Raw genomic sequence first — 95,051 nt, 5'->3', positions numbered from 1 at the left:
GTGAGTTGTTGGTCGAAGATGTGTAGTGCGAACGCTTCGGTGGTGTGATCGAGGCGGTAGTGGCGCGGTATTTCCTGCCCGACGGCAGCGGGCCGACCGCGACCGGGGGCGCCGCCGGGACCGGTGGTGGTGCCGGTGGGTGGTGGGTCCTGGGTCGTGGTCATGTCAATTATGGTAGGACACGTGTACGACAATTCTGGAGTTGTCCACAAGACTTGAGAGTTAATTAATCGGGGTGCAGGCGAGCCCGCGGTTAACGGGCGACCAGAGGATCGATAGGTTCAGGGTCAGTCCAGTTCAGCGACCATAGGTGGAGTGTATGAGCGGAATATTTGATCTGACCGGCAAGAAGGCAGTCGTGACCGGCGGTAGCGCGGGTATCGGCTTGGGCATGGCGAAAGGGCTGGCCGAGGCAGGCGCCCAAGTCGCGATCTGGGGTCGTAGCCAGGACAAGCTCGACCGGGCTGTCAAGGAACTCGCCAACCTGGGCCTTACGGTGCACCCCCAGCAGGTCGATGTCTCCCAGGAACAGCAGGTAGTCGACGGTTTCGGCAAGGCCAACGAGTTGCTCGGCGGACTCAACACAGTTGTCGTTAATGCGGGTATTGGCGCGGGACAGGCGCGACTCGTGGACACCACGACCGAGCAGTACAAGCGAGTCCTCGACACTAACCTCGACGGTGCCTTCTGGACGATTCGCGAGGGCGCGAAATACATGAAAGCGAATAGCGAAGCAGGTAACCCGGGCGGGTCGATAATAGGAATCTCGAGCCTTGGTGCCGTCGACGGTTCGCCGTCGAACTACGCATATGCCGCGTCCAAAGCCAGCATGATTGCCTTCGTTAAGAGCGCGGCAGTCGAGCTGGCTCGGTACGGCGTACGCGTTAACGCGGTGCTGCCAGGCTGGATCGCGACGGACATGACCGAACGCCTGCACGACTCCGAGATATTCCAGGATCGCGTGATTTCTCGGGTGCCCGCTCGACGGTGGGGTAAGCCCGAAGACTTCGCTGGAATCGCTGTATATCTGGCAAGTGATTCCTCGACCTACCAGACGGGCACCTCGACTCTCGTCGACGGCGGCTACGCGATCTTCTAAGAACACCGCGAATGCGACGTAGCCTTCCCTCTCCGCTGCCACGGCGGAACGGCCTCGAGCCGGCGTGTCTTCGGTTGCCGGAGGGGGAATGGCCGTCGCTTCGCCAGCACCTTATCGAGCGTCTTCCCTGGGAAGACCCGGCACGTATCGCAGAAATGCTTGCGGGCGGGGAAATTGTCACCCGGGAAGGCCCGCTCGGGCTACATGCGCCGTACGTCGCAGGTTCGCGGATCTGGTTTCACCGCGACCTCCCAGATGAGGTGGCGGTTCCGTTCGAGGTCGAGATCGTGCATCGCGACGACGATATTCTGGTCGTTGACAAGCCGCATTTCCTCGCGACGATTCCACGAGGACGACACGTCTTACAGAGCGCGTTGGTGCGCCTGCGTCGCGACCTCGACCTGCCGGAGCTCAGTCCTGCACACCGGCTTGACCGAGTCACCGCCGGCCTGGTGCTGATGGTGATACGCCCCGAGAGGCGTGGTGCGTACCAGACTCTCTTTATGCGGCAGCGCATCCGTAAGGAATACGAAGCGATTGCGCCGTACGATCCGCAGCTGACCTTTCCGCGTACGGTCCGCACTCGCATCATTAAAGAGGTGGGCGTTGTCGCGATCAAACCGAGTAACGGTCCGCCGAACAGCCTTACCGAAATTGACTTGATTGAGCACCGAGACGGGCTCGGCCGTTATCGGCTGCTGCCGGCGAGCGGACGCACTCATCAGTTGCGCACGCACATGAGCGGTCTCGGCGTACCAATCCTCGGCGACGAGCTCTACCCAGTCGTCACCGACAAATCGCTGGGCGATTTCAGTCGTCCGTTGCAGTTGCTTGCCAAGTCGCTGGAATTCGTAGATCCGGTCTCCGGTGAAGAGCGCCGGTTCGAGTCGCGCCGTACGTTGCGGGCGTGGACGTCGTACGACGAATGGGACGCGCCGCGTTAGACGATCGTCTCGAACGCCGCCATCACCGCTGTGGCCTGGGAATATGAGACGATCGCGGCATGATGCGACTTGGACAATGGCTCGGGATTGTTAGTGTGTTGCTCGTATCAAGCACGCTGGCCGCCGGTTGCACGTCCGCGCCGGAAGACGCGCCCGTCAAATCTGACTACCCAACCGCGCCCTTGGAGCAGGACTACCAATTGGGGGAGGTCGGCGTACAGGCGTCGGCTCTGGTCGCCCAACTTGCCGGCTCGGCAACTCCGTGTACGCCGCAAACCGGACCGGCCGATTTGTTGCAGAGTCCGGTCCAGGTTGGCAATGTGGTGTGCGGCCCCGACCTTGCGCAGTTCCAGATCATGTCGTTTCTCGACGTTCGTGGATTGCATTATTACTTGGAGACCATCGAGATCGGCACCGGTGACGGTCGTGGGTTCTTAGTCGGCGAGAACTGGCTCATGTTCGCCGATCCTGCGGCTTTGGATTCGATTAGTAGCACGGTCGGCGGCACTATCTATACGGATAAGAAAGAGGCCCTCACCGCTAATCCGGGATATTCCAGCGCAGATCCATACGTTGACTGCTATATCAATTTGACGGTCGTAGTCACCGAATATGTCAAGTCTGGTGTCAACCACATTGGCGAATACGATCAAATGATGCCCGGGCTCGCGAATGCCTTCTACGCAGCCATGTACGGCGTCGTGCCGCAATTAGCGAGTTACAAATCCGGCGATGACGCTGCCGCCACCCAGGATCTCATCCCGTACGCCGAACGTATGCGCGGCGTCTGCCACAAACTCCACCCTGATTCGATCTAAAGCCGATCGTGTGGGTATTTTTGGTGTGATGGTTGTGACTGACTTTGTTCGTTGGGCTCAAACTTGCTATTCGGCGGTGCCGTCCCCGTGCCAGTCAACTTGTTCATGACTCCGCCGTACTGACCCACTGCGCGCGAGAGCCTGGATTTCTTCCAGCGCCACATCGCGAGTACCGCGCAAATGAACAAGAGTGGCACGACGATCAATAGAATGCCGCTTATTTCCATATTTGTGGCCGCACTCCCTGGACGCCGAATGGATTTGTCCGCCACTAATGGGAAGATCCGTACCGGACTACCGGTCCCGATCGTCCCATATAAATGAGAGCCAGTCGACTCAGCCGGCTGCGGGAGAATCCGTCGTCGTCGCACTGCCTGCGTCCGTTGGTGCGCCCTGTGATGCCGGCGCTGATGGCGTCGCCGGCGGCGAGTCCGCTTGTGCCGCGGGCGGCGTATCGGAGACGGGCGGTGTGGTCGACTCCGGCGCGACCGGCGCATCGGCCGGCGGCGTAGTTGAATCTGTCGCGGCCGCGGAAGGCGCTGGCGCCGATGTCTCGCCAACCGGCGGTAGCGCAGCGTCCGAGGTCGGCGAAGTGGTGTTCGAGGTCGGTGTGAGCGCGGAAGCCTGCGGCACGATTGGCGGTGCGGCAGTCGTCTCCGCGTTTGGCATGGGCGATGCAGCGGCGGCTACGGCTGGTGGATTGGCGCCCGTATCGGGCTGCCGGATCTCGATGGGTACGACGAGGGGTTTCTCGTCTATGTCCTTGTCGTTGACGCTCGTGAACGTCACGGTCAATTCCGCCGGCGGCTCGGCCGCGGGGTCGTCCTTGAGGTAAAAGTCGATATGCAGCCGAAGTTCGTCACCAGCATTAAGCGCACCGGGCACCGCGACCAACTGGGCGCCGCTACAGTCCGCCACGTTGTCACCTGCCGCCGTGGGCGTCTGGTCCCAGATACCAAAGGTGACAAAACACATCCAATTGCTGTAGCCCGGCCCTGGGTCGACAGCGACCGTCACGTCCGTAAGGTCTTGGTCGGTCGTGTTTTTCAGGGTGAAGTGAGCGTGCGGGCCGAGTGGGTATGGGAGGACAGACTCACTATCAACTGAGAGGCTCGATTCCGGTACGACCGGAGGGTCCGGCGTGTCAGTCAGTGGTGGTTCGGTGGTTGTCGGTGGGGTGACTGGCGGAACCGGCGTGACCGATGGCGGCGTTGGCGTGATGGGTGCCGGCGACGAAGTGATTGGAGCCGGTGGCGGCGTGGCAATCGACGTCGGAGACGCGGGCGCAGGGGGAGGCGGAGGGGTCGTTGCTGGGACAGTTGCGACCGTGGGCGGCGGAGCAGCTGGAGGCGGCGCGACAGGCGGCGGCACAACGGCAGGTGCAGGTGCCGGTGGCTGAGCGGTCGTTGGTGGCGCGACGGCCGAGGTAGCAGGCGCGGCGGGTGTTTCGGCGACCGGTGCCGGTGAGTTGCCGCTCGTGGCGACGACGGTGACGGCGACAGCGGCCGCGACCACGACGACCCCAGCTGCGGCGGCCGCGAATCCCGGGAGATTGGACGCCGGATTGACGTAAGTGAGAAATTGCGCAAAGCCACCCGCAGAGGAAGCGCCGCCACCGGCCGCCGATCCACCAGCGACCGCCGCGCCGGCGCCAGCTACCCCCGCACCGACTGCCCCTGCGCCGGCGGTAGCGCCGACGCCGCCGATCAAAGCATTGACGTGCGCGAAGCCGATCAGTGCGCTGCCTGTCGCAGTCGAACCAGCTACCGCACTGCCACCGGCGAGCGCCGTACCTCCGGCCGTGCCTGCCCAGGTGAGTACGCCGACCTTGGCCGCGGCTCCGCCGGCGAGGTACGCCGCAGTCAGGCCGACCCCGCCGATCGCGAGCACTGCGACGATGCCGCGCAGCCCGGAGTTGAGGTCGGCGAGCTCAGCGGCAAGGGCGGCGCACTTATCGCACGTCTTGAGGTGGTCCTCGACCTGGGCAAGCTCGCGCTTGGACAGTCCATTGCGCGCCCACGCGCCGAGTCGTCCCGTGGTGATCTCACACGCCGGATCGGCGGTGTCGCTGATGTGTTGCTGCAGATACGCCTGACGCAGTCCTTCGCGAGCGCGGTAAGCGAGTGCGGCGACGCCGTTCGCCGTCATCCCCATGATCGGCGCGACTTGTGCGGGGCTCTCGCCCTCGATCTCGGTGTGCCACAGCACCGTCTGCCAGCGTTCCGGGAGCCGCGCAAACGCCTGGGCGGCAAGGGACGATTCGAGCGATTCAACAGCGGTATCGACGAAGGGCTGGCCCTCGTCGTGCCGCTCCATGTCATCGGTGAATTTGATCTTCTTGTCGCGCCGGATCGCGTCGTAGAACGTGTTGCGCACCGTCGTCAGCAGGTACGCGCGGAACGCGGTATCGGGACCGCGACCGTCCAGTAGCGTGTCGTAGAGCTTCGCGAAGGATTCCGAAACGACATCGTCGGCCTCGGTCGCTGTGGTTACAAGCTGGCGGGCCAAGTGGTACGCCGAGACGCGATGGCGCTCGTAAAGCACTGCGAATGCGTCGCGGTCACCACCGCGCACCGCGGTGATCAGTTCGGCGTCGCCAACCTCATTGGCCGCCGAACGCGATGCGATCGTCATCTACCTACCAAAACTCGACATGCCGGTGTCTACCAGCGGGTTTGTTTCCTACCAAATTGACGTTGCGCACCGTGAAGTATGACGCGCGTTTCTACAGGTGAATACCAGAATATGAGTCCGCCACACACCATGCGGCAATCATGAGCGAACACACGCACAGATGGCAAGTTCCGCGTCATGAATTACCGACATGGTCGTCAAGTTCATGTACGGCGCAGATGACGTTTCTATGACAAGACATCGAATCTCGGCGTACGTTGACGGACGTGGCGGACGAACAAGTGAGCATAGGTGAGATGCGTAGGCGCGACAGTAATGCAGCGGTCGAGGGCGAGAGCGACTCCTCGACCCCGGTCCTCCCATTTCGTCCCCGCCGTCCCCGCCGCGCCGGGGCACGTGAGGCCACATCGCTGACCGCAGTCGAGGTCCGCGCCCGGTGGCGGCGCGCAACCTTGGACTCCGGATGGAGCTTCCCCGCCGACTGGTGGGTGCCGGCGATCGACGCAATCACCGAAGCCTTCGTCGCGGGTCAGTCTGTGCTGCCTGGCTTTCACCGACTTGGCATGGCACGGTCAGATGCGGGCGTACCGATGCAAGAAACGTTGTGCGACGCCACCGAGTTTGCCTCACTTGCGCGCGAGATCCTCGCTAGCGACGCGCACAGCGCGCGCCTCGGCATGGTTGACGCCACCACGATCGTGCAGGTGGCCGCGACCGGATGGGCCGAACGGATCAGCATTGCCGGCGCCGGCGCAGAGGCGTCGGACCCGCTCACGCAACTCGCGCGTCCCAACTATCTTCCGGTGCGACTCGGTGAGATCTACCGTGCCGCCGAGTCCAAGGGCGAGTCTGTATGCCACACGCACGCCATCGTTGTGGTGTCTCTGTTGCATGCTTCGGACCGCGCCGAGCGGTTTGACCCCGCCGGATCGTCCCCATTCGAGACGATCGACCGTTCCCGACACATGGTGACTCTGTCCGGGGTTCTGCACTCCGTCTTTTCCAGTGGCGAGACGCTCGCCACGCTTGGCCCTTCAACGGCCGCGGTCATCGCCGCTCGCGACCGGGGGTTGTCCGCCCGGGTGACCGCGCTGCGTGAACTCTTGGAACGCGAACGGCTCAGCCACTCCGCGCCGTACCTGCCGCCGGTTGGCGTATGGCTCGAGGGCCTGCCGACCTCGTTGCGCCATGCCGTCCAGCTGCTCGGTGAGCTCAAGCGTTAACTCGCTCATCGCAGACCCGGTAGCCTGTCGATCGTGGATCAACGCACCGGACTTCCTATCGTCGGCATGGTTGGCGGCGGCCAACTCGCCCGCATGACTCATCAAGCTGCCATCGCTCTCGGCCAGTCGCTCAAGGTACTCAGCGTCACCGCGGACGAGTCGGCGGCGTTAGTGGCCGCGGATGTACAGCTCGGCAGCCACCTGGACTACGACGACCTGCTCAGGTTTGCGCAGAGCTGCGACGTCGTCACCTTCGATCATGAGCATGTGCCAGGCGATCACATTCGCAAGCTCGTCGCCGCGGGCCACGAGGTCCATCCCGGTGCGGACGCGCTGACCTTCGCCCAGGACAAGCTGCAGATGCGTAGGCGCCTTAGCGAACTGTCGGTGCCGGTACCGCGGTGGGCCCGGGTCGGCACTGTCGCCGACATCGAGCAGTTCGCTGAGGGCACGTGGCCAATCGTGCTTAAGGCGGCGAAGGGTGGGTACGACGGCAAAGGCGTCTGGATGATCGATAGCGCTTCGGATGCCGCCGAGATCGTCGAGCAGTGCGCGGCGAGCGGCATCGAGTTGCTCGCCGAGGAGAGGGTGCAGCTCACCCGCGAGCTCGCCGTACTCGTCGCGCGTTCTAAGTTCGGCCAAGTCAGTGCGTGGCCGGTCGTAGAGACCGTGCAGCGGGACGGCATCTGCGTGGAGGTGATAGCGCCGGCGCCTGGGCTCTCCGACGCGGTCGCGGACCGCGCCACCACTCTCGGCATCGAGATCGCCGACAAGCTCGGCGTCACCGGCGTGCTGGCCGTCGAGCTGTTCGAGACCATCGACACCGACGGCCGACCGGCGATCGAGGTCAACGAGCTCGCGATGCGCCCCCACAACTCGGGACACTGGACGATCGAAGGCTCGACAACCAGCCAGTTCGAACAGCACCTGCGCGCGGTCCTCGACTACCCGCTGGGGCGTACCTCGCTGCGCGCGCCGTACACCGTCATGGCCAACGTGCTGGGCGGCGAACCGGGAGGTCCGGGTATCGACGAACGCGTGCACCACTTGATGGCAAAGTGGCCGGAGGTCAAGATTCACTTGTATGGCAAGGAAGTTCGGCCCGGCCGCAAGATCGGCCACGTCACGGCGTGTGGCAGTGACCTCGAATCCTTACGCCGCAGTACATCCGGCGCGGCGGCGTACCTGACGAACGGAACCTTCGTATGAGTGCATCAGCCCCGCAGGTCGGCATCATCATGGGCAGCGACTCAGACTGGCCGGTCATGAAGCTCGCCGCCGAAGCGCTCGATGAATTCGAGATCGCCTATGAGGCAAGAGTTGTATCAGCGCATCGCATGGCCAAGGAGATGATTGCGTACGGCGAACAAGCGGCCGACCGCGGGATCTCGGTCATCATCGCGGGCGCTGGGGGAGCGGCCCACCTGCCTGGCATGGTCGCTTCGGTAAGCCCGTTACCGGTCATCGGCGTACCGGTGCCGTTGAAGTATCTCGACGGGATGGACTCTCTGCTGTCGATTGTGCAGATGCCCGCTGGCGTACCGGTCGCGACCGTGTCGATCGCCGGTGCGCGCAATGCGGGTCTGCTGGCCGTCCGAATCCTCGGCGCCAGCGACCCGGCGATCCGGGCGAAAATGGTGACGTTTCAGGCCGACCTCGCAGATGCCGCGCGGTCCAAGAACGAGGCGCTGCAGTCGGAGTTGCGGTAGCCACAATCGAGTTACTAGGACGTCAAACAAAGGTATCCTGAAGAAGACTTTGACGCGCCGATCCCCCTCGCGCGTTGTCGTACCCGACAGGAGCAATGACCGTTAGATGAGCACCGACACCAAGCTGTACTCGACCACCAACGAGCACGAAGAGCTACGTCAGGCGGTCCGGCGGCTGGCTGACGAGAAGATCGCGCCGTACGCCGCGGAGGTCGACGAAAACGAGCGCTACCCCCAGGAAGCGCACGACGCGCTTGTCAAAGCCGGCTTCAGTGCGGTCCACATCGACGAGAAGTACGACGGTGCCGGCGGGGACGCGATAGCCGCGTGCATCGTGATCGAAGAGGTTGCGCGAGTCTGCGCCTCATCGTCGTTGCTGCCAGCGGTCAACAAGCTCGGCTCGATGCCGATCATCCTGTCCGCCTCTGAAGAGCTCAAGCAGAAGGTGCTGCCGAGCATCGGACGTGGCGAGTCGTCGATCAGCTACGGCCTGTCCGAGCGCGAGGCGGGGTCGGATGCCGCGGCCATGCGGACGAAGGCCGTCAAGGACGGTGACACCTGGGTGCTCAACGGCACCAAGGCGTGGATCACCCAGTCCGGGATCTCCGACTGGTACACCGTGATGGCGGTGACCGACCCGGAGAAGCGCGCCAATGGCATCTCGGCGTTCGTCGTACACCGTGACGACCCGGGCTTCGAGGTCGGCAACAAGGAACGCAAGATGGGTATCAAGGGCTCGCCGACCTGCGAGCTGCACTTCACCAACTGCGTGATCCCCGAGGACCGCATCATCGGCGAGCCGGGGACCGGATTCAAGACCGCTCTTCGGACGCTCGACCACACTCGTCCCACGATCGGCATCCAGGCCGTTGGTATCGCGCAAGGTGCCCTCGAGGCCGCGATTGCCTACGTCAAGGAGCGCAAGCAGTTCCGCAAGGCGATCGCCGACTTCCAAGGTGTGCAGTTCATGATCGCCGATATGGGCATGAAGGTCGAGACGGCGCGGCAGATGTGCTACGTCTCGGCCGCGGCCTCCGAGCGTGGCGACGCTAACGCCGGATTCCTTGCCTCAGCGGCGAAGTGCTACGCCTCGGACATCGCGATGGAGGTGACTACCGATGCGGTTCAACTGTTCGGTGGCGCCGGCTACACCCGCGACTTCCCGGTGGAGCGGATGATGCGCGATGCGAAGATCACCCAGATCTACGAAGGCACCAACCAGATCCAACGCGTAGTGATGGCCCGCGCCCTCTTGAAGTAGCGCCCGTGCGAGCACAAGCGGCACTTATGTCCGATCGATGCCCGCGAAACGGCTAGACCGTGCACGTTAGAGTTGGATCTTAATCTCCGGCTCGGATTTTTCTTGCACTTCTTCGGCCGTGACGCCGGGTGCGAGCTCGGTCAGCACGAGTCCGTCGGGGGTGACCTCAAGTACGCCGAGGTCGCTAATGATCTTCTGTACGACGCCCTTACCGGTCAGTGGGAGCGCACACTCGTTGACGATCTTGTAGCTGCCGTCCTTGGCGACATGCTCCATCAGCACGATGACTTTCTTAGCGCCGTGCACCAGGTCCATCGCGCCGCCCATGCCCTTGACCATCTTGCCGGGGATCATCCAGTTGGCGAGGTCGCCGTTAGCGGCAACTTGCATCGCGCCGAGGATCGCCGCGTCGATCTTGCCGCCCCGGATCATTCCGAAGCTGATCGAGGAGTCGAAGAACGATGTGCCTGGCAGCGTCGTCACCGTCTCTTTGCCGGCGTTGGTCAGATCCGGATCCTCTTCACCTTCGTAAGGGTAGGGACCAAGGCCGAGAATGCCATTCTCACTCTGAAGTACGACGGTCTTGCCCTCGGGCAGGAAGCCGGGCACCAGGGTCGGCAGGCCAATGCCGAGATTGACGTATGCGCCGTCCTCAAGCTCCTGTGCGGCGCGCGAGGCCATTTGATCGCGGGTCCATGCCATGACTTACGCTCCCGTTCCGGTGGTGGCAGGTTTCGGTCGTGTCGTCAGATTCTCGATGACCTTGCGGCTGCTGGACTGTACGACGCGGTGCACGTGGATGCCCGGCAGATGGATGGCGTCCGGGTCAAGCTCGCCGGGTTCGACGATCTGCTCGGCTTCGACGATCGTGATCTTGCCGGACATCGCGACCGGAGTGTTGAAGTTGCGGGCCGCCTTGTTGAAGACGATGTTGCCGTGTCGGTCGGCCTTGTAGGCGTGCACGAGTGCGAAGTCGGAAACGATTGCTTCCTCGAGCACGTATTCGGTGCCATTGAACTCGCGGGTCGGCTTCGGCCCGGAGGTCTTGATCACTTCGCCTGCCGCGTTATAGCGAGTCGGGATGCCGCCGTCGGCGACCGCCGTGCCGGCCCCGGTGATCGTATAGAAACCGGGGATACCGACGCCACCGGCGCGCAGTCGTTCGGCGATCGTGCCCTGCGGGGTCAGCTCAAGCTCGAGTTCACCGGAGAGGTACTGGCGAGCGAACTCTTTGTTTTCCCCGACGTACGACGCAATGACCTTCGTGATTTTGTGGTCCGGCAGCAGGATTCCGAGTCCGTCGCCATCGACGCCGCAGTTGTTGGTCACAACGGTTAGGTTGCCGGTGTTCTTTTCGTGCAGCGCCTCGATGAGGTCGAAAGGTACGCCGCAGAGGCCGAACCCGCCGACGGCAAGTAGCGACCCGTCCTCGATGTCGGCGATGGCATCCGCCGGGCTGGCGATGACTTTATCCATGGTTGCTCCTGACCGGGTCTGGTGTTGCTGGTCGGACGAATTACTGTGCGCTCGCGTTGAGCACTTAGCCTAGGACGCGCGCGCCGGCATCGTCACTCCGGCTGCCCGGAGTCTCCAAGATGGCGTATGCCGGGCGAATCGGTGAGTTGCACACCCAGCGAAGCCGTGACGTTTTCCTGCGCGGCAATGGAGGTGAGCCAGCCAGACAGCTCCGGGTCGTCATCGGCCGAGACGAGCACGATGGACGCGCCCGCTGCCAGCGGGGCGGCCAACCAGGTCAGTGGCCCGGCGTCGGCTACGGATTCGGCGATCATGAGGATTCGGTCATCGTCGCGGATCGCAACCTGCGCTGCGATCTGCTGCGCAGCCTGCGCGGCGCTTTGGTGAGTGAGCGACAAGGAACCGGCCGTCACCGCGAGCAGCGTTGGGTCGATTTGCGTGTATGCCGCGAAGTGGTCGCCGTGGTTGCGGACCTCTGTGGTGTAGTCGATGACGTGATCGGGCTTGGCCTGCACACCAAGTCCCATCGGGTGTAGCGAACTGACGACGATCTCATTGGCGGCCGCGTCAGCGAGTTCCATCAGTCGCGGCTGCGCACAGAAGAGGGCATCAACCGGTTCGCTAAGGGACGGTTCGACGACACCGCAGCCGAGTTCCCACGCGGCGAGGATGATCGCGGTGGTCTGCCAGTGCGGCGGCAGCGCGATCGCGACCGTGCCGCCGGCCTCCAGCATCAGGTCGTCGCGCATGAAGTTGGCGGTCTTGCTGACCCAGTTGGATAGCGTCGTACCGGACAGCTCGGTGCGCTCGCCGGTACGCCGGTCGTAGTAGGTGATCAGCGGCCTGGCCGGGTCCTTCGCCACTGCCTGCGCAAACAGGCCGGTCAGTGTGACACTGGACAAGTGTGCTCCTTGATCATGGTCGGGTGCATGGCCTTGAGTCGAACCTACGCCCGGTCGTCTAGGAACCTGGCGCCTAGTTGACGCACGCGTCCGTAGCTGCCGTGGTGTCCGGTTTGGTGGTCTGGTCAGTGCCCGCAGGTGGCGCGGACTCTCCGGCGTTACCACCGCCGAAGTCCGACCCGACGATCAGTCGGACCTTGCCGTCGATGTCCGTCGCGACTTCGGTGATGGCGCCGGGGATCTGGGCGGCAACTGTGTTGGCCGCAGCTTCCATCCCCGCGGGGTACTGAACGACGGAGTGCGGGTAGTCGGTGCTTGCCGCCGACAGCACGCCGTCGACAGTGAACCCGGCCGCCGTCAGCTGTTCGCCGGCCTGAGTGCCCAACCCGCCGGTCGTGGTGCCGTTGTAGACCTCGACGGTGACGGTCTTTGGGTCGACAGTCTTCGGTGCCGCCGGCGAGCTGCTGGAGGTGCTCTTGGGTGCGGACAGCTGCTGGAAGAACTTGTGTATGTCGCTGACGCTCGCGGTCTTGACCACGTCGCCGGCCCCCGGAATGTTAGCGAACTTCTCCGCCGCGAGCGGGATGGTGTGGAACTCGACGTTGCCGGCCGCGATGTTGCGCATCTGTGCCGCGAGCTCGAGGGGATCGAGATCCTGGTCGTATTGGATCGTGCCGGCCAGCGCGTCGACCAGCTTGTTGAGCTTGGAAATGTTGAGAATGTCGAGCAGGTCTTGACCGAGCACCTCGCGGATCACCGCGCCGAAGAAGAACTGTTGGCGCTTGATCCGGTCGAGATCGCCCCCGTCCAGGTGGTGGCGCTGCCGGACGAAGCTCAGCGCGTCTTTGCCCATCAGCTTGTGCTTGCCGGCGGCGAGGTCGAGGTCGGTGTAGCCGGGGTCGTAGGCGCGCTGGCAGAGGTTGACCTCGACGCCACCGATGGCATTAGTGAGGTTGTAGAAGCCCAACAGGCTTACCTCGACGTAATGGTCGATTTTGGCGCCGCTGAGCGCACTGATCGTGCTGATGAGCTCTTTCTGTCCGGCCGCCCGCTTGACGTCCTCAGAGGCGCCGTCGGGCTGGTCGTAGTATGCCGCGGCGTACGCCGAGTTGATTTTGTTTTTCTTGTAGCCGGGGATGTCGACGTACGAGTCCCGGGGAAAGGACACCACCGACGCGCTCGCGCCATTGGCGGGCACGTGGATCAGCATGATCGTGTCGGTGCTGAGGGTGTCCTCGGCCGTCGTGCTCAACTCGCCGAGCTGAGCATCGGTGTAGCCGGCCCGGCTGTCGTTGCCCACGACGAGGATGTTCATGTCAGCGCCGTTAGTGCCCTTGACGTCTTGGTTTCCCTTGACGTCAGTAGTGCTCGGCAGGTTGCCGGCCTTAGCCTGGATGCGGTTGATCGTGCTGTGCGCGAGGCCGGCGCCGATCAGGAGCAGTACCGAGATCGCGCTGGCGAGCGTCCGTAGGCCAATGACGGCGTACTTCTTCCCCTTTTTGCGCTCAGCGTTGCGCTCTGCGCGGGTACGAGTGCGAGTCGGGCCCGGCGCGGCCGGTCGCGCCGAACCGCGGCGAGGATCGAGATGCGGCGGGAGCTCGGGGAGCTCGTCGTCACGTGGCATCAGGCAGATTCCTCCGAGTGGAGTGAGGGATTTCGCTTCCTTGCGGTGCTACCGGCATCCATACAGACGGGTGAGCCCGGCGAACGGTTGACGCAACAGTCTAACGCGTCGGTGCCTGAAACAGGTTCTCATGGATTTCGCGTCGGGCGGATGGGGCGAAGGTGATACGTGTCCTAAGGTCGCGCTCGGTGTGCCAATCGCGCCGGTGGAAGCCGGTGCCCGGGCCAGGTAGATTACGACGTGATGAATACAACGCCAGCCTCCGCGACCGAGCCCATCCCCGAAACCGAACCCGTCGCTAGCGCAGCTCGGCCCCAGCGCGCCGTCGCCGGCGACGCGTCGGCGTACCGCTGGCTCGTCACCGGCGCGCGCGGGCAGCTCGGCACCGAACTGGTCAACCTGCTTGGCGAGTCCGCCGAGGTGCGCGCCTTGGCCCGCGCCGACCTCGATCTCACCGACGCGCAGGCGGTGCAGAGCACCGTCGATGCGTGGCTCGCCGAGCCGAGCGAGTTGACCCCGGTGATCATCAATACCGCGGCCTATACCGCCGTCGACGCGGCCGAGAGCGACGAGGACGCGGCGCTCGCTGTCAACGGCGACGGGCCTCGCAACCTGGCGACCGCGACCGCCGGCCGCGCGAGGCTGATCCACGTCTCCACCGACTATGTGTTCGCCGGCGATGCCACGGCGCCGTACGGCGTTGACGACCTGACCGAGCCGCGGACGGCGTACGGGCGCACCAAACTCGCCGGCGACCTGGCCGTGCGCGAGGTGGCGCCGGACACCGGCTACGTCGTACGCACGGCCTGGGTCTACGGCGCGTACGGTCCCAACTTCGTCAAGACCATGGCGAAGCTGTCGCGGGAGCGCGAGACGCTGCAGGTGGTCAATGACCAGCTCGGCTCACCGACCTGGACCTACGACCTTGCCTCTGGACTCATCGAGCTTGCGATGAGCGGCGCCCCGGCGGGCAACTACCACTGCACCGGAAGCGGTCAGACCTCGTGGTATGAGTTCACGCAGGCGATTTTCACCGAACTCGGCCTCGATCCGGCACGGGTAGAGCCGACGACCTCCGACGCGTTTGTGCGGCCGGCACCCCGGCCCGCGTTTTCGGTGCTGTCGCAGACCGAGTGGGCCGCCGCCGGCCTCGCCCCGATGCGGGACTGGCGTAGCGCGCTGCATGCGGCCTTCGAGCAGGACGGCGCCGCGCTGCGCAACGAGTCGTAACGGTCAGGCTTCGGCAGCGCGCTGATAGGCCGCGTAGGTCTTCTCGGCGCACGCCCGCCAGGTAAAGCCGGCGGCGTACTCGCGCCGAGTCGCCGCGTCACCGGTCGGCGCATCGAGCTCGCTGACGATCGCGTCGGCCAGCGCGTCGACGTTCGTCTGCCGCGCGCGTTCGTCGACCGCGACAAAGCGGGCCTGGTCGCCGAGCACTTCGCGGGTCACCGGCAGGTCTGACGCGACGACCGGTACGCCGCAGGCAAGCGCCTCGAGCGGCGGCAGGCCAAAGCCTTCGTCGAGCGACGGGAAGACCAGAAGCGACGCGCCGGCGACAAGCGTGCGGAGATCGTCGATCGGCAGGTGGCCCGGCATGACGAGGCGGTCTGCGGGGATTCCGTCGAGGTCAAGGGCGTCACCCCAGCCGGCGCCACCGGCAAGGACCAACGGCGGGACATCGGAGTGCGTCGCAAGCAGCTGCCGGTACGCCGACACGAGCAGCGCAAGGTTCTTACGAGGTTCGATCGTGCCGACGGCGAGGATGTAGTCCCTGCCCAGGCGGTGCGCGGTCCGCCACTCACCAGAGGGCGCGGCAGCGCGATGCCACGCCGCATCGACACCCAGCGGAGTGACAGCGATGGCCTCCTCCGCCAATGCATAAGCGTCCTGCAGCTGGGTGGCGACCGCGCGGCTCGGCGTACACACCACACGCGCGCGGCGCAGGCCCGAAGGCACGAGCTCCCGGTAGGTGAGCGACGCGCTGGAGACGGTCTGCGGGAATTTCAGGTAAGCGAGGTCGTGCACGGTGAGCACGCCGCGGGCGCGGCGAGTCGGTGGCAGCACGAAGTTGGTCGCGTGGAAGACATCGATGCCTCCGGTCAGCCATTCGACAGGAGGCATCGTGCCGTGCGACCACATCGTGCGCAGGGCGCGGGCCGGTGCCGGGCGGGCCGCGACCTCGACACCGGGAGGTACGGCGCCCGCGAGCTGATCTCGGCCGCGGAAGGTGAAGGCGGTTGCGAGGAGCGAGTCGTCTGCGGCAAGCGAGAGCAGTTCGGTCAGCAGATTGGCTGTGTAGTGGCCGATTCCGGTGCGCTGACCAAGCAGCGGTGTGCAGTCCAGGGCGATTCGCATGTGTCAGCGGCTCCAATCGCGCGACGCTGTGCCGGCCCAGGCAGACACGACTTCGGCCCGGGAGACCCGGGTCGTTGTGCGTTTGGCCAGCGTGCGCGGCAGCAGCCGCACGACCGAGCCGAGTACGCGGAGCCGTAGCTGCGGGAGGAACACCTGCCGGGCCGGGACGTCTCGCCGCAGCCAGTGCCGCAGCGTCAACGACCCGGTGGTGACCATGAACCGGGCGAGCTTCGCCGCGGCGTAGCCGAGCGGGGCATTGCGCAGCAGCGTCAGCAGCCGGTTGCGCTCGTTGTGGAAGGCGAACATCTCCGAGTCCGGGTCCGACGTCGCGGCATGTCGGTGATGCACGACGGCATCGGAGCAGTACAAGATCTCCCAGCCCGCCAGTCGCAGCCGCCAGGAGAGGTCGGTGTCTTCGTAGTACATGAAGTACGACGCGTCGAACCCGCCGACCGCCTTGACCGCGAGCGTGCGCAACACGGCCGCGCCGCCGGAGAACCCGAATACCCGGGCCGGCACGGCGTAGTCCGCGCCGTCCGGTATGCCCAGGCCGCGGTCCGCGCCGTACCCCGTTGACAGCAGGGCGACACCGGCGTTGTTGATCAACGGCGTACCGCCCGGTGACTGGCGGTCGGTGAGCAGCATCTTGGCGCTGACGGCCGCGACCTGCGGTTGCTCGAGCATGGCGAGCGAGTGTTCGAGCCACCGCGGATCGGCCAGGGCGTCATTGTTGAGGAGTGCGACGTACCGAGAGCTGACGCGCCCAAGCGCCGCCGCGGCGCCACCGGCGAAACCGGTGTTGTCCTGCAACGCGAGCACGTCCGCGTCGGGGAAGTCCGCGCGCAGCATGTCCGTCGTGCCGTCGGTGGAGGCGTTGTCGACGACCAGCACCCGGTGCGGCTGGGTCTGCGTGGCAAGCGATTCGAGAGCCGATTTGGTGAGGTCGCGTCCTTGCCAGGTCACGATCACGACGGTGATGTCGGCGGCTGGGAGCAGGCTCATAGCAATGAAGTGTGCCTTACGCCGGTGCGCCAGATGACCCGCCCCGCGACGACGGATTAGCCTGGTGGGCACTGTCAAATGCGGATGAGCAAGCAGCAAATGTAAATGAGCACGGCCTAGCGGAAGAGGGAACGGCGTGGCACACGGTACGGCGCGCGCCCGCTCGGTCGCATTTCTCCTGGAGCAGTGTCTCGCGCCGGTGCCCGGCGGGACCGGCCGCTATACCAAGGAGATCGCCGCCGCCCTCGCCGCCGTGGACCGCGAGCGCACGGTCGTCGGCTGGACGGCCGCGCACCGCGATCTCGCCCCGGCACGGATCCGGGGTGTCCGCGGACCGAAGACGTTGCCGCTGCCGCGGCGCGGGCTGATCGCCGCGTGGGACACGGGTATCGGGCCGGCCCCACGTGGCGCGGACCTCGTGCACGCGCCCACCATGCTGGTGCCGCCAAGGCGCCGCAAACCGCTGGTCGTGACGATCCACGACGCCGTCCCGTGGACGCACCCCGAGACACTCACACCGCGTGGCGCCACCTGGCATCGGCGGGTCGGGGAGCGTGTCGCTCGTCAGGCCGACGCGATCGTCGTACCGTCGCAGGCCGTCGTCGACCAGTTGGTCGAATTCATCGATATCGGCGCCAAGACGAGCGTGATCGGACTCGGTGTGAGCCGCGATCTCGATTTACCGACTGATGCTGACGCGCGGGCCGTCCGCCTCGGCCTTCCTGAGACCTACCTACTCAGCGTCGCAACCCTCGAGCCGCGCAAGGGCCTCGACGTACTGCTTGCGGCGCTGGCTAACCCGAGCGCGCCCAAGGTGCCGCTGTTGGTCGTCGGCCAGCCCGGTTGGGGCGGCATCGACCTGGACAAAGAGGCCAGCCGCCTCGGATTACCCGCGGATCGAGTCCGGGTGATGGGTCGGCTCAGCGACGCCGACCTTGCCGTCACGTTTGCCCGAGCCGGAGTCCTCGTCGCGCCGAGCCGGTCGGAGGGGTTCGGCATTCCCGTGCTGGAGGCCATGGCCGCCGGTACGCCGGTCATCCATTCCGACGCGCCCGCGCTTGTCGAGGTCGCCGGCGGTGCGGGGGTCGTCGTACCGGTGGGGGAGTCGCGGCTGCTCGCCGAGGCGATTCGCGGCGTCATCGACGACCACGGCACCCAACAGCGTCTACGCTCGTTGGGCTTACGACGCGCAACGGACTTCAGCTGGGAAAAGTCGGCGCGCGCGCTGTGGCAGCTGTACGACGACGTCCTCGACAACGCGTAAGCACGAAAGGTCCCGAGTGTCTGCATCTCATCCGCGCGTCCTGATGGACGCGACCGCGGTACCGCCTGATCGTCGCGGCGTGGGCAGATACGTCGACTCGTTGCTGCCGGAGCTCGGTCGTCTAGGTACGCCGCTGCTGATCGCGTGCCGGGCGGAGGACGCCCGGCACTATGAGTCGCTGTGCCCGAGTGCCGACATCTTGCCCGGCCCCGCGCAGATCGGCCGCCGGCCGGCGCGTCTGGCGTGGGAGCAGACCGGGCTCGCCCGCTTGGTGGCTAAGACCAACGCCGATGTTGTGCACAGTCCGCACTACACGCAGCCGCTCGCCGTACGTCGCCCTATCGTCGTGACGTTGCACGACGCGACGTTCTTTACCCACCCGGACGTGCACGAGCGGGTGAAGCGACTGTTTTTCACTAACTGGACGAAACTATCGCTGCGTCGTGCGACGCGCTGCATCGTGCCATCCGCGGCGACCCGGGACGAACTTGTGCGGGTGCTCGGCACCCGAGAGGACCGGATCGATGTCGTGCACCTCGGGGTTGACGAGGAGGTCTTTCACCGGCCGACGTCCGACGAGATCGCCGCCGCTCGCCGACACCTCGAGCTCGCGGATCGCCCGTATATAGCGTTTTTGGGCACGCTCGAGCCGCGTAAGAATCTTTCCAGCCTGATCCGCGGGTTCGCAAACGCCGTCCGCGGCCGGGCCGACAAGCCCGCGCTTGTGCTGGCCGGCGGGCAGGGCTGGGATGACTCACTCGACGCCCTGATCGCCGGGCTGCCCGCGGGCGTCGACGTACTGCGGCCGGGATTCTTGCCGTTGGAGCTGTTGCGCGGTTACCTCGGCGGCGCTCAGTTCGTCGCTTACCCATCACTGGGCGAGGGCTTCGGGTTGCCCGTGCTCGAGGCGATGGCGTGTGCCGCTCCGGTCCTGACCACGCCAGTGCTGTCCCTGTCCGAGGTGGGCGGCGACGCGGTGGAATACACCGGCACCGACCCGGACTCAATCGGTACGGCGATCGCCGCGCTGCTGGATAACCCCTCGAGGCGCCGCGAACTTGCCACGCTTGGGCTGTCCCGGGCGGCAGAGTTCTCATGGCATTCCGCGGCGGTGCGGCATCAAGAGATCTACGCGCAGGTCGGGCGGTTTCAGCGATGAGCGCGGCCGTCACGGTCGTCGCGGTCACCTACTCGCCCGGCGTACACCTGGGCAACTTCCTGGACTCGCTCGCCACGGCGACGGGCAGCGACGTCGATGTCGTACTGGTGGATAACGGATCGACCGATGATGCTCCGGAGCAGGCCGAACGTGCCGCGGCGGCTAAGGGCGTGCCGCTGCGGTTGGTGCGCACACATGCCAACATCGGTTTCGGCCAGGCCGCCAACGTCGGATTGCGAGCGGCCGACACCGAGTGGGTCGTCATCGCCAATCCAGACGTGGTGTGGCGCGAAGGTGCGCTCGACGAGCTGCTCGCTGCGACCACGCGTTGGCCGCATGTCGCGGCTGTCGGCCCTGCAATCATTACCCCCGAAGGTGTGCTGTATCCGTCGGCGCGCGCGATACCCACTCTTAAGAACGGCATCGGGCATGCCGTGTTCGGCTGGATCTGGCCGACCAATCCGTGGACCCGGGCTTATCGTCACGATGCTCAAGACCCGATGGAGAGAGAAACCGGCTGGCTATCGGGCGCATGTATGCTGCTGCGCCGGGACGCCGTACTGGCACTCGATGGATTCGACCCGCAATACTTCATGTACTTCGAAGACGTCGATATGTGCGACCGACTGGGAAAGGCTGGGTGGCAGGTGGTCTACGTACCAACTGCAGTCGTCGAGCACGTCGGCGGTCATGCCGCTGAACGGGCGCCCATGGCGATGATGCGCGAGCATCACCGCAGCGCCTACCGATTCCTCGCCGACCGCTACACGGGACCGAAATGGTTTCCGGTGCGCGTCGTACTGCGGGCCGGGCTCGAGGCCAGGTTGCAGTTGTCCAGACTCTTCGGGCGAGTCCGCGAAGGCGCGGCATTGCGCCAACGTGCCGCCGATCTGCCACCTCGACGGGAAGGCTGAGGATGTCCTCGTTCTATGCGTGTATTCCCGCTGGGGGGAGTGGCACCCGCCTGTGGCCGCTCAGCCGCAGGGACGCGCCGAAGTTCCTGCATCGTCTTGGGTCCGACGAGCGGTCGCTGCTTCAGCTGACGATGGCGCGGATCGAGCCCCTTGTCGACCCGGCGCAGACCTTTATCGTCTGCGGTGGCGCGCATGTCGCGGCAATTGCCCGCCAGATCCCGCAGCTGCCGGGGGAAAACTTCCTGGTCGAACCGGGACCACGCAACTCCGGGCCTGCGATCGGGTTGGCCGCAGCTGTCATCGAGGCGCGTGAGCCTGACGCGATCATCGGTAGCTTCCCGGCTGACCACCTGATCTCGGTCGGCGACGCATTTCGATCCGCCGTACGTACGGCGATCAGGGTGGCACAGACCGGCAAGCTGGTCACCCTCGGAATCACGCCGACCAGACCGGAAACTGGATACGGCTACATCAAGTGTGGGCCGTCGCTGGGGATTGACAATGCTCTCGAAGTCCTTAGCTTCAAGGAGAAGCCGGCACGTGAGGTCGCCGAACAATATGTCTTGTCTGGCGAGTATGTCTGGAACGCCGGGATGTTTGTGTGCCGTGCACGCGACGTGATGGATCAGATTCGGCAGCGCGCTCCAGAGCTCGCCGACGGGCTGATGCGAATCGCGAAACTGTGGCTGACCGACAACGCCGCGGCGCATGACCTTTTGGGTGAGATCTGGCCAGGCCTGCCGTCGATCAGCTTCGACCATGCGGTCATGGAGGGTGCGGCCGACGACGGTCGCGTCGCAACCGTGCCCTGTGACATGGGATGGAGCGATATCGGCGACTGGGACACGGTCGCCGAGATGGGCATCGCCGAAGGAAGCCGGTTGGCGCAGCCGAAGGAAACTTTGCTGATCGACTCGCCGGGAAGCTTCGCTACCTCCGCGAGCGGCCGGGCGGTGACGGTGATCGGCGTACCCGACGTCGTCGTAGTCGAGACCTCGACCGCTATCCTCGTAGCGCGGCGCTCCGATGCACAACGGGTCAAAGAAGCCGTCGAGGAATGGACGTCGCGAGGTCGTGACGATCTCCTCTGATCAACCGCACCCAACAGTTTGCGAGAAGGAATCAACATGGACCTATCAGCAGTCTCCGCCCTCGTCACCGGAGGCGCCTCCGGCCTCGGCGAGGCCACCGTCCGGGCGCTGCACGCCAAAGGCGCCTCGGTCACGATCGTCGACCTGGCCGAGGAAAAGGGCCAGGCGCTGGCCGCCGAGCTTGGCGGCGCGACGACGTACGTCAAGACCGACGTGACCAACCCCGACCAGGTCCAGGCGGCCGTCGACGATGCGTCGAGCAAGGACTCGCCGCTGCGCGTCGTCGTCAACTGCGCGGGAATCGGCTACGCGAAACGTACGCTGACCAAGACCGGGCCGCACGACCTCGAGTCGTTCCAGAAGGTCATCAACATCAACCTCGTCGGCACATTTAACGTGCTGCGTCTCGCCGCCGCGGCGATGGCCACCACGGCGCCGCTTGAGGACGATGCACGCGGAGTGATCATCAACACGGCCAGCGTGGCGGCGTTCGAAGGACAGATCGGTCAGATCGCCTATGCCACAAGCAAAGCGGGCATCCATGGCATGACCCTGCCCGCCGCTCGGGACCTTTCCAGCGTCGGCATCCGGGTCAACACGATCGCGCCGGGCATCATCGACACACCGATGCTTGCTGGCGTGACCGACGAGTTCCGCAAGACTCTCGGTGACGGCGTGCCCTTCCCGAAGCGCATCGGCAGGCCGTCTGAATACGCGCAGATCGCGGTCTTCCTTGGCGAGCATGACTACATCAACGGCGAGACTATTCGGTTCGACGCAGCGCTGCGGATGGCGCCGCGCTAGACCGACCAATAATGTCCGATCCGCCCGGGAGCGCAGCAGGTCTTAGGCACGTGCTGACGCTTCCGGACGGGCTGGATCTGGATCGCACGCTCGGGCTTCTTCGCTACGGCTCGGGCGATCCGGCGTTTATGCGTACGCCGGAGGGCATTTGGCGCGCGTCGCTCACCCCGGAGGGGCCAGTCTCGATCTGCATCACCCAACGTCGAGGCGACGTCGAGGTCCGTGCGTGGGGGAGCGGCGCGGAATGGATCGTCGCAAATCTTTCGGCGATGTTCGGACTCGACGACGACGATTCGACGTTTCGTCCCGACACAGAGCCGATCCGCGACCTCTACCGACGGATCGGAAGAGTGCATTTCCCGCGTACCGAACTGATCTTCGAGTCGCTTGTGCCGGCCATCCTGAGCCAGAAGATCACCGGCAAGGAAGCGTTCGGCTCGTGGCGGATGCTGCTGCACAAGTACGGCGGCGTCGCTCCCGGACCGGTACCAGACCGTCTTCGGGTCCCGCCGTCGCCCGCGCAGGTCCGCGCACTCGCCGACTGGGACTGGCACCAGCTCGGTGTCGACCGCGCTCATCGCGAAACCATCCGGCGCGCAGCCGGCGCCGCCAACTCCCTTGACCGACTGACGACACTGCCCGCGGATGAGGCGATCGCGAAGCTGATGAGCATCCGCGGAATCGGACTCTGGACGGCGTCCGAGGTTGCGCAGCGCGCGCTCGGCGCCGCTGATGCGCCGTCGTTCGGCGACTACCACGTGCCGTCGACGGTCGGCTACGCGTTCACCGGCGAACCCACCGACGATGAGGGCATGGCGCGCCTGCTGGCGCCGTACCGTCCGCACCGTGGCCGCGTCGTGCGGCTACTCGAGTTGGCCAGAGTCGGTCCGCCGCGCCGTGGCCCTCGGCGTACCGTCCCGGACTACCGCCGCTTCTAGGCGAAAGCTAAGAGGAGAGACGGACTCTTGCCGCCGCAACAAGCTGCTGGACCGAGTCGTCGACTCCATGCGGCAGCTCATCGAACCGGAACCAGTCCAGGTCAAGGGATTCGTCGCTGATGTGCGCCGTACTTCCGGGCGTGGCCCGCACCAAGAACTGCACATCGAGGTGGTGGGTAGGTACGCCGCCGGAACATGTGAGCGGGTGCGTGTGCAACTGCAAAGGCACGGGATCGATCAGCAAGGCGTCGATCCCGCTTTCCTCCTGAGCTTCGCGAAGAGCAGCGCCGGTCAGACTCTGGTCACCTGCCTCGCAGTGTCCGCCGAGCTGCACCCATCGGCCGATTCGCGGGTGCAGCGTCAGCAGTACGCTGCGCTCTTCGAGGTCGCACACCAGTGCGCTTGCGGTGATGTGGCCGGCCGCGCACTCGCGCTGCACGGCTTCGGGTACGGCGTCCAGATAGCTTAGATACGTCAGTCGCAAGGGATCTTGGGATTCGTCTGCCGGTGACCAGCTCCGCAGGATGTCGCGGGCGCTCGCTCGCACGCTCTGGTAGCTCACGGCACCGGCCGTCCTTGGTACGCCGCCGCGACGGTGGTCTCGATCTGCACCGGGTCGCGACTCGCGACCGAGCCGATGAGTCCCTCGGCGCGCAACGCGACCAGTAGTTTGCCGACGTAGACACCCGTCTCGAAGGAATCGATGCGTGAGTGGACCGCGATCGTCGCCGCGGCGTACGACGTACTCACGCCGTCTACTTCCGGCACCGCCGCCAGCGCCGCCTCGATCTGCTGTGGCGCCGCGATGCCGGCGCCGGCGCCTGATGCGGTGGCCGGCACGACGTCGCGAGTCCCGAGTGAGAACATGTCCGTCTCACCGCCGCGGATCAGCGATGATGCCGCTACTTCGCCGTCTTGCCAAGGGATCCCGCGTACGACGGCCACCGGGACGCTGCCGACCTTACCGCGCACGAGCTCGGAGGCCGAGGCGATCTCGTCGGCTTGCGCGAGAGCGGTCACGGCCAGCGGGTGGCCGTGCGTGTCGAGCGTGCCGCGTAAGTCGCGCAACGGGGTGATCCCGGCGACGCCGATCGCGATATCGACCAGTCCTTCGCGCCACGGCCGCCCGACGGTATCGGTGATGATGACCGCGACATCACGACTCAACCGTCGCCGGATTGCCGCGCGCAGTCGGCGGGCCGAGGCGTCGGGATCTTCTGGCAGTAAAGCGATGACCCCGTTCGGAACGTTCGAGGCGTCTATTCCGGCGGCCGCCATCGTCAGTCCGAGCTGGTTGCGCACGATCCGGGTCGGCCCGCGTTGAGCGACGACCGCCACCGTCTGCCCGGTGATGGCGTCCTCCCGGGCACGTTGCCGTTCCTCCTCGCCGTCACCGACCGCGACGAGTCGGCCCTCGATCTTCGAGATGACCTTCGACGTCACCACGACGATGTCACGGTCCTCCAGGGCCGGTAGGTGACCGACCAGATCGTCACCGTGATGGAACTCTGGCAGCCCGGTCACCGCGTGTACCGAAAATGACTTCGGCAGGTCCTCGGCTCCGGCAGGGGTCGCGGGGTCGGACGACGTCATGCGCGCACAGCGTCGGCGAGCCGTAGGGCTTCGTCGACCATCGCGGCAGTGGCGGAGACATCACTCATCAACAGCGGTACCGCTCGTGACGCTATTTCCCCTTCGGGCAGCGGATCGCCGTCGTGGACGAGCCATCCGTCCAATACGCCGCCAGCGGACCGGGCGCCATAATGCTGTGCCACGGCGGCCGCGGTTGACTCGACGCCGACGGTGCGCAAGCACTTGTCCGCCATGCCGCGGATCGGCGCGCCGTCGATGATGGGGGACAGGCCGATCACTGGCGCTTTAGTAGCGCGCACCGCATCGCCGATGCCCTGTATCGCAAGGATTGTGCCGATGCTCACGATCGGGTTGGAGGGGGCGAGCAGGACCACGTCGGCGTTGTTGATCGCATCGAGCACTCCGGGCGCGGGCTTGGCCTGCTCGATCCCGATCTGCACGAACTCATGGGTAGGTACGTCGGCGCGCCATCGGACCCACCACTCCTGGAAATGAATCGCTCGGGTTGCGACGGCGCCGTCGTCGTCGGGGACGTCGGCGACGACGTGCGTCTCGCAGCGTTGGTCGGTCATTGGCAACAGGCTGATCCCGGGCTGCCACCGGTGGCACAGCGCGGCAGTGACGTCGGCGAGTCCGAACCCGGCATCCAGCATCTGAGTGCGCACGAGATGGGTGGCAATGTCCTTGTCGCCCAGGTTGAACCAGGTCGGACCGGCGGCGTACTCCTTGAGCTCGGCGCCGACGACCCACGTCTCGCCGACCTGGCCCCACCCACGGCCGGGGTCGTGCGCGCCGCCGAGCGTATACATCACGCTGTCCAGGTCGGGACAGACGCGCAGCCCGTGCATGGTTGCATCGTCGCCGGTGTTGATGATCGCGGTGACCTCCGCGCCGAGGCGCTGGGCGACTTCGCGGACGCCAAGCAAGAACGTCGCGCCGCCTACGCCGCCGGCCAGAACGGTGATTCGCGGGGGCTGGCCGTTAACCGAAGAGGACCCTGTGGAGGAAAGAGTTGGCTGCACATAAGCAATGTTCTCAGTAGGGTGACTCGCTGCTGCGAGGTGGGCGCCACGTCATACCGAAAACTTGCGTGCTGAACGGTGAATATCACCGAACGGCTTGACTTTAGGGCAACGACACACGTGTAATTACATCGATGTCGTTACCGGCGCATTGGGTTTCGCACAGCACAGCGTGACGAGCACCACCGAACAGCAGCATCCGTACTACCCAACATCAGCACCAACAGCACGACCCACAACAGCAAGTACCAACTGATGCCCACCCCCCGGGCGTCCGCGCGAGACCACGTGACAACAATGCATAGCGCTACCGCGCAGAGCAGGTTCACGAGCGAGCCGAGTCGAGAATGGAAGGGGCTTTGACTGTGACCGAACCGCAGGCTTTTACCCACGAGTTTTGGGACGCCGACGAAGGCGACGAACAGGATTGGCAGGAGCGCGCACTGTGCGCTCAGACCGATCCAGAAGCGTTCTTCCCGGAAAAAGGCGGCTCCACCCGCGAAGCGAAGAAAATCTGCGTCGGCTGCGAAGTTAAGGACGAGTGCCTTGAGTACGCGCTTGGCCACGATGAGCGTTTTGGCATTTGGGGCGGCCTGTCCGAGCGGGAGCGTCGTCGGCTCAAGACCGCACGCCGCAACGCCTCTTAGCTACCTCAACCGGGCTGCTTCAGGACTGAGCCAGCCACCTGCGATGGTTTAGTCGCCATCAATGTCTTCGATCTCATCGGGGTCCTTGCCGAGCAAGCTTGCGACCTGTTCGACGACGATGTCGTGGACCAGCGCCACCAGGTCGACCTGTGACTGTCCGCGCACCTCGAGCGGCCGGCGGTAGATCACGATCCGCGGCGGGAGCGTCTGCCCGTCGCCGACCACGCCACCCGGAATCAGCCTCGACAGGGGCACCGTTGAGTCCTCGACCACGTTGGGCATGTGGATGACATCGTCCGGCGTGGAGTGCTCGACAGTAGGCACGTCTTCTACGGCGAACTCAACGTGCTCAAGCACGTCGCCCCAGCGAGGCTCGAGGCTCTCGACCGCGTCGAGCACGATGTCGTCAAATGCCTCGGCGCGGGACCGGGACAGTGGCAGGCCCGGTGGCAGCAGCGAGCCGCGCACGCCGCGGCCACGCCGATCACGCCGCGCGGGGTAACTACGCGGGCCCCTCGATGAACTCACCACTGCACTGTAGATCGAGTGGTTCGACCTCCACTTGCGACACACCGGCAACTCGCGTCGCGGCTTACCGCGCTCGCCCGGGAGTCGGAGATACGCTGATCGACGTGAAACCGGTCCGTAGATGTAGTCGCCCCGCGTGCGTCAAGGGTGCCGTCGCGACATTGACCTACGTGTACGCCGAGTCGACCGCCGTTGTGGGGCCACTCGCGACATACTCCGAGCCGCATAGTTACGACTTGTGCGAGGACCACGCCAGCCGGCTCACCGTGCCGATTGGCTGGGAAGTGCTGCGCAGCGAGGGCGACTTTGTGGACTCCGGTCCGTCGTCGGACGACTTGCTCGCGCTGGCCGATGCGGTGCGGGAGGCGGCGCGGCCACAGCCGATGCTGCCCGATACGTCGCCGCGCCAGCGGACAATCCCGACCAGCAAGGGGCGCCGCGGTCACCTGCGCGTCGTGCCGCCTACCTCCTAGGGTCAGCATCGGTGTCGGCCTGACAAGATTGCCGGGTGGACCTCTCTAGAATTTTCAAAGCGTACGACGTGCGCGGGCTCTATCCGGGCGACTTCGACGCGGCTGCTGCCAAGCGAATTGGCGCGGCGTACGCACGATGGCTGGCCGACAACGGCCGCGGTACGTCGGTACTCATTGCCGGCGACATGCGCCCCACCACTCCCGATGTCATCGAGGCGCTCGCCGCGGGCATCACCGAACAGGGCAGCGACGCGATCGTCACCGGACTCAGCGCAACTGACCAGCTCTACTTCGCCGCCGGCTGGCAGGACAAGCCCGGCATCATGGTCACCGCGAGCCACAACCCCGCGGCGTACAACGGTCTGAAGTTCTGCCTCGCCAAGGCCGCTCCGGTGGGTCTCGACACGGGACTGTCCGACGTACGCGACCTCGCCGAACAGGGCCTCCCGGCCGCGTCCCGGCCCGGCACCCGAGCCGAGCTCGACACCCTCGAGGCTTATGTCCGCCATCTGCGCACCCTTGTCAGCTTGGAGCACACCCGACCGCTCAAGGTCGTGGTGGACGCCGGCAACGGGATGGCCGGGCACACGGTGCCGGCGGTTTTCGCTGGCACCAATATCGAGGTCGTGCCGATGTACTTCGAGCTGGACGGGACGTTTCCTAACCATCCGGCCGATCCACTCAACCCCGACAACCTCGTAGACCTGCAAGCCGAAGTCGTGCAGCAGGGCGCCGACCTCGGCCTCGCGTTCGATGGAGATGCGGATCGCTGCTTCGTCGTCGACGAGCGCGGCGGAGCCGTCTCGCCATCGGCCATTACCACGATGATCGCCGCTCGCGAGCTCGAAAAGCACCCGGGCGGCGCCGTCGTCTACAACGCCATCACCTCCCGCGCGGTCGAGGAGGTCGTCCGCGAATGCGGCGGTCTGCCGGTCCGCGGCAAGGTCGGTCACTCCAACATGAAAGCGCTTATGGCGCAGCATCATGCGATCTTCGGCGGCGAACACTCTGCGCACTACTATTTTCAGGAATTCTGGAACGCCGACACCGGGATGCTCGCCGCGCTGCACGTGCTCGCCGAGCTGGGTCGTCGATCGGGATCGCTGTCCGAGGTCGTGGCGCCGTACGACCGGTATATCGCCAGCGGCGAGATCAACTCGACCGTCGACGATCTGCCCGGCCGCGTCGCGGCGGTCACGCGGTACGCCGACGCGCAGGGCGATGCGACGTACGAACTGTTCGATGGAATTACCGTCACGTTTGCCGATGGAGTCTGGTTCAACGTGCGCGCCTCCAACACCGAACCGTTGCTGCGGCTCAATGTCGAGGCAGCCAGCCGCGAACGCATGGAAGAGGTCCGCGATCACGTGTTGAGCATCATCCGCGGCGGGTAGAATCCTGGCCATGACCGTTGATGCCGAACTACTCAAACTACTTGCCTGCCCGGACGCACATCACGCACCGCTGCGGGAGGTAGCCGAGGGCACCGTGAGTGGACTCGACGGTCGTGCGCTGCAATGCATCGAATGCGAGTTGATCTTCCCGATCCGCGACGGCATTCCAGTGCTGTTGCTTGATGAAGCTCTCCGGCCCAGCTGACAGGGGACCTGCGGTGACGTGGGCGGGATCTGCGGGCCTCGGCCCGGACGACTTGGGGCCTGATTCGCTGATCGACGACACAGACGGGCTTGTCGAGCGTGACCGGGCCGGCCAGTTGATGGACACGGCGTACGCCGGCTCTGTAGTACGCCGCACCGCGACGGCGCTTCGGGAGTCGGGTCGCCTCGCGATGGTCCTGCCTCCGGTCCGCTACTTCGTGGTTTTCGCTGGGTACGGCGCCAAGGACGCGGCGAAGGCCGTCGCCGCGCTCGCCGGCGAGACGATCGCTGCACCGGCTTTGGTCCGGCAGACACTTGACGACCGCACGCCATGGCTAGGGATCGCCGACATGGTGCTGGTGTTGAGTGACACTGGCTCGGACGACTCCAGCATCCGGGCCGCAAAAGTCGCCCTGCAGCGGGGAAGCACACTCGTCGTCTCCACTGTCGCGGGTTCTCCTCTTGACGTACTCTGTGCCGGTGATCGCAACGCTCTCGTCCTACCGCTGGCCGAGCCCGGCAACACGATCTGGGGTCATATCGCCACCGGGCTAGCGGTCAGTGAGCGACTGCGCGATTCTGGCCGGTCGGACCAATCGGATGAATTGGCGACTCTCTCGGACCTGGCCGATGCGCTGGATGGCGCGTCGGAGCTGGTCGGACCACGCTCACCCGCAGACCGCAATCCGGCAAAAGCGCTAGCGCTCGAGTGTCTCGACGCGACGCCACTTGCCCTGAGTGACTCACCGCTCGCGGCCGCGGCTGCCTACCGGTTCGCTGCAAGAATGCTTGCCACGATGGGGATTCCGGTCGCGCACGTAGGACTGCCGGCCGGACTGTCTCGAATGCGCGCTGCGCTCGAGGGGCCCTACGTCCGAGCTGCCGACGACATTTTCTTTGATCCGTACGACGATTCCGGAGGCGGTCGCCCGAGTCGCCCGCTCCGGGTCGTACTTTTCAGCGAGAGCGGCGATGTCGGTCCCAGGACCGCCATCACTGATATGGCAGCCGCGCGCGGCGTGGGTCTAAGTACGATCGCCGCCGAAGGGGAAACGCCCGCGGCGCGGCTGGCCTCGATGCTCCAAATCGGCGACGTCGCTACGGCGTACCTCCCGCTAGTAGACAAATCCACAATAAGCAAATCGAACCCGACGGAAGGCGACGCCGAGTGAGCACGGAAGGATCCACAAAGGCGATACTTGCCGCCCTGGGGGCCAATGTCGGAATCGCGGTCGCGAAGTTCGTCGGCTTCGCTATTACCGGGTCGTCCTCCATGCTTGCCGAAGGTGTGCATTCGGTCGCGGACTCGGGCAACCAAGGGCTGCTATTGCTCGGCGGCAAGCAGGCCAAGCGCCAAGCCGACGCGAAACACCAGTTCGGGTACGGCGCGAACAGATACTTTTTCGCCTTTGTCGTTGCGCTCGTGTTGTTTTTGCTCGGCTCGGTGTTCGCGATCTACGAAGCCATCCACAAGCTGCAGCATCCCGAGCCACTGTCTATGCCGATCGTCGCCGTCCTCATCCTGGTGGTCGCGATTGGGCTCGAAGGCTACTCATTTCGGACCGCGATGCGCGAGTCAAGCAAGCTGCGCGGCGATAGCTCGTGGTGGCAGTTCATCCGCAACTCCCGCAACCCGGAACTGCCGGTCGTCCTGCTGGAAGACTCCGGCGCGCTGGTGGGCCTCGTGTTCGCGCTATTTGGCGTATCGATGACCTGGGCAACAGATAATCCCGTCTTCGACGCTATCGGAACCCTGCTGATCGGAATATTGCTGGGGATCATCGCGATCATCTTGATCACCGAGACCCGCAGCCTGTTGATCGGCGAGCCCGCCGTCCCCGCGGAACAGGCGCGGATCGAGCAACTGCTCGTCGAGTCAGGATCCGACCGCGTCATCACCCGAGTGGTGCACCTGCGCACCCAGCATCTGTCGCCCGACGACCTGTTGATCGCGGCGAAGGTGGCCGTCGCGCCCGGGTCGACCATTCAACAAATCTCGGTCGCTATCAACGATGCGGAAGCACGAGTGCGCGCAGGACTGCCGCACTCGGCGTTGATCTATCTCGAACCCGACCTGCTCAATGCCGTACCGGCGCCGGAAGCTGCGACCCGAGGTCAGATAGGCTCGCCGTAATGTTTCTTCTTGACAATGAGGTCAGGCGATACGCGTGGGGTTCCCACAGGGTCATCGCCGAGCTCACCAACCGCCCGAGTCCGACCGCCGAGCCTGAAGCGGAGCTATGGCTCGGTGCACACCCGGATGCGTCCTCGCGCGCGCGGGACCTGCCGGGCAGCCCGGCACTGTGTGACTTGATCAAAGAAGAACCAGAGGCGCATCTCGGTCGAGTCCTCAACTCCGAGTATCACGGACGTCTGCCGTTCTTGTTCAAGGTCCTCGCCGCCGAGTCACCGCTGTCGATCCAGGCGCATCCGACGGCTGCCCGTGCGCGTACCGGCTTTGCCGAAGAAAACGAGGCCGGCATTGCGCTCTCCAATGCGCAACGCAACTATCGTGACCCGTTCGCCAAACCAGAGTTGTTCGTCGCGCTATCCGAGTGCGAGGTGCTGTGTGGCTTTCGCGGTGCACAGGACGCCGCCAACATCCTCGCCCGGCTGGGGATCCGGATGCTCGCGCCGTACGTCGGCTCACTCCTGACCGGGTTACCCAGCGATGGGCTCCGAGTCGCGGTCACGACGCTGCTGAGCATGCCGAAGGAAAAGCAGCGCGAGCTGGCTGGCAGGGTCGTTGAGGAGTCGGCGCGGCTGGTCGAGCGACTCGACGATAGCGATCCCGACCGCAAGTCATATATGTGGGCGATCAAGCTCGGCGAGGCATACCCCGGTGACATCGGCGTCGTGCTGTCTCTGCTGCTCAATTTGCTTGTACTGCAGCCGTGGCAAGGGGTCTATCTCGGTCCGGGTCAGCTGCACGCCTATCTGCACGGTTGGGGCCTCGAGGCGCAGGCCAACAGTGACAACACGCTGCGCGGCGGCCTCACGCCCAAGCACATTGACGTCGCCGAGCTGTTACGGGTCATCGATTTCGAGTCGGGGCCGTTGGTTGTTATAGACCCCGTCGTCTTGGGCGCGGAGGCGGGTTACGACGAGGGCATGACGACCTGGCCGACCCCGGCCCGCGAGTTTGCCTTGTATCGTCGGAAGATCAGCAGCGAAGAGGTCATTGTGGCCTCCGACGGTCCGCAAATCCTTTTCTGCATAGAAGGGTCGATGAAAATCACCTCGCGCGACGTCGTGACCGAGCTCTCCAAAGGGGAATCGGTCTTCGTCACGGCGGCACAAGGCTCCGTGACCGTCAGCGGTGACGGGGTGCTGACCAGGGTGTGCGCCGGACGGGTCATCCGGTCTCGCTAGCGGCGAGCCGGTACCATTGACGGGTCACCCGCCATCTTTAGGAGACGCATTTGTCTGCAGCAACGATCGAAAATCTCACCGTCGATACCGCACCATCGGGCCTTCAGTACAAGGTCGCCGACCTCGGCCTGGCCGAGTACGGCCGCAATGAGATCCGGCTCGCCGAGCACGAGATGCCCGGCCTGGTGTCGCTTCGCAAGGAGTTCGGTGACGCTCAACCACTAGCGGGTGCCAGAATCACTGGCTCGCTGCACATGACCGTGCAGACCGCCGTACTCATTGAAACCCTGGTCGCGCTCGGCGCGCAGGTGCGCTGGGTGTCGTGCAACATCTTCTCGACCCAGGACCATGCCGCGGCCGCAGTTGTCGTGGGTCCCGACGGGACGGTCGAGGACCCGAAGGGTGTCTCGGTATTCGCGTGGAAGGGCGAGAGCCTTCCCGAATACTGGTGGTGCAGCGACCAAGTCCTGCGCTGGGAGGGTCACGACGGTCCCAACATGATTCTCGATGACGGCGGTGACGTGACGCTTCTGGTGCACAACGGCGTCAAGTTCGAGAAGAGCGGCGTCGTGCCGGAGACCACCGAACAGGACTCTGAGGAAGAGGGCGTCGTACTCGAGGCGTTGCGCGCAAGCCTCAGGGCCGAACCGGACCGCTTCACGAAGATGGCCGTCGATATCAAGGGGGTCTCGGAAGAGACCACCACCGGCGTGCATCGCCTCTACGAGCTGGCCAAGACAGGTGAACTGCTGTTCCCTGCGATCAACGTCAATGACGCGGTCACCAAGAGCAAGTTCGACAACAAGTACGGCTGCCGGCACTCACTCATCGATGGCATCAACCGTGCCACCGACGTACTTATCGGCGGCAAGGTCGCCGTGATCTGCGGGTACGGCGATGTCGGTAAGGGATCTGCGGAGTCACTGCGTGGGCAGGGCGCCCGCGTCATCATCACCGAGATCGACCCGATCTGTGCACTGCAGGCGGCAATGGACGGCTACCAGGTCGCGACGCTGGACGACGTCATCGACCAGGCCGACATCTTCGTCACCACGACCGGCAACAAGGACATCATCATGGCCGCGGATATGGCCAAGATGAAGCACCAGGCGATCGTCGGCAATATCGGGCACTTCGACAACGAGATCGACATGGCCGGCCTCGCGCGTGTCTCCGGGATCAAGAAGGTTGACATCAAACCGCAGGTCGCGGAGTGGGTCTTCCCGGATGGGCACTCAATTCTGGTTCTGTCCGAGGGTCGTTTGCTCAACCTTGGCAACGCGACCGGCCACCCCAGTTTCGTCATGTCCAACTCGTTTACCAACCAGACGATGGCACAGATCGAGCTGTTCACGAAGCCGGGCGAATACGACAAGCAGGTCTACGTGCTGCCGAAGCTGCTCGATGAGAAGGTCGCCCGCCTGCACCTCGATGCGTTGGGCGCCAAGCTGACCGAACTGCGCAAGGATCAGGCCGAATACATCGGCGTCGACGTGGCCGGCCCGTATAAGCCGGACCACTACCGCTACTAGGTAATAGCCCAACCGCGTCCGGCAGGGCGGTCGCTACGGCGGTCGCCCTGCCGGAGGTGTATGTGCGGCCAGTGCGAGACACGGCGATCGATATCGAACCGTATCGCTGGTGAAGGTGCAAACATTAGGGGACCATCGTGCAGACACGGTGGGTGTGTTCGGATTGGGGCAGGATGAAGCCACGGGTACTCGTAGTCGATGACGACACGGCGCTTGCCGAGATGCTCGGTATCGTGCTGCGCAACGAGGGCTTTGACGCGGCATTCGTCGCCGACGGGGCGCGGGCCATCACCGCCTACCGCGAACTCAGACCGGACTTGATTCTGCTCGACCTGATGCTGCCCGGGATGAACGGCATCGACGTGTGTCGCGCGATCCGGGCCGAGTCCGGCGTACCGATCGTGATGCTTACCGCCAAGTCCGACACTGTCGACGTCGTACTCGGGCTGGAGTCCGGGGCCGATGACTACATGGTCAAGCCGTTCAAGCCCAAAGAGCTAGTCGCCCGCATCCGCACCCGGCTGCGCAGAGTCGAACCCGAGGACGCCGAGGAGCTCGAGATCGTCGGGATCCAGATCGACGTACCAGGTCACAAGGTCAGCAGGTACGGCGAGCCGATCGCGCTCACTCCGCTGGAGTTCGACCTGCTGGTCGCGTTGGCGCGCAAACCGCGCCAGGTGTTCACCCGCGAGTTGTTGCTCGAGCAGGTCTGGGGTTACCGGCACGCGGCCGACACACGGCTGGTCAACGTGCACGTGCAGCGGCTGCGCTCGAAAATCGAACGTGACCCCGAACGCCCGGAAATCGTGCTCACCGTGCGCGGCGTCGGCTATAAGGCAGGCCCGCCGTAACCGTCGAGAACCAACCAGCAGGGCCACCACGGGATCAGGCGGCGACCGCGCGGTCGTTGCCGTCCGAGGCACTCTATTACTTGGCCGTCGTCCAGACGAAGCTGGCGACGCTGGGGCAGTGGATGCTGCAACGCTGGCGGCGCTCGCTGCAAGTGCGCATCGTCGCGCTGACGATGGTGATCACCTTCGCGGTCATTGCGGTCGTCGGCTACATCCTGATCACCCAGATCGGTGCAGGTCTGCTCGCGGCAAAACAGCGTGCCGCTATCGAGAAGTCGACCAGCGGCGTGCGCTATATGCAAAACCAGCTGCAGCTGGTCGGCAGCAGCTCAGCGCAGTCGGTCAGCGACGCACTGAGCTCCGGTACCAGCTACCTGTCACAAGGCGCCAGCTCGGCCGGTATCTTCGAAGTGATCACGCTGGTGCGTGGTGACAAGGGGACAACTCCGCGGGTCTACTCGCCGAGCCTGCACCTCGACGTACTTCCTGCCGACCTACAGACGACGGTGCAGGGCGGCAAACAGGCCTGGTCGATCGCGACCGTGCCGTACGCCGGTGAGAAACAAAGCGTGCTGGTCGTCGGCTCGACCATCCCCAGCGTGCTCGGCGACTTCGAGATCTACTTCGTCTATCCACTCGAGAACGAAAACCAGATCATCTCCTTCGTTCAACAGACGGTGCTGCTGGCCGGGCTCGCGCTGATGCTGCTGATCGCGGGCGTCGGACTGCTGATCAGCCGGCTGGTCGTGCTGCCGGTGCGCGAGGTCGCGCAAACCGCCGGTGAGCTGGCCGAGGGCAACCTCGACCGCCGGATGATCGTCAAGGGCGAGGATGACCTGGCGAAGCTGGCGTCGTCGTTCAACGACATGGCCGCGAGCCTCTCCAGCCAGATCGTGCGGCTGGAAAACCTTTCGCAGGTGCAACAGAGGTTTACCTCCGACGTCTCGCACGAGCTGCGGACGCCGCTGACCACGGTCCGGATGGCTGCCGAGCTGCTCTATGACTATCGGGCGGACTTCCCGGAAGTGGCCTCCCGGTCGGCCGAGCTGCTGTATACCGAGCTTGACCGTTTCGAGGCACTGCTCAAAGACTTACTGGAGATCTCCCGGTACGACGCGGGCGGTCTGTCGCTCGACGCTGAGCACGACGACATGGCCAGTCTGGTACGCCGCGTATTCGACGCGCACCGGACCCTCGCCCGCGAGCAAGGCTGTGAAATGCACCTGGAGGTGCCAGACGAGCCGATTGTGGTCGTGATGAACAGTTCCCGGATCGCGCGGGTGCTGCGCAATCTGATCGCTAATGCGCTCGAGCACGGCGCCGGCGACCCCGTGGAAGTCACCGTCGCGACGAACGAGACCGCGGTCGCGGTGACCGTGCGTGATCACGGTGTCGGAATCGACGAAACAGCCGCGGAACACCTGTTCGACCGCTTTTGGCGAGCCGACCCATCGCGAGTCCGCAAGCTTGGTGGCACCGGCCTGGGCATGGCGATCAGCGTGGAGGATATTCGGCTGCACGACGGTTGGCTTCAGGTGTGGGGCCGGCCGTCGGGAGGGGCGAACTTCCGGATCACGCTGCCGCTCGCCTCGTCAAACGGGGTGATCATGGAATCGCCGCTGAGCCTGGTCCCGCCGGGTGAGTCCGGCGGCGCCTTCGGTGGCCATCCGACCGTCCGACGCAGCTATCTACGCCGTCAAGGGGAGGGGACCACGTGAGGATGCGCCAACGCGCGCTAGCGGTTCTTCTCGGTGCACTCCTGCTCCTGGTGGCGGGGTGCTCGCAGGTGCCGGCCAGCACGACACCGGTAGTCGTCGGCAACGCGCCGGACGGGCCGAGCGGTGACCAGTCCAACTACTACGAGATTCAACCCGACGGTCCTGTGAAGGGTGACTCGCCCGACACGATCGTGCGCGGCTACATCAACGCGCTGGCCACCAGCGACCCGACGTACGAGGTGGCACGGCAGTTCATGACCACCAAAGCGTCCAAGGAATGGCAGCCGGGAGCCTCTACATCGCTGATCGATCCGGCGTACTCGGTGCAGCCGAGCGGCAAAGACGGCGTGGTCAACTTCAGCGCCTCGCGAAGCGCGACCGTCGACTCGGACGGCACGTATCACGCCGGCGCCGAGTCGATGACGGATGTATACAAGCTGGAGAAGGTAGCAGGTCAGTGGCGGATCTCGAACCCGCCGGACGGGATTGTGCTGACTCAGTCCAGTTTCTCCAACGTGTTCAAGGTCGCCTCGCTCTACTTCCTGGACCCGTCCGGTACCCGCGTCGTACCGGACCTTCGTTACTACCCGGTCAATCCGAAACAGCGCGCGAACACCCTGATCGACGGGCTACTGGGCGGTCCCTCTGACTCGCTCGCCCCCGGCGTACGCAATGAAGTGAGCGACCCGGTCAAGCTGCGCTCCGGCGTGCTCTACAACGACAGTGAGATCAAGGTCGACCTGACGGGGTTGTCAGGAAAGAATGGCGCCCAGCTCAAGGCTCTGTCAGCGCAGATCCTCTGGACCTTGCGCGACCTCAACGTCAAGGCCGTGCGGATCACCAACGACGGTCAGCCGATCGACGTACCCGGCGTCGCCGCCGTGCAGTCGGTCTCCGACTGGGAGTCGTACGACCCCGACGCCGTCCCGGTCGATCTCTCGGTGTTCTATGTCGCCGACGGCAGGGTGCTCAACGGACAGGGCGCGGCGGTAGCGGGCAATGCCGGCACCGGGGCACTTGGAGTCACGTCCGCGTCGCTGTCCGTCGACGGCACCGAGATGGCGGCCGTGGGCACGGCGACCGGCGTACCGACTCTGTATGTGGGGCCGGCCGGCAGTGACCTTGTCCCAGTCGCGTTGCCGGACACAGTCTCACTCACGCAACCGACGTGGGGCGCGGCCAACGACGAAGTGTGGATGGTGCGCAACGGCAACACGATTGTCCGGGTGCCTACCAAGGGGCAGCCGGCCATCGTCACGCCGGGCAGCCTCGGTGACATCAGCTCGATTTCGTCGCTGCGGTTGTCCCGGGACGGCACTCGCGTGGCGATGGTCGCGACGGTACCCAGTGGCAGCCGACTATTTCTGGCCACCGTCGTACGCAGTCCCGACGGGGTCACCATCACCGAGCCGATGATGCTCTCGCCAACGGTGGAGGTCACCGAAACGGCCTGGTCGACCGCGCGCACACTCGTGGTGTTTGGGCGCGGTCCGGTGGGTACTCGTGACGTGCCGTACTCGATCTTGATCGATGACTCGTCACGCACTCAGCTTCCAGCACCCGTCTTCACGGCCCGGCCGACGGCGATAGTCGCGGCCCCGAATCGGTCCCTGGTGTGCGCCGGCGACGGAATTATCCTCAAGCTGACCGAATCGACCTGGGTGAGCCTGATTTCTGGCAAAGTTGTCTCCGGAAAAAGCCCCTTCTACCCAGGCTGAAGCAGTCCCGGTGCGAACTAATCCGGGGTGCGGCACAGCGGAAGTAGCCCGGCAGCGATGCACCAGAGCGAACTGTTCGACGCGTTGGTCGACCTCGTGCTGCCTCGCGACTGCATCGGCTGTGGACAACCGCGACATCGACTGTGTGAATCGTGTATAGAGGCGGCCGCAGACCTCGCGATCCATGTACCGACACCGACACCGGTCGGGTTTCCCACCTGCGTGTCGTTCGGGGAGTACGCCGGCAGCCTGCGGCAGGCCATCATCGCGGTCAAGGAGCATGGGCGGCGGGACCTTGTACGTCCGCTGGCCGCGCTGTTGCAGGATGCGGTCGACGCGGTGCGTCCTGTGATCGGGACGCCGGCGTACGTCGTACCGATTCCGAGTACTCCGGCGGCGGCCCGAGCGCGCGGGGGTGACCATATGCTGCGGATCGCGCGCGCACTGAACAGCACGCCGGCCCGGCTTGGATCCGACCGGTTCGCACGGTTGTTGCCCGCCGGCCCGTTGCCGATCGCGCGGGTGCTCGTCCCGCCGAAGAAGGCAGCAGATGCGGTCGGACTCGGCCGGTTGGAGCGGGTCGCCACCCGCCGCCACGCCTTCACCGTGCGCCGCGACGCCCGGTCCCTCGTGCGCGGAGCGCACCTGATCTTGATTGATGACCTGGTCACTTCGGGAGCCACGCTGACCGCCGCCGCCGAGGTGTTGCGAGCAGGCGGAGCCGAGAGTGTCCGGGCCGCGACGATCGCCGCTACGGTCCGGCTGAACGGCCGGTCATGAGCCGGTCATCCCGCTCGCGCGACACCAGTTGCAGTTCGATTGCCAGATCCATAGCAGGCCCGGGTAAAGGACGCTACGGTGATCATGTGGACGCCAGTTGAACCCTGAAAAACCAGGAGGTCACAGATGGACATTGTGGTGCATGGCCGGAACGTTGAGGTCCCAGACCATTACCGGCAACACGTCGCGGACAAGCTAGAGCGTCTTGAACGTTATGACAGCAAGTTGATCAACGTCGACGTCGAGCTTCAGCACGAACGCAACCCACGACAGGCCGAAATAGCACAGCGCGTCGAAATCACGCTCCGCACCAAGGGCCCGGTCATCCGGTCCGAGGCCGTCGCCGCGGACTTCTACTCCGCGCTCGACGCGGCGGTCGCCCGCCTCGAGACCCGGGTACGCAAAGCGGCCGACCGACGGCGTATCCATCACGGAAATCGCACGCCTACTTCGGTGGCCGAGGCGACCGCCGACGCGGCCGACGCCGCGCAGGCCGCCTCGGACATCGACCGGGTAATGGACGAATACAACGGCGTACACCACGACAGCGACGAGTTTGGTCCCGGCAAGATCATTCGCGAGAAGTCGCACCCCGATACGCCGATGAGCGTCGACGAGGCGCTGGAAAACATGGAACTCGTTGGGCACGACTTCTATCTGTTCATGTGCGCCGAGACACTCCGGCCGACGGTCGTGTATCGCAGGCACGCCTACGACTATGGGCTGATCAGGCTCTCTGGCAACGGCGTCAATGCATCGGTCGCTCAGGCGGACGACGAGCTCGAGACAGCTGCGGTCTGACCGCTCTTGCGAGTGGTCTGCGCTACAGACAACGGCAACCAAGGTTACGATGGTCGGGTTGGGTACGCTCTGCCCGACCATCGTTCTGCCTATCTGAAGGGCTGATTGCTCAAAGTGGTACTCGCTCGCATACTTCGCGCCGGCGAAGGCAAGATGGTACGTCGCCTCAAGTCGATTGCCGACGCCGTAGACGCCATCGAAGATGACTTCACCGACTTGACCGATGCGCAGCTGCGGGCCAAGACCGACGAGTTTCGGGAACGGCTCGCCGACGGGGAAACCCTCGACCAGCTGCTACCCGAGGCGTTTGCGACCGTCCGTGAGGCCTCGCAGCGCACCCTCGGCCAACGGCACTACAACGTGCAGATCATGGGCGGCGCCGCATTGCATCTGGGCAACGTCGCCGAGATGAAGACCGGTGAAGGTAAGACGCTGGTCGCGACCATGCCGGTCTACCTCAATGCGCTCGAGGGCAAGGGCGTACACCTCGTCACGGTCAACGACTACCTCGCGAAATTCCAGGCGGAGTGGATGGGCCGCGTCTATCGCTTCCTAGGCCTGACTGTCGGTGTCATCCTCGCCAACGAGTCCTCCGAGCATCGCCGCGCGCAATATGCGTGCGACGTTACATACGGCACTAACAACGAGTTCGGCTTCGACTACCTCCGCGACAACATGGCGTGGAGCGGTGACGACCTGGTGCAGCGCGGGCATAACTACGCCATCGTCGATGAGGTCGACTCGATCCTGGTCGACGAGGCCCGGACCCCGCTGATCATCTCCGGGCCCGCCGAGCACTCAACCCGCTGGTACCTAGAGTTCGCGCGGATCGCCCCGCTGCTGAAGAAGAACAAGCATTACGAGGTTGACGAAGGCAAAAACACCGTCGGTATCTCGGAAGAGGGTGTCGCGCTGGTCGAGGACCAGATCGGCATCGAAAATCTGTACGAGTCGGTCAACACGCCGCTCATCGGTTACCTCAACAACTCCCTCAAGGCAAAAGAGCTGTTTCACAAGGACAAGGATTACATCGTCCAGGACGGCGAGGTGCTGATTGTCGACTCGTTCACTGGCCGTGTGCTGCACGGTCGGCGCTACAACGAGGGCATGCACCAGGCGATCGAGGCCAAAGAGCGGGTGCCGATCAAACAGGAAAACCAGACTCTCGCGACGATCACCCTGCAAAACTTCTTCCGCCTGTACGACAAACTGGCCGGCATGACCGGTACGGCGCAGACCGAGGCGGCCGAACTGTCGCAAACGTACAAGTTGGGCGTGATCCCGATCCCGACCAACAAGCCGATGGCGCGCATCGACCAGTCGGACATCATCTATAAGACCGAGACCGCGAAGTTCACCGCAGTGGTCGATGACATCGCCGAGTGCCACGAACAAGGTCAGCCGGTGCTCGTCGGTACGACGAGCGTGGAGAAGTCTGAGCTGCTCTCGAAAATGCTCACCCGCAAGGGCGTCCCGCATGAGGTCCTCAACGCGAAGCAGCACGAACGTGAGGCGCACATTGTCGCCGAGGCCGGCAGGTTGGGCGCCGTCACGGTCGCGACCAACATGGCCGGTCGTGGCACCGACATCATGCTGGGCGGCAACCCGGAGATTATCGCCGACATGCGGCTACGTGACCGCGGGTTGAGCCCGGCCGATACGCCCGAGGAATACGAAGAGGCGTACCCGGACGAGCTCGAAGCGGCCAAGGACGAGGTTGCCACTGAGCACGAGGACGTAATCAAGGCCGGCGGGCTCTACGTGCTCGGCACCGAGCGGCACGAGTCTCGGCGTATCGACAACCAGCTGCGCGGTCGTTCCGGTCGTCAGGGCGACCCGGGGCAGTCCCGCTTCTATCTGTCGATGCACGACGAGCTCATGCGCCGCAGCAACGGCGAGATGCTGGAATCGATGCTCAACCGGCTGCGGCTGCCCGACGATGTGCCGATCGAATCGAAGTGGGCGACCCGTTCGATCCTGTCCGCGCAGACGCAGATCGAGCAGCAGAACCACGAGATCCGCAAGAATGTCCTCAAGTACGACGAGGTCATGAACAAGCAGCGCGAGGTCATCTACGGCGAACGGCGCCGGGTACTCGAGGGCGAAAATCTCCGGGACGAGATCGGGCACATGATCCGCGACGTCATCGGTGAGTACGTCGAAGGCGCTACCTCCACCGGTTACGCCGAGGACTGGGACCTCGATCAGCTATGGACGGCGCTCGGCACGCTCTATCCGGTGGCTCTGACTCAGGAAGAGCTGTTCGAGACCGCCGGGGGACGGGCCGCGCTCACTGCCGACCTGTTGCGCGAGGAGATCACCGCCGATATCGAGGCGGCGTACGACGCGCGCGAGGCGGAGGTCGGCGAGGAGACGATGCGCGACATCGAACGCCGGGTCATCCTGTCAGTCCTTGATCGCAAGTGGCGTGAGCACCTGTACGAAATGGACTACCTGCGTGAAGGCATCCACCTTCGGGCGATGGCACAGCGCGACCCGGTCACGGAGTACAAGCGCGAAGGGTTCGAGATGTTCAACACGATGCTCGACGGCATCAAGGAAGAGTCCGTCGGGTTCGTATTCAACATCGAGGTACCCACCGCTGGCGACGCCGCACAGGCCGACGACGAGGCCCAACTGGAGCCGGCTGACGAGACCGAGCGCGAGCTCGCCTCGGCGGCGCCCGCGCGCAAGCCGAGCCGTAAACGGCGAGTGATTCAAAGCCGCACGTCCGCGCCGAAGATTGACCTCGACGAACCGGCTAGGCACAAGGCGCCGGCGCTCCTGGGTGGCGGACTCGACACGCGGCCGAAGCAGGCTCCGTTGAGTTACTCCGGACCGGACGAGTCCGGTGAGGCCGAAGTGTCTGCCGGCAACGGCTCCGGTGGCGGCGCGAGCGGTAAGAAGCAGGCGGGCGCGACGGCCAACCGTGGCGGCAACGGTCCGAGCCGTAACGGCCCCTGCCCGTGCGGGTCGGGCAAGAAGTACAAACGCTGCCACGGCGCCGAAAGCTAGCGACGATCGGTGGTTCAGTTCCGGCGGCCCGGATAGGCTAAGTCCGCGCAATCCGTTTCGATTTGTTTCGGCCTCCCGATCGCACAAATGTATGGTTCCGCACGCGTCTTGACGAAATCTTGCTGCAAAATGGCACATTTGTGCGATCGATGCGCCGGATTCGGGATTTTCCGAACACGGATCGCGATACGTGACGGTCGGTGAGGTATGGCGCGCCCGCAGTGAAGCCTAGATCACTTGTAGGTGAACGCATTTCCACTCGTCGTCGTACTCGACGAAGCGGGCGGTCATGGCGCGCGCTCGCGGTCCACGCTGGATCACGGCGTTGACCTCGGCGACTCCGGCCACGGGAGTACACACGCCCAGCGTTCGGATCGCGGGCGCCGGCGCGATCTGCCGGTGCCTGGCAATCGGGATCGCGTACTGCCGAAACCATTCCATGATCCCGAGTGCCGTGTGGGGCCGCAGCTGTTCGACCGGCCGGAACCCGGTGAGGACCTCGGCCGCCATCCGGCAGTACTGACGCGCAAACGCCAGCACCTCCGGTGGACCCGCTACCGCCTGGTCATTGTCCCGACCGGCGCGCGTGGTCGGGTGCCGGCCAGGCTGTGGTTCGAACCCGTCGAGTAGTAGTTGCTCCGCCGGCTGGACGAGGGTCAGGTGCCGGCGCTCTGTGGTCTGGGCGGGACCGGCCGAGACGGCGAGCGGCTCGGGCTCGCTTGACGGTGCGCGATAGACCGCGACTGCCACTACGGACATGGGCTCGACTCCTTTGGTTAATGAAGGGGATGGCTGGGCTAGCTGCCGGGCACGACCAGGACCTGGCCGGGGAACAACAGATCAGGATCGCCGCCAATGACCTCGGCGTTGGCGTCCCACCATCGGTCGACCTCGCTGGAAATCTCGGCAATTGTGGCGCCGTAACCGAGGTGCGCCTCGGCCAACGACCACAGGCAGTCACCTGGATGGGCGGCGATTGTGCTCGTGGCTGCGGGGGCGGCCGGATCTACCGGCCAGTCGACGCCGGACGTTAGCGACGGCGTCGTGCCATCTTGGGGAAGTTCGGCGACCACGGCGACCGGAGCGGCCGGCGGGCTGGCCGCGGCGACCTGAACGATCCCGGGGCCGAGCGAAATTCCAACCGCGATGCCCAACGCGCGTCGTATTAGTCGCGGCGAAATGAGTCCCGCGATGCGACCAAGCGTGCGTCCGCTTCGGCCGGGCAGTGCCGCGCCGGCCCAGCACGCGATAGCGATGGTGAGCCATCCGCACAGGACCCATAGCGCAACGCCCACGAGCACGAGGACGACGTGGTCGGCGCCGACCACGCGGGTGAACTGCTGAGGCGCGGTCGCGAGGTGGTAGACGTCCCGCCACGACGGACCGATCAAACGGCAGCCGGTCAAGCAGGCGCCCACGAGCATCGTGAACGTTCCGGCGATCCGGAAGATCGAACGCAATGGCATGCGATTCCTTCCTTCGTTTAATGCTGTTTGATGCAGTTTAGGTGTATTTAAGTTCGATACGCACGATTTAACGACGACTTGGGCTCACTGTCAAATAAGGTCGAGGAAGTTGTGGATGTCTTTCGGTTGCGGTGATGGCGGTCGTTCGGGCAAGGTGCTGCACGTGAGATGGACGCGATTATTTGCCGACCTCGAAAGTCGTTTGGATGCCGAGCGTGACGCAGACTTGACCGCCGAGGTAGCCGAACGCACCCGCATCGAGGTGGGTAAGGTCGCGCTGGTCGATCGGCTGCGTGCGGCGGTCGGCCGGCGGGTTGTGATCACCACCGTGGCCGGTACGCCGTACGCGGCTCAGGTCGAGGCAATTGGCCCCGACTGGCTCGTAGTGGTTGATGACTGGCAGGACGAACGGCTGATCTCGTTGTCCTCGGTCGCGGCGATCGGTCAGCTGCCGACCGCGATCGCCGCGCCGTACGACGAAGCACGGCGACAGATCGCCGCTCGACTTGACTTGCGCCATGCGCTTCGAGGTATTGCGCGCGACCGGTCTGCGGTGCGCGTGACGACCATCGGAGCGGTGACTATGTCGGGCACGATCGACCGGGTGGGCGCCGACTTCATCGATCTCGCCGAACATCACCTGGATGAGTCACGCCGGATCGGCAAGGTCACCTCCGTGCAAACCCTGCCCATCGGCGCGTTCGTCGAAGCAGTTCGGTTGAACCGCTAGTGCGAGGTGGTCGGTGACGAACAGTCAGGAGTCGGCGGACTCGGCGATCGAGTTGTCCGCGACGAGGCGCTCGGTTTTGGCGTACATACGTTTGATGTAGCCCTCCAGCTCATCACGCTCGACCCGCCACTGGCCGCGGCCGCCAACCTTGATGGCGGGCAGCTCGCCGGTGCGAACGAGCGCGTAGGTCTGCGACGAGGAGATATTGAGGACGTCCGCGACATCGCTCAGCGTGAGGAATCGTTCCGACGCCATGGAGTCCCTCCTCAGGAGTTGTCGGGTGCGGTGCCACTCTAGCGCTTCGCCCTGAACGGTCGGCAGTTGTCCACCGGCGTGTGCTTCGGACGACGGCGGCCTGTGGACAGGTATACCGAATTGTTACCGGAACGCTTTAAAGTCCACGGGAGCTATACCCGCGCTCACCTGCATGGTTGCTTCGCCATCCGCGGGTGGACACCCGATTGCGACTAGTGAGGCAAGGCCCGTGCGAGGACGATCAAATGTGACAACGCCCGATGCCCGAAGCGCTTCCGAACCGGTCGACGTGCCGCAATCCGCGCCGGCGCGCCGGATCGGTAAGCCACGATGGTTCGATGTTCGCATGGTGCTGGGCATGATCCTGGTCCTTGGCTGCGTACTGGTCGGCGCTCGAGTGATCGCCGCGGCGGACAAATCGAGCACGGTGTGGGCGTTGCAGCACGACCTCGCGCCCGGCAGCCTTTTGCAGGACGACGATCTGAAAAAGGTGCAGGTGCGTCTCTATGAGGACGCTGATACGTACCTGTCCGGTGCAAGCAGTCCCGCCGGCAGGGTACTCAACCGGGCGGTTTCTGCAGGGGAACTGTTACCCAAGAGCGCGCTCGCGCGTCGATCGGCGTACGTGACTCTGGCACTCAGCGTTCCATCACAGCGGGTTCCAGCCTCGTTGGCGCACGGGCAGGCGATCAATGTTTACGCCACACAGGCCGAGTCCAGCAACAGCCAGGCGACCGACGCGGGCGCTGGTCAGACCCCGGTGGCGTTGGTTGCCGAAGCGGTCGCAGTCGCGGATGTGTCCGGGCGGGGGAGCGGTGCACTCACCGTGAGCACCTCGGCACTGCAGGTCTCGGTCAAGGTTCCGGCCTGCCAGGTCGAGGGGTTGATCGCCGGTGCGGAGGGTAAGACGTTGTCGATCGTCGTACTCGAATCGACGCCGGCGGCCAAGGAGGACCCGTGCTAGCCGGCGGTGAAATCACGGTCATGACCGCGGTGATCGCCTCGCAGCTGGAGGCACAGATCGTCAGCGACTTCGACAACCGTAAGGACGGGGTAGTCGTCGTACGACGCTGCGTCGACCTGGCCGAGGTGCTCGCCGTGGCCTATAGCGGTGCGGCGAAGGCGCTGCTCGTATCGGCAGACATGCCCGGCTTGGATCGGCACATCGTCGAGCAGCTGCGGACCGCGGGAGTCGGTCTGGTCGCGGTCATCGAGCCGATGGCGCCGGCGCAAACCCAAGAACGACTGCCAGACCTTGGGCTGCACCACGTGGTCGCCGGCGATGCCGGATCCGCCGCAATCGCTGGTGCGGTACGCCGTGCCGTCCTCGACGGGGCGCCGTCCGGTCCGGCCCCCTTGGCCGACTCGGCGGCAGACCATCGTGACCCGCCGATGCCGCCGGGCCACGAGACGCTGTCGGGCAGACCGCCGGCGCCGCGTAGCCGTGGTCGTGGCACGGTTGTCGCGGTCTGGGGCCCGGCCGGATCACCGGGACGAAGCACGATCGCCCTGACGCTGGCCGACGAGGCGAGCCGGCTGGGCGTGCCGACCCTGCTTGTCGATGCCGATGTGTATGGCGGCGCGATCGCTCCCATGCTCGGGCTTCTGGACGAGGCGCCCGGACTCGCCGCGGCCTGCAGACTGGCCGCGGCATCGTCGATCGACCCGACCGCGCTCGCTCGGGTAGCGGTCGCTGTTGGCCCGAACTTTCGCCTGCTCACGGGGATTTCGCGGGTTGACCGCTGGCCCGAGCTGCGACCGGCGGCCATCTCAGAGGTGCTCACCACCGCCCGCCGACTAGCCGCGTTTACCGTCGTCGACTGCGGCTTCTCGATAGAACAAGACGAAGAGCTGTCCTACGACACGGTTGCGCCGCGCCGTAACGGCGCCACGATCGCGGCACTCGGATCCGCCGACCGGATTGTCATGGTCAGTAGCGCCGACCCCGTCGGGGTCGCGCGCTCGGTGCGTGCGCTCGGGGACCTCGCCGAGCTGATTCCGACGAACCGTCCGGTCCTCGTGGCCAACCGCGTGCGCGGCACCCTGTTTTCGGGCGACCCGCGCGGGCAGCTCGACGACGCGTTTCGGCGATTTGCCGACCACGCTGTCGACGAGTACGTCCCCGACGACCCGTCCGGGGTTGACGCTGCGCTGCGGACCGCGCGGACACTGGCCGAGGCGGCGCCATCGTCGGGCATTCGTAGCGCTACGCGCAGGCTTGCGGTGGCGTTCACCGGGGCCGCGGCGCCGGGTAAGGCGCGCCGACACCGGCAATCGTCGTAGGCATTGGACAATGGGAGTTGGTCTTTCAAGATCGGGAGGTGTCGATGGACCGACTCAACGCGGGCGACGCGTCGTTCCTATACGCGGAGGATGCCACGATGCCGATGCACGTCGGCGGGGTTTTCGTTGTCCGTCCGCCGCGTGGCGGATTCGACTTTGACCGCTTCGTCGAGCTCATCGTCGATCGCCTGTCACTTGCTCCGCGCTACCGCCAGCGGATCGCAACCGTGCCAGCGAAGTTGGCCAACCCGGTATGGATCGACGACGAAGAGTTCGATATCGGCTACCACGTACGTCGCTCCGCGTTGCCTGCTCCTGGTTCGTCCAAACAACTCGCGGAGCTCGTGAGTCGCCTGATGTCCCGGCGTCTTGATCGGAGCCGGCCGCTCTGGGAGATCTACCTCGTCGAGGGACTGCCTCGTGGCCGAGTCGCCATCATCACCAAAGCGCATCACGCATTGGTAGACGGCGTTCGCACTTTCGACATCAGCGAAATTCTGCTCGATACCAGCAGTATCCCCGAGAAACGGTTGCTGACTGAGTGGCATCCGCGTAAGACCCCGTCACACATCGAGCTGCTCGCCGCTTCGATGCGTGACTACGCACGCCGGCCGCGGACAGTGCTCGACACTTGGCGGGCCGGCATTTCTGATGCCAAAACCACGTCCAAACGGTTGGCCGAGATCGCGGGTTCAATCGTCACCACGGCGCGCAAAGTGGCGCAACCACCATCGGCGAGCCCGCTCAACGTGCCGATCGGCGCTCAGCGCCGGTTCGCCATGACCTGCACCAAGCTCGACGACTACAAGATCGTCAGCCATCGGCAGAAGTGCTCGGTCAACGACGTCGCGCTCGCGACCATCAGTGGGGCGTTGCGCACTTGGCTGATGGCGCGCGGCGAGGCAGTGCGCACGAGCACGACACTGCGCGCGATGCTCCCCGTGTCGGTACGCCCGTCGGCCCGCTCGGCGGTGGGTCCGGCAGACGGCCTCGCGACGATCTTCGTGGACTTGCCGATCGGAGAGCCTAACGCGCTAGTGCGCCTGAGCCAGATCGCCTACGCGACGGCGGGGCACCGCGAGTCCGAGCAGGCGATCAGTGCCCGCACCCTCGTGTCGCTCACCGAGTTCGCCCCACCGACGGTGCATTCGCTCGCCGCGCAAGTCACTCAGGGACTCACCAAGCGGGTCTACAACCTGGTCATCACAAACGTGCCCGGACCACAGCATCCGCTGTATGCCTCCGGGGGACGGCTCGTCGAAATGTACCCCGTCGTCTCACTCGCAAAGAGCCAAGCGCTCGCCATCGGGCTCACGTCGTACGACGGCACCGTCTGTTTTGGTCTCAACGCGGACCGCGACGCGATGGGTGATGTCGACGCGCTGAGCCAGATGATCGAGGAGTCGCTGGCCGAACTCGTAGGGTTATGTGAATGAACAGAGACATCCGCATCTTCGTCCCGACGACCCCCGGTGGTCTGCGTACTCTTCTCGAGGCCGGCGCGTTGCCGGGACCCCTCGTCGTGCATTATTCGGACCTGCCGACCAGCGAGTTCGGCGCCGACGAAATCGAACAAGCTGAGTTCGATGCGCTGTACGACGCGGCGGCCACGAGCACCCAGCTGCTGGTCGAGACCGATGGGCCCGAAGTCCGCGTCGTAATCGCCGCGCGGTCGGCGCCCGGTTCGCCCCAGCTGCGCGATGACGGCGAGTCGATCATCGATGGGCTGCCAGTCGGCGCGGTAGATGCGATCCACATTGACGAGACCTCTGCCCGCCGCGACGTGGCCGGTCTGGTCGCCACCGTCCGCGGCGGCGCCGAACCGACCGAGGCGCAGTATGTCGCGGTCGAGAGCCGGACCCTGTTGTGGCACGACCGTGGCGAGCTGGCCGCGATCGTTACCGACCTGGCCTAGCCCCGGCTCTGCGCCCCTTGTCGGCCTGGGACGGGCTGGGCGTCAGGGGAGGGTCAGGATCTCGTGGCCGGAGTCGGTGATGACGAGCGTGTGCTCGAACTGCGCGGTCCACGACCGATCCGCGGTCACCGCCGTCCACCCGTCATCCCACATCGTGAAGTCGTAGCCGCCGAGCGTGATCATCGGCTCGATGGTGAACGTCATGCCCTCTTCCATCACGCCTTCGGTCTCCGGGTCGTCATAGTGCAGGACGACCAAGCCCGAATGAAATGTCGTGGAGATACCGTGTCCGGTGAACGCTCGCACGACGCCGTACCCGAACCGTCGGGCATAGCTCTCGATAACCCGGCCGATCGCGTTGAAGGACCGGCCCGGAGCGCAGATTTTGATGGCCCGCATCGTGGCCTCGTGGGTGCGTTCGACCAGCAGCCGCGCTTCTTCGCTCACGTCGCCGGCGAGGAAAGTCGCGTTAGTGTCGCCGTGTACGCCGCCGATGTAGGCGGTGATGTCGATATTGACGATGTCGCCGTCCTGGACAACGGTCGAGTCGGGGATGCCGTGGCAAATCACTTCGTTGAGCGAGGTGCACAGCGATTTCTGGTAGCCGCGGTAGCCGAGAGTCGAGGGGTAGGCACCGTGGTCGATCAGATAGTCATGGCCGATGCGGTCGAGCTCGTCGGTGGTGACGCCGGGCCGGACGTTGCGGCCGACCTCTTCAAGTGCTTGGGCAGCGATCTTGCTCGCGACGCGCATCGCGTCGATCGTCTCGGCCGTCTGCACGTCACCGCCCGTGTGCGGTGCTGGCGCGGGTCGTCCGACGTACTCCGGACGATCGATGGACGCGGGTACCTGTCGCATCGGGGTGATTGAGCCAGGGGTGATCAAGGATCGGGTCTGCTGCATATCGGCGTGCCGGACCGTCACGCGCCGGCCAGCGGAGGAGCTGTGGGATCGTCGGTCGCATCGGCCTGCTCGCGCCGGATGTATTCCTCGATGCTCTCGATGTCATCCTTGGAGCGGGTGACCACGGTCAGCAGGTCAGACATCTTCGCGACCTCTTCGACCTGTTCCTTGATGAACCACTGCATGAACTGGTCGGACGCGAAGTCATTCTCGGCGCGCGCGATCGCAGTGAGCTCGTTGATCTGCTCGGTAACTCGCTTCTCCTGCTCGAGGGCGAGGGCAACCGGCGCGACGAGGTCGCCGAAGTCGCTGCGCGGCGCGTCGACGCCAGGGATCTCGACCGTGGCGTCCTGGTCGAGGAGGTACTGCACCATCATCATCGCGTGTCCGCGCTCCTCGACCGCTTGGCCGTAGAACAGCGCGGCGAGCTGCGGCATCGTGAGGGAGTCATAGTAGATCGCGCAGGCGACGTACTGGTGATGAGCGGAGAACTCATGTCCGATCTGCTCATTGAGTCGTTGGACGAACGCGGCGGCTGGCATGGGAACTCCTTGAACGGGCGAAAATAAATCAACATCGGCGGGGTACGCCGTGACCATCTTTTCATGGAATGGGTGTCGACGTTCGGGGCGCGATCAGACGCTCGTCACAATTCAAGTAAGGCTCCCCTAATGGGGCGGTATAGTTGCGGCCATGGCGGTGAAGCCCAAGAAGAAGTGCTGTGTGTCGAAGAAGCGCTGTGAGCGCTGCCCGATCCGGCTGCTCAAAGAAGGCAAGCTTCCCGACGGCTACACCGTCAAGAAACGCCGGCTGGTCAAAGCCGACAAGCACGCGAAGAACGTCAAAGCCGCGAAGAAGAAGTACCCTAAAGCCGCGTAGGCACAAATCGTGCACCGCACGCCGAGCTATCGGCACGGAATACCTGCACGGATGACAACGCTAAGGGGTTACCACACACGTGAGTGCGGCAACGGATATCGCCACCGCCTTTAAGTCCCGTGCGCGCGCTCAGCGCGCCTCGCGCATCCAAGCCTCGCTGCTGCGCGGAATGGGTGGGGACCTCGAGATGGGCGGCCCGACGGTCGCGATCTTGCGGGAGGTGATTGACCGCTCCGGTCGCAACGGGCGAATCCTGCTCATCGATGACCTGCCGACCAAGCTGGCGGCCGCTGCGCACTTCATTGCGCTCGAGGGCGGCACCGAGCTGTCCGACCTGTACCCGAGCGCCGGCGGCGGCGGTTCACTGCACGAGGTGTGGCCGGTAGCGCGCGAGACGATGGCGGCCGATCCCGACCGGTTTATCCAGCGGATGTTGCGGCCGAGCCGGCGTAGTGATCCGGGCCGCGCCGCGATGCTGCTGGCCGCGCTGGCCCACGTGGGAGCCTCTAACCCAACCCCTGTGCGGTTGTTCGATGTCGGCTCGGGCGCGGGGCTTGTGCTGCCCGTCGAGTCGTATAGACAGAGCGTGTACGGCGAAGTGGTCGGCGATCCGGACGGCCCGGTCGACCTCGGTCATGCATGGGCCAGCCCGCCCGAGGTGGCCTTTGACGCCGTACCGCCGATCGTGGACCGGCAAGCGGCCGACCCGAGCCCACTGCACCCGGCCAACCCGCTGCACGTGCGCGAGATGATCTCGTGGGCGGGGCCGGACGCACCGGACGAGATCGGCCGGATTACGCAAGCCTGCGAGTTCGTCGCGCATCTCGGGCTGACCATCGACACGGCGCCGTCGTCGATCTGGCTGCCGCGGGGGATCAGCTGGCCGCGCGCGGACGCGCAGAGCGTCGTATGGCACAGCGACGTCGTCATGGAGATGTCGGTGCCGGAGCGCACAGAGTTCGCTACCGAGCTGCTGGCGGCGGCCGGACGGGCCACCGAGACGGCCCCACTGACCGTGATCGCGTTCGAGCCGGTGGGCACCGATTTCCTCCTCTATCAAGACCCGGTAGGCGCCGCTCTACGCCGCGGTGAGATCGGTATTGAGCCCAATCGTTTCGAGCTGCGCGTCTCACAGTGGCCGCAGGCGACGACCCGAGTCCTCGCGTACGCCGATCACAATGGCTACAACGCCTACTGGAACGTCGGATGAGCGGACGCACCAGGCCGGTCCTGGTGTACGACGGCGACTGCGGGATCTGCACGAAATGTGTCTCGTTCGTCGAGCGGCACCTCTCAAAGGACATCGATATCGTCGCTTGGCAGCACGCCGACCTGCCGTCGCTGCGACTGAGCCAGGCCGAGTGCGAAGAGGCCGTCCAATGGGTCTCGTCCAGCGGCGCGGTCAGTTCGGCGCATATTGCGATCGGCGAACTGTTGAAGGACTCCGGCGCGCTGTGGTGGCCGTTTGGATTACTCCTGCAGACGCCGCCCTTTAGGTGGGTGGCCTCGGTGGCCTACAAATGGATCGCGAAGAATCGTGACCGGCTGCCCGGCGGTACGCCCGCCTGCGCGATGCCGGCACACCTTAGGCCTGGAGCGACTCGTCCCGCGGCTGATCAGCCTGAACCTCCGGCTGCTTAGCCTTCCTGGCTCCGCGCCGGAAGGTCTCCCACGGCAAGATCGACAGAATTGCCACGCAGTGCGGCAGGAAGATGATCGTGATCGACGCGAATGTGCCGATGTGGAAGGCGAGTAGGCCTGCGACCAGGATGATTCGCGCGCGCGGCGAGCGGCACAAGAGCATCAGCGGTGACAGTGTCTCGAGGATGACCATCGCAAACTGCGCCAGGATCAGCAGGCCCGGCACGTTGACGGTCCAGTCGACCAGGTCGGTGCCGCGCCGTAGGACGGCGCGGGTGATCGTGGCGCCGGTCGCCCAGTCCCATCCGCCGAACCGGATCTTTGCAATCGAGGCGAGGAAGTAGGTGAGCATCACGGAGATGAACACCATCTGCATCGCCCAGCCGGCCCGCTCGCTGCGGCGTACGTCGCCGAACTTCGCGGGGCCGACGGTCGGCAACACGGCCAGCAGTACGAGGAAGGCAAATCGGTCGTGGTCGACCTTGCCGTAGGACATCGCGACGATCATCCACAGTAGGTACGCCACCGCGACGATGGTGCCGGTAAGCCGGGGTTTCCACGCGGTCGCGGCGACCAGCGCGGAGACGACCAGCACCCACTTGAGGATCGTGACGTAGAGGTACGTCGGGGTCGGCAGGTGAAACAGGTCACCGATGACCAGCGGGTGGTAGAGGGCGGTCGGCGCGTAGGCCTTGAGCGCCACCCAGGAGGTGGTGAGGAATACGTCGACCAGGATGAACAGGTAGGCGATCACCCGAATGACGGCGACCCGGTGCAGCGCGACCGGGGACACGAACCACTGCGTGAACGCCGAACGGCGCGGGGTGGTCACGGTTTCGTCCATTTCGCCACCACCTCGTCTTTGAAGGACTTCGTCTCGAGGCCGTCTTTGAGCCGGGTCTTACGGACGATGACATCCAGTTCGATGATCTTGGGCTGGTCGGGGTTGTTCTTCTCGTAGCGGACCACGATGGTCTTCATCAGCGCCGGATCGGACTCCATTCGCGGCAGCGAACCCTCGAGTTCGGCGCGGCGCAAACCCACCGAACCGGCCGTGACGGCGATCCGTTGGTGGTTGGTGTCCACAGCTTCGAGCCGCAAGGAGCTCACGACGCCGTCGGGTGCGTTGCGGGTGGCGTACATCCGAAACGGGCCGAACGGGAAGTCTGAGTCCGAGCCGAAGAACGTGCCGCCGAGGAGCAACACGAGTACGAGTACCGACGCGGCCAGTCGGGCCGTGAGCCCGGCCCGCGTAAGCGGGCGGTCCGTGGTCTGGGTTGTCGGTTCCGAGATTGTCAGCCACCTGCCTTGGTTCGAGTACGCCGCCGCACCAGGTTAGTCGAAACGGGTCGACGCGGTCGCGCTGGACTCGTGCGCGGCACGCCGTCTTGGCTTAGGGTGAATCGCCGTCCTGGCGGGTACGGTTGATGCCAATGTGACGCTTGTTGCTGGTGTGGCGTGCGGTGCGGACAGTCCGTAGCGCGCGGCTGTCGGCACTTCCCCCAAGAGCGTCCCTGATTCGTTGGAGCTTCCGTAGATGAGCGCGAAAAAGATCATCGGTTTGCTGCTGATCGCGTTTGTGGTGTTCTACGTGCTGAGCAACCCGACCGATGCATCGGACTTGATTAAGAATGCCGCGAGCGGCCTGAAGAGCGCGGCGCAGTCGTTTGCCCAGTTCATCGGGTCGATCGGCTCTTAATTAGGATGGTCGCCACCGGGATGGGCGATCCCACCCGCTACCTTCTCCCCGGCGAAACCGCCGTCATCGGCGAACGCCGTCACTTCATGGTGCTTGGCGTGTCATTCGTCGAGACGGTCGGTTTCATCGCGATCGCCCTCATGCTGACGTATCTGTTCGAAACGGTGAACTGGGTCGGCACGATTGGTGCACTCATCGTGTTGGTCAGCGCGCTGCGGTTCGGTTACCACCTCCTCGAGTGGCGGATGGAGCGCTACGTCATCACCCGCCAGCGAATGATGCTCGTGAGCGGGGTTCTGACCCGTCGGGTCGCGGTGATTCCGATGGTAAAAATCACCGACCTCACGTACGAGAAACCCGTGGTCGGCCAGCTATTCGGCTACGGCACCTTTATCGTGGAGTCCGCCGGCCAAGATCAAGCGATGTCTCGGATCACGTACCTCCCGAAGGCCGACGTGCTCTACCGACGGATCTCGCATCTACTCTTTGGCGACTCGGAAATCAGCGACCACGAGGATGAGTACGACGAGTCACGGCTGGTGCCTGTGCCGCACGAGACGGATGAGCAGTATCACTCCGGCGAGGCGTCTGCCGCGCTAGACGCGTTTCGGTCCTATGACGATCCGCACGAGTATCCGACCGGGCCAATCGACGTACGCGATGCGACGTCGTCGGACTCCGAACCAGGGACCGTGGGCAAACTCTCGGACGCGTTCACCGAATCACGCCCGCCGCGGTGGACACGTCACCGCTAAAAGCAAGACTTCGGGCTACCGTAAGCGCGTGACTAGATTGCCAATTCGCGTGTCTTCCGGTGCGCGCTCCGCGCTGGCCGCCCGAGTCCTCATTGCAGTCGTGGTGGGTTTCTTCGCGGTCTTCACCGGTTCGTTGACGCCCGCTGGAGCTGAGCCTTCGGGTGATGCGGACGCGGCCGCCCAGGCGTTCGAATCCGGCAGTCATGTCTATGTGTCGCCCGACGCCGGCCAAACCGTGGATGCCGCGGCGCTGAAGTCGAAGATTGGTAAGACGCCTCTTTTTGTCGCGGTCGTGGCGCCAAACCAGACCCCCGAAGACGTCGCTAAGCAAATCACCACGACGTTCAATCCCAGCATGACCATTGCCGTCATATCGGGCACCGACGCGACGGCCACCTCGACCGCCCTGTGCGAGGGTGACGCGGACAAGCTACTCGAGAGCACGCGCGCGAAACACGCTGCCGATATCGCCGCCGGAAAGCTCACCACCTGGCTGAGTGCATTCGCCGATGATGTCGCCAGTGCGCCAAGCCAGGACTCGGGAGACTGCGGTGCGGGCGGCGGATCAAGCGGTCCAGGCTCAGTGTTGCCGTGGATGATCGGCATCGGAGTACTGGGCCTGGCCGCGATTGCCTACTATGTCGTGCGCAAGAAGAAGCAGAAGGACGCGTCGTTACGTGGGCGTCGTACCGAGGTCACGGCGCTTTACGATCGGCTAGGTGCCGACGTGCGGCGTCTGGACCCCGCGGGTGATGCCTTCGCGGCCCAGGCCTTGGCCGACGCGTCCGAGCGATACGACTGGGCCGGCGCCACCTTGTCCGCGGCCGATACGGACGGCGAGTTTGACGCGGCTCGGGCGGCGTGCCTCGAAGGGCTGACCGCGGCACGGGCGGCTCGGAAGTCCCTCGGCCTCGACCTTGGCGAGGACATCCCGCGGCCGGAACGGCCACAAGGCGAGCGGCTCGATCAGGCTCGTCAGATACAGGTCCGTGACGAGACTTACGTCGGCCACCCGCGGTACACCCCCGGTGCGCCGCACTACTACCGCGGCGGTCCGAGCGCCCCGGCGGGCTGGTACGCAGCTCCGTTTTGGGACAACGTACCCATTGCCTCGATGCTCGGTGGCGGCTTGTTTGGCGGCAACGAGGTCGAGTACGACGCCGAGTCCGTTGACGAGGCCGACGAGTGGGACAGCGGTGATAACGGCGGCCCGACGGCCCGCGGCCGGGACATCGGCGACCGGTCCTAGCATGGCCGAACCGAATATGGCGCGACGAAATATGACCGAGCAGCTGGGCCTCGACCAAATGCCGAAGCCGTTGCGGGCGGTGACACCGGCCAAGGTCGACTCGTTCGACAGCTGCCCGCGCAAGTTTCGCTTCACCTATATCGACCGTCCGCCGCCACCACGTGGAGCGCCATGGGCGCACACCGGGATCGGCAGCGCCGTACACAATGCGCTCAAGGCGCTGTGGGATCTGCCGGTCGCGGTCCGCGGTCCCGATGCGGCGCTCAAGGAGCTGCGGGGCCTGTGGCCGACCGTGGGTTTTCGCGACCAGACGCAGCGCCAACGCTCGCTTGAGGTCGTGAGCGGTTGGCTCTCGTCGTACGTCGAGACGATGGACCTCACCGACCAGCCGCGCGGGATCGAGCGGACGGTCGGCGCGCCGTACGGCGACCTGTCCATCAGCGGGCGAGTCGACCGGGTCGACGAGATCAGCGGCCCGGATGGCCCGGAACTCGTGGTGATCGACTACAAGACCGGCCGCGCCGTACCGACTGAGGACGACGCGCGGTCATCGATGCAGCTTGCGCTCTATGCGGTGGCCGCCCGGCGTACCTTCCGCACGCCGTGCCGCCGCGTCGAGCTCCACCACATCCCCAGTGGCGTAATCGCGGCGGCCGAATACACCGACGAGACCCTGCATCGGCAGCTGCGACGGGTCGCTTACACCGCAGACGATATAGACACCGCCAAGCAGCGGCTGGCCGCCGGCGTACCGGCCGACGAGGCGTATCCAGCGCGACCCGGGCCTGCCTGCGGTCACTGCGACTTCAGGGCCAGCTGCCCCGAAGGAAAGGCCGCCGCGCCGGCTCGAGACCCATGGTTCGCCGTACCCGAAGGAGACCCGCGGTGAGCGAACGGCCCTACTTAAACCGGCGGCTGAACGAGTTCACCTCGACGATCTTCGCCGAGATGTCCGCGCTCGCCGTACAGACCGGAGCCATCAACCTCGGCCAGGGGTTTCCAGACACGGACGGGCCGGCCGACATTCTGCAGGCGGCGAAAGATGCGATCGACGCCGGGATCAACCAGTATCCGCCCGGCCCCGGGATTCCGGAGCTGCGCACGGCTATCGCTTCTCATCAGCACCGTTTCTACGGGCTGACCTACGACCCGGACACCGAGGTGCTGGTCACCGCCGGTGCGACCGAGGCAATCGCCGCGAGCATGCTCGCGCTGCTCGAACCCGGAGACGAAGTGGTCGCGCTGGAGCCGTACTACGACTCGTACGCCGCCACCATCGCGATGGCCGGTGCGGTCCGGGTGCCGGTGACACTGCGCGCGCCGGACTTCACCCTTGACCTCGACGAACTAGCCGCCGCGATCACACCTAAGACCCGGCTGCTGCTCATTAACACCCCGCACAACCCGACCGGTGCCGTGCTGTCGTTGCCGCAACTGCAGCAGATCGCGCGGCTGGCGATCGAGCGTGACCTCATCGTGGTGACCGACGAGGTCTACGAGCACATGACCTTTGGCACGCCGCACATCCCGCTCGCGACGATTGACGGAATGCGCGAGCGGACGGTCACGATCTCATCGTGCGGCAAGACGTTTTCGGTGACCGGCTGGAAGATCGGGTGGGTCTGCGCAAGTCCGCCGCTGGTCGCGGCGGTGCGAGCGGCGAAGCAGTTTCTCACCTACGTCAGTGGCGCGCCGTTTCAGCCGGCGATTGCCACGGCACTGGCATTGCCGGATTCCTTCTATGAGGGACTTTCGATAGATCTCAAGAGCAAACGGGACCGGTTGTGCGTAGGGCTGGCTGCCGCTGGGTTCGATGTCTTCACTCCGGCGGGGACCTACTTCGTCACCACCGACGTTCGCGGCCTCGGCTACGACGACGGGATCGCGTTCTGCCGGGACCTGCCGAGCCGCTGCGGCGTGGTCGCCGTACCGTCGGTCGTCTTCTATGACGACAAAGACGAAGGACGCTCGTTGGTGCGGTTCGCCTTCTGCAAGAAGGATGCGGTGCTCGATGAGGCTATTGACCGGCTCATGACGCTGCGCCGCTGAGCGGACCGACCTGGCCCGTGGACGGTGGTACGCCGACGCGTGTGTCTGGCTCCTGGCACGGCTGGTTGATACCCGGCGCGACGTGCGTGCGCACCTGGGTGTGTGGCCGGCCGGACCGGACCGTCGCGAGTGCGACAAGCCCACCGCACGCGCAGAGCGCGGCGGCGATGAACATTGCCCGGGAAAAGCCCGTGCCGAGCGGTTCGCCGGCGGCGCCGCTGATCCCCGCGACGGCCGGTAGCACGGCCACGGCCAACAACGAGGCAATACGGGAGATGGCGTTGTTGACGCCGGATGCGGCGCCCACATGGTTTTCACTGACCGCGGCCAGCACCGTCGCGGTCAGTGGCGTCACGGTGATCGACATGCCCGCGCCAAACACAACGACCGCCGGCAACACATCTGCGACATAGCCGGCACCCGGGGTGATCCGCGCCATCAACACCAGCCCCGCAGCGGAAACTAGTGGTCCGATCGTCATCAGCAACCGCGGCCCCGTGCGATCGAGCAGCGCGCCGATCCGCGGCGCGGCGAGCATCATCACCAGCGTCATCGGGAGCGTGGCGGACCCCGCCGCCAGCGCCGAGTAACCAAGGGTCTGCTGCAGCTGCAGGGCAAGTAGAAACATGGCCGCGCCCATCGCGGCGTACACGGCGAAGGTGGTGAGGTTGGCACCGCTGAATTGCACCGAGCGGAAGATCCGCAAGGGGAGCAGCGGTTGCCGTTGCCGGCGTTCGATTATCGGAAACATCGCCAGGGACGCGACGCCGACGACTGCGGCACCGATGGTCAGCGCACCCCAGCCTTGGCGCGGTCCTTCGATCAACGCATAGGTCGCGCCGGCGAGGCCGATGGTCACCGCGGCCGCACCGCTGAGGTCGGGCCGATCGGTTGCCTCCTGGTCTCGGCTCTCGGTGACGTGTCGCAGGGTGACGACGACCGCGATGATCGCGACGGGCACATTGATGAAAAAGACCCAGCGCCAGGACCCGGCGTCGACGAGCCATCCGCCGATGAACGGTCCGAGCGCCGACGCGACGCCGGACATGCCCGCCCATAGTCCGATCGCCCGGCCACGGTCCTCGGACCTGATGCCGGCATGGATGAGAGCAAGGCTCCCCGGGACGAGGGCGGCCGCGCCGACGCCCTGGATGAGCCGGGCAAGAATCAGGGTGCCGCCACTGGGTGCAAGCCCGCAGGCCAGCGACGCGGCGGTAAATGCGACCAGACCGATCAGGAAGACCCGCTTGCGTCCGTACCGGTCGCCAGCGGCGCCGCCGAGCAGCAGTAGCGCCCCGAGAGTGAGCAGATAACCGTCCAGCACCCATTGCTGGATCGTCAGCCCGCCGCCGACCTCGCGGCCGATGGTGGGCAGTGCGACGTTAACTACCGTGCCATCGAGAAATGCAATGCCCGATCCGAGGACGGTGGCGGCGATCAGCCATCGGCCTCGCGCCGATGCCAGTGCAACGGCGGTCAGTGACGAAGGCGAGGACTGAGCGGACATGTCCTTAGTCGGTCACATCGTCCCAGAAGCCGATGAGCGTCGCCGCCGTCACGGCCGGGTTCTCCACGGCCGGAGAGTGCATCGCGCCGGGCACGACGACCTCACGCGCACCCAGCCGGACGGCCATGTCTGCCTGCAGATCCGGTGCCCACGCATTGTCCTGCAGGGAGTACATGACGAGGACCGGCACGCCAGTTGCCTTGAGCTCGGCGACCCGGTCGGGCTCGGTCAGCATCGACTCACCCATGCCGAGCAAGCTTGCCGCAGATCCGGTGACGAACCGGTCGCGGAAGAAGCTCTTGAGCGGTTCCTGCGGTGCCACAAACGAAGGGTCTTGCGCATTGAGCTGTTGGCCGAGGTCGTAGATCTCGGAGAGGGGTCGGTGCGGCAGCATCGGTGCGGCCAATTCGACGACCGTGCGACGTTGCCCGTCGAGCTTCGATGGTCCGGTCGCGTGCAGAGTCAGACTTGCAAACGCGCTCGGCTTGCCGATGACGGCCGCGCGCGTCGTTAAACCGCCGAAACTGTGGCCGAGTAGATGCACTGGGGTGCCGAGAGTGTCAGCGACCGCCGCGATGTCGGCGCCGAGCGACTCGACGCTGTAGAGCGCGGGGTCGTCGCCTCCGGCGGACTGGTATTGGCCACGTTGGTCTAGCCCGACCACCCGCAGCCCGGCTGCGGCCAGCGGGTCGTAAATGGGTGCGAAGTCTTCCTTGCTGCCGGTATATCCCGGGACGAGAAGCGCGGTAGCGCGCGCGGATCCTTCCGGCTCGGCGACAAGGGTCGCAAACGTCCCGCGGCCTGTGACGATATCCCGTCGTACGGCGGAATTGGGCGTGAGCTGGCGAAGGTCGGCTGATTCGGTCATCACTTCATCTTGCACCGCGAACGTGAACATCGTGGGTACTGGTTAGCAACTTCACGCGTGCACGGTCCGCCGGACATTGCCGGGCCTCCGAGGGCAAGGGACAATGGGCAGATGATGTGCATTGCGGTCGCCAATCAGAAGGGCGGCGTCGCCAAGACCACGACCGTGACGTCGTTGGGTACGGCGATGTCCGAACTCGGGTATCGAGTTCTGCTGGTCGACCTGGATCCCCAGGCATGTATGACGTTTTCTCTGGGTTTGGATCCCGACTCGCTTGAGCTTTCGGTGCACGATGTGCTTCTTGGGCAGGTATCGCCGAGCATGGTGTTGCAGAAGACGGAAGACGGTCCGGACCTGCTGCCCGCGACGATTGACCTCGCCGGGGCGGAGGCGATGTTGTTGACCCGCACGGGCCGCGAATACGCGCTGCGCAACGCCCTCGATGACCTGCAAGAGGCGGTCGCCGACGACGGCGAACCGTACGACGTGGTCCTACTCGACTGTCCACCTTCACTCGGCGTCCTGACCATCAACGGTCTCACTGCGGCGACCGAGGTGCTGATTCCGCTGCAGTGCGAGACGTTGTCGCATCGCGGCGTCGGCCAGTTGCTGGACACTATCGCCGACGTACGCAAGATGACCAACCGCAAGCTCAAGGTGCGCGGAATTCTGCCGACGATGTTCGATGCACGTACGACGCATGCGCGGGATGTCCTCGATGATGTCGCAATGCGCTACAAGCTGCCGGTGCTCGACCCACCGATCGCGCGGTCGATCCGATTTGCCGAAGCGCCGGCGGCCGGTAGGTCCATCATGCGCACGGCGCGGCGTGCCAAAGGCGCCGAGGCTTATCGGATTCATGCCCGCGAAATTATGGAAAGTTCAGGTATAGCTGCGAAGGGGGATGAGCGCGTTGGGAAATGATGCCGCCGGTTTCAGTCGGCTTCGGACCGCGGAGGAGCCGTCGCCGCGGTCGGGCGCCCGCTTGGCCTTGTTTTCTGAAGTCCACGCGCCGCCACCGCTCGGTGCGGTGACGCTGGCGTGCTCGCGGTGCCGGCAGCGTACTCGTGTCACGCTCGCGGTCGCCTTTCGTGCGGCACTGCCGAGCCTTCATTTGCCGTTGCGCGCCTACCCGAGCTGGATGCGTTGCCCGGCGTGCCGTCGTCGTTCGTGGATGCGGGCATCGATTCGAGCCTGAGTGCATACCCACGCGTCGTTCAGCGATAGATCGTCGTGTGTGTGCCGTCGCCGACCGCCACCAGGTCACCGACGACCTTAACGGCCGAACCGGGTCCGAGAGCCGGCGGTTCGGCGTACGTCGACTGGCTCTTCAGCGCACCGTTTTGCACCATATAAATGCGAAGCATGCCATCGGAGATGGTCGCAAGCTGACCGTTGCTCAGTGACGGATAGCTGCTGGTTGGAACCTGCCAGGCCGGCGTCGAGGTTGTCGGTGCGACTCGGGACACTGTGGTGCCTGTGCTGATCAGATCGAAGCCGCCGTCCGAGAGGACGCTCACCGAGGTGGTGTCGGTCATCGGGACGCCGGAAACCTGCGCGAGCTCACCCCGACCGCCACCGACGATGTATAGCGACGTGCCGTCCGAGACCAGCGCCGCGCCGTTGAGGAACGACGCGATGAGGGTCGGATCGGTGAGGCCGAGCACGGTATTGCCAACCTGACGAGCCTTGCCGTCGTTAGAGTCCTCTGCGCGGACGGCGTAGATCCATGGATTGCCTTTGCTGGCGCGGCACTTTTGAAGGACGTTGACGATCGGTCCGGCGCTTGCCGCGGCGAATACGCACTCGCTCGAGGATGTTGCGGGCGTAGAGCTCGTGCCGCTACTCGTGTCCGCGACACTATCGTTGGGCTCTAGCGTGAAACGTTCGAACCCGTCCAGTTGGTCATACGCGATGATCTTCTGCGCGCCGACCGAAATGATCGAGTTGGAGCCGAAGGCGATGCTGTTCGCGCCGTCGGATTCGATGGTGCGTTGCCACGCGCGTTTGCCGCTGCCGGCCTCGAGTGCGATCGCTTCGTCGCACTGGTTGCCCGAGCCATAGCCGAGGAACACCCGGGACTGGTTATAGCCACGGGCGCAGACCGGCAAATCGGTGCGCTCGTAGGACCAGATCCGCTCACCGGTGACCGCGTCGCGGCCCTCGGCCCCTCGGCTGGTCTCGATGACAATAGCGCCACCAATCAGGGTGGCTTTGCCGTCGTAGGTCGCGATCTGGTGCAGGGTTGCCGCCGGCGTACCGCGCGGAGTGCTCAGGGCAGTCGACCTGAAAGTATGCGTGGCGTGCGAGGCGCTACCACGGCTGATGACCGCGACCATGCCGGCCACTGCTAGGCCAAGAACGACGATCCACACCGCCAGCCGAAACGGCCACGGGCGCGGTGGACGGGCTGGCCGGGCCACGACTGCTGCTAGACCGTGGCCCCGGACGAGTTACTGCCGGACGAGCTCCCACCGGAGGCAGACCGGCGACGGGTACGACGCCGGCGACCAGTGCTGTCGGTCTTGGTGGTCTGACCGTCGCTGGTCTGCGCGGAGTTGCCGGCGCCGCCGTTACCGGCCGTGCCGGCTGTCGCGCCGTTGCCCGAGCTCTTGGCTCCGCGCGTACGACGGCGGGGCGCGCCGCTGCGGGGCTTCGACGGACGCTGCTCGTCTTTCGAATGGTCGTTCTTCGCATGTCCGTCGCGGGAGGACCCAGCGCGACCACGACCGTGTCCACGATCGTGGGACGTGCGCGGGGCGCGACCGCCGAGATCTTCGATCTTCTCCGAGTCCAGGCCCTCGCGGGTGCGCCGGCTTCGCGGCAACCGACCGGTCGCAGAAGTGGGGATGCCGAGCTCTTCGTAGAGGTGCGGCGAGGTGGAGTAGGTTTCGACCGGCTCAGGGATGTTGAGCCCCAGGGCCTTGTCGATCAGGGCCCAGCGTGGCATGTCGTCCCAGTCGACCAGGGTGACGGCGATGCCTTCCGCGCCGGCGCGGCCGGTGCGGCCGATGCGGTGGACGTAGGTCTTCTCATCTTCGGGTGCCTGATAGTTGACGACGTGCGATACGCCACTGATGTCAAGTCCACGGGCCGCAACATCGGTGGCCACGAGGACGTCGACCTTGCCCGATCGGAACGCCCTCAACGCTTGTTCGCGGGCGCCCTGTCCAAGGTCGCCGTGTACGGCGGCCGCGGCGAACCCGCGGTCGGCGAGGTTGTCCGCGACATTTTGCGCGGTCCGCTTGGTGCGCGTGAAGATCAGGGTCAGGCCCCGGTCGGGGACTTGCAGGACGCGCGACAACAACTCGGTCTTGTCCATCGCGTGCGCGCGGTAGACGTGCTGCTTGACGCTCGGCGCCGTCTGCAGGTCATCGTGGCTCTCGGCCCGGATGTGCGTCGGTTGCGTCATCATCGTGCGCGCGAGCGTCACGATCGGGCCGGGCATGGTCGCGGAGAAAAGCATCGTCTGACGCTTCTCCGGTAGAATCCGAAGGATTTTCTCGATGTCTGGCAGGAAGCCCAAGTCGAGCATCTCGTCGGCCTCGTCGAGGACGAGGATCGAGATCTTGCCCAAGACCAGCTTCTGCTGTTCGGCAAGGTCGATCAGCCGTCCGGGGGTGCCGACGACGATGTCGACGCCGTTGCGCAGCGCCTCGACCTGCGGCTCGTAGGCGCGCCCGCCGTAGATCGCCTGGACCCGAATGTTGCGCTCGGAGCCGGCAGTCGCGATATCACGGCTGACCTGCACACAAAGCTCGCGGGTCGGCACAATGACCAGAGCCTGCGGGGTACCGTCGGCGCCCTCGTCCTTGGACTTGAGCTGCTGGAGCATCGGTACGCCGAAACCGAGCGTCTTGCCGGTGCCGGTGCGAGCCTGGCCGATGAGGTCGTTGCCGTCCATGGCCAGTTTGAGCGTGAGCTCCTGGATCGCGAAGGTGCGGATGATGCCGACCTTCTCGAGCGCGCGGACCGTCTCTTCGCGGACGCCGAGCTCGGCGAACGTGGGATTTTGGTCGGTGACCGGGGCGCGCGCGGCCAACTCGTCGGCCTCGATCTCGGGTGCTCCGGAGTCGGAGTGGTCCAGTGCCACGGCCGGAGCATCAACGGCGGTCGGCGTATCAATCGTGTCGGTGTGCGGGGCTTCGCTTTGCGTGGTGTCGGTTTGGGTTGTGCTGTTTTGGGTGGTTTCGGATGGGGTAGTCAACGGTGTCCTTTTCAGTTTGGTGTCGTCCGTTTTGCACGGACACACCGGCACCGGTCGGTGCTTCGCTGAAAGGAATCGCCTTGTACTCGGCGTCGTCGCCCATGAGGGGCCGATCGAACGAGGTGCCGAGTCAAGGCGGTCAAGAGGTCCGCGCACATTTCCTTGATGCCACCATATCGCGGCATCGACCGCGAGCCCTTGAAAAACGACGGGCCCACGCATATTTCCTTCGTCGCTATCGTACCGTGGCAGTTGCTCTTATTGGTCCAGAAGGGACGTAGATGACACCCGAGGTACCGGTTGACGAAGACGGTGTGACCGCACATCGGGATGCGGTCATCGACCTTCTCGGCGTACTCATGTACGCCGAACTGCGCGCTTTTGACCGGCTTGCCGAGGACTCACGGTTTGCACCCACCCTGGACGGACGGGCCAAACTGGCGGCGATGGCCGCCGCCGAAGTCGGGCATTACGTCGCGCTCGAACGCCGGCTGCGCAGCATGGGTGTCGCGCCTGAAGATGCGATGAGCCCGTTCACCGATGCGATAGACGGGTTTCACAATTCGACCCGACCGAGCAACTGGTACGAAGGGCTCGTCAAGGCCTTCGTGGGCGACGGGTTTGCGGCCGACTTCTACGGCGAGATCGCGACCTTCGTCGACGCGAGCACCCGCGAACTGGTCCTCAGCGTGTTGGAAGACACCGGCCACGCCGATTTCGCCGTACGCGAAGTGCGAAGCGCGATCGATGCCGACCCGCAACTCGCCGGCCGGCTAGCGCTCTGGGCTCGCCGCCTGGTCGGGGAGGCGCTGACCCAGGCGCAGCAGGTGATCGCGGAACGGGACAACATCGCCGACATGGTGATCGACGGCGCCGGTGACCTTCAGTCGATCGGCGCGCTGCTGAAGCGAATCAGCAATGCGCACGGCGAACGGATGCGCGCCCTCGGCCTCTCCACCTAGCCGTTTTGGCTCGGCCGGGAGAGGGCGCTACTCGGCGGTGGCGAAGCCGACTCGGCGGTTGTCCGCTTCGGCGATCTCGACGTACGCGATGCGGTCCGACGGGATGAGGACCCGGCGTCCACGCCGGTCCGTCAGCGAGAGCACCTTGCCGTCGGACTTAAGGGCTTCGGCGACCTGCTTCTCGACGTCCTCGGTCGATTCAGCGGAATCGATGATGATCTCGCGAGGGGTGTGCAGCACTCCGACTTTGACGTCCACGAAGACAAACTCCTTAGGTAGATAAGCGGTTTCCAGGCTAGTCGAACTTTTGGCCGGTACGGCGCGCAAACGGGCCCGAACCGTGACGCTCTGAGCGAACGGTGCGGGCAGCTACTTGGGAAATGCCGATATTCCGCGCCACAGCAGAACTGACACTAGCTCGATGGCATCTTCGCGGGAGAGGCTCTCAGCTCCGTTGAGCCATCGGCGTGCGCTGGCCTCGGACGCGCCGGTCAGAGCGACTGACAGGAAATGCGAACGGGTCGAGTCAAGATGGGTATCCGAGGCGACGGCCTGAGCGATGGCCTCGATGCAACCGGTCTGGGCGCGTTCGACACGGGCACTGACCTGGGGGTCGTTGCGCAGGTCGGACTCGAACACCAATCGGTACGCCTCGCCCTCTGAGCCGACGAAGTCGAAGTACGACGAGACCGCGGCGTACACCCGTTGTTTGTTGTTGGTGGTGATCGACATCGCGTCCTCGATGCGGGCGATCAGGTCGGCGACATGTGTATCGAGTAGTGCGAGGTAGAGGTCGAGCTTGCTCGAGAAGTGCTGATAGAGGACCGGCTTGCTGACTCCGGCGGCGTCGGCGATGTCGTCCATGGCCGCTTGGTGGTAGCCGGCCACGACGAACACCTGCTGGGCCGCGCCGAGTAGCTGCGCGCGCCGGGCCGACCGGGGGAGCCGGCCGCCCGAATGCGGTGCTGGAACGGCGACCTGCGCATCGCCGTTATCGTCTCCCGGCACCACAACACCCCTGCTTTCGATCTTCTCGACTCAACGTGATGGTTACACGCAACGTGATGAATTTACGCGTAGACCGTATCGGTTGTGAGGCTCACCGTCGCGCGTTGGGACGTATCCTGGTCGGATGTCCGTTTCTGTACCAATCGCCCGCGCGTCGTCGTACGACGGCGAGATTGTCGACCCCATGAGCCGTCGCGCGCCGTGGCCTGGCGCCTATCGCGATATCACCGCACCGACCGCCAAAGGCCCGCGCACCATTCGGCTGAACTTCCGCGAGACCCCCGGCCCTGATGACCTTGGCCGAGCGTTTTTTGTGCACGGGCTCGGGGGTTCGTCGACCAACTTCACGGAGGTCGCGACCGCGATGAGCGGTTTCATGCGCGGCACATCGATCGATCTGCCCGGTTACGGCGTGTCCGATCCGGCGCCCGGCGGGGACTACTCGATCGACACCCAGGCGGCGTACGTGATCGCCTCGATCGAGGCCACCGGTGACGGACCGGTGCATTTGGTGGGCAACTCGATGGGCGGACTCATCAGCGTGTACGTCGCCGCCCGCCGCCCCGACCTTGTGCGCACCCTCACACTCGTGTCTCCGGCGATGCCGACCTACCGCTACGAAAGCGGTGCCGACCCGCGCATGCTGCTGTTGGCCATCCCTGGTCTCGGCTCCATACTGCAGCGCCAGCTGGCGCTGGGCGACCCGCATGACCGTGCCTGGATGTCGACGCAGCTGTGTTTCGAGGACCCTGACCGCGCGCCCGGTTTCCGCGTGGACCAGATAGCCAGCGAGGTCGCGCTGCGGCAGCGTTATCCCTGGTCGATGCACGCTTTCACGGAGAGCCTGCGGGCGATCGCCGCGACCGTCGTACGTCGGGCCGGACGTACTCCGTGGAGGTTGGCCGCACAGATCACCGCGCCCACCCTTGTGGTGTGGGGCGACCGCGACAAACTGGTGCCGGCTCGCCTCGCGGAGCGGTGCGCACGCACGGTGCAAGACGGCCGCTTGCTGATGCTTTCCGGGGTGGGACACACGGCTCAACTTGAGATGCCCGAAGAGGCTGCGCGTGCAATGCTGGAGATGATGATCGCCCGTTGAGCGCGCTTCGGAGGCAGCCGTCCACCATGCACCACGGTTCACACCCGCCCAGCGATGACGTGTCGGACGATCTCCAGTCAAACGACCGGCGCAAAGGTGGTCCGCACGCGGATAGCCCACCCGCACGACCCTCTCGAATCGCCAGGTTCGTGCGCGCCTACGGATGGCGGGCGTACGCCGTACCCGTGCTCGCGATACTGACGCTTGCCGCGTTGCTCACCGTCGTGCGGCGCGAGTGGTCATCCGGCGCTACTCACCTCGGCTCGGCGACGAAGACGGCCGCGCAGACGTCGAGCGGGTCAGCGGGCGCCTCGACCGCAGAGGGTGAACAGATAGATCCGTCGGCGCCCAGCCCGACAGGCACATTCACCCCGGCCGGCAACGGCGCGCTGAACATCCTTCCCGGAAGCTCCGCGGTGCTTGGTACGGGCGGCCCGGTAAAAACGTTTGTCATCGAGTATGAGGGTGGTACCAACCTCGACCCGGCCGAGTTCGCGTCGTACGTCGAAGACACCTTTGCCGATCCGCGCAGCTGGGGAGCGGGCGGCCAGATGAGGTTCCAGCGGGTCGACGGCAGTGCGCCGTTCGACTTCCGGGTCGCGTTGATCAGCCCGAATCACGTCGAGTCGCTGTGTCCTGGTTATGGGACGGAGGGCTACACCTCTTGCCGATTCGGTGACCGTGCGGTGATCAATCTTGCGCGATGGTCGGTCGGCGTACCGTTCTATGACGGTCACCTCGACGAATACCGCCAGTACGTAATCAACCACGAGGTCGGGCACTATCTCGGGCACGGTCACGAAGGGTGTCCCGGGCCCGGCGCGCTCGCGCCGGTAATGCTGCAGCAGACGCTCAAGATGGATGGTTGCGTCGTCAACCCCTGGCCGTACCCGCATGGGCCAACCGATAACCCGGCCAACCCCAACTAGCCGCGGCCGGTAGCCGCCCTGTCGATGGGATCATGGATTTTGGGATCATGACCGGGGATCGAGGAGGGCACATGTCGATAGGCCCGATTGTTGACGTCGGAGCGGAACTGACTGCCGAGCAGTCGCTGCGCTACAGCCGGCATCTCAGCCTGAGCGAGATCGGACCGGATGGCCAACGTCGGATCGCCAACGCGCGTGTGCTGTGCATCGGCGCGGGTGGTCTCGGTGCGCCGGCACTGCTCTACTTCGCTGCGGCCGGGGTGGGCACGATCGGGATCGTTGAGTACGACGACGTCGACGCGACAAACCTGCAGCGCCAGGTGATCCACGGCGTCGCCGACGTTGGGCGGTCCAAAGCCCAGTCGGCCCGCGACAGCATCCTGGAGATCAACCCGGACGCGCGGGTGCGCCTGCACGAGGTGCGAATGGACCACACCAATGCACAGCAGATCTTCGCCGACTACGACCTTGTGCTCGATGGCACCGACAACTTTGCCACCCGCTATCTGGTCAACGACGCGTGCGTCCTTGCCGGGAAACCTTATGTGTGGGGGTCAATCCTCGGTTTCCGCGGGCAGCTCAGCGTCTTCTGGGACGCGGCTCCAGGCGGTGGCCGCAACTATCGTGACCTGTTTCCCACGCCACCCCCGCCGGGTAGCGTCCCGTCGTGTTCGGAGGCCGGCGTACTCGGGGCGATCTGCGGCACGATGGGCTCGTTGATGGCCGTCGAGGCTCTCAAGCTGATCACCGGCGTGGGTGATGTGCTGCTCGGCCGAGTGCTCACTTTCGACGCTATGACCATGGCGTTCCGGACTCTTGAGTTCGGGAAAAACTCAGCGGCAGAGGCGATCACATCATTGCGCGACTACGACGAGTACTGCGGCGTACCGGCGACCGCCCAGAATGATGCGATCACGCCTACTCAGCTGCACGAGCTGTTGCACGACGAGACCGGATTGCTGCTGCTCGACGTACGCGAGCCGTTCGAGGCGCAGATCGTGCAGATACCCGGCTCGACCCTGATTCCGCATACGGCGCTGTTGGACGGCACGCGGACCGTCCCGGCCGCTAAGGACGATCCGATTGTCGTCTACTGCAAGAGTGGTGGCCGGTCCGCGAAAGTCGCCGATTACCTGCGGGAGCACGGATTCACCCACGTGGACGACCTTGCCGGCGGCGTGCTGGCGTGGGTGGACGACATCGAGCCCGCCGGCCAGAAATACTGACCGCGTGGAAGAGATCGACGAGTACGCCGACGCCGTACTGGCGGCACTCGACCTCGTACCGCCGGGCCGGATCACCTCATACGGACGGGTCGCGCAGTACGTCGGCAGGAGCCTCGGCCGCGGCGGTCCGCGTCAGGTCGCCAAAGTGATGCGCGACTACGGCGCGTCGGTCGCCTGGTATCGGTGCGTCAAGTCTGACCGGTCGTTGGCCGTCGAAGTTGCCTGGCGGCAAGCCGAGATGCTGTCCTCCGAAGGTGTACCGCTGCGCAACGGCCGAGTGCCGAAGGAGTACTGGTTCGACCTCCCGTCCTAAGCACCGGCGTTTGTCAGACCAACCAAGCAGAATAGGGCGCATCACAACAGGAGGGACGTCCGTGAGCGGATCATTGCGCAGCCGTCGACCACCCGTGCGACTAGTCGCGCCGGTCGATCAGTCGAGCCAGCCGCGAAGCTACGACGATGCGCAGCGTGAGGTCATCGAACACGCACATGGCGTGTTGCGGGTGGTCGGAGGTCCTGGCACCGGCAAGACCACCGTGGTGGCCGAGGCCGCGGCGCGCCGGCTCAACGATGGCGCGCCCGCCGACTCCGTGCTGGCGCTCACGTTCGGCAGGCGCGCCGCCGGGCAGCTGCGCGATGAGATCTCCGGGCGGTCGCAAGTCGCGCTTCAGTCGCCGCCGGTGCGCAGTTTCGAGTCGTTCGCCTGGGGTGTGCTGGACCGTGCCGCGCGCAACGAGCCCGACTGGGGACGACCGCGGCTGATCACCGGTCCCGAACAGGACCTGATCATCCGTGAGCTGCTAGCCGGAGCTCTGGAGGGGGAAGGTGCGACAACCTGGCCGCCTTATCTGAGAGCCGCGATGACCACGCGCGGGTTCGCTCGTGAGCTGCGTGATGTGCTCATGCGTTGCACCGAACGCGAGATCAGCGCGGACCAGTTACGTGCCTGGGCTCAGGAGTTCGGCCGGTCCGACTGGGCCGCGATTGCGGCGTTCATTCCCGAATACAGCGCGGTGACCGGACTTCGGCTCGCCGACGCCTACGACCCCGCCGAGCTCGTGCGAGCGGTGCTCGACCTGTTCGACAAGTCCCCCGAAGCGCTGGCCGACGAACGCGCCCGGTTGCGGCACATATACGTCGACGAGGCGCAGGAGCTCGATCCGGCAAAGGCCGACCTGCTCGATCGGGTCGGTGCGCACGCCAAGTCCGTCGTCCTGGTTGGGGACCCGGACCAGTCCGTGTTTGGATTCCGAGGCGCAGACCCCTATCTACTCGTGCAGCCACCTCACGACCTGCTCAGCAACACAGTCGTACTGCCGCACAGCTACCGTGCCGACGAGACGCTGATCGCGCCCGTGCGTCGATGGTCGGAGCGGCTGAGCGGTGTGGGCTCGCACCGGCGGTTCGTCGGGATTGCCGAGGCCGTAGGCGATCTGGACCAGACCGAGGCGCCGCCGATCGAGATTGTCATTGCACAGTCTGATGCCCGCGAGGCCGCCGCGATCGCTCAGCGACTCCAACGGTTGCACCTGGAAGATGGCGTGCGCTGGCAGGATATGGCCGTCATCGTTCGGTCGACCGCGGCGTCGTTACCGGCACTCCGCCGCGCATTCTCTGCGGCCGAAGTTCCGCTAACCGTCACCGGCGATGAGGTGCCGGTGGTGGACAACCCAGCCGTGCAAGGGATTCTCGGTATCGTTCGGCTCGCGCTCGACGACGATGCCGTCGACGTGCAAACCATCGAAGGCGTGCTCTGCTCGCCGTACTTCGGTGAGGACGCGTTGTCGGTACGCCGGATGCGTAAGACGTTGCGCCGTGCGGAGCTGCAGCGTGGCGGTGGGCGGTCGTCGTCGGGCATCCTGTGTGGCGCGATCCGGGATCCTCAGTCACCGGTGCTGGAGGATGCTGCGCAGATCGATTCGCTCGCGCAGCTTGGTGCGCTAGTGACCAAGATTCGTCAGGCCGCGGACGACGGCGCCACTCCCGAAGAGCTGCTCTACCTCGCCTGGCAGGACCGTGATGTGGAGCGTCGGTGGCGGGACGCGGCACTGGCCGGTGGCACCACAGGGGCCGAGGCCGATGCCCGTCTCGACGCGATCATCGTGATGTTTGACGTCGCTGCGGCGTACACCGAACGCATGCGGGCGGTGGGATTCCTCCAGTTCGTCGACTATCTCTGCGCGCAAGACCTTCCGGCGGACCGGCTGAGCAAGACGGCCGCACGCGGCGGGGCGGTGCGGGTCGTGACCGCTAACAACGCCAAGGGCTTGCAGTGGGATGTCGTCGTGGTGGCAAATGTGCAGGCCGAACGCTGGCCAAATCTCGTGCCACGTGGCTCATTGCTTGGATCCGAGTTGCTGGTCGACCTTGCGGCCGGCCGCGCCGCGGGCAGTGTCGATCGGGTGGCGCAGATGCTCGCCGAAGAACGTCGCCTGTTCTACGTCGCGATCAGCCGCGCGCGCCGCCGGCTGATTATTAGCGCGCACGAGACCATCGACGCCCGACCATCCCGGTTCGTCACCGACTTTGCCGAGATCGCCCACGTAGAACCGCAAAAGGCGACTCACCAGTTAACGCGCGGACTGTCTATGCCAGACCTCGTCGCCGATCTGCGGCTGTGTCTGCTCGATCCGTCGAGCACCGCGGAGCAGCGCAATACGGCCGCGCAGTGCCTGGCCCGACTTGCCGCCGACGGTGTCACCAGCGCGCATCCGGACTCTTGGTACGGACTCAAGAAGCTCACCGATATCCGGCCGGTGGTCGACGAGGGCCAACTGGTGCCGGTCTCGCCGTCCAAGGTCGAGTCGTTCGTCAAGTGCGAGCTGAGATGGTTTCTCGAAGGCGTCGCCGGTGGCACGTCGTCCAGCCGCAGCGAGGTCGGCACACTCGTGCATGAGGCGTTTGCGGCCATAGAGGACCTCGATGGGCGGTCTGCTTCGCAGATTGCCGCTGCTATGGGGGAGATTGTCGAGCACGGCTGGGACGGCATTTCCTTCGACTCGAAGTGGGAGTCGCGTAAGGAGCGCGCCGCCGTTGGCGAGATGCTCGACAAGCTCGCCGCTTGGCTCGTGCAACGCGAGGGCACCACGTGGGTGGCCAACGAGATCATGTTCGAACATGCCGTGGGAGCGGCGAAGGTTCGCGGGGCGGCGGACCGCATCGAGCGCACCGAAGACGGCGACTACGTGGTCATCGATCTCAAGACCGGCACGACAAAACCGACCGCCAAGGAGATCGACGCCAACCCGCAGCTGGGGATCTATCAGTTTGCGATCGAGTCCGGAGGGCTGGCCGAGGTCACCGGTGACGCGCCGCGGTCCGCGGGCGCCATGCTGGTCTTTCCCAGGCCCAAGAAGACGGGAGTCGCCGAGCTGAAGCAGAAGCCACTTGACTCTGCAGCGGACCCGGGCTGGGTGCGAGACCTGATTGATACCTCCGCCGCAGGCATGGGCGGTGCGTCGTTCGTGGCCCGGATCGATGCCACCTGCCGCACTTGCAGCGCCAAACGGTGCTGTCCGCTGTTTGACGAGGGCTCGGAGGTGGAGTCGTGACCGCGACTGCTCAGGGCACGGCCGCGGGCAGCCGGTCCGCGACCTACTCCGCTGTGACGTTGGCGCAGATTCTTGGTCAGCACTCGCCGACCGACGAGCAGATCGAGGTGATCGAGGCGCCGATGCGGCCGGGCGCAATCGTCGCCGGCGCTGGGTCCGGCAAGACCGAGACGATGGCCGCGCGGGTGGTCTGGCTGGTAGCTAACGGGTTCGTCGAGCCAGGAAAGGTCCTCGGCCTGACGTTCACCCGCAAGGCCGCAAGCGAGCTGTCGTCCCGAATCCGCGACCGACTGCGCACGCTGGCGATGTCCACCGCGGGACGTATCGAGCCCGACGAGGCGTGGCTGCAGACCGAGCCCACGGTGCTGACGTACGACGCGTACGCGCGCCGGTTGGTGACCGAACACGGCCTCCGTCTTGGGGTCGAACCCAGCACCGGACTTGCTGATGCCGGCACCCTGTGGTTGCTGGCCTACCAGGTCGTCAGCGCATCGGACGCAGGGCTGGAGGCGCTCGACGTCACGTTGCGCACGGTCGTGGGATGGATGCAACAGCTAGGTGATGAGCTGCTCAGCCACGTCCGCTCGCTCGAGGACCTCGACGACTACTGCGAACAAAACGCTACCCACCTCGAGTCACTGCCAAAGAAGCTCGGCAAGAGTACGGGCAAACTTACCGACGAAACGCTCAAAGTCGCCCGGGCCCTTCGAAGCCGGCAACTGCTCATCCCGCTGTTGAAGGAGTTCGCCAGGGCCAAGGCAGAGCGCGAGGTGATGAGCTTCGGCGACGTGATGAAGGTGGGCTGTGAGCTGGTCGAGAAGTTTCCCGATATAGGCGACGTCGAACGCGGCAGGTACGACGCGGTGTTGCTCGACGAGTACCAGGACACCTCCCACGCGCAGGCCCGCTTCTTGTCGCGGCTGTACGCCGGCCACCCGATCACGGCCGTCGGAGATCCGTGTCAGGCCATCTACGCGTTTCGCGGAGCCAGCGACGACACCCTCGCGTCGTTCGGGCACGTCTTCGGCGTCGGCGAGGCCGTCACGACCCATCAGCTGTCGATGAGCTTCCGCAACCAGGAGTCCATCCTCGGCCTGGCCAATGGGGTCTCGGCGCCGCTTCGGGAGCGTGGCGCCGAGGTCGCGCAGTTGACGGCGCCTTCCGGGACCGCCGACGGCGCCGTCAGCGTGGCGTTCTACGACGACGTTTACGCCGAGGCTGACGCGGTCGCCGCACGTGCCGAGCAGCTGCGGACCGCAGATGAAGCGGCCGGCACAAGTTCGTCGGTGGCGGTGCTGTGCCGCGCGCGTTCACAGTTCACTCCGATGATCAAAGCGCTACAGGCTAGGGAAGTACCGTACGAGGTCGTCGGCCTATCCGGTCTGATCTCGGTGCCCGAGGTCGCTGACATTGTCGCGGTTCTCCGCGTCCTCGATCAGCCGGACGCATCCGCGGACCTGTTGCGGATCCTCACCGGACCGCGCGTCCGGCTCGGTTCTCGCGATCTGGACCGGCTGGCCAAACTTGCCGGCAGGCTATCCGGCCGCCGTGCGGACTCGGCGCGAGAGGGTGCCACAGACACGCCCGTCGAGTCCGACGACGTCGATGAGCGGAGCATCGTGGAGGCGCTCGACTCGATCGGCGACGCCCCGACCGACTGGTTCTCAACCGACGGCCACCAGCGGCTGACGCGACTGGCCGGCGAACTGCGCATGCTGCGCGGTTCGCTCGCGCTGCCGCTTGGCGACCTGGTGACGCTGGTGGAGCGCACTATCAACCTCGACGTCGAGGTTGCCGTGCGGGATCGACGCCGCGGTGCGCAACCAGGTGCACAGCTCGACGCCTTCGTCTCTGTTGCGACGGGTTTCTCGTCCGACGCCGGCACCAACTCGCTGAGTGCGTTCGTGCGCTACTTGCATGCCGCAGAGGAGGAGGACCGTGGCCTGGCGCTCGCCGGCGTGGAGACCCGGAGCGACGCGGTGCAGATCCTCACCGTGCACGCGGCCAAGGGCCTCGAATGGGACGTCGTGTTCGTCCCTGGCTTGGTCACCAAGAAGTTCCCGGCGAGTCCGGACCCTGTCGAGGGCTGGCTCACCGCACCGAAGATGTTGCCGTACGCGTTGCGTGGTGACGTCCGCGCGCAGCCTGGAATCGATATCACCGGCTGCGTCGATGAGGTGGAGTTCAAGGAAGAGCGGGCCCGATACAAGGACGCGGTCGCCGATAAGAGTGCGCTGGAAGAGCGCCGGCTGTTCTACGTCGCAGCCACCAGGGCTCGGTCCCAGCTGCATCTGAGTGGCGGCACTTGGGACGAGGCGCTCAAGCCGCGGGCGCCGTCAGAGTTTCTGATCGAGTCCAAGGAATTGGGCCCGTCGATCGGCGCTACAACACCGGTCTGGGCTGACGAACCCGCACCCGATGCCCGCAACCCCTTGCACGCAGACGATCACGCCGAGCAGTGGCCGCCGCAACGGCCCCTAGGCCATTTCGACCGGTTGGAAGCCGCCGCGGCCCACGTGCGCGCCCTAACGGACTGCGTTCATCCCGGCCCGAGTCAGGGAGGTGCGGATGAAGGAGCCCCGCCGGACGAGCGCGCAGATCAGATGCTCCGGGATACTGAGCTGCTGCTCACCGATCGGCGCGCTCGACGTACCGCGACCGACATCGAAATCCCTATGCCGCAGCGGTTGTCGGCCTCACAGATGGTTGCGCTGCACACCGACGCCACGCAGTTCGCGCTGGACATCCGCAGGCCGCTGCCGCGCGGCCCACAGCGGTCTGCGAGCCGCGGCACGGCATTCCACGCTTGGCTGGAACAACGGTTCGGTTCGCGGGCACTACTCGACCTCGACGACCTGCCCGGGTCGGGCGACGAAGACGTGATGCTCGACGAGTCGTACGACGACCTGATCGCCGCGTTCGAGCGAAGCGAATGGGCAGACCGGCAGCCGCACGAAGTCGAGGTACCTTTCGATATCAGCATCGGCGGCACTCCGGTCCGGGGACGACTCGATGCCGTGTTCGCCTGCCCGCCCGGCGGTCGCTACGACTACGACGTCATCGACTGGAAAACCGGTCGTCGGCCTGTTGGCGAGCAGCTAGCGCACGCCGAAGTGCAGCTGGCGGTCTATCGGATCGCGTGGGCGCGGGTGGCTGGCGTACCGGTCGAACGGGTTAGCGCCGGATTCCACTATGTCGCCGACGGCACGACCCATCGGCCTCAGTCGCTGCTACGCGAGGATGAACTTGCCGACCTGCTGAGTGCCGATCCAGCTAGCTAGCGGGTCGGTCGAACGATCGGGTCTCGAGGGCGACCAGTCAGAAGCGCTCAGCGATGGCGTCGGCCAGATCCTGGGGCGCAAGCTCCGGGATCCAGTGACTGATGCCGTTGAGCGTGATCAGCTTGTAGTCCGCGTCGACGTACTTCGCGCATAGCTGCGGTCCAACGGGGCCGACCGCGGTGTCGTTGTCGCTCCAGACGAGGGTCGTCGGGACAATGACCGATGGTGTCGCGACGTTGGCCGAGCTCATGGCGCGGTAGTAGTTGAGTGCCGCGGTGAGCGCACCCGGCTGCTGGAGGCGCTCGATGTAATGGCCGGCGCGTTCGGGCCCGATGTCGGCGAGGACGTCGCGCAACCACTTCGCGTCGTCCTCAAGTAGCACCTGCTCGGCCTTACCTTCCTGCCAAAACAGCTTGAAGTACTCTGAGCGCTTCTTTTGATCGGAGTCGATCTTGTAGGCCTCACCAAAGGCCGACGGATGCGGGATCGACACGGCAGTGAGCGCACTGAACCGTTCCGGGTACGACGCCGCGGCGACCCAGGCGATGTTGGAACCCCAGTCGTGGCCCACCAGATGCACCTTGTCGAGGCCCATCGCGTCCATGATCGCTACGACGTCGGCGGCGAGAGTCGCCTGGGTGTAGTGCTCGACTCCAATGGGACGGGCGCCCGCGCTGTAGCCGCGTTGGTCGGGCACGATGACGCGTGCACCGCGCGCGGCGAGAATCCTGGCGACCTCGCGGTAGCTTTGCGCGCCCTGCGGGAACCCATGCAATGCGAAACGGTCGGAGTTTCGTGATCGCCGCCTCCCGTGTCCCACACGTTGAAGTTCAGGATGCCGGCGTCGTCGACCCGGGCCGTTACGTTGGATTCCGTCCATGTCATGCGGCGAGCGTACTTCGGACAGGCCGGGATTGTCGCCATCGACATTAGTCGACGGTCGGCGCCTAGGCTTGGCTGCGGGCCGGCGGTCGCATTCCGACCGTCGAAGGGTTCAGAAGTGTGATGTACCGAGGAGACGAGGACGACCCGCGTGAGTGAGCCGAATCAGCCGGGGTGGTACCAGGATCCAACGGGCCGGCAAGGCGACGCCCGCTGGTGGGACGGCGTGGGCTGGACCGACCAGACCATGCCGTATGAGACGACGACCGACGCCGCGGAGTTCGAGCATCTTCCGACGTTGCAGTCCGGCAGTGCCACCGGTGCCCACACCGTCTACTCACCAGGTGCGATGGGTGAGTACGAAGTCTTCACTCCAAGCGTCGCGCCAACAGGTACGGCGCAGCATCCGCAGTGGTACCACGCGGCGCAGACGCCGCCACCGGCGCCAGAGCCAGACCGCCCAGGGCGGCGATTCGATCTCGGGTTGCGCGATGCGCCGCCGCAGACGAGGCGGAATATCTGGTACGCGCTCGGCGCACTGGGCGTCATCGCGCTCGTGGTTGTTCTGCTGCTTGTCACCGGTGTTTTCACTGCGAAGACCCCCGACGACACCGCGGGATCGCCGGTATCGGTCAACGTGGCCCCGCCGTCCTCACAAAGCGATCAGCACGCGCTGCGCATCGTGGACAAGGATTCGGGCATTAGCTACGACTATCTCGGTGAAGGCTGGAAGGACTTCCAGCTTGGCCCGGTACTGGAAAACCAGACGACCGTCGGCGAATACATCATCACCCAGAAAAAGGTGCCTACAGGCGGCGAGTTCATCGCGCAGGTCACCTCCGGGCTGCTCGCCCAAAACTTCGGAACGCCGACACCTGATGCTTATCCGGCGGCGCTCAAGGAAGTCGAGAAGTCGGTGCGCGGGCACTACTATCCCGAGCCCAACCAGCCGACCAATCTCAAGGAAGAGTCGGTGAAGATCGATGGACACGCGGCGTACCAGCGGTCCTTCGACCTCAAGTGGGACGTCAAAGGCTATGACTCGACCGGCGAGCGCGTCGTGCTGCTGCTGATCGACACCGGTAAGTCCTCGCCGGTGTTCTTCTACTGCTCGTTCCCGAACACGCACGCCGAGCTGTATCCGCTCATCGACGAGGTGATCGCGTCGATCAAGGTTGATTCCTAGCCGCAGCGAACCGGTACGGTGCGCCCACGGGTAGGGTCGCTTGCGTGAGATCACCCGACTACGAAATCCACCGGATGCGCCTGGCCAACGGGCTTCGCGTCGTACTGGCGCCCGAGAAGAACAGCGGCGCGGTAGCGATCAGCGTGCATTACGACGTCGGCATGCGGTCCGAGCCGGAGGGTCGCACCGGTTTTGCGCACCTGTTTGAGCATTTGATGTTTGAGGGGTCGGCCAACGTCCCGACCCATGAGCACGCGAAGTACATCCAGGGCGTCGGGGGTAGCTTCAACGGCTCGACCCATCCGGACTACACCGAATATCACGAGGTGCTTCCCCCGCACGCGCTCGAACGGTGCCTGTTCCTTGAGGCCGACCGGATGCGCGCGCCGTTGCTTACGCACGAAACCATGCAAAACCAGATTTCTGTCGTAAAAGAGGAAATCAGGGTCAACGTGCTGAACCGGCCGTACGGCGGATTCCCGTGGCTTGCGATGCCTCCCGTGCTGTTTGACACCTTCGCCAATGCGCACAACGGGTACGGCGACTTCGTCGATCTGGAGACGGCCACGGTAGACGACGCGCGAGCATTCTTCGCTCGCTACTACGCGCCTGGCAACGCCGTACTCACGGTCGCAGGCGATTTCGAGCTCGCCGCCGCTAGCGACATGATCGAACGCCACTTTGCTGATATACCGGCGCGTCGGGTGCCGAAGCTGCCGTCCTTCGCTGAGCCGGCGCCGACTAACGAGCGTCATGGAAGTGTTACCGATGCGCACGCACCGATCCCGGCAACGGCGCTCGGGTGGCAGAGCCCGGACCCCGTCGACGATCTCGATGGCTACCTCCCCACGGTGATCTTGTGCGACGTCCTGTACGACGGTGACGCGTCCCGGTTGCACGATGAGATCGTCACGAAGCGCGAGCTCGCGCTCGCCGCATTTGCCTACTGCGGCACGTTCGGCGACCCGTTCGACCAGCGGGGCGCCAACACCGTGACCGTCCAGTTCAACCATCCACGGGTCGATACCCGGACCGAAACGATCGCTCTCGTCGACGACATCATTGGCCAGTTGGCGACGGACGGCCCCACCGAAGCGGAGATGCAGCGCGTGCTGCCGCGGATGGTCTCGCAGTTCCTGCGCGAGATGGACTCAACCAGCGACCGTGGGCTGCGGCTTGGCACGTTTGAGCTTCTGTACGGACGCGCCGAGCTTGCCAATGAGTTGCCCGGGTTGCTTGACGCCGTCGAACCGCAGCAGGTCGCAAAGGCGGCCGCGTCGCTGACGCCAAGTTCTCGAGCTGTTGTCTGCCTGGAAGCGAAGGAGACCGCGTGAGTGTCGCTGCAGCCAAGGGGCCCAAGACGAAGACGACTGCCCAGCGCTCGGTGCCACCGCTTGCAGTGGCCCGCAAGCTCCGGGCTCCCAGGGTCGTTGAACACCGGCTGCCCAACGGACTGCGGGTCCTCGTCATCCGCAAGGCGGGCATCCCCGTCGTTGAGGCCCGTTTGCGACTGCCGCTGCTGAGCGTCGACCGAGCCTCGTACGCCAAGGCCCGGCTGCTCGAGGAGACGATGCTCAAAGGCACATCGACGTACTCGGCACTCGATTTCGAGCAGCAGCTGGGACTACTTGGCGGCGGAATCAGTATCGGCGTGGATCGGGACCGGCTAAGCGTCGGCGGCATGACCCTCTCCCAGCACCTACCGAGGTTTCTCGAGCTGATGAGCGATGCGCTGCAGCACGCGACGTACCCCAGCGATGCGGTCATCGCCGAGCGCGGCAGGCTCGTCGAACGGCTCTCGGTCGCTAACTCCAGCGCCGGCGTTGTCGCGTCGAAGACCCTGGCGCGCAACCTCTTTGCCGACCATCCGTATGCCGTCCTGATGCCTGAGGCCGAAGATCTCGCGGCAACCAGCCCGGCGATGGTGCGCGGAATGCATCGTCGGCGGGTGATCCCGGCAGGCGCCGTTCTCGTGCTCGTCGGTGATCTCTCACCGGCGAGGGCGATCGCTGTCGCGCAGCGCGCATTTGACGGCTGGAGCGGCAAAACGCCGCGATCCAAGGTCCCCGCAATGAACGCGAGAACCAGCGGGCCCGTCGTTCTCGTGGACCGCCCCGGTTCCGTGCAGTCGTCGATTCATCTTGCGGGACTCGGCCTCGGCCGTTACGACGATCTGCATCCGGCCCAGATGGTCGCCAACATGATTTTCGGTGGCAACTTCTCATCGCGTCTGGTGGCGAACCTGCGTGAAGACAAGGGATATACCTACAGTCCGCATAGTTCGTTGGACCTCGCGCCGCAGGCGACGACGTTCTCCATCTCGGCCGACGTGGCCACCGACGTGACCGCCGCGTCGCTCGCCGAAATCTCGTACGAGCTGAGCCGGATGGTCGTCACGACCGTGACGGCGGATGAGCTCGACAGCGCCCGCCAGTACCTCATCGGGTCGGTGGCACTGTCGCAGTCGAGCCAGGCGGGTCTCGCTTCGACGACGGCCAATCTCGAGTTTGCCGGCGCGTCGTTGCAGTGGCTGCGCGACTTGCTGGTCAAGATTGCCGATGTCACCATCGACGACGTGCACGAGGCGGCCATGAAAATCATGCAACCGACCCAAATCCGCACCGTTGTCGTTGGCGACGCATCGCAGGTCGAACCGTCACTGCGGGCAATCGTCGATGTTGAGCGGCAACCGATGCGTGAGGCAACATGAAGGCCAACGACAGCAAGGGGAATGCGCTATGACCGGACTAGTATCGCCGACACTCGGCAGGTTTGACGTGGATCGCGCGGCCGAACGACGTTCCGACGATGCGTGGCTCGCGCAGGCCTGGGCCGACGGCCGGGTACTCGTCCTCACCGAAAAAGGTGAAGCCCCCATCGCTGAGGGCAAGGACGGGCCGTCGTTGCAGTGGCGCGACACCAGCGGATACGCCGATGACATCGAGCGGGTTTTCCTGGGTATCTACGAAGACAAGCCGACCTTCGTGATCGGTGGCAAGCGAGACATCAAGGCCGACGGCTGGATGGACCTACGTGCCGTCGGTGAGGAACTGAGCCCAGAGCACGCGGCACTCCTGGTCGAAGCGGTGGCGATTACGCGGTGGCATGACTCGCATCGTGCGTGCCCCCGGTGCGGCGCACCCACCGAGTACGTCGAGGCCGGTTGGTCCACCCAGTGCACCAACGATGGGTCGCGGCATTTTCCGCGCACTGACCCCGCCGTCATCATGCTCGTCCACGACGGTGCGGACCGCTGCGTGCTGGGCCGTAACGAGGCCTGGCCGGAGGGACGGTTTTCGGTCCTGGCGGGCTTCGTCGAGCCGGGTGAGACAGCCGAACAGGCTGTACGCCGCGAGATCCACGAGGAAGTGGGCCTACGTGTCACCGACGTGCAGTACGTCGGTAGCCAGCCGTGGCCGTTTCCAGCATCGATCATGCTGGGCTTCATCGCGCGCGTCGAAGGGTCTGAGGAGATCGTCCGCAACGATGGCGAGATCGCTGAGGCGGCGTGGTTCACCAAGGACGAGCTGCGGGAGTCCAAAGGCATAAAGGTGCTGCCGACGCCGATCTCCATCGCGCATCACATTATCTACGGGTGGCTCGACGGCGAGCTCAGCTGATCGCGACTTAGCGCAAGCCCAAACGTTCAGGCGCTGGTTGCGGCGAGCTTGTCTTTGACCTCGTGAATGGACGGATTGGTCAGCGAGGAGCCATCAGCGAAGACCAACGTCGGGACAACGCGGTTGCCCTGGTTGATGCCCTTGACGATCTCGCCGGCGGCGACGTCATCGTCCACATCGATCTCGGTGTAGTCGAGGCCCGCATCGGCGATGTCCTGACGAAGTCGATTGCAGAATGGGCACCAGGTCGTGGAATACATCGTGAAAGTCTCAGTCGCACTCATATCCCTACTGTGACATACGCGTCTGACACCCCCTCAGCCGTGTCGGAGGCGGGTGAAACACTCAAGGAGTGACTGCCGAACCCGCCATCGATGGCCTTGACCCCGAACAGGCCCAGGCGGTGCTGGCTCCGCATGGGCCGGTGTGCATCTTGGCCGGGGCTGGCACCGGCAAGACCCGCACCATCACCCATCGGATCGCGCGTCTGGTGCACACCGGCGCGGTCAAGCCGCAACAGGTCCTCGCCGTTACCTTCACCGCGCGGGCGGCAGGGGAGATGCGCACCCGGCTGATGGGCCTGGGCACCAAGGGCGTGCAGGCCCGCACGTTTCACTCCGCCGCGCTGCGTCAGCTGCGCTACTTCTGGCCGAGCCACTTCGGCGGACAGCTGCCCGAGCTGATCAGCTCGAAGTTCCGCCTGGTCGGCCGTGCCGCCGCGCGTTGCAAACTGTCCACCGACACCGCGATGGTGCGCGACTTGGCCGGCGAGGTCGAGTGGTCGCGGTCCTGTCTGATCGACCCCAGTGACTATCCGGCAGCCGTTGCGCGATCCGGCCGCGAGACACCTGTCGCTCCGGAGACTGTCGTCAAGGTGCTCGAGACATACGAGAAGCTCAAGCAGAGCGCCGAGGTCATCGACTTCGAGGACATGATCATGTCGATGGCGTTCATGATCGAGTCTGTCCCACAGATCGCACACCAGGTGCGCGAGACCTACCGCTCGTTCGTCATCGACGAATACCAAGACGTCAACCCTCTTCAGCAACGGCTGCTCGATGCGTGGCTTGGCGCGCGCGACACGGTCTGCGTTGTCGGCGACGCTAACCAGACGATCTACACCTTCACCGGCGCGCGGCCGGATTACCTGCTCGGTTTCGCCAATCGATTCCCGGACGCGAGCGTCGTACGCCTGCATCGCGACTACCGGTCTACGCCGCAGGTCGTTACCCTGGCCAATCGGGTCCTCGACGGCAGTTCCGGTGGCCTGGCCGGCGCGCGCATGTCGTTGGTCGGGCAGCAGCCGACCGGACCCGAGCCGACGATTACCACCTACGACGACGAACCCGCCGAAGCGGCCGCCGTAGCGGCCAAATGCGCGTCGCTCATCTCGTCCGGCACCCCGGCTGCGCAGATCGCCGTACTGTTCCGCATCAATGCGCAGTCGGAGATTTATGAGGCCGCGCTGTCATCGGCTGGAGTGCCCTACATTCTGCGCGGGGGTGAGAAGTTCTTCGAACGAGCCGAGGTGCGCGAGGCGGTCGTATTCCTCCGTGCGGCGGCGCGCACCAGCGACTCGACCGGCCGACTTGGTCGGGCCGTGCGCGGCGTGCTTGCCAACAGTGGATGGGACCCGGAGGCGGCGCCATCGGGTGGGTCGGCCCGAGAGCGTTGGGAGTCGCTGTCGGCGCTCGCCGGTCTGGCCGATGACCTACAGTCCGCCGACCCGGACATCGACCTCGCCGCATTCGTCGTCGAGCTAGAACAGCGTGCGGCCAGCCAGCACGCGCCGACTGTGCAGGGCGTGACGCTCGCGTCGCTGCACGCGGCCAAGGGCCTCGAGTGGGACGCGGTGTTCCTCGTCGGGCTCAACGACGGCATGGTTCCGCTTAACCGAGCCCGCACCAATGAACAGGTCGAAGAGGAACGCCGACTGCTGTACGTCGGGGTGACCCGAGCTCGGCGCATCCTCAATCTGAGCTGGTCTCTTGCCAGGTCTCCCGGCGGACGCGCGTCACGCAAGCAGAGCCGATTTCTCGATGCGCTCGCGTCGTCGCGCGGACCGACCGCGAAGGTCGCGCCGTCCGCGCGGCGGCAAAAGATCGCGCGGTGTAAAGGATGTGGTCAGCGCCTGGACCCACGAGAGGTTGCCGCCGGCTCGTGCGGCGCGTGTCTCAAGGTCGGCGACCGGACCTTCGAACGTCTTCGGGCTTGGCGGATGACAGTTGCGCGCAGCGAGGAAATTGCGCCCTACATGGTCTTCGATGACGAGACTCTCGGCGCCATCTCGCTGATGAAGCCGACGACGCTCAGCCGACTGCTCAAGGTCAAGGGCGTCGGCGAGGTGAAACTTGGCAAATACGGCAGCGATCTTCTCGAGGAGATCGAGGCGTCGAAAAAGAATCTGCAAAAAACCCAATAAATAGTTTGCGCCGATGTGCTTGCACAATCTAGCGTGTATGACGTGCCGCTCGCAAAAGCGCGCGTCACCTGCAAAAGCATCATCCATCTCGACCCGAAAGGAGTAGCGAAAATGAACAATTCACTCGTCATGAGTCGTCAGTCCGCAGATGCAGTTCCGGCTTGCGCGTTCGCGCGTGTGCGCGTGTGGTCCCCGCTGACTCCTGACGGCGTCGCTCGGCAGGACCGCTCCTCTCGAGGAACTGAAAACGGCACTACCCAACGTACTGATGCCATATCCGGCTACGCGCTGCTTGATAAGCGTGCGACCGGCAGCACCGGAATCTTCAGCAGTACCGGCACGACGGGCACCGGCACGACGAGCAATGACACCAGCAGCAATGTCACTACCGGCAATCGCACCACCAGCACCACTGATCCGACATTACTGGGATCTCCACCCTTTTGGCGAAGTAACTAGCATCAACTAGTTGGCTCGTACCGAGGCCGCGGAATCTCAGACATGAGATCCGCGGCTTTCTTGTATTTAGCGGCGGATCGCAACACGACACCTAAGGCACCACGTGACGACTCAGACCAAGACGACGACCGCGACCGTACAGAACTACCAGCTAGGAGCCAACAAGATGCCAAGCCCGACCTCGCCAATTTCCGCGGCGACGCCGTTGGTGAGCGCGCCGGTATTCAGCGCCGATGACGAACTGCCATGCCAAGTCCAGGACCCCGATCTCTGGTTCGCCGAGAGCCCCGCCGCGCTTCAGAAGGCAAAGGAACTGTGTGCACAGTGCCCGGTGCGGGTGGAGTGCCTCGTCTCGGCCATCGATCGCCGTGAGCCGTGGGGCGTCTGGGGTGGCGAAATTTTCGAGCAGGGCGTCGTCATCGCGCAGAAGCGTGGCCGCGGACGGCCCCGCAAAGATGCCCCCGTCCGGGATCAGCCCGGTCGTGCGGCGTAACGAGAGACCGTATATGCCAGGAGTTACGAAATGTATTTGCTACAAAACGAACTCGCTCACTACCGAATAGAGGACGAGCTCTCCAACGCCGCTCGGCATCGCCGGGCGCGTCAGGTCATTCGGGCCGCACGGTTACGCCGCCGCGCGGACGTCGCACGCGCGCGGGCGAACGCTGCCGAGGACAGAATCAGCTGATCGCCGGCCTTATGCAGACGAGGCACCATGCTGCAAGGCGCCTTGCTGCAAGGCACTATGGACACATGGTGACTTGCAGCATGTGCGGTACGACGGCCGACGAGCTACCAATGACATGGAGCAGTGAGGTGCGTGACGGACGTACGGCGTATCTCTGCGCCGTCTGCACCCGGCAGCACCTGCGTTCGATCGAGGGGCGACTGGATCAGGAGTGGTGGTAACGGCTCGCTAGCCGTCGAAGCCGGGCAGCCAGCGTTCGACGACACCGCGAAACGGGCCCTCGGCCTCAAGCTGGCACAGTACGCCGATAGACCCGAGAGTCACGCGGTAAATCATGAGGTACTCCGGCGGCAGGTTGAGCTGGCGACCGAGCTTGTTGGCGTCGCTGCGTGGGTTGCCCAGCCGCGCGGCCTCGGCTTTGATCCATTCTCGGCTGAAAGCGAACGTTGGCTTGGCGAGCGGTTCGAGGATGGGGCGTAGGTATTCGAGTACGGCCTGGGCGTCGACTCGAATCGTCGGCTTGACGAACCCGGCCTCGCGCAGCATGGCAAGGACACCATCTGCGTCACCGTCCAGCGTCATTCTGGCGGCCGTACCGATCATTTCCGGTAGCCCGTCGGGCAGATGCTTGACGGCTCCGAAGTCGATGACACCGAGCCGGCCGTCGTCCATCAACCGGTAGTTGCCAGGGTGCGGGTCGGCGTGCAGCAGGCCTGCTCGGGCAGGGCCGGAAAAATGCAGGGTCGACATCAAGATGCCGGCGCGGTCGCGCTGCTTCTTGCTACCGCGCGCGATGACGTGGGACACCGGTGTGCCGTCGATCCATTCGCTGATGATGACCTTGGGCGCGCTCGCGACGACCTTGGGGACCACGAAGTCCGGGTCGTCGGCGTACGCCGCGGCGAACGCGCGTTGTGACTGGGCCTCGAGCCGGTAGTCCAACTCTTCGATGACCCGTTCGCGGATCTCGGCGATGAGTGGCTTGATGTCGATACCCGGCGTGATCATGCCGTAGATCTTGGCGAAGCGGGACAGCTGGTTGAGGTCTGCCATGAGAGCCGGTCCGGCGCCGGGGTACTGCACCTTGACCGCGACGTCCCGGCCGTCGTGCCAGACACCCCGATGAACCTGTCCGATACTGGCCGCGGCCGCGGGCTGGTCGTCGAAGGACTCAAAACGGTCGATCCAGTGCGCGCCGAACTGCTCGTCGAGCACCGACTTGACCGTCGCGGTCGGCATCGGTGGCGCTTGCTCCTGCAGTTTGGTCAGCGCCTCGCGGTAGGGGGCGGCCATGTCGTCCGGGAACGCCGCCTCGAAGACGCTCAGCGCCTGGCCGAGTTTCATGGCTCCGCCTTTGAGCTGCCCGAGCACTTCAAACAGCTGCGCGGCGGCGCGCTCCTGTTTGCTCTGGGTCACCTCGAGGGCGCTGCTGCCGGCGAGACGCTTGCCGACACCTGTGGCCGCCCGGCCGGCGACCCCGAGGGGCAGCGACGCGAGCTTTGCCGTACGCCGTACCGAGCGCTGCGGGAGTTCGTCCACGACCCCCATTCAACACGAGGTGCCCTGGGCTCGCCCAGCTAGGCGCGCTGGCAGGTACACAACGGGTGCCGCGGCCAGAACCTCCGGGTGAGCACCAGATCTGGCAGACCGATCTCCAGCGTCGTGTTGATTGTCTCCGGCAGCCGCTCGCCGTCGAACCACTGCAGCGCCTGGATGCTTGCCAACGAACCGGCCAGCAGAGCCAGGGCCGACTCCCCGGCGTCCTCAGGTCGGTGCGGCTGCATCCGCAGCTGACCGTAGATTGCCGGCCACTGCGGGTCACGATCGCGGCGGCTCAGATGCTGGCACTGCAGACAAGAGGACTCGCCCGGCACGACAAACGGGCCGATCACGGCACGTCGTTCACGTACCGTGGCGCACAGGTACGGCGTACCGCTGCGTTGTAGCGACCGCTCACGCTCATCCGGGCCGGGCCAGGTCTCGGTCAGGATGAGCAAGTCGGGCGACTCCAACGGGCTGAGCCGGGCGGTGCTGGCCGAGTCGGAGACTCGCTTGACCAGCCGAGCAAGCGCGTCACTATGGTCAGCGCCGACATCATCCAGGCCGAACCCGCCGCCGGTAACATCGCTCGCGTCGACTGGTGCTCGCTCGACGACGTTGATCCGGCCCAGACCGGCCGCGGCTAGCGCACCGGCGATGACGCTGCCGACTCGTCTGCCGCCGTGGATGAGGACCTGCGAATGGGCGCGGGCCGCGGCCACCTGTTGCGGCGTACCGGAGGCGGGGCTCAGCAGGCGAGCAGCGAGGTCGGGCAGCAGCCCCCGATCGTTCTCCGGGTGCCATCCGGAGTCGGTCTCGGCCGGTACCGCGCCGAGGTCGACCAGTACGCCGCTGGCGTGCAGCTGGCGCAGCACCGCGACGATGTCGTCCGCAGTGAGGCCCAGCCACGGGCCCTGGGCGATCAGTTGCGCGCTGCTGCGTCGCCCATTGATCGAGTTGATCAGCCGGTAGCGCTCTGGGGTGATCCCACCGAGCACGATGGCACGATCGCCGTCGATGCCGATCTGCAGGATCCCCACGTCGCGCCACACTCGACGCAACACCGGTGGGATCCAGGGAACCGCAGGTAGTGCCGCTAGGCGGGGATCAACCAGCTGTGGACGCGCCTCGCGCGGCCCTTCGCTGTTGTAGGGGGAGGCCGCCGCGCGCATCGGGTTGGCTCCTTACTTCGGTGTTATTGGCATCGAAGTTGGAGCGTGTCAGAAACGGAGCCAGCGTGCGCCGAGTTGTCCACAGCCTCAATCGGGTTCGCGCCTCACGACGGCCCGGAGTGTGCGCTTCGCTGGCTAGGCCTTGCCGAGGATGCGGTTCATCTTCGTGCCGCAGGTGGGGCAGGTGCCCTTCGCCATACGAGTGCCTTTTTCGTTGACCTGTTCTTCGCCGTCGAAATCGCGCTTTTCTTTGCATTTCACGCAGTAGCCGTTGTACGTCTCGGACATTACAAAACCTCCGTCGTCTGCTGCGACGATTGGCGCCGCTCGTCTCATGCGGCTGTCAACATACCGCGATCTGGGCAGTTCAGTGGGTATATCCGAGTCGAAATGGTCGATCTCGCGCCGGGACTGCTGTGGATAAGGCGGTGGATAACAGGCCAATGCAGGCCGGGCTCGCTGTGGACATTCTGGGGTCAAAATGGGTAAGAAAGGCTGCCACGCGGTCAAATATCGCCTCTCGCCAGGCAATTTTGAACGAGACACCGAAGGCTCGGGCGCCTGTGGATAAGTCATAGGCGGCAAGTAGCCGGTCGTCAACACGTCGCACCATCTAAACAACACAGCGCAGTATCCAAACAACACCGTGCACCATCTAAATCAGTGCTACTAGGCTGCCTATGTGGCTGCCGCGGACTCGACGACCTACCAGTTTGGAACGATTGACGGCGTACCGGTGGAGGTACGCCGCAGTCGTCGGCGCAAGCGCAGCGTGCAGGCCTATCGGGATGGCGCCAAGATCGTGGTGCTGCTACCGGCGTCGATGTCTCGCTCGGAACAGACCCGCTGGGTGCATCAGATGGTCGACAAGGTGACCTCGATGGAGCGCCGCCGGCGCAGCGGCGTGCCGGCGAGCGACGAGGCGTTGCTGGCGCGTTCGGCGATGCTCTCGCGACGCTACCTACCGCCAGATACGACGCCGGCAAGTGTGCGGTGGGTGACTAACCAAAACTCCCGCTGGGGCTCGTGCACGCCGTCGACTAAAGTGATCCGCCTATCGCACCGGCTCAAGTCGATGCCGCAATGGGTCGTGGACTACGTGTTGTTGCACGAACTGACGCACCTGATTGTGCCCGGTCATGGGGCGGACTTCTGGGCGCACTTAACCGGATACGCCTACACCGAAAGAGCGCAAGGCTACCTCGAAGGGGTGCAGGCCACTGCCCAGCTCGAGAATGTCTGGGAGCTCGGCGAGGTCGCCGACGAACACGCCGGCTAAGAGGTCAGACGGACCCGGCGAGGCGGCGTACGACCTCTTCGAGGATCGGTCGGGGAGTGGCCAGGTTGACGCGGACGAAGCCGGCGCCCTCCGGACCGAAAGTAATGCCGTGGTTGACCGCTACCTTGCCGCGATCGAGAAATGCGGTCGCCGGGTCGTCGCCGAGGCCAAGATTTGTGCAGTCCACCCAGGCGAGGTACGTCGCGTCCTGCGGTGACCAGCGCGCATCCGGCAGGTGCGTGGCGAGCAGTTCGCCGAACAACGTCCGGTTCGCGGCGAGGTAGTCCAGAGTGTCAGCCAGCCAAGGCCCACCCTCGGCGAACGCGGCGGTATTGGCTGCCACGCCGAGAATCGACGTACCGAACGACGCGAGGTTGGGTGCCTTCTCGAGTGCCTTCCACGAGGCGGCGCCGCCGGCAATCGCGAGCGCACATTTAAGGCCTGGCACGTTCCACGCCTTGGACGCGGACACGAAACTCACGCTGTGGGTGGCCGCATCCGTGTCGAGCGAGGCGAACGGGACGTGGACGTGAGCGTCGAAGGTGAGCGGGGCGTGTACCTCGTCGCTGAGTACGACGACGCCGTGGCGCTCGGCGTACTGGGCAATCTGCATCAGTTCAGGACGCATAAACACCCGTCCGGTGGGGTTCTGCGGGTTGCACAGCAGCAGCGCACGGACCGATGGGTCGGATAGGACGCGGTCGAGTGCCGCGAAGTCAATGTCGTATCGAGCCCGCGTGCTGTCGTAGGCAAGCGGCACCGGCGCGCAGCGACGATCGACGACCTCGATGGTTCTGAAGAACGGCGGGTACGACGGGACGAAGAACGCGACGCCGTCCCCGGGGTTGGTAAGTGCCTGCAGGGCGGTCCGGATGCCCGACAGCACATCCTGGACGACCATGGTGTGCGCGGGATCGGGCCCTACGCCGTCGCGGGCCGCGGCGTACTGCGCATAGGTCTCGGCGAGCGCGCCACGATGCGAGTAGCCGGTGTCGCCGCGCGCGGCGTACTCGTGCAGTACGTCGACGATCGGCTCGGCAAGCGGGAAGTCCATCTCGGCGACGAACGCCGGAACCACCTCCGGCGGATGGGTCCGCCATTTAACGCTGTGCCGAGTGCGGAGCTCATCCAGGGTGATTGCGTCGTACGGGTGTGACATCACCCGAGCCTATTGCCTCAGACCTGGGTAGTGCCATCCGAGTCGTCAGGCCTGTCGTCGTTGTTGTCCGAGTTTGCATCCGTGCCCGCGTCGCTGTCCGAGTCCGTGCCCGCCGTGTCGGCTGGTTCGTCGGCAGGGTTGTCGTCGCCGCGAAGTAGCGCATCGAAGTCGGCGTCGGTGAACGAAGAATTCGAGGTCATGTCAGCGAACGCCTCGGGGTGGTCGAGGTCGGACGAGCTTGGCAGCAGGTCCGGATGCTCCCAGATCGCGTCGCGACCCTCGACACCGCGGCGCTTCTCGATCTCGGCCCACAACTTTGCCGCTTCGCGAAGTCGGCGCGGACGTAGTTCCAGGCCGACGAGGGTCGCGAATGTCTGTTCGGCTGGCCCACCTGCTGCACGGCGCCGGCGCATCATTTCGCCCAGCGCGTTCTCCGCGGGCAGCCGGTCACCGGCGACCTTGGTCACGACACGATCAACCCACCCTTCGATGAGCGCGAGCAGCGTCTCGAGGCTGGCGAGGGACTGTTTCTGCGCCTCGGTGGTTTCCGGTTCGAAGACACCGCTGGAGAAGATCTCCTGCAGCTTCTCCGGATTGGACTGAAGGTCGGCGGGATCGATCTCGCTGATTGAGCGCTCGATGGCGTCCTTGTCGACTACGATGCCCTTGGCGTATGCCTCGACGGTGTTGAGGACGCGCTGCTTGAGCCACGGGACGTGCGCGAACAGCCGCTGGTACGTGACTTCGCGTAATGCGAGGTAAAGCCGGATCTCGTCGGCGCCGATCTCCAGGCCTTCGGAGAACGCATCCACATTTTGAGGCAGAAGTACCGCGGTACCTGCCGGCCCAAGCGGAAGGCCGACGTCAGTGGAGGACAGCACTTCGGAGGCGAGTTGCGCGATGGCCTGGCCGACTTGCGTGCCGAAGATCATCCCGCCCATAGTTCCCATGATCCCTTCGAACCCCGGGAATCCTGCGGGCATTTGCTGTTCGTCGTTCGTCGGGATCATCGCCGACATCGCGCTGACCAGCTGGGCAGCGACCGGGTCGCACAGTTGCGACCAGACCGGCAGCGTGTGTTCGATCCATTCGGCGCGTGTCCAGCTCGCGGTTGTCGTGACGCCGCTGGGGAAGGTCGTTGCCTCGTTGAGCCACAGATCGGCTAGATGGACGGCCTCCTTGACGGCGATCTTGTCTGCTGCGGTAAGCGAGCGCTGGTTGGCGTTCGCGTGCGCGAGTGCACCCTGCTTGGCGAGATCCCAATTCACCGGACCGCTTTGCTGACTGAACATCTGCTGCAGTTGCTGAATAAAGGGCATTGCGGCGTTGAGGTCCATGGGCATTCCGCCTGGCATCTGCATGCCCGGCGGAAGCTGAGGCCCGCTGCCCGGCGTGCCGGGTGTGCCGCCAAAACCAGGGAACATGAAACCGAATGGGTTGTTGGCGAATGGGTTGCCGGATTGATCCTGGCCACTGTCCGAAGATGCCTCGGAAGCATCGCCCGAGTTCTTAGAGAGGTCGTGGTGCTCAGAGTTGTGGTCGGAGTCATCCGGATCGTCAGGTCCGGATGCGCTGAACCCGAACGGCGGCTTCGTCATCAGTTACGACTCCTTATAGTTGCGCATGCGCAGTATCGCGATGCATTAGGTGAACGTCTGCGAACCTGGTCGTGTTCCATCACCGTTCACGGTACGGCGTACCGGCCCAATCCGATCAACATAATTCCCGGCCGATCAACATAATTGCCGGTCGCATAGGCTCACTGCATGAGTCGTCGGTTTCAGACCCTGTGCGGGGGAGTCGTTGTTCTCGCGGTGCTGCTGCTGATCGTGCTCACTGTGAAGGTGCCGTTTGTTGCGGAGGTTCCGGGTCCGACAGCGAACACCATCGGCAAGTACGACGGCAAGCAAGTCATCAAAGTCGATGGCGATATCAAGCTCAACAAGTCTTCAGGCAACCTCAACTTAACTACCGTTGGGATCGTCGAGAACTTGACGGTCTTCCAGGCGATCGAGGGCTGGTTTGACGATGGGGTGAGCGTCGTACCAACTGAGGTCATTTATCCGCCGAACGTGTCGCGCGAAGCGACCGATAAGCAAAATAAGGCGGACTACGACAACAGCGAGAATTTTGCCGTTGCGGCCGCGCTTGGTCATCTCGGTTATCCGACGAAGGTTGTGGTTGTGACTCCGCCCAAGGGTTCCGATCTGAAGTCCGGTGACGCTATCGACTCTGTTGGCGGTACGGCAATTACGTCGTTCGCGGACTTGCAGGGTGTGCTCAAGACTATTGCGCCGGATACTGCGGTCGAGGTGGGCTACCAGCATTTCGGCGTACCGGCGACGACCTCCATCACGACCCAGAAGCCGACCGGCAAAGATGCGGGTTCCGGCGGTTCGAGGCTTGGCGTCACTGTCAACGCTCGTCCGTACGCGCCGTTCAACGTCACCTTCGCGCAGAACGATATCGGCGGGCCATCCGCCGGTCTCATGCTCACCCTCGGCGTACTCGATCTGGTGGGGCCGAAGTCGATCACGGGCGGCCATTTCATCGCCGGCACGGGCACGATCGACGCCGAGGGCAAGGTGGGCCCGATCGGCGGCATCAGGCTGAAGATGAAGAAGGCCGCGGAGGTAGGCGCGGACATCTTCCTTGCGCCGGCCAAGAACTGTGCTGAGGCGATGACCGACCCGCCGGCCAATCTCAAGGTCGCCAAGATTGACAGCCTCGACAGCGCGCTCGATACGATCGCGAAGTACAACGCGGGCGAAAAATTTCCGACCTGCTAGAGGAAGTTCCGACCTGCTAACTGGCCCAACCGCTCAAGCGAGCCGCAACTGTCGTGTGTCCTAGGCGCGTGTGTCTCGGGCATCCGGTGCGCGCGTTCGTGGTCGCGCCGGTCGCAGCGCCGGATGCCGATCAGGCGGATCGTGCGAGGTCACGCCGAGGTATGGAGTCACCTGGTTTAGGCGGCGGTTTTCTTCTTGTTTCGCCTGGTGCGGCGGGGTGGTGGTGTTTTGCGTCCTGGCGGGTGGGTGGTGTAGCGGCGGCCGGTGGGGCTGGTCCAGTCGATACTGGCGTCGTCGTGGAGGACTAGTTGCCATCCGGTTTGGTGTTTCACGCGGTGGTGGAGTTCGCATAGCGCGATCAGGTTCGTGTCGGCGGTGGGCCCGTTCGGGTATTCGATGACGTGGTCGAGGTGGCAGTATGCGGCTTTGCGGGTGCAGCCGGGGAAGCGGCACGTCACGTCCCGGGTGATGACGCGGCGGCGCATGTCTGCTGGTGGCCGGTAGCGGGTCTTCCCGACGTCGTAGACGA

Annotated in this window: 92 protein-coding genes; 60 read left to right on the top strand and 32 right to left on the bottom strand. The window is 65.1% G+C overall.

The window, feature by feature from the left end; genetic code table 11:
- Positions 1-319 precede the first annotated feature (319 nt).
- From CLV47_RS18650 to CLV47_RS18640, 3 genes are all read left to right on the top strand, one after another.
- Positions 320-1,099: an SDR family NAD(P)-dependent oxidoreductase gene (locus CLV47_RS18650; protein ID WP_170111163.1), complete on the top strand. Its 780-nt coding sequence runs from the start codon at positions 320-322 to the stop codon at positions 1,097-1,099.
- Between the two features lie 11 nt (positions 1,100-1,110).
- A complete protein-coding gene (locus CLV47_RS18645; RefSeq protein WP_106350621.1) occupies positions 1,111-2,043 on the top strand; it encodes a pseudouridine synthase in 933 nt (310 codons plus the stop codon).
- A gap of 182 nt (positions 2,044-2,225) precedes the next feature.
- Positions 2,226-2,861: a hypothetical protein gene (locus tag CLV47_RS18640; protein WP_146135444.1), complete on the top strand. Its 636-nt coding sequence runs from the start codon at positions 2,226-2,228 to the stop codon at positions 2,859-2,861.
- A 336-nt stretch (positions 2,862-3,197) separates the two neighbouring features.
- Here the strand turns inward: CLV47_RS18640 and CLV47_RS22345 are convergent, their stop codons facing one another.
- Positions 3,198-5,495 carry a sigma-70 family RNA polymerase sigma factor gene (locus CLV47_RS22345; protein ID WP_202862692.1) on the bottom strand — a complete coding sequence of 766 codons (2,298 nt, stop codon included), beginning with the start codon at positions 5,493-5,495 and terminating at the stop codon, positions 3,198-3,200.
- 296 nt (positions 5,496-5,791) lie between these two features.
- On the opposite strand from CLV47_RS22345, the gene CLV47_RS18630 reads away from it, so the two are divergent.
- From CLV47_RS18630 to CLV47_RS18615, 4 genes are all read left to right on the top strand, one after another.
- Positions 5,792-6,718: a hypothetical protein gene (locus CLV47_RS18630; protein ID WP_146135443.1), complete on the top strand. Its 927-nt coding sequence runs from the start codon at positions 5,792-5,794 to the stop codon at positions 6,716-6,718.
- A 33-nt stretch (positions 6,719-6,751) separates the two neighbouring features.
- The gene (locus tag CLV47_RS18625; RefSeq protein WP_106350618.1) at positions 6,752-7,927 is read left to right on the top strand and encodes a 5-(carboxyamino)imidazole ribonucleotide synthase; all 1,176 of its coding nucleotides are present in this window, start codon (positions 6,752-6,754) and stop codon (positions 7,925-7,927) included.
- Entirely contained in the window at positions 7,924-8,427 is a 504-nt protein-coding gene (gene purE, locus CLV47_RS18620) for a 5-(carboxyamino)imidazole ribonucleotide mutase (RefSeq protein ID WP_106350617.1), read from the top strand. Before CLV47_RS18625 ends, purE begins: the two co-directional genes overlap by 4 nt.
- A 106-nt stretch (positions 8,428-8,533) precedes the next feature.
- Positions 8,534-9,688 (top strand): acyl-CoA dehydrogenase family protein, encoded by a 1,155-nt coding sequence (locus CLV47_RS18615; RefSeq protein ID WP_106350616.1) that lies wholly within the window; start codon positions 8,534-8,536, stop codon positions 9,686-9,688.
- Positions 9,689-9,754: 66 nt separating this feature from the next.
- On the opposite strand, the gene CLV47_RS18610 is transcribed toward CLV47_RS18615, so the two are convergent.
- The 4 genes from CLV47_RS18610 to CLV47_RS18595 form a co-directional block, all read right to left on the bottom strand.
- Positions 9,755-10,390, bottom strand: a complete 636-nt coding sequence (locus CLV47_RS18610; RefSeq protein ID WP_106350615.1) for a CoA transferase subunit B — start codon at positions 10,388-10,390, stop codon at positions 9,755-9,757.
- A gap of 3 nt (positions 10,391-10,393) precedes the next feature.
- A complete protein-coding gene (locus tag CLV47_RS18605) occupies positions 10,394-11,164 on the bottom strand; it encodes a CoA transferase subunit A (RefSeq protein ID WP_106350614.1) in 771 nt (256 codons plus the stop codon).
- Between the two features lie 92 nt (positions 11,165-11,256).
- Positions 11,257-12,066 carry a TIGR03089 family protein gene (locus tag CLV47_RS18600; RefSeq protein WP_170111162.1) on the bottom strand — a complete coding sequence of 270 codons (810 nt, stop codon included), beginning with the start codon at positions 12,064-12,066 and terminating at the stop codon, positions 11,257-11,259.
- Positions 12,067-12,139: 73 nt separating this feature from the next.
- On the bottom strand, positions 12,140-13,690 hold the full coding sequence (locus tag CLV47_RS18595) for an LCP family protein (RefSeq protein ID WP_106350612.1): 1,551 nt from the start codon (positions 13,688-13,690) through the stop codon (positions 12,140-12,142).
- Positions 13,691-13,933: 243 nt separating this feature from the next.
- Between CLV47_RS18595 and rfbD the strand changes: the two genes are divergently transcribed.
- Complete coding sequence (gene rfbD / locus CLV47_RS18590) at positions 13,934-14,920, top strand: dTDP-4-dehydrorhamnose reductase (RefSeq protein ID WP_106350611.1); 987 nt, start codon at positions 13,934-13,936, stop codon at positions 14,918-14,920.
- Between the two features lie 3 nt (positions 14,921-14,923).
- Here the strand turns inward: rfbD and CLV47_RS18585 are convergent, their stop codons facing one another.
- A complete protein-coding gene (locus tag CLV47_RS18585; RefSeq protein WP_106350610.1) occupies positions 14,924-16,045 on the bottom strand; it encodes a glycosyltransferase family 4 protein in 1,122 nt (373 codons plus the stop codon).
- 3 nt (positions 16,046-16,048) lie between these two features.
- The gene (locus CLV47_RS18580; protein ID WP_106350609.1) at positions 16,049-17,047 is read right to left on the bottom strand and encodes a glycosyltransferase; all 999 of its coding nucleotides are present in this window, start codon (positions 17,045-17,047) and stop codon (positions 16,049-16,051) included.
- A 136-nt stretch (positions 17,048-17,183) separates the two neighbouring features.
- On the opposite strand from CLV47_RS18580, the gene CLV47_RS18575 reads away from it, so the two are divergent.
- The 6 genes from CLV47_RS18575 to CLV47_RS18550 are packed head-to-tail and all read left to right on the top strand — an operon-like array spanning position 17,184 to position 23,217.
- On the top strand, positions 17,184-18,311 hold the full coding sequence (locus CLV47_RS18575; protein WP_106350608.1) for a glycosyltransferase family 4 protein: 1,128 nt from the start codon (positions 17,184-17,186) through the stop codon (positions 18,309-18,311).
- Positions 18,312-18,327: 16 nt separating this feature from the next.
- Complete coding sequence (locus CLV47_RS18570; protein WP_238145513.1) at positions 18,328-19,470, top strand: glycosyltransferase family 4 protein; 1,143 nt, start codon at positions 18,328-18,330, stop codon at positions 19,468-19,470.
- Entirely contained in the window at positions 19,467-20,384 is a 918-nt protein-coding gene (locus CLV47_RS18565) for a glycosyltransferase family 2 protein (protein ID WP_106350606.1), read from the top strand. Before CLV47_RS18570 ends, CLV47_RS18565 begins: the two co-directional genes overlap by 4 nt.
- 2 nt (positions 20,385-20,386) lie before the next feature.
- The gene (locus CLV47_RS18560) at positions 20,387-21,475 is read left to right on the top strand and encodes a mannose-1-phosphate guanylyltransferase (protein ID WP_106350605.1); all 1,089 of its coding nucleotides are present in this window, start codon (positions 20,387-20,389) and stop codon (positions 21,473-21,475) included.
- A 36-nt stretch (positions 21,476-21,511) separates the two neighbouring features.
- On the top strand, positions 21,512-22,279 hold the full coding sequence (locus CLV47_RS18555; RefSeq protein ID WP_106350604.1) for an SDR family NAD(P)-dependent oxidoreductase: 768 nt from the start codon (positions 21,512-21,514) through the stop codon (positions 22,277-22,279).
- An 11-nt stretch (positions 22,280-22,290) separates the two neighbouring features.
- Positions 22,291-23,217 carry a DNA-3-methyladenine glycosylase family protein gene (locus CLV47_RS18550; RefSeq protein WP_146135442.1) on the top strand — a complete coding sequence of 309 codons (927 nt, stop codon included), beginning with the start codon at positions 22,291-22,293 and terminating at the stop codon, positions 23,215-23,217.
- 7 nt (positions 23,218-23,224) lie between these two features.
- Here the strand turns inward: CLV47_RS18550 and CLV47_RS18545 are convergent, their stop codons facing one another.
- The 3 genes from CLV47_RS18545 to cofD are packed head-to-tail and all read right to left on the bottom strand — an operon-like array spanning position 23,225 to position 25,832.
- Positions 23,225-23,779: an NUDIX hydrolase gene (locus tag CLV47_RS18545; protein WP_170111161.1), complete on the bottom strand. Its 555-nt coding sequence runs from the start codon at positions 23,777-23,779 to the stop codon at positions 23,225-23,227.
- Entirely contained in the window at positions 23,776-24,810 is a 1,035-nt protein-coding gene (locus CLV47_RS18540) for a coenzyme F420-0:L-glutamate ligase (protein WP_106350602.1), read from the bottom strand. The genes CLV47_RS18545 and CLV47_RS18540 overlap by 4 nt, the downstream gene beginning before the upstream one ends.
- The gene (gene cofD, locus CLV47_RS18535) at positions 24,807-25,832 is read right to left on the bottom strand and encodes a 2-phospho-L-lactate transferase (RefSeq protein ID WP_202862691.1); all 1,026 of its coding nucleotides are present in this window, start codon (positions 25,830-25,832) and stop codon (positions 24,807-24,809) included. The genes CLV47_RS18540 and cofD overlap by 4 nt, the downstream gene beginning before the upstream one ends.
- A 365-nt stretch (positions 25,833-26,197) precedes the next feature.
- Between cofD and CLV47_RS18530 the strand changes: the two genes are divergently transcribed.
- A complete protein-coding gene (locus tag CLV47_RS18530) occupies positions 26,198-26,479 on the top strand; it encodes a WhiB family transcriptional regulator (protein ID WP_170111160.1) in 282 nt (93 codons plus the stop codon).
- Positions 26,480-26,527: 48 nt separating this feature from the next.
- Here the strand turns inward: CLV47_RS18530 and CLV47_RS18525 are convergent, their stop codons facing one another.
- Entirely contained in the window at positions 26,528-27,007 is a 480-nt protein-coding gene (locus CLV47_RS18525; protein ID WP_202862690.1) for a metallopeptidase family protein, read from the bottom strand.
- 104 nt (positions 27,008-27,111) lie between these two features.
- Between CLV47_RS18525 and CLV47_RS18520 the strand changes: the two genes are divergently transcribed.
- The 13 genes from CLV47_RS18520 to secA all read left to right on the top strand — a co-directional run bounded on the left by CLV47_RS18520 (position 27,112) and on the right by secA (position 42,865).
- Positions 27,112-27,480, top strand: coding sequence for a DUF3499 domain-containing protein (locus CLV47_RS18520; RefSeq protein WP_177557568.1), 369 nt, complete (start codon positions 27,112-27,114; stop codon positions 27,478-27,480).
- Between the two features lie 35 nt (positions 27,481-27,515).
- The gene (locus CLV47_RS18515; protein WP_106350599.1) at positions 27,516-28,874 is read left to right on the top strand and encodes a phosphomannomutase/phosphoglucomutase; all 1,359 of its coding nucleotides are present in this window, start codon (positions 27,516-27,518) and stop codon (positions 28,872-28,874) included.
- A 10-nt stretch (positions 28,875-28,884) separates the two neighbouring features.
- Positions 28,885-29,079, top strand: coding sequence for a Trm112 family protein (locus CLV47_RS18510; RefSeq protein ID WP_202862689.1), 195 nt, complete (start codon positions 28,885-28,887; stop codon positions 29,077-29,079).
- 13 nt (positions 29,080-29,092) lie between these two features.
- Positions 29,093-30,250 (top strand): SIS domain-containing protein, encoded by a 1,158-nt coding sequence (locus CLV47_RS18505; protein ID WP_170111159.1) that lies wholly within the window; start codon positions 29,093-29,095, stop codon positions 30,248-30,250.
- Positions 30,247-31,212 (top strand): cation diffusion facilitator family transporter, encoded by a 966-nt coding sequence (locus CLV47_RS18500; protein ID WP_106350596.1) that lies wholly within the window; start codon positions 30,247-30,249, stop codon positions 31,210-31,212. The genes CLV47_RS18505 and CLV47_RS18500 overlap by 4 nt, the downstream gene beginning before the upstream one ends.
- Positions 31,212-32,450, top strand: coding sequence for a mannose-6-phosphate isomerase, class I (gene manA / locus CLV47_RS18495; RefSeq protein ID WP_106350595.1), 1,239 nt, complete (start codon positions 31,212-31,214; stop codon positions 32,448-32,450). The genes CLV47_RS18500 and manA overlap by 1 nt, the downstream gene beginning before the upstream one ends.
- A 50-nt stretch (positions 32,451-32,500) precedes the next feature.
- Entirely contained in the window at positions 32,501-33,982 is a 1,482-nt protein-coding gene (gene ahcY / locus CLV47_RS18490; RefSeq protein WP_238145512.1) for an adenosylhomocysteinase, read from the top strand.
- Positions 33,983-34,155: 173 nt separating this feature from the next.
- Positions 34,156-34,833 carry an MtrAB system response regulator MtrA gene (mtrA, locus tag CLV47_RS18485; protein ID WP_106350594.1) on the top strand — a complete coding sequence of 226 codons (678 nt, stop codon included), beginning with the start codon at positions 34,156-34,158 and terminating at the stop codon, positions 34,831-34,833.
- A gap of 80 nt (positions 34,834-34,913) precedes the next feature.
- Positions 34,914-36,551 (top strand): MtrAB system histidine kinase MtrB, encoded by a 1,638-nt coding sequence (gene mtrB, locus CLV47_RS18480; RefSeq protein WP_106350593.1) that lies wholly within the window; start codon positions 34,914-34,916, stop codon positions 36,549-36,551.
- Positions 36,552-36,553: 2 nt separating this feature from the next.
- On the top strand, positions 36,554-38,269 hold the full coding sequence (locus tag CLV47_RS18475; protein ID WP_106350592.1) for an LpqB family beta-propeller domain-containing protein: 1,716 nt from the start codon (positions 36,554-36,556) through the stop codon (positions 38,267-38,269).
- A gap of 57 nt (positions 38,270-38,326) precedes the next feature.
- Positions 38,327-39,049, top strand: a complete 723-nt coding sequence (locus CLV47_RS18470; RefSeq protein ID WP_106350591.1) for a ComF family protein — start codon at positions 38,327-38,329, stop codon at positions 39,047-39,049.
- Between the two features lie 126 nt (positions 39,050-39,175).
- Positions 39,176-39,850: a ribosome hibernation-promoting factor, HPF/YfiA family gene (gene hpf / locus CLV47_RS18465; protein WP_106350590.1), complete on the top strand. Its 675-nt coding sequence runs from the start codon at positions 39,176-39,178 to the stop codon at positions 39,848-39,850.
- A gap of 114 nt (positions 39,851-39,964) precedes the next feature.
- Positions 39,965-42,865, top strand: coding sequence for a preprotein translocase subunit SecA (secA, locus tag CLV47_RS18460; RefSeq protein ID WP_106350589.1), 2,901 nt, complete (start codon positions 39,965-39,967; stop codon positions 42,863-42,865).
- Between the two features lie 228 nt (positions 42,866-43,093).
- Here the strand turns inward: secA and CLV47_RS18455 are convergent, their stop codons facing one another.
- Complete coding sequence (locus tag CLV47_RS18455) at positions 43,094-43,624, bottom strand: Rv3235 family protein (RefSeq protein ID WP_106350588.1); 531 nt, start codon at positions 43,622-43,624, stop codon at positions 43,094-43,096.
- Between the two features lie 38 nt (positions 43,625-43,662).
- Positions 43,663-44,331, bottom strand: coding sequence for a LysM peptidoglycan-binding domain-containing protein (locus CLV47_RS22135; RefSeq protein WP_170111158.1), 669 nt, complete (start codon positions 44,329-44,331; stop codon positions 43,663-43,665).
- 163 nt (positions 44,332-44,494) lie between these two features.
- On the opposite strand from CLV47_RS22135, the gene CLV47_RS18445 reads away from it, so the two are divergent.
- Positions 44,495-45,061: a hypothetical protein gene (locus tag CLV47_RS18445; RefSeq protein ID WP_146135440.1), complete on the top strand. Its 567-nt coding sequence runs from the start codon at positions 44,495-44,497 to the stop codon at positions 45,059-45,061.
- Between the two features lie 24 nt (positions 45,062-45,085).
- Here the strand turns inward: CLV47_RS18445 and CLV47_RS18440 are convergent, their stop codons facing one another.
- Positions 45,086-45,316, bottom strand: coding sequence for a helix-turn-helix domain-containing protein (locus CLV47_RS18440; RefSeq protein WP_106350586.1), 231 nt, complete (start codon positions 45,314-45,316; stop codon positions 45,086-45,088).
- Positions 45,317-45,563: 247 nt separating this feature from the next.
- Between CLV47_RS18440 and CLV47_RS18435 the strand changes: the two genes are divergently transcribed.
- Genes CLV47_RS18435 through CLV47_RS18420 form a run of 4 tightly spaced genes read left to right on the top strand, consistent with a single transcriptional unit; the run spans position 45,564 to position 49,514 of the window.
- Positions 45,564-46,280: an SAF domain-containing protein gene (locus CLV47_RS18435; RefSeq protein ID WP_170111157.1), complete on the top strand. Its 717-nt coding sequence runs from the start codon at positions 45,564-45,566 to the stop codon at positions 46,278-46,280.
- Entirely contained in the window at positions 46,274-47,599 is a 1,326-nt protein-coding gene (locus CLV47_RS18430) for a CpaE/TadZ family protein (protein WP_238145511.1), read from the top strand. The genes CLV47_RS18435 and CLV47_RS18430 overlap by 7 nt, the downstream gene beginning before the upstream one ends.
- Before the next feature lie 44 nt (positions 47,600-47,643).
- Entirely contained in the window at positions 47,644-49,035 is a 1,392-nt protein-coding gene (locus CLV47_RS18425) for a WS/DGAT/MGAT family O-acyltransferase (RefSeq protein WP_106350628.1), read from the top strand.
- Entirely contained in the window at positions 49,032-49,514 is a 483-nt protein-coding gene (locus CLV47_RS18420; RefSeq protein WP_106350584.1) for a DUF6912 family protein, read from the top strand. The genes CLV47_RS18425 and CLV47_RS18420 overlap by 4 nt, the downstream gene beginning before the upstream one ends.
- A 42-nt stretch (positions 49,515-49,556) precedes the next feature.
- Here CLV47_RS18420 and map read toward each other — a convergent pair whose 3' ends face one another.
- Together map and CLV47_RS18410 are read right to left on the bottom strand one after the other, a co-directional pair.
- Positions 49,557-50,372, bottom strand: a complete 816-nt coding sequence (gene map, locus CLV47_RS18415) for a type I methionyl aminopeptidase (protein ID WP_202862688.1) — start codon at positions 50,370-50,372, stop codon at positions 49,557-49,559.
- Between the two features lie 62 nt (positions 50,373-50,434).
- On the bottom strand, positions 50,435-50,959 hold the full coding sequence (locus CLV47_RS18410) for a ferritin (protein ID WP_106350583.1): 525 nt from the start codon (positions 50,957-50,959) through the stop codon (positions 50,435-50,437).
- Between the two features lie 151 nt (positions 50,960-51,110).
- On the opposite strand from CLV47_RS18410, the gene CLV47_RS18405 reads away from it, so the two are divergent.
- From CLV47_RS18405 to CLV47_RS18395, 3 genes are all read left to right on the top strand, one after another.
- A complete protein-coding gene (locus tag CLV47_RS18405; protein WP_106350582.1) occupies positions 51,111-51,296 on the top strand; it encodes a hypothetical protein in 186 nt (61 codons plus the stop codon).
- A gap of 79 nt (positions 51,297-51,375) precedes the next feature.
- Entirely contained in the window at positions 51,376-52,506 is a 1,131-nt protein-coding gene (locus CLV47_RS18400; protein ID WP_106350581.1) for a DUF2332 family protein, read from the top strand.
- On the top strand, positions 52,503-52,937 hold the full coding sequence (locus tag CLV47_RS18395; RefSeq protein WP_106350580.1) for a thiol-disulfide oxidoreductase DCC family protein: 435 nt from the start codon (positions 52,503-52,505) through the stop codon (positions 52,935-52,937). The genes CLV47_RS18400 and CLV47_RS18395 overlap by 4 nt, the downstream gene beginning before the upstream one ends.
- Here the strand turns inward: CLV47_RS18395 and CLV47_RS18390 are convergent.
- Positions 52,882-53,781, bottom strand: coding sequence for an MFS transporter permease (locus tag CLV47_RS18390; RefSeq protein ID WP_106350579.1), 900 nt, complete (start codon positions 53,779-53,781; stop codon positions 52,882-52,884). The two genes, CLV47_RS18395 and CLV47_RS18390, sit on opposite strands and share 56 nt — an antisense overlap.
- On the bottom strand, positions 53,766-54,143 hold the full coding sequence (locus CLV47_RS18385; protein ID WP_106350578.1) for a hypothetical protein: 378 nt from the start codon (positions 54,141-54,143) through the stop codon (positions 53,766-53,768). Before CLV47_RS18385 ends, CLV47_RS18390 begins: the two co-directional genes overlap by 16 nt.
- Before the next feature lie 331 nt (positions 54,144-54,474).
- On the opposite strand from CLV47_RS18385, the gene CLV47_RS22130 reads away from it, so the two are divergent.
- Genes CLV47_RS22130 through CLV47_RS18365 form a run of 5 tightly spaced genes read left to right on the top strand, consistent with a single transcriptional unit; the run spans position 54,475 to position 58,689 of the window.
- The gene (locus CLV47_RS22130) at positions 54,475-54,636 is read left to right on the top strand and encodes a hypothetical protein (RefSeq protein WP_170111156.1); all 162 of its coding nucleotides are present in this window, start codon (positions 54,475-54,477) and stop codon (positions 54,634-54,636) included.
- 20 nt (positions 54,637-54,656) lie between these two features.
- A complete protein-coding gene (locus CLV47_RS18380; RefSeq protein WP_170111155.1) occupies positions 54,657-55,391 on the top strand; it encodes a PH domain-containing protein in 735 nt (244 codons plus the stop codon).
- A gap of 28 nt (positions 55,392-55,419) precedes the next feature.
- Positions 55,420-56,640: a hypothetical protein gene (locus CLV47_RS18375; RefSeq protein WP_146135438.1), complete on the top strand. Its 1,221-nt coding sequence runs from the start codon at positions 55,420-55,422 to the stop codon at positions 56,638-56,640.
- Between the two features lies 1 nt (position 56,641).
- The gene (locus CLV47_RS18370; RefSeq protein ID WP_202862687.1) at positions 56,642-57,529 is read left to right on the top strand and encodes a RecB family exonuclease; all 888 of its coding nucleotides are present in this window, start codon (positions 56,642-56,644) and stop codon (positions 57,527-57,529) included.
- Positions 57,526-58,689, top strand: a complete 1,164-nt coding sequence (locus CLV47_RS18365) for a pyridoxal phosphate-dependent aminotransferase (RefSeq protein WP_238145510.1) — start codon at positions 57,526-57,528, stop codon at positions 58,687-58,689. Before CLV47_RS18370 ends, CLV47_RS18365 begins: the two co-directional genes overlap by 4 nt.
- Here CLV47_RS18365 and CLV47_RS18360 read toward each other — a convergent pair.
- Together CLV47_RS18360 and CLV47_RS18355 are read right to left on the bottom strand one after the other, a co-directional pair.
- Entirely contained in the window at positions 58,670-60,196 is a 1,527-nt protein-coding gene (locus CLV47_RS18360) for an MFS transporter (RefSeq protein WP_106350574.1), read from the bottom strand. The genes CLV47_RS18365 and CLV47_RS18360 overlap by 20 nt on opposite strands.
- 4 nt (positions 60,197-60,200) lie before the next feature.
- Positions 60,201-61,064 carry an alpha/beta fold hydrolase gene (locus CLV47_RS18355; RefSeq protein ID WP_170111154.1) on the bottom strand — a complete coding sequence of 288 codons (864 nt, stop codon included), beginning with the start codon at positions 61,062-61,064 and terminating at the stop codon, positions 60,201-60,203.
- Positions 61,065-61,175: 111 nt separating this feature from the next.
- Here CLV47_RS18355 and CLV47_RS18350 point away from each other — a divergent pair, with 111 nt between their 5' ends.
- Positions 61,176-61,988, top strand: coding sequence for a ParA family protein (locus CLV47_RS18350; RefSeq protein ID WP_106350572.1), 813 nt, complete (start codon positions 61,176-61,178; stop codon positions 61,986-61,988).
- Positions 61,989-62,281: 293 nt separating this feature from the next.
- Here the strand turns inward: CLV47_RS18350 and CLV47_RS18345 are convergent, their stop codons facing one another.
- Entirely contained in the window at positions 62,282-63,487 is a 1,206-nt protein-coding gene (locus CLV47_RS18345; RefSeq protein ID WP_146135437.1) for an outer membrane protein assembly factor BamB family protein, read from the bottom strand.
- Between the two features lie 8 nt (positions 63,488-63,495).
- The gene (locus CLV47_RS18340; RefSeq protein WP_238145509.1) at positions 63,496-65,271 is read right to left on the bottom strand and encodes a DEAD/DEAH box helicase; all 1,776 of its coding nucleotides are present in this window, start codon (positions 65,269-65,271) and stop codon (positions 63,496-63,498) included.
- A 281-nt stretch (positions 65,272-65,552) separates the two neighbouring features.
- Here CLV47_RS18340 and CLV47_RS18335 point away from each other — a divergent pair, with 281 nt between their 5' ends.
- Positions 65,553-66,233: a ferritin-like fold-containing protein gene (locus tag CLV47_RS18335; RefSeq protein ID WP_106350569.1), complete on the top strand. Its 681-nt coding sequence runs from the start codon at positions 65,553-65,555 to the stop codon at positions 66,231-66,233.
- Between the two features lie 27 nt (positions 66,234-66,260).
- On the opposite strand, the gene CLV47_RS18330 is transcribed toward CLV47_RS18335, so the two are convergent.
- Positions 66,261-66,491, bottom strand: a complete 231-nt coding sequence (locus CLV47_RS18330; RefSeq protein WP_106350625.1) for a DUF3107 domain-containing protein — start codon at positions 66,489-66,491, stop codon at positions 66,261-66,263.
- A 111-nt stretch (positions 66,492-66,602) separates the two neighbouring features.
- Positions 66,603-67,241: a TetR/AcrR family transcriptional regulator gene (locus CLV47_RS18325; RefSeq protein ID WP_106350624.1), complete on the bottom strand. Its 639-nt coding sequence runs from the start codon at positions 67,239-67,241 to the stop codon at positions 66,603-66,605.
- Positions 67,242-67,365: 124 nt separating this feature from the next.
- Here CLV47_RS18325 and CLV47_RS18320 point away from each other — a divergent pair, with 124 nt between their 5' ends.
- From CLV47_RS18320 to CLV47_RS18295, 6 genes are all read left to right on the top strand, one after another.
- Positions 67,366-68,340 carry an alpha/beta fold hydrolase gene (locus tag CLV47_RS18320; RefSeq protein ID WP_106350568.1) on the top strand — a complete coding sequence of 325 codons (975 nt, stop codon included), beginning with the start codon at positions 67,366-67,368 and terminating at the stop codon, positions 68,338-68,340.
- A 149-nt stretch (positions 68,341-68,489) separates the two neighbouring features.
- Positions 68,490-69,269: a DUF3152 domain-containing protein gene (locus CLV47_RS18315; protein WP_238145508.1), complete on the top strand. Its 780-nt coding sequence runs from the start codon at positions 68,490-68,492 to the stop codon at positions 69,267-69,269.
- A 71-nt stretch (positions 69,270-69,340) separates the two neighbouring features.
- Positions 69,341-70,495 (top strand): ThiF family adenylyltransferase, encoded by a 1,155-nt coding sequence (locus tag CLV47_RS18310; protein WP_106350566.1) that lies wholly within the window; start codon positions 69,341-69,343, stop codon positions 70,493-70,495.
- Positions 70,496-70,499: 4 nt separating this feature from the next.
- Positions 70,500-70,808 (top strand): MGMT family protein, encoded by a 309-nt coding sequence (locus CLV47_RS18305; protein ID WP_170111153.1) that lies wholly within the window; start codon positions 70,500-70,502, stop codon positions 70,806-70,808.
- Between the two features lie 61 nt (positions 70,809-70,869).
- The gene (locus CLV47_RS18300; RefSeq protein ID WP_146135436.1) at positions 70,870-74,046 is read left to right on the top strand and encodes an ATP-dependent helicase; all 3,177 of its coding nucleotides are present in this window, start codon (positions 70,870-70,872) and stop codon (positions 74,044-74,046) included.
- The gene (locus CLV47_RS18295; RefSeq protein WP_106350563.1) at positions 74,043-77,327 is read left to right on the top strand and encodes an ATP-dependent DNA helicase; all 3,285 of its coding nucleotides are present in this window, start codon (positions 74,043-74,045) and stop codon (positions 77,325-77,327) included. Before CLV47_RS18300 ends, CLV47_RS18295 begins: the two co-directional genes overlap by 4 nt.
- Before the next feature lie 37 nt (positions 77,328-77,364).
- Here the strand turns inward: CLV47_RS18295 and CLV47_RS18290 are convergent, their stop codons facing one another.
- Complete coding sequence (locus tag CLV47_RS18290; protein ID WP_202862686.1) at positions 77,365-78,102, bottom strand: alpha/beta fold hydrolase; 738 nt, start codon at positions 78,100-78,102, stop codon at positions 77,365-77,367.
- A gap of 258 nt (positions 78,103-78,360) precedes the next feature.
- Here CLV47_RS18290 and CLV47_RS18285 point away from each other — a divergent pair, with 258 nt between their 5' ends.
- The 4 genes from CLV47_RS18285 to nudC are packed head-to-tail and all read left to right on the top strand — an operon-like array spanning position 78,361 to position 83,015.
- Positions 78,361-79,395, top strand: a complete 1,035-nt coding sequence (locus tag CLV47_RS18285; protein WP_106350562.1) for a DUF2510 domain-containing protein — start codon at positions 78,361-78,363, stop codon at positions 79,393-79,395.
- A 44-nt stretch (positions 79,396-79,439) separates the two neighbouring features.
- Positions 79,440-80,729, top strand: a complete 1,290-nt coding sequence (locus tag CLV47_RS18280) for a M16 family metallopeptidase (RefSeq protein ID WP_238145507.1) — start codon at positions 79,440-79,442, stop codon at positions 80,727-80,729.
- Positions 80,726-82,105, top strand: a complete 1,380-nt coding sequence (locus tag CLV47_RS18275; RefSeq protein ID WP_106350560.1) for a M16 family metallopeptidase — start codon at positions 80,726-80,728, stop codon at positions 82,103-82,105. The genes CLV47_RS18280 and CLV47_RS18275 overlap by 4 nt, the downstream gene beginning before the upstream one ends.
- A gap of 28 nt (positions 82,106-82,133) precedes the next feature.
- The gene (nudC, locus tag CLV47_RS18270) at positions 82,134-83,015 is read left to right on the top strand and encodes an NAD(+) diphosphatase (protein WP_106350559.1); all 882 of its coding nucleotides are present in this window, start codon (positions 82,134-82,136) and stop codon (positions 83,013-83,015) included.
- Positions 83,016-83,041: 26 nt separating this feature from the next.
- Here the strand turns inward: nudC and CLV47_RS18265 are convergent, their stop codons facing one another.
- Complete coding sequence (locus tag CLV47_RS18265; RefSeq protein ID WP_106350558.1) at positions 83,042-83,299, bottom strand: mycoredoxin; 258 nt, start codon at positions 83,297-83,299, stop codon at positions 83,042-83,044.
- Between the two features lie 68 nt (positions 83,300-83,367).
- Here CLV47_RS18265 and CLV47_RS18260 point away from each other — a divergent pair, with 68 nt between their 5' ends.
- From CLV47_RS18260 to CLV47_RS22120, 5 genes are all read left to right on the top strand, one after another.
- Positions 83,368-85,437, top strand: coding sequence for an ATP-dependent DNA helicase UvrD2 (locus CLV47_RS18260; protein ID WP_106350557.1), 2,070 nt, complete (start codon positions 83,368-83,370; stop codon positions 85,435-85,437).
- 42 nt (positions 85,438-85,479) lie between these two features.
- Positions 85,480-85,896 carry a hypothetical protein gene (locus CLV47_RS21870; protein ID WP_146135435.1) on the top strand — a complete coding sequence of 139 codons (417 nt, stop codon included), beginning with the start codon at positions 85,480-85,482 and terminating at the stop codon, positions 85,894-85,896.
- Positions 85,897-85,999: 103 nt separating this feature from the next.
- Complete coding sequence (locus tag CLV47_RS18255) at positions 86,000-86,389, top strand: WhiB family transcriptional regulator (RefSeq protein WP_272946812.1); 390 nt, start codon at positions 86,000-86,002, stop codon at positions 86,387-86,389.
- A 30-nt stretch (positions 86,390-86,419) separates the two neighbouring features.
- Positions 86,420-86,584: a hypothetical protein gene (locus tag CLV47_RS22125; RefSeq protein ID WP_170111152.1), complete on the top strand. Its 165-nt coding sequence runs from the start codon at positions 86,420-86,422 to the stop codon at positions 86,582-86,584.
- A 65-nt stretch (positions 86,585-86,649) separates the two neighbouring features.
- Positions 86,650-86,805, top strand: a complete 156-nt coding sequence (locus CLV47_RS22120; RefSeq protein ID WP_170111151.1) for a hypothetical protein — start codon at positions 86,650-86,652, stop codon at positions 86,803-86,805.
- 7 nt (positions 86,806-86,812) lie between these two features.
- Here the strand turns inward: CLV47_RS22120 and CLV47_RS18250 are convergent, their stop codons facing one another.
- The 3 genes from CLV47_RS18250 to CLV47_RS22115 all read right to left on the bottom strand — a co-directional run bounded on the left by CLV47_RS18250 (position 86,813) and on the right by CLV47_RS22115 (position 89,583).
- Positions 86,813-88,123 carry an ABC1 kinase family protein gene (locus CLV47_RS18250; protein WP_106350556.1) on the bottom strand — a complete coding sequence of 437 codons (1,311 nt, stop codon included), beginning with the start codon at positions 88,121-88,123 and terminating at the stop codon, positions 86,813-86,815.
- A gap of 38 nt (positions 88,124-88,161) precedes the next feature.
- The gene (locus CLV47_RS18245; RefSeq protein ID WP_146135434.1) at positions 88,162-89,295 is read right to left on the bottom strand and encodes a hypothetical protein; all 1,134 of its coding nucleotides are present in this window, start codon (positions 89,293-89,295) and stop codon (positions 88,162-88,164) included.
- 135 nt (positions 89,296-89,430) lie between these two features.
- Entirely contained in the window at positions 89,431-89,583 is a 153-nt protein-coding gene (locus tag CLV47_RS22115; RefSeq protein ID WP_170111150.1) for a DUF5679 domain-containing protein, read from the bottom strand.
- A gap of 394 nt (positions 89,584-89,977) precedes the next feature.
- Here CLV47_RS22115 and CLV47_RS18240 point away from each other — a divergent pair, with 394 nt between their 5' ends.
- Positions 89,978-90,574: a M48 metallopeptidase family protein gene (locus CLV47_RS18240; protein WP_238145506.1), complete on the top strand. Its 597-nt coding sequence runs from the start codon at positions 89,978-89,980 to the stop codon at positions 90,572-90,574.
- A gap of 4 nt (positions 90,575-90,578) precedes the next feature.
- Here CLV47_RS18240 and CLV47_RS18235 read toward each other — a convergent pair whose 3' ends face one another.
- Entirely contained in the window at positions 90,579-91,733 is a 1,155-nt protein-coding gene (locus tag CLV47_RS18235) for a MalY/PatB family protein (RefSeq protein WP_106350554.1), read from the bottom strand.
- Positions 91,734-91,750: 17 nt separating this feature from the next.
- On the bottom strand, positions 91,751-93,331 hold the full coding sequence (locus tag CLV47_RS18230) for a zinc-dependent metalloprotease (protein WP_106350553.1): 1,581 nt from the start codon (positions 93,329-93,331) through the stop codon (positions 91,751-91,753).
- 168 nt (positions 93,332-93,499) lie between these two features.
- Between CLV47_RS18230 and CLV47_RS18225 the strand changes: the two genes are divergently transcribed.
- Positions 93,500-94,522 (top strand): YlbL family protein, encoded by a 1,023-nt coding sequence (locus CLV47_RS18225; protein WP_106350552.1) that lies wholly within the window; start codon positions 93,500-93,502, stop codon positions 94,520-94,522.
- Between the two features lie 176 nt (positions 94,523-94,698).
- On the opposite strand, the gene CLV47_RS22110 is transcribed toward CLV47_RS18225, so the two are convergent.
- On the bottom strand, positions 94,699-95,051 hold a 353-nt coding region (locus CLV47_RS22110; RefSeq protein WP_170111149.1), incomplete at its 5' end, for an HNH endonuclease signature motif containing protein.

The organism is Antricoccus suffuscus (assembly GCF_003003235.1).
Taxonomy (GTDB): Bacteria; Actinomycetota; Actinomycetes; order Mycobacteriales; family Antricoccaceae; genus Antricoccus; species Antricoccus suffuscus.
This window is presented reverse-complemented; position numbering and strand designations above follow the sequence as displayed.

Excerpts from the sequence above, each read along its gene's own strand:
- CLV47_RS18410 (WP_106350583.1), bottom strand. The coding sequence starts at position 50,959 with ATGCCAGCCGCCGCGTTCGTCCAACGACTCAATGAGCAGATCGGACAT.
- CLV47_RS18355 (WP_170111154.1), bottom strand. The coding sequence starts at position 61,064 with ATGACCGAATCAGCCGACCTTCGCCAGCTCACGCCCAATTCCGCCGTA.
- CLV47_RS18455 (WP_106350588.1), bottom strand. The coding sequence starts at position 43,624 with ATGTCCGTAGTGGCAGTCGCGGTCTATCGCGCACCGTCAAGCGAGCCC.
- CLV47_RS18645 (WP_106350621.1), top strand. The coding sequence starts at position 1,111 with ATGCGACGTAGCCTTCCCTCTCCGCTGCCACGGCGGAACGGCCTCGAG.
- CLV47_RS18560 (WP_106350605.1), top strand. The coding sequence starts at position 20,387 with ATGTCCTCGTTCTATGCGTGTATTCCCGCTGGGGGGAGTGGCACCCGC.
- CLV47_RS18585 (WP_106350610.1), bottom strand. The coding sequence starts at position 16,045 with ATGCGAATCGCCCTGGACTGCACACCGCTGCTTGGTCAGCGCACCGGA.
- CLV47_RS22345 (WP_202862692.1), bottom strand. The coding sequence starts at position 5,495 with ATGACGATCGCATCGCGTTCGGCGGCCAATGAGGTTGGCGACGCCGAA.
- CLV47_RS18390 (WP_106350579.1), bottom strand. The coding sequence starts at position 53,781 with ATGGACGAAACCGTGACCACCCCGCGCCGTTCGGCGTTCACGCAGTGG.
- CLV47_RS18350 (WP_106350572.1), top strand. The coding sequence starts at position 61,176 with ATGATGTGCATTGCGGTCGCCAATCAGAAGGGCGGCGTCGCCAAGACC.
- CLV47_RS18610 (WP_106350615.1), bottom strand. The coding sequence starts at position 10,390 with ATGGCATGGACCCGCGATCAAATGGCCTCGCGCGCCGCACAGGAGCTT.
- CLV47_RS18510 (WP_202862689.1), top strand. The coding sequence starts at position 28,885 with ATGACCGTTGATGCCGAACTACTCAAACTACTTGCCTGCCCGGACGCA.
- CLV47_RS18565 (WP_106350606.1), top strand. The coding sequence starts at position 19,467 with ATGAGCGCGGCCGTCACGGTCGTCGCGGTCACCTACTCGCCCGGCGTA.
- hpf (WP_106350590.1), top strand. The coding sequence starts at position 39,176 with ATGGACATTGTGGTGCATGGCCGGAACGTTGAGGTCCCAGACCATTAC.
- CLV47_RS18265 (WP_106350558.1), bottom strand. The coding sequence starts at position 83,299 with ATGAGTGCGACTGAGACTTTCACGATGTATTCCACGACCTGGTGCCCA.
- CLV47_RS18595 (WP_106350612.1), bottom strand. The coding sequence starts at position 13,690 with ATGCCACGTGACGACGAGCTCCCCGAGCTCCCGCCGCATCTCGATCCT.
- rfbD (WP_106350611.1), top strand. The coding sequence starts at position 13,934 with ATGAATACAACGCCAGCCTCCGCGACCGAGCCCATCCCCGAAACCGAA.
- CLV47_RS18225 (WP_106350552.1), top strand. The coding sequence starts at position 93,500 with ATGAGTCGTCGGTTTCAGACCCTGTGCGGGGGAGTCGTTGTTCTCGCG.
- CLV47_RS22125 (WP_170111152.1), top strand. The coding sequence starts at position 86,420 with ATGTATTTGCTACAAAACGAACTCGCTCACTACCGAATAGAGGACGAG.
- CLV47_RS18650 (WP_170111163.1), top strand. The coding sequence starts at position 320 with ATGAGCGGAATATTTGATCTGACCGGCAAGAAGGCAGTCGTGACCGGC.
- CLV47_RS22130 (WP_170111156.1), top strand. The coding sequence starts at position 54,475 with ATGAGCGCGAAAAAGATCATCGGTTTGCTGCTGATCGCGTTTGTGGTG.
- CLV47_RS18630 (WP_146135443.1), top strand. The coding sequence starts at position 5,792 with ATGCGTAGGCGCGACAGTAATGCAGCGGTCGAGGGCGAGAGCGACTCC.
- CLV47_RS18470 (WP_106350591.1), top strand. The coding sequence starts at position 38,327 with ATGCACCAGAGCGAACTGTTCGACGCGTTGGTCGACCTCGTGCTGCCT.
- CLV47_RS22135 (WP_170111158.1), bottom strand. The coding sequence starts at position 44,331 with ATGCCATTGCGTTCGATCTTCCGGATCGCCGGAACGTTCACGATGCTC.
- CLV47_RS18605 (WP_106350614.1), bottom strand. The coding sequence starts at position 11,164 with ATGGATAAAGTCATCGCCAGCCCGGCGGATGCCATCGCCGACATCGAG.
- CLV47_RS18310 (WP_106350566.1), top strand. The coding sequence starts at position 69,341 with ATGTCGATAGGCCCGATTGTTGACGTCGGAGCGGAACTGACTGCCGAG.
- CLV47_RS18380 (WP_170111155.1), top strand. The coding sequence starts at position 54,657 with ATGGGCGATCCCACCCGCTACCTTCTCCCCGGCGAAACCGCCGTCATC.
- CLV47_RS18555 (WP_106350604.1), top strand. The coding sequence starts at position 21,512 with ATGGACCTATCAGCAGTCTCCGCCCTCGTCACCGGAGGCGCCTCCGGC.
- CLV47_RS18320 (WP_106350568.1), top strand. The coding sequence starts at position 67,366 with ATGTCCGTTTCTGTACCAATCGCCCGCGCGTCGTCGTACGACGGCGAG.
- CLV47_RS18230 (WP_106350553.1), bottom strand. The coding sequence starts at position 93,331 with ATGACGAAGCCGCCGTTCGGGTTCAGCGCATCCGGACCTGACGATCCG.
- CLV47_RS18425 (WP_106350628.1), top strand. The coding sequence starts at position 47,644 with ATGGACCGACTCAACGCGGGCGACGCGTCGTTCCTATACGCGGAGGAT.
- CLV47_RS18540 (WP_106350602.1), bottom strand. The coding sequence starts at position 24,810 with ATGACGTCGTCCGACCCCGCGACCCCTGCCGGAGCCGAGGACCTGCCG.
- CLV47_RS18235 (WP_106350554.1), bottom strand. The coding sequence starts at position 91,733 with ATGTCACACCCGTACGACGCAATCACCCTGGATGAGCTCCGCACTCGG.
- CLV47_RS18420 (WP_106350584.1), top strand. The coding sequence starts at position 49,032 with ATGAACAGAGACATCCGCATCTTCGTCCCGACGACCCCCGGTGGTCTG.
- manA (WP_106350595.1), top strand. The coding sequence starts at position 31,212 with ATGTTTCTTCTTGACAATGAGGTCAGGCGATACGCGTGGGGTTCCCAC.
- CLV47_RS18245 (WP_146135434.1), bottom strand. The coding sequence starts at position 89,295 with ATGCGCGCGGCGGCCTCCCCCTACAACAGCGAAGGGCCGCGCGAGGCG.
- CLV47_RS18335 (WP_106350569.1), top strand. The coding sequence starts at position 65,553 with ATGACACCCGAGGTACCGGTTGACGAAGACGGTGTGACCGCACATCGG.
- CLV47_RS18370 (WP_202862687.1), top strand. The coding sequence starts at position 56,642 with ATGGCCGAACCGAATATGGCGCGACGAAATATGACCGAGCAGCTGGGC.
- CLV47_RS18580 (WP_106350609.1), bottom strand. The coding sequence starts at position 17,047 with ATGAGCCTGCTCCCAGCCGCCGACATCACCGTCGTGATCGTGACCTGG.
- CLV47_RS22120 (WP_170111151.1), top strand. The coding sequence starts at position 86,650 with ATGGTGACTTGCAGCATGTGCGGTACGACGGCCGACGAGCTACCAATG.
- CLV47_RS18360 (WP_106350574.1), bottom strand. The coding sequence starts at position 60,196 with ATGTCCGCTCAGTCCTCGCCTTCGTCACTGACCGCCGTTGCACTGGCA.
- CLV47_RS18550 (WP_146135442.1), top strand. The coding sequence starts at position 22,291 with ATGTCCGATCCGCCCGGGAGCGCAGCAGGTCTTAGGCACGTGCTGACG.
- CLV47_RS18475 (WP_106350592.1), top strand. The coding sequence starts at position 36,554 with ATGCGCCAACGCGCGCTAGCGGTTCTTCTCGGTGCACTCCTGCTCCTG.
- CLV47_RS18395 (WP_106350580.1), top strand. The coding sequence starts at position 52,503 with ATGAGCGGACGCACCAGGCCGGTCCTGGTGTACGACGGCGACTGCGGG.
- nudC (WP_106350559.1), top strand. The coding sequence starts at position 82,134 with ATGACCGGACTAGTATCGCCGACACTCGGCAGGTTTGACGTGGATCGC.
- CLV47_RS18615 (WP_106350616.1), top strand. The coding sequence starts at position 8,534 with ATGAGCACCGACACCAAGCTGTACTCGACCACCAACGAGCACGAAGAG.
- CLV47_RS22115 (WP_170111150.1), bottom strand. The coding sequence starts at position 89,583 with ATGTCCGAGACGTACAACGGCTACTGCGTGAAATGCAAAGAAAAGCGC.
- CLV47_RS18440 (WP_106350586.1), bottom strand. The coding sequence starts at position 45,316 with ATGGCGTCGGAACGATTCCTCACGCTGAGCGATGTCGCGGACGTCCTC.
- purE (WP_106350617.1), top strand. The coding sequence starts at position 7,924 with ATGAGTGCATCAGCCCCGCAGGTCGGCATCATCATGGGCAGCGACTCA.
- mtrA (WP_106350594.1), top strand. The coding sequence starts at position 34,156 with ATGAAGCCACGGGTACTCGTAGTCGATGACGACACGGCGCTTGCCGAG.
- CLV47_RS18405 (WP_106350582.1), top strand. The coding sequence starts at position 51,111 with ATGGCGGTGAAGCCCAAGAAGAAGTGCTGTGTGTCGAAGAAGCGCTGT.
- map (WP_202862688.1), bottom strand. The coding sequence starts at position 50,372 with ATGCGACAGGTACCCGCGTCCATCGATCGTCCGGAGTACGTCGGACGA.